The 114,277-nt window shown below is 60.0% G+C and carries 107 protein-coding genes and 1 tRNA gene (2 of these 108 cut by a window edge); 52 read left to right on the top strand and 56 right to left on the bottom strand.

From position 1 onward, the window contains the following. The 3 genes in view from QD336_RS12110 to QD336_RS12100 are tightly spaced (at most 37 nt apart) and all read right to left on the bottom strand, a layout consistent with a single transcriptional unit that may run on beyond the window. Positions 1–143, bottom strand: partial view of a YcaO-like family protein gene (locus QD336_RS12110; protein WP_499170859.1) — the start only. Its footprint begins 1,054 nt before the window's first position; only the first 143 of its 1,197 coding nucleotides appear in the window; the start codon lies at positions 141–143; its stop codon lies off the left edge, out of view. A 37-nt stretch (positions 144–180) separates the two neighbouring features. Further along, positions 181–609 (bottom strand): hypothetical protein, encoded by a 429-nt coding sequence (locus QD336_RS12105; RefSeq protein WP_499170858.1) that lies wholly within the window; start codon positions 607–609, stop codon positions 181–183. A gap of 8 nt (positions 610–617) precedes the next feature. Continuing rightward, on the bottom strand, positions 618–2,570 hold the full coding sequence (locus QD336_RS12100) for a BTAD domain-containing putative transcriptional regulator (RefSeq protein WP_499170857.1): 1,953 nt from the start codon (positions 2,568–2,570) through the stop codon (positions 618–620). Positions 2,571–2,743: 173 nt separating this feature from the next. Here QD336_RS12100 and QD336_RS12095 point away from each other — a divergent pair, with 173 nt between their 5' ends. From QD336_RS12095 to QD336_RS12085, 3 genes are all read left to right on the top strand, one after another. Further along, a complete protein-coding gene (locus tag QD336_RS12095; RefSeq protein ID WP_269342510.1) occupies positions 2,744–3,235 on the top strand; it encodes a hypothetical protein in 492 nt (163 codons plus the stop codon). Positions 3,236–3,276: 41 nt separating this feature from the next. Next, a complete protein-coding gene (locus tag QD336_RS12090; RefSeq protein ID WP_499170856.1) occupies positions 3,277–3,726 on the top strand; it encodes a hypothetical protein in 450 nt (149 codons plus the stop codon). Between the two features lie 408 nt (positions 3,727–4,134). After that, complete coding sequence (locus QD336_RS12085; protein ID WP_499170855.1) at positions 4,135–5,049, top strand: TIM barrel protein; 915 nt, start codon at positions 4,135–4,137, stop codon at positions 5,047–5,049. Positions 5,050–5,123: 74 nt separating this feature from the next. On the opposite strand, the gene eglC is transcribed toward QD336_RS12085, so the two are convergent. Beyond that, complete coding sequence (gene eglC, locus QD336_RS12080; protein ID WP_269342515.1) at positions 5,124–6,521, bottom strand: endo-1,3-1,4-beta-glycanase EglC; 1,398 nt, start codon at positions 6,519–6,521, stop codon at positions 5,124–5,126. 277 nt (positions 6,522–6,798) lie between these two features. On the opposite strand from eglC, the gene greA reads away from it, so the two are divergent. Beyond that, positions 6,799–7,281, top strand: a complete 483-nt coding sequence (gene greA / locus QD336_RS12075) for a transcription elongation factor GreA (protein ID WP_499170853.1) — start codon at positions 6,799–6,801, stop codon at positions 7,279–7,281. A 72-nt stretch (positions 7,282–7,353) separates the two neighbouring features. Here greA and QD336_RS12070 read toward each other — a convergent pair whose 3' ends face one another. After that, positions 7,354–8,691: an SGNH/GDSL hydrolase family protein gene (locus QD336_RS12070; protein WP_499170852.1), complete on the bottom strand. Its 1,338-nt coding sequence runs from the start codon at positions 8,689–8,691 to the stop codon at positions 7,354–7,356. 421 nt (positions 8,692–9,112) lie between these two features. Between QD336_RS12070 and QD336_RS12065 the strand changes: the two genes are divergently transcribed. Both QD336_RS12065 and QD336_RS12060 read left to right on the top strand, forming a co-directional pair. After that, complete coding sequence (locus QD336_RS12065) at positions 9,113–10,261, top strand: glycosyltransferase family 4 protein (protein WP_499170850.1); 1,149 nt, start codon at positions 9,113–9,115, stop codon at positions 10,259–10,261. A gap of 55 nt (positions 10,262–10,316) precedes the next feature. Next, complete coding sequence (locus tag QD336_RS12060; RefSeq protein WP_499170849.1) at positions 10,317–11,432, top strand: glycosyltransferase family 4 protein; 1,116 nt, start codon at positions 10,317–10,319, stop codon at positions 11,430–11,432. Between the two features lie 91 nt (positions 11,433–11,523). On the opposite strand, the gene QD336_RS12055 is transcribed toward QD336_RS12060, so the two are convergent. From QD336_RS12055 to QD336_RS12025, 7 genes are all read right to left on the bottom strand, one after another. Continuing rightward, the gene (locus QD336_RS12055; protein WP_499170847.1) at positions 11,524–12,720 is read right to left on the bottom strand and encodes a glycosyltransferase family 4 protein; all 1,197 of its coding nucleotides are present in this window, start codon (positions 12,718–12,720) and stop codon (positions 11,524–11,526) included. Positions 12,721–12,770: 50 nt separating this feature from the next. Beyond that, positions 12,771–14,348, bottom strand: a complete 1,578-nt coding sequence (locus tag QD336_RS12050) for an O-antigen ligase family protein (protein ID WP_499170845.1) — start codon at positions 14,346–14,348, stop codon at positions 12,771–12,773. Positions 14,349–14,425: 77 nt separating this feature from the next. Beyond that, complete coding sequence (locus QD336_RS12045) at positions 14,426–15,103, bottom strand: hypothetical protein (RefSeq protein ID WP_269342528.1); 678 nt, start codon at positions 15,101–15,103, stop codon at positions 14,426–14,428. Beyond that, positions 15,096–17,381 (bottom strand): polysaccharide biosynthesis tyrosine autokinase, encoded by a 2,286-nt coding sequence (locus QD336_RS12040; RefSeq protein WP_499170843.1) that lies wholly within the window; start codon positions 17,379–17,381, stop codon positions 15,096–15,098. The genes QD336_RS12045 and QD336_RS12040 overlap by 8 nt, the downstream gene beginning before the upstream one ends. A gap of 103 nt (positions 17,382–17,484) precedes the next feature. Continuing rightward, entirely contained in the window at positions 17,485–18,342 is an 858-nt protein-coding gene (locus tag QD336_RS12035) for a hypothetical protein (RefSeq protein WP_499170842.1), read from the bottom strand. 170 nt (positions 18,343–18,512) lie between these two features. Beyond that, positions 18,513–19,838, bottom strand: coding sequence for a glycoside hydrolase 5 family protein (locus QD336_RS12030; RefSeq protein WP_499170840.1), 1,326 nt, complete (start codon positions 19,836–19,838; stop codon positions 18,513–18,515). A 201-nt stretch (positions 19,839–20,039) separates the two neighbouring features. After that, positions 20,040–20,342, bottom strand: a complete 303-nt coding sequence (locus QD336_RS12025; RefSeq protein ID WP_499170839.1) for a hypothetical protein — start codon at positions 20,340–20,342, stop codon at positions 20,040–20,042. Here QD336_RS12025 and QD336_RS12020 point away from each other — a divergent pair. The 3 genes from QD336_RS12020 to QD336_RS12010 all read left to right on the top strand — a co-directional run bounded on the left by QD336_RS12020 (position 20,328) and on the right by QD336_RS12010 (position 24,081). Further along, entirely contained in the window at positions 20,328–21,551 is a 1,224-nt protein-coding gene (locus tag QD336_RS12020) for a glycosyltransferase family 4 protein (protein ID WP_269342532.1), read from the top strand. The two genes, QD336_RS12025 and QD336_RS12020, sit on opposite strands and share 15 nt — an antisense overlap. Before the next feature lie 73 nt (positions 21,552–21,624). After that, positions 21,625–23,097 (top strand): lipopolysaccharide biosynthesis protein, encoded by a 1,473-nt coding sequence (locus QD336_RS12015; RefSeq protein ID WP_499170837.1) that lies wholly within the window; start codon positions 21,625–21,627, stop codon positions 23,095–23,097. Positions 23,098–23,133: 36 nt separating this feature from the next. After that, a complete protein-coding gene (locus QD336_RS12010) occupies positions 23,134–24,081 on the top strand; it encodes a polysaccharide pyruvyl transferase family protein (RefSeq protein ID WP_499170836.1) in 948 nt (315 codons plus the stop codon). A gap of 74 nt (positions 24,082–24,155) precedes the next feature. Here the strand turns inward: QD336_RS12010 and QD336_RS12005 are convergent, their stop codons facing one another. From QD336_RS12005 to QD336_RS11995, 3 genes are all read right to left on the bottom strand, one after another. Next, entirely contained in the window at positions 24,156–24,947 is a 792-nt protein-coding gene (locus QD336_RS12005) for a metallophosphoesterase family protein (protein ID WP_269342537.1), read from the bottom strand. Between the two features lie 264 nt (positions 24,948–25,211). Then, positions 25,212–25,817, bottom strand: coding sequence for a transglutaminase-like cysteine peptidase (locus QD336_RS12000; RefSeq protein WP_499170835.1), 606 nt, complete (start codon positions 25,815–25,817; stop codon positions 25,212–25,214). Between the two features lie 147 nt (positions 25,818–25,964). Continuing rightward, a complete protein-coding gene (locus QD336_RS11995) occupies positions 25,965–26,267 on the bottom strand; it encodes a hypothetical protein (RefSeq protein ID WP_269342540.1) in 303 nt (100 codons plus the stop codon). 346 nt (positions 26,268–26,613) lie between these two features. Between QD336_RS11995 and QD336_RS11990 the strand changes: the two genes are divergently transcribed. Next, on the top strand, positions 26,614–27,171 hold the full coding sequence (locus tag QD336_RS11990) for an HNH endonuclease (RefSeq protein WP_003585610.1): 558 nt from the start codon (positions 26,614–26,616) through the stop codon (positions 27,169–27,171). Positions 27,172–27,201: 30 nt separating this feature from the next. On the opposite strand, the gene QD336_RS11985 is transcribed toward QD336_RS11990, so the two are convergent. Continuing rightward, positions 27,202–27,717, bottom strand: a complete 516-nt coding sequence (locus tag QD336_RS11985) for a disulfide bond formation protein B (protein ID WP_499170834.1) — start codon at positions 27,715–27,717, stop codon at positions 27,202–27,204. A gap of 544 nt (positions 27,718–28,261) precedes the next feature. Between QD336_RS11985 and QD336_RS11980 the strand changes: the two genes are divergently transcribed. Next, positions 28,262–29,695 carry a DUF3696 domain-containing protein gene (locus QD336_RS11980; RefSeq protein ID WP_499170833.1) on the top strand — a complete coding sequence of 478 codons (1,434 nt, stop codon included), beginning with the start codon at positions 28,262–28,264 and terminating at the stop codon, positions 29,693–29,695. Continuing rightward, positions 29,692–30,603 carry a hypothetical protein gene (locus QD336_RS11975; RefSeq protein WP_499170831.1) on the top strand — a complete coding sequence of 304 codons (912 nt, stop codon included), beginning with the start codon at positions 29,692–29,694 and terminating at the stop codon, positions 30,601–30,603. Before QD336_RS11980 ends, QD336_RS11975 begins: the two co-directional genes overlap by 4 nt. 241 nt (positions 30,604–30,844) lie before the next feature. Here QD336_RS11975 and QD336_RS11970 read toward each other — a convergent pair. After that, positions 30,845–30,929 (bottom strand) — tRNA-Leu (locus QD336_RS11970). A 295-nt stretch (positions 30,930–31,224) separates the two neighbouring features. Here QD336_RS11970 and uppQ point away from each other — a divergent pair. Further along, positions 31,225–31,857, top strand: coding sequence for a polysaccharide biosynthesis GNAT family N-acetyltransferase UppQ (gene uppQ / locus QD336_RS11965; protein ID WP_499170830.1), 633 nt, complete (start codon positions 31,225–31,227; stop codon positions 31,855–31,857). A gap of 51 nt (positions 31,858–31,908) precedes the next feature. On the opposite strand, the gene QD336_RS11960 is transcribed toward uppQ, so the two are convergent. The 5 genes from QD336_RS11960 to secA all read right to left on the bottom strand — a co-directional run bounded on the left by QD336_RS11960 (position 31,909) and on the right by secA (position 39,690). Further along, entirely contained in the window at positions 31,909–33,180 is a 1,272-nt protein-coding gene (locus QD336_RS11960; protein ID WP_499170829.1) for a GNAT family N-acetyltransferase, read from the bottom strand. A gap of 7 nt (positions 33,181–33,187) precedes the next feature. Beyond that, complete coding sequence (gene uppV, locus QD336_RS11955; RefSeq protein ID WP_269342554.1) at positions 33,188–34,603, bottom strand: Wzx-type polysaccharide biosynthesis protein UppV; 1,416 nt, start codon at positions 34,601–34,603, stop codon at positions 33,188–33,190. Positions 34,604–34,660: 57 nt separating this feature from the next. Next, positions 34,661–35,863, bottom strand: a complete 1,203-nt coding sequence (mdoC, locus tag QD336_RS11950; protein ID WP_499170827.1) for a glucans biosynthesis protein MdoC — start codon at positions 35,861–35,863, stop codon at positions 34,661–34,663. Between the two features lie 81 nt (positions 35,864–35,944). Next, positions 35,945–36,838 (bottom strand): DMT family transporter, encoded by an 894-nt coding sequence (locus tag QD336_RS11945; protein WP_499170825.1) that lies wholly within the window; start codon positions 36,836–36,838, stop codon positions 35,945–35,947. A gap of 134 nt (positions 36,839–36,972) precedes the next feature. Then, the gene (gene secA / locus QD336_RS11940; protein ID WP_499170824.1) at positions 36,973–39,690 is read right to left on the bottom strand and encodes a preprotein translocase subunit SecA; all 2,718 of its coding nucleotides are present in this window, start codon (positions 39,688–39,690) and stop codon (positions 36,973–36,975) included. 242 nt (positions 39,691–39,932) lie between these two features. On the opposite strand from secA, the gene QD336_RS11935 reads away from it, so the two are divergent. The 6 genes from QD336_RS11935 to QD336_RS11910 all read left to right on the top strand — a co-directional run bounded on the left by QD336_RS11935 (position 39,933) and on the right by QD336_RS11910 (position 44,104). Then, positions 39,933–40,796, top strand: coding sequence for a peptidylprolyl isomerase (locus QD336_RS11935; RefSeq protein WP_269342561.1), 864 nt, complete (start codon positions 39,933–39,935; stop codon positions 40,794–40,796). Positions 40,797–40,884: 88 nt separating this feature from the next. Beyond that, positions 40,885–42,126 carry a bifunctional glutamate N-acetyltransferase/amino-acid acetyltransferase ArgJ gene (gene argJ / locus QD336_RS11930; RefSeq protein WP_499170823.1) on the top strand — a complete coding sequence of 414 codons (1,242 nt, stop codon included), beginning with the start codon at positions 40,885–40,887 and terminating at the stop codon, positions 42,124–42,126. Between the two features lie 18 nt (positions 42,127–42,144). Then, positions 42,145–42,921, top strand: coding sequence for a GNAT family N-acetyltransferase (locus QD336_RS11925; protein ID WP_499170821.1), 777 nt, complete (start codon positions 42,145–42,147; stop codon positions 42,919–42,921). Beyond that, on the top strand, positions 42,918–43,331 hold the full coding sequence (mutT, locus tag QD336_RS11920) for an 8-oxo-dGTP diphosphatase MutT (RefSeq protein ID WP_269342567.1): 414 nt from the start codon (positions 42,918–42,920) through the stop codon (positions 43,329–43,331). Before QD336_RS11925 ends, mutT begins: the two co-directional genes overlap by 4 nt. A 172-nt stretch (positions 43,332–43,503) precedes the next feature. Beyond that, positions 43,504–43,818, top strand: coding sequence for a hypothetical protein (locus tag QD336_RS11915; protein WP_269342568.1), 315 nt, complete (start codon positions 43,504–43,506; stop codon positions 43,816–43,818). Positions 43,819–43,933: 115 nt separating this feature from the next. After that, positions 43,934–44,104: a Flp family type IVb pilin gene (locus QD336_RS11910; protein ID WP_269342570.1), complete on the top strand. Its 171-nt coding sequence runs from the start codon at positions 43,934–43,936 to the stop codon at positions 44,102–44,104. A gap of 18 nt (positions 44,105–44,122) precedes the next feature. On the opposite strand, the gene QD336_RS11905 is transcribed toward QD336_RS11910, so the two are convergent. Beyond that, positions 44,123–45,004, bottom strand: a complete 882-nt coding sequence (locus tag QD336_RS11905) for a methyltransferase domain-containing protein (RefSeq protein ID WP_499170819.1) — start codon at positions 45,002–45,004, stop codon at positions 44,123–44,125. A gap of 143 nt (positions 45,005–45,147) precedes the next feature. On the opposite strand from QD336_RS11905, the gene QD336_RS11900 reads away from it, so the two are divergent. Genes QD336_RS11900 through QD336_RS11885 form a run of 4 tightly spaced genes read left to right on the top strand, consistent with a single transcriptional unit; the run spans position 45,148 to position 47,563 of the window. Further along, complete coding sequence (locus QD336_RS11900; RefSeq protein ID WP_499170818.1) at positions 45,148–45,939, top strand: ComF family protein; 792 nt, start codon at positions 45,148–45,150, stop codon at positions 45,937–45,939. A 59-nt stretch (positions 45,940–45,998) separates the two neighbouring features. Beyond that, entirely contained in the window at positions 45,999–46,253 is a 255-nt protein-coding gene (grxC, locus tag QD336_RS11895) for a glutaredoxin 3 (protein WP_499170816.1), read from the top strand. A 24-nt stretch (positions 46,254–46,277) separates the two neighbouring features. Further along, on the top strand, positions 46,278–47,138 hold the full coding sequence (locus QD336_RS11890; RefSeq protein WP_269342578.1) for a carbon-nitrogen hydrolase family protein: 861 nt from the start codon (positions 46,278–46,280) through the stop codon (positions 47,136–47,138). Then, positions 47,135–47,563, top strand: a complete 429-nt coding sequence (locus QD336_RS11885; protein WP_499170815.1) for a DUF1178 family protein — start codon at positions 47,135–47,137, stop codon at positions 47,561–47,563. Before QD336_RS11890 ends, QD336_RS11885 begins: the two co-directional genes overlap by 4 nt. A gap of 3 nt (positions 47,564–47,566) precedes the next feature. On the opposite strand, the gene QD336_RS11880 is transcribed toward QD336_RS11885, so the two are convergent. The 3 genes from QD336_RS11880 to ubiG all read right to left on the bottom strand — a co-directional run bounded on the left by QD336_RS11880 (position 47,567) and on the right by ubiG (position 49,539). After that, the gene (locus tag QD336_RS11880) at positions 47,567–48,028 is read right to left on the bottom strand and encodes a hypothetical protein (protein ID WP_499170814.1); all 462 of its coding nucleotides are present in this window, start codon (positions 48,026–48,028) and stop codon (positions 47,567–47,569) included. A gap of 16 nt (positions 48,029–48,044) precedes the next feature. Then, entirely contained in the window at positions 48,045–48,680 is a 636-nt protein-coding gene (locus QD336_RS11875) for a TetR/AcrR family transcriptional regulator (RefSeq protein WP_499170813.1), read from the bottom strand. Positions 48,681–48,792: 112 nt separating this feature from the next. Then, positions 48,793–49,539 (bottom strand): bifunctional 2-polyprenyl-6-hydroxyphenol methylase/3-demethylubiquinol 3-O-methyltransferase UbiG, encoded by a 747-nt coding sequence (ubiG, locus tag QD336_RS11870; protein ID WP_499170812.1) that lies wholly within the window; start codon positions 49,537–49,539, stop codon positions 48,793–48,795. Positions 49,540–49,795: 256 nt separating this feature from the next. On the opposite strand from ubiG, the gene QD336_RS11865 reads away from it, so the two are divergent. Beyond that, positions 49,796–50,587, top strand: coding sequence for an SH3 domain-containing protein (locus QD336_RS11865; RefSeq protein WP_499170811.1), 792 nt, complete (start codon positions 49,796–49,798; stop codon positions 50,585–50,587). 69 nt (positions 50,588–50,656) lie between these two features. On the opposite strand, the gene QD336_RS11860 is transcribed toward QD336_RS11865, so the two are convergent. After that, on the bottom strand, positions 50,657–50,914 hold the full coding sequence (locus tag QD336_RS11860; RefSeq protein ID WP_499170810.1) for a DUF2934 domain-containing protein: 258 nt from the start codon (positions 50,912–50,914) through the stop codon (positions 50,657–50,659). A gap of 261 nt (positions 50,915–51,175) precedes the next feature. On the opposite strand from QD336_RS11860, the gene QD336_RS11855 reads away from it, so the two are divergent. The 5 genes from QD336_RS11855 to QD336_RS11835 all read left to right on the top strand — a co-directional run bounded on the left by QD336_RS11855 (position 51,176) and on the right by QD336_RS11835 (position 56,242). Next, a complete protein-coding gene (locus QD336_RS11855; protein WP_499170809.1) occupies positions 51,176–52,267 on the top strand; it encodes an enoyl-CoA hydratase/isomerase family protein in 1,092 nt (363 codons plus the stop codon). A gap of 169 nt (positions 52,268–52,436) precedes the next feature. Continuing rightward, on the top strand, positions 52,437–53,423 hold the full coding sequence (gene cysP / locus QD336_RS11850; RefSeq protein WP_269342592.1) for a thiosulfate ABC transporter substrate-binding protein CysP: 987 nt from the start codon (positions 52,437–52,439) through the stop codon (positions 53,421–53,423). A gap of 57 nt (positions 53,424–53,480) precedes the next feature. Continuing rightward, on the top strand, positions 53,481–54,320 hold the full coding sequence (gene cysT, locus QD336_RS11845) for a sulfate ABC transporter permease subunit CysT (protein WP_269342594.1): 840 nt from the start codon (positions 53,481–53,483) through the stop codon (positions 54,318–54,320). Between the two features lie 3 nt (positions 54,321–54,323). Next, positions 54,324–55,211 carry a sulfate ABC transporter permease subunit CysW gene (gene cysW / locus QD336_RS11840; RefSeq protein ID WP_499170807.1) on the top strand — a complete coding sequence of 296 codons (888 nt, stop codon included), beginning with the start codon at positions 54,324–54,326 and terminating at the stop codon, positions 55,209–55,211. A 5-nt stretch (positions 55,212–55,216) separates the two neighbouring features. Then, entirely contained in the window at positions 55,217–56,242 is a 1,026-nt protein-coding gene (locus QD336_RS11835) for a sulfate/molybdate ABC transporter ATP-binding protein (protein WP_499170806.1), read from the top strand. Between the two features lie 24 nt (positions 56,243–56,266). Here QD336_RS11835 and QD336_RS11830 read toward each other — a convergent pair whose 3' ends face one another. Beyond that, complete coding sequence (locus QD336_RS11830; protein ID WP_499170804.1) at positions 56,267–57,364, bottom strand: DNA alkylation repair protein; 1,098 nt, start codon at positions 57,362–57,364, stop codon at positions 56,267–56,269. A gap of 244 nt (positions 57,365–57,608) precedes the next feature. Further along, positions 57,609–59,045: an NAD-dependent succinate-semialdehyde dehydrogenase gene (locus QD336_RS11825; RefSeq protein ID WP_499170957.1), complete on the bottom strand. Its 1,437-nt coding sequence runs from the start codon at positions 59,043–59,045 to the stop codon at positions 57,609–57,611. 609 nt (positions 59,046–59,654) lie between these two features. Here QD336_RS11825 and QD336_RS11820 point away from each other — a divergent pair. The 4 genes from QD336_RS11820 (at position 59,655) to QD336_RS11805 (ending at position 64,122) form a co-directional block, all read left to right on the top strand. Next, the gene (locus tag QD336_RS11820) at positions 59,655–60,161 is read left to right on the top strand and encodes a putative pterin-binding protein (protein WP_269342599.1); all 507 of its coding nucleotides are present in this window, start codon (positions 59,655–59,657) and stop codon (positions 60,159–60,161) included. Positions 60,162–60,182: 21 nt separating this feature from the next. After that, positions 60,183–62,105 (top strand): putative bifunctional diguanylate cyclase/phosphodiesterase, encoded by a 1,923-nt coding sequence (locus QD336_RS11815; protein ID WP_269342600.1) that lies wholly within the window; start codon positions 60,183–60,185, stop codon positions 62,103–62,105. Positions 62,106–62,266: 161 nt separating this feature from the next. Next, positions 62,267–62,962, top strand: a complete 696-nt coding sequence (locus tag QD336_RS11810) for an FkbM family methyltransferase (RefSeq protein WP_269342602.1) — start codon at positions 62,267–62,269, stop codon at positions 62,960–62,962. Between the two features lie 323 nt (positions 62,963–63,285). Continuing rightward, on the top strand, positions 63,286–64,122 hold the full coding sequence (locus QD336_RS11805; RefSeq protein WP_499170802.1) for an alpha/beta fold hydrolase: 837 nt from the start codon (positions 63,286–63,288) through the stop codon (positions 64,120–64,122). A gap of 53 nt (positions 64,123–64,175) precedes the next feature. On the opposite strand, the gene QD336_RS11800 is transcribed toward QD336_RS11805, so the two are convergent. The 7 genes from QD336_RS11800 to QD336_RS11770 form a co-directional block, all read right to left on the bottom strand. Next, the gene (locus tag QD336_RS11800) at positions 64,176–65,558 is read right to left on the bottom strand and encodes an FGGY-family carbohydrate kinase (protein ID WP_499170800.1); all 1,383 of its coding nucleotides are present in this window, start codon (positions 65,556–65,558) and stop codon (positions 64,176–64,178) included. Further along, positions 65,555–65,878, bottom strand: a complete 324-nt coding sequence (gene rhaM / locus QD336_RS11795; protein WP_499170799.1) for an L-rhamnose mutarotase — start codon at positions 65,876–65,878, stop codon at positions 65,555–65,557. The genes QD336_RS11800 and rhaM overlap by 4 nt, the downstream gene beginning before the upstream one ends. A 3-nt stretch (positions 65,879–65,881) precedes the next feature. Next, positions 65,882–66,892: an ABC transporter permease gene (locus tag QD336_RS11790; RefSeq protein WP_499170797.1), complete on the bottom strand. Its 1,011-nt coding sequence runs from the start codon at positions 66,890–66,892 to the stop codon at positions 65,882–65,884. Further along, complete coding sequence (locus tag QD336_RS11785) at positions 66,889–67,890, bottom strand: ABC transporter permease (protein WP_499170795.1); 1,002 nt, start codon at positions 67,888–67,890, stop codon at positions 66,889–66,891. The genes QD336_RS11790 and QD336_RS11785 overlap by 4 nt, the downstream gene beginning before the upstream one ends. Positions 67,891–67,904: 14 nt before the next feature. Next, positions 67,905–69,440: a sugar ABC transporter ATP-binding protein gene (locus tag QD336_RS11780; RefSeq protein ID WP_499170794.1), complete on the bottom strand. Its 1,536-nt coding sequence runs from the start codon at positions 69,438–69,440 to the stop codon at positions 67,905–67,907. A gap of 209 nt (positions 69,441–69,649) precedes the next feature. Continuing rightward, positions 69,650–70,660 (bottom strand): rhamnose ABC transporter substrate-binding protein, encoded by a 1,011-nt coding sequence (gene rhaS / locus QD336_RS11775; protein ID WP_499170792.1) that lies wholly within the window; start codon positions 70,658–70,660, stop codon positions 69,650–69,652. 48 nt (positions 70,661–70,708) lie between these two features. Further along, on the bottom strand, positions 70,709–71,539 hold the full coding sequence (locus tag QD336_RS11770; RefSeq protein ID WP_269342617.1) for a DeoR/GlpR family DNA-binding transcription regulator: 831 nt from the start codon (positions 71,537–71,539) through the stop codon (positions 70,709–70,711). Positions 71,540–71,739: 200 nt separating this feature from the next. Here QD336_RS11770 and QD336_RS11765 point away from each other — a divergent pair, with 200 nt between their 5' ends. Both QD336_RS11765 and rhaI read left to right on the top strand, forming a co-directional pair. Then, positions 71,740–73,836: a bifunctional rhamnulose-1-phosphate aldolase/short-chain dehydrogenase gene (locus QD336_RS11765; RefSeq protein WP_499170789.1), complete on the top strand. Its 2,097-nt coding sequence runs from the start codon at positions 71,740–71,742 to the stop codon at positions 73,834–73,836. A gap of 50 nt (positions 73,837–73,886) precedes the next feature. Continuing rightward, the gene (gene rhaI, locus QD336_RS11760; protein WP_499170788.1) at positions 73,887–75,179 is read left to right on the top strand and encodes an L-rhamnose catabolism isomerase; all 1,293 of its coding nucleotides are present in this window, start codon (positions 73,887–73,889) and stop codon (positions 75,177–75,179) included. A gap of 193 nt (positions 75,180–75,372) precedes the next feature. On the opposite strand, the gene panB is transcribed toward rhaI, so the two are convergent. The 8 genes from panB to QD336_RS11720 all read right to left on the bottom strand — a co-directional run bounded on the left by panB (position 75,373) and on the right by QD336_RS11720 (position 84,254). Then, positions 75,373–76,212, bottom strand: a complete 840-nt coding sequence (panB, locus tag QD336_RS11755) for a 3-methyl-2-oxobutanoate hydroxymethyltransferase (RefSeq protein WP_499170786.1) — start codon at positions 76,210–76,212, stop codon at positions 75,373–75,375. Then, a complete protein-coding gene (panC, locus tag QD336_RS11750) occupies positions 76,209–77,087 on the bottom strand; it encodes a pantoate--beta-alanine ligase (protein ID WP_499170784.1) in 879 nt (292 codons plus the stop codon). The genes panB and panC overlap by 4 nt, the downstream gene beginning before the upstream one ends. A gap of 132 nt (positions 77,088–77,219) precedes the next feature. Continuing rightward, positions 77,220–77,990 carry an enoyl-CoA hydratase-related protein gene (locus QD336_RS11745; RefSeq protein ID WP_499170782.1) on the bottom strand — a complete coding sequence of 257 codons (771 nt, stop codon included), beginning with the start codon at positions 77,988–77,990 and terminating at the stop codon, positions 77,220–77,222. Further along, the gene (locus QD336_RS11740; protein WP_499170781.1) at positions 77,980–78,906 is read right to left on the bottom strand and encodes a hydroxymethylglutaryl-CoA lyase; all 927 of its coding nucleotides are present in this window, start codon (positions 78,904–78,906) and stop codon (positions 77,980–77,982) included. The genes QD336_RS11745 and QD336_RS11740 overlap by 11 nt, the downstream gene beginning before the upstream one ends. Position 78,907: 1 nt before the next feature. Next, positions 78,908–80,905, bottom strand: a complete 1,998-nt coding sequence (locus QD336_RS11735; protein ID WP_499170780.1) for an acetyl/propionyl/methylcrotonyl-CoA carboxylase subunit alpha — start codon at positions 80,903–80,905, stop codon at positions 78,908–78,910. 7 nt (positions 80,906–80,912) lie between these two features. Then, entirely contained in the window at positions 80,913–82,514 is a 1,602-nt protein-coding gene (locus tag QD336_RS11730) for a carboxyl transferase domain-containing protein (RefSeq protein WP_499170779.1), read from the bottom strand. 9 nt (positions 82,515–82,523) lie between these two features. Continuing rightward, on the bottom strand, positions 82,524–83,696 hold the full coding sequence (locus tag QD336_RS11725) for an isovaleryl-CoA dehydrogenase (RefSeq protein ID WP_499170778.1): 1,173 nt from the start codon (positions 83,694–83,696) through the stop codon (positions 82,524–82,526). A gap of 84 nt (positions 83,697–83,780) precedes the next feature. Continuing rightward, positions 83,781–84,254 (bottom strand): Lrp/AsnC family transcriptional regulator, encoded by a 474-nt coding sequence (locus tag QD336_RS11720; protein WP_035221263.1) that lies wholly within the window; start codon positions 84,252–84,254, stop codon positions 83,781–83,783. A 232-nt stretch (positions 84,255–84,486) separates the two neighbouring features. Here QD336_RS11720 and QD336_RS11715 point away from each other — a divergent pair, with 232 nt between their 5' ends. The 6 genes from QD336_RS11715 to gpmI all read left to right on the top strand — a co-directional run bounded on the left by QD336_RS11715 (position 84,487) and on the right by gpmI (position 92,112). Then, positions 84,487–85,602 carry an acetyl-CoA C-acyltransferase gene (locus QD336_RS11715; RefSeq protein WP_499170956.1) on the top strand — a complete coding sequence of 372 codons (1,116 nt, stop codon included), beginning with the start codon at positions 84,487–84,489 and terminating at the stop codon, positions 85,600–85,602. A gap of 12 nt (positions 85,603–85,614) precedes the next feature. Next, the gene (locus tag QD336_RS11710) at positions 85,615–86,742 is read left to right on the top strand and encodes an acyl-CoA dehydrogenase family protein (RefSeq protein ID WP_499170777.1); all 1,128 of its coding nucleotides are present in this window, start codon (positions 85,615–85,617) and stop codon (positions 86,740–86,742) included. Positions 86,743–86,786: 44 nt separating this feature from the next. Further along, positions 86,787–88,025 carry a 3-methyl-2-oxobutanoate dehydrogenase (2-methylpropanoyl-transferring) subunit alpha gene (locus tag QD336_RS11705; RefSeq protein WP_269342633.1) on the top strand — a complete coding sequence of 413 codons (1,239 nt, stop codon included), beginning with the start codon at positions 86,787–86,789 and terminating at the stop codon, positions 88,023–88,025. Positions 88,026–88,028: 3 nt separating this feature from the next. Further along, positions 88,029–89,042, top strand: a complete 1,014-nt coding sequence (locus QD336_RS11700) for an alpha-ketoacid dehydrogenase subunit beta (protein WP_003506981.1) — start codon at positions 88,029–88,031, stop codon at positions 89,040–89,042. Between the two features lie 2 nt (positions 89,043–89,044). Next, positions 89,045–90,328 carry a dihydrolipoamide acetyltransferase family protein gene (locus QD336_RS11695; protein WP_499170775.1) on the top strand — a complete coding sequence of 428 codons (1,284 nt, stop codon included), beginning with the start codon at positions 89,045–89,047 and terminating at the stop codon, positions 90,326–90,328. A gap of 266 nt (positions 90,329–90,594) precedes the next feature. Then, positions 90,595–92,112: a 2,3-bisphosphoglycerate-independent phosphoglycerate mutase gene (gpmI, locus tag QD336_RS11690; protein WP_499170774.1), complete on the top strand. Its 1,518-nt coding sequence runs from the start codon at positions 90,595–90,597 to the stop codon at positions 92,110–92,112. A gap of 68 nt (positions 92,113–92,180) precedes the next feature. Here gpmI and QD336_RS11685 read toward each other — a convergent pair whose 3' ends face one another. The 7 genes from QD336_RS11685 to QD336_RS11655 all read right to left on the bottom strand — a co-directional run bounded on the left by QD336_RS11685 (position 92,181) and on the right by QD336_RS11655 (position 96,984). After that, positions 92,181–92,618 carry a YeeE/YedE family protein gene (locus QD336_RS11685; RefSeq protein WP_269342640.1) on the bottom strand — a complete coding sequence of 146 codons (438 nt, stop codon included), beginning with the start codon at positions 92,616–92,618 and terminating at the stop codon, positions 92,181–92,183. Further along, positions 92,615–93,022, bottom strand: coding sequence for a YeeE/YedE family protein (locus QD336_RS11680; protein WP_269342641.1), 408 nt, complete (start codon positions 93,020–93,022; stop codon positions 92,615–92,617). Before QD336_RS11680 ends, QD336_RS11685 begins: the two co-directional genes overlap by 4 nt. Continuing rightward, complete coding sequence (gene bigR / locus QD336_RS11675; RefSeq protein ID WP_269342642.1) at positions 93,019–93,372, bottom strand: sulfite-sensing transcriptional repressor BigR; 354 nt, start codon at positions 93,370–93,372, stop codon at positions 93,019–93,021. The genes QD336_RS11680 and bigR overlap by 4 nt, the downstream gene beginning before the upstream one ends. Then, the gene (gene blh, locus QD336_RS11670; protein ID WP_499170772.1) at positions 93,366–94,661 is read right to left on the bottom strand and encodes a bifunctional sulfur transferase/dioxygenase Blh; all 1,296 of its coding nucleotides are present in this window, start codon (positions 94,659–94,661) and stop codon (positions 93,366–93,368) included. The genes bigR and blh overlap by 7 nt, the downstream gene beginning before the upstream one ends. Before the next feature lie 180 nt (positions 94,662–94,841). Next, positions 94,842–95,327 carry a hypothetical protein gene (locus QD336_RS11665; RefSeq protein WP_499170770.1) on the bottom strand — a complete coding sequence of 162 codons (486 nt, stop codon included), beginning with the start codon at positions 95,325–95,327 and terminating at the stop codon, positions 94,842–94,844. Positions 95,328–95,338: 11 nt separating this feature from the next. Continuing rightward, positions 95,339–96,130, bottom strand: a complete 792-nt coding sequence (locus QD336_RS11660) for an SDR family NAD(P)-dependent oxidoreductase (protein ID WP_499170768.1) — start codon at positions 96,128–96,130, stop codon at positions 95,339–95,341. Positions 96,131–96,156: 26 nt separating this feature from the next. Next, positions 96,157–96,984: an alpha/beta fold hydrolase gene (locus QD336_RS11655; RefSeq protein ID WP_269342651.1), complete on the bottom strand. Its 828-nt coding sequence runs from the start codon at positions 96,982–96,984 to the stop codon at positions 96,157–96,159. Positions 96,985–97,112: 128 nt separating this feature from the next. Between QD336_RS11655 and QD336_RS11650 the strand changes: the two genes are divergently transcribed. Both QD336_RS11650 and QD336_RS11645 read left to right on the top strand, forming a co-directional pair. Beyond that, positions 97,113–98,096 (top strand): GlxA family transcriptional regulator, encoded by a 984-nt coding sequence (locus tag QD336_RS11650; RefSeq protein ID WP_499170767.1) that lies wholly within the window; start codon positions 97,113–97,115, stop codon positions 98,094–98,096. Positions 98,097–98,191: 95 nt separating this feature from the next. Continuing rightward, positions 98,192–98,920 carry a FadR/GntR family transcriptional regulator gene (locus tag QD336_RS11645; RefSeq protein ID WP_499170766.1) on the top strand — a complete coding sequence of 243 codons (729 nt, stop codon included), beginning with the start codon at positions 98,192–98,194 and terminating at the stop codon, positions 98,918–98,920. A gap of 27 nt (positions 98,921–98,947) precedes the next feature. Here QD336_RS11645 and QD336_RS11640 read toward each other — a convergent pair whose 3' ends face one another. Further along, complete coding sequence (locus tag QD336_RS11640; RefSeq protein WP_269342657.1) at positions 98,948–99,583, bottom strand: LysE family translocator; 636 nt, start codon at positions 99,581–99,583, stop codon at positions 98,948–98,950. Between the two features lie 308 nt (positions 99,584–99,891). Here QD336_RS11640 and QD336_RS11635 point away from each other — a divergent pair, with 308 nt between their 5' ends. From QD336_RS11635 to QD336_RS11620, 4 genes are read left to right on the top strand one after another with little or no spacing between them, the layout of a single operon-like run. Then, positions 99,892–100,914 carry an ABC transporter permease gene (locus tag QD336_RS11635; RefSeq protein ID WP_499170765.1) on the top strand — a complete coding sequence of 341 codons (1,023 nt, stop codon included), beginning with the start codon at positions 99,892–99,894 and terminating at the stop codon, positions 100,912–100,914. Next, positions 100,914–101,801, top strand: a complete 888-nt coding sequence (locus QD336_RS11630) for an ABC transporter permease (protein WP_499170764.1) — start codon at positions 100,914–100,916, stop codon at positions 101,799–101,801. The genes QD336_RS11635 and QD336_RS11630 overlap by 1 nt, the downstream gene beginning before the upstream one ends. Positions 101,802–101,805: 4 nt before the next feature. Continuing rightward, a complete protein-coding gene (locus tag QD336_RS11625) occupies positions 101,806–102,642 on the top strand; it encodes an ABC transporter ATP-binding protein (protein WP_499170763.1) in 837 nt (278 codons plus the stop codon). Next, complete coding sequence (locus tag QD336_RS11620; RefSeq protein ID WP_499170762.1) at positions 102,642–103,400, top strand: ABC transporter ATP-binding protein; 759 nt, start codon at positions 102,642–102,644, stop codon at positions 103,398–103,400. Before QD336_RS11625 ends, QD336_RS11620 begins: the two co-directional genes overlap by 1 nt. Before the next feature lie 280 nt (positions 103,401–103,680). Here the strand turns inward: QD336_RS11620 and QD336_RS11615 are convergent, their stop codons facing one another. The 4 genes from QD336_RS11615 to QD336_RS11600 form a co-directional block, all read right to left on the bottom strand. Continuing rightward, on the bottom strand, positions 103,681–105,279 hold the full coding sequence (locus QD336_RS11615; protein WP_499170761.1) for an ABC transporter substrate-binding protein: 1,599 nt from the start codon (positions 105,277–105,279) through the stop codon (positions 103,681–103,683). Between the two features lie 81 nt (positions 105,280–105,360). Continuing rightward, positions 105,361–105,990, bottom strand: a complete 630-nt coding sequence (locus tag QD336_RS11610; RefSeq protein ID WP_499170760.1) for an SGNH/GDSL hydrolase family protein — start codon at positions 105,988–105,990, stop codon at positions 105,361–105,363. A 6-nt stretch (positions 105,991–105,996) separates the two neighbouring features. Beyond that, positions 105,997–107,145: a mandelate racemase family protein gene (locus QD336_RS11605; RefSeq protein WP_035221218.1), complete on the bottom strand. Its 1,149-nt coding sequence runs from the start codon at positions 107,143–107,145 to the stop codon at positions 105,997–105,999. Between the two features lie 563 nt (positions 107,146–107,708). After that, positions 107,709–109,016: an NtaA/DmoA family FMN-dependent monooxygenase gene (locus QD336_RS11600; protein WP_269342669.1), complete on the bottom strand. Its 1,308-nt coding sequence runs from the start codon at positions 109,014–109,016 to the stop codon at positions 107,709–107,711. Positions 109,017–109,365: 349 nt separating this feature from the next. On the opposite strand from QD336_RS11600, the gene QD336_RS11595 reads away from it, so the two are divergent. From QD336_RS11595 to QD336_RS11575, 5 genes are all read left to right on the top strand, one after another. Continuing rightward, positions 109,366–110,433, top strand: coding sequence for an ABC transporter substrate-binding protein (locus QD336_RS11595; protein WP_499170759.1), 1,068 nt, complete (start codon positions 109,366–109,368; stop codon positions 110,431–110,433). 7 nt (positions 110,434–110,440) lie between these two features. Further along, complete coding sequence (locus tag QD336_RS11590; RefSeq protein ID WP_499170757.1) at positions 110,441–111,334, top strand: NmrA family NAD(P)-binding protein; 894 nt, start codon at positions 110,441–110,443, stop codon at positions 111,332–111,334. Further along, entirely contained in the window at positions 111,325–112,494 is a 1,170-nt protein-coding gene (locus tag QD336_RS11585; protein ID WP_269342672.1) for an LLM class flavin-dependent oxidoreductase, read from the top strand. Before QD336_RS11590 ends, QD336_RS11585 begins: the two co-directional genes overlap by 10 nt. 90 nt (positions 112,495–112,584) lie before the next feature. Continuing rightward, the gene (locus QD336_RS11580; RefSeq protein WP_499170755.1) at positions 112,585–113,784 is read left to right on the top strand and encodes a M20 aminoacylase family protein; all 1,200 of its coding nucleotides are present in this window, start codon (positions 112,585–112,587) and stop codon (positions 113,782–113,784) included. A gap of 34 nt (positions 113,785–113,818) precedes the next feature. After that, a protein-coding gene (locus QD336_RS11575) for an ABC transporter substrate-binding protein (RefSeq protein WP_499170754.1) crosses the window boundary here: on the top strand, positions 113,819–114,277 show its 5' end (the start). 1,131 nt of this gene lie beyond the right edge of the window; only the first 459 of its 1,590 coding nucleotides appear in the window; it begins with the start codon at positions 113,819–113,821; its stop codon lies beyond the right edge, outside the window.

The raw sequence follows: 114,277 nt of genomic DNA, 5'->3' as shown, positions 1-114,277 counted from the left end.
GAATTGGGCCGGACCGCGAACCAGACGGGGATGCCGATAATATCGAGACCGGTCACATCGCCGACGCGGGTAATCCCGAACCGCCGAAGCAGTCCGGGATCGAAGAATGAAGCGTCTGCACGCCTTGCCGGCGGCGCTGACATGGGAGCATCGGCGCCGGTCAAGGCAGCGGGACCGCGATCAGCGTGCCGTGTTGCTGTCGTCGGCAAGGATGGCGTCGAACAGCTCGCCGGTGACGGAACCCGCCGGACCGACAGCCTTCAGGGCCGCTTCGATCGGCGCCTGCACCATGCGGTTGAAATCCCAGCCGGCGTCGACCACTTCGCCGATGAAGGCGAAATCGGCTTCGGAAACCACGGCGCCACCGGCGACGAGGGCCTCGATGCCCTGGATCTGCACCTGATCCAGTTCCGCCTCGGGCTGGCCGTCCTGGCGAACGAGCATGGATTTTGCGGCTGCGGCCACACGGGCATAGCCATCCACGCCGGGATGGCTGGCTTCATAGGCGGCAATCGTCTCATGCGATACCGACGCGACCCGAAGCGGCGCCGTACGAATGAAAAGAACGCCAAAACCCTTTTTTCCGACGATAAAGAAATGCGAGGACATAGTGTCTCCTATTTGATCCCAGCTAATCGAAGTGCGTGATAAAATTTTTCATTCGCTATCGGGTCGCGGTCCGGAGACAGGCTGCTGATCTCCCTCGCCGTCATGCCCGGATAGTTTTCCTGAAGCCTGCTGCCACTTTCCCGGGCGGCGGCCAAATCTCCATGCAGGGCGTGGCTTGCGGTCAGGACGCGCAGCGCAGGCTCGTCATTTTCCATCCGCCCGCACAGTTCCACCGCCGTGCCGTAATCCTGACGCTTGAACGCGATGCTGGCGCCGGCCCACCAATAGATATCCGGGGCCAGCGGGTTGAGGTCGATGGCCTGCTGAAACTTCTCCCAGGCGATTTCCGCTTCGCCGAAATGGGCAAGCGCATCGGCATGCTGAAGCAGCAGATCGGCGGAGTTGGGCGCCAGCGCCTCCGCCTCGAAGAATTTTTCGGCGGATATGTCGAAATCCCGCTGGTAGAGCGCCACCACCGCGCACATCCAGTGGCCGACGCCAAGCGCCGGATCGATCTCGACGGAGGCATCGGCCTCCGCCTTGGCGCGGTGCAACAGGTGGGGATCATTGCCGCCCAGCATCAGCCATTCCAGCTGCAGGCTCTGCGCCACCCGGGCGCGGGCGACCGCCATGCTGTGGTCGAGGTCGACGGCCTTGCGGAACATCGAACGGGCTCTTCTGAGAAGCGGCAGGTCGCATTTGCCGCGCAGAAGCTGCTGGCCCTCCAGCAATTGCCGGTAGGCCTCGCCGCTATGGTTACGGTCGGGCTCCACCTGAAGCCGCTCGATTTCGCGGGCAAGCGCTGCCGCCACCTGTTTGGACAGCAGCCGGAAGGCGGCGTGAATCTGCCGCTCGGTCAGGACCGCCTCCAGCGACCAGACGATTTCACCGCTCGCCTCCTCGATCAGCGCAACCGACATGCGGGTGTCATCGAACACGGCTGACATGATGCGGTAATCTGCCCGCAGCATGGCGTAGCTGTCGTCGGCCCGGTCATGCGCCAGGGCAAAGGTGCTGTGCGGCGAAAGCACGGTGAAGGTGCGGTATCGAACGAGGCTGTTGGCGACATCCTCGACGAAGGCATGCATCACCGGCGGGACCGGCTGCCCATCGACCCTGGCCGGGCGCACGAATGCGACGCGCGGTTTTGTCAGGGTTTTTCGGCGGCTGCCTTCTTCCGGCTCGGCGGGGGTTGCTATCGTCGCGGCCAGGCTTTGTATGCGTCGCCTTAGGGCCACGGTTTCCGGCTCGGGTGCGCGGGCCTCCTGGCGGAGCTGCTCCATCAGAAGCTGGTACATGCCTTCACAGGCGCTGATATTGCCTATCCGCGCATAGGCGGCCATGGCCGCGCGGTAGGTTTCCTCGCGCTCTGGCTCGATCTTGCAGGCGCATTCGGCCAGTCTGGCGATGTCGTTGGAACTCGCGCGGCCGAACCGCGTCAATTCCTCCAGAAGCTGGGTATAGCTTGAAAAGAACAGGTCTTTCAGACGGCGGCGTTCCGAAAGCAGCCACAGGTAAAGGTGATCCTGCCCGGCCTCCAGTCCCTCCAGCAACTCGCCGCCGAATTCGAGCAGCGCATTGAGCCGCTGCATCGGGTCTTCGGCTCTTGCGCCGGCAAGGAAGATGGCAAGATCGGTGCGCTGTGCCAGCTTTCCGGCCTTCAGATCGTTTCCTTCGGTCAGAAGGATGGCCTCGTCCTCATTGGGAAGTTTCTGCAGGCGCAGGATGAGCTGCCGCAAATTGCCGAGAGCTCGCTTCTGCTCGACATTTTCCCACAGCAGCGATGCGGCGTGCTGGCGGGAAAGCGACTGGTTCGGGGCAAGGATCAGGGCGGCGGTGAGGGCAAAGCCCTTGGACGGGAAAAACGCTTCCCGCACCGCATCACAGCGCGGGGTGCCAAAAAGCCGGATCGGTATCAGTTCAGCGTTCCCAGCCACGTTCATCCCCTCATGAATCATCATCTAACAACGTGCCCGGAAAATTGAAAGTCATCATAGCGTTCCATTTGACGCTGGTGTGACGCGGTCCTGCCTATTGTCGGAAACAGAAGCATGAATGACGGGCGGAAAACAGCGGACATGCGGTGGGCAGGCATCGGGAATTTTCGACAGTGATAGCGTTTAACGGAAGCTACATGGCGTTCGAGCCGCGTATCGAACCTTACCAGCGTGCCGATGATGTCGGATACGCGGTCAGCGAATTCATGTGGTTCAAGGGCCGGCCCTTTTATCCGGTTTCGGCGCTGGTCCACGCGAAGGTCGCCCATGCCAGGCTGTCGGTGGAGAAAGGTGACGAGGAAGACGAGGACAATCTCGATATTCTCTTTCGCATGCCGCTGGTGGCGGGGGGGCATTTTTTCGAGATCGTGCTGCGTTCGAATGAAGGGACGTCCTATGGCGGCTGGGTATGGGGAGAAGAGCTGGAAATCCTCAACGAGTTCGTCAACGGCTATCGCGTTCTGGCAGGGAAGTTCGACGACAGGCTCATCCGCTTCGAATATTCCAGAAGGTTTCAGCGTTACCGGACAATCGAGCCGCTGCCGGTGGAAAAATCCGTCTTCCTGATCCAGCGGGAGGCGAAACCTTACGCGGGCAAGCGTGATTTGCCGGGTGTTCTGACGCCCTGAGAGCGGGGCCCTTTGCGTCAGGACACGCGAAGGCATGGGGAATGAGCGATGAGCGCGGCGGAACCGCGCCTGTTGCGGCATGGCCGGCAAAGCACTGCTTTATCGGGAGAGACTGGGAATTTTTTATTTTTATTGTTTGGAAAATTATGATGCCCAATCAAGGTAACATGCGTAACAGGGGGGTGTCATCGCGGCTTATGGCGGTGAACTGCGCTTCCGGCGAGGATGCGCTTTCCGAGGTGGAGAGCGTTGTCGATGAGCTGCATCCGCCCGTACGCAACGACAGGCTGTATGTTGTCAGCGAGCCGGCTTCCAGTGCATCGCCCGCGTCTCCCGCCCCGGATCAACGCGTCGGGGAAGATAACCCCGGCAGGGCCGATATTCGCAACGGGGTTGTCGATGCCGATATCAGGGTCGCGAAATGGGCCTGGGCGATATTGGCGATCGCACATTGCTGGCTGATCTACTTCATGGTGCATAATCTCGGTTAGCGCCTCTCGCCGGAAGACCCTATTTCAAGCGTTCCGGCAGGGTTCGCAGCCATTTCGGGCAATAGAATTTACGGCCATAATGCGCCCTTGAATGGACCCGAGCGTCCATAATCCAGCCACCGCCGGCCTCCCGCGCATTCGTTCACGATGCCGCTCCTCAGGGACTCGCCCCGCGGAAATGTCATAAAGCTGTAAATGAAGAAACTTAATTGAGTGATCGGTTTCAACGGAAACGCATCACCATGGTCCAGCTTCTTTACGGGCGACGACCGTGGACTTTCCTTATGACGTCGTATCGGCCGGGGTAGAGCACATCTACGTCGACCGCCCGGACCTCTTTGATGCGGCATGGCGCGCTGCGCTGCCGCACGAATTCGCATGATCTTTTTTAGCCCTGGAGATGACGAAGTGAGCAATCTTATAGGTACCGGATTCAACGCCAGTTCGGATGACGGCGAACTGGCCACGCTGGAAAGCGATCTGGTGACGCTTGCCGATATCGGCTGCGACACCGTGGAAATCGCCGTGACGAGCCTCGATCTGATCGCCGGCGGCCGTATCATCGAGGAACGCGCGGAGCGTTTCGTGGCGCTCGCCAAGCAGTTCGACTTCCGTTACACCGTGCACGGTCTGGTGTCGTCCAATTTCATGGATCCGGTGACGTGCCGTTACCAGATCGACGCGGCCAAGGCGCTTGCCGTTCTCTGCGATCGTATCGGCGCCGGCATTCTGGTTCAGCACAGCGGCGCGCTGCGTGCAGACCAGATCGCCGAGCGGGCCGATGCCGATGCCCGCGAGCGGGAAGCCCTCTTCGAACTCGCGGAATTCTGCAAGCCCTATGGCGTGCGTATCGCCCTTGAGAACATCTTCTCCACCGAACCCGGCCAGTATCGCCAGACACCGGCCGAGGTTGCGGCGACCGTGAAGGCCGTCGGTCACGACAATGTCGTGGCGCTGATCGATTTCAGCCATGCCTATCTCGAATCCACCTATCGTGGCCTCGATTTCCGCGCCGAGCTTCGCGCCATGGCGCCGGTTGCCGGCCATCTGCATGTGCACGATTCCTTCGGTCGCCCGCAGGGCTTTTATGAGGCCTATTTCCCGCAGGAAAGCACGGCGCTCGGCATCGGCGACCTGCATATGCCGCTCGGCTGGGGCGATATCGACTGGCAGGACATCTTCTCGGAACTCAGCTTCCTGCCGGATACCGTGCTGATGATGGAAATCGGCCGCCGTTACCGCGCCGAGCAGCCCGCAAGCCTTCAAACCGCAAGGCATCTGATGTCGCTTAACGCCGCACGCACGCAGCTTGCGGCAGAATGACGGGCCTGGACGGGCTACAGCTCAGATAGGCTGATATTTAAAAGCCGGCAGCCCTGAAGGCTGCCGGCGTTTTTTCAGGCGGCCCAGTCGGAGAGCGAATAGGCCCTGATGTAATCGATCATCATCTGCGAACCGTCGCTGAAATCACTGGCCGATGGCGTTCCCGCCGTTCCGCCGACGGCCAGATTGACGACCATATACATGGGGTCGTGCATGTCGTCCGGCGTATCCGTCTGGGCGACGGCGACATCATCGAAATACCAGGTGATATGTTCCGCATCCCACAATACGCCATAGGTGTGGAACCCGTCCGTGCTCGGTACGCTGACATTGTTGATGACCGAGGTCTGCGTGCCGGTCGCGTTGGAATGGGCGGACATGATGAGCGTATTGGGATTCTGGCCGCGCATTTCGATGACGTCGAGTTCCGGCGGCCAGGAGCCGTTTTCCGGCAAAAGCCAGAAGGCGGGCCAGGCGCCCCGATCGGTCGGCATGTCCGCGCGTATTTCGAAATAACCATAGGTCTGGCTGAAAGAGGAATAGGTATTCAGCATGCCCGACGTATAGTCGTAACCCTCGACTTCATCGGCGATCGACGGCGCGGTCTCTTCGGCGGTGATGGTCAGCACGCCGTTGTCGATGCTGAACGGATTGACCTGCGAGGTGCCGGCATAAGCGGGGTTGATATACCATTGCGCCTCGCCATTCGTTGTCAGCGAGCTTCCCTTTTCCGGCGCCCACCAATATTTGGCGTCCCAGGTTCCCTGATCGCCGCTGCGCAGCGACAGCGTGTTGAAGTCGTCGGCGAAGGTCTGGGTGAGGGACGACCGGTCGAGGCTGAGTTCGAACTGACCCGCCTGAAGATCGTCTACGGTCGTTCCGGCGAGAACGATGGCTTCACCATTCGAAAAATTCAGCCACAGATCGCTGCCCTGCTGCGTGGCATTGCCGACAAGCTGGTCGAAGGATGTGATGCCGTAACCATTGAGCCGGATCGTGTCATTGGCGCTGAAATCCGTGATCAGATCGGTGCCGTTGCCGCTGGTGAAGACGAAGGTGTCGGCCCCGCCACCACCGATCAACACATCGTTGCCGGCCCCGCCATCGATTGTCTGGCGGCCCGATCCGCCGGTGATGATATTGTCGAGCGAATTGCCGAAGGCGTAACGCCCGTCACCCGTTACCCGCAGGTTCTCGAAATTGTCCGGCAGGGTATAGCTCATCCAGGTATCGATGGTATCGATGCCCTCACCGGCGTTTTCGGCGGCGCGGTTGATGCTGGAATAAAGATAATAAATATCGTCGCCCGTGCCGCCCGCCATCGTCACGTTCACGGAGCTGTCGCCCCACATGGAATCATTGCCGGCGGTGCCGGTGAGCAGCGGGCCGGAGCCCGTGGCGGAAAAAAATCCGGTGGAACTGCCGCTGTAATAGAGTGTGTCTCCAAGCGCATTCACTACTGTCCGGGCCATGAACCGTCTCCTGTCCGTTGGCGTTGGCTCCCTCACTCCTCCTGCGGTACACCCTAACAGGGCAAAAAGCCTCCCGTTAGGCCGAAATATGAGGGGTATCTTCCCTTGTGGTTGTATCACGCTGTTAAACGGGCGCGTTGTCATCGGCCGCGTCCGCCTGTTACATGTCCGTTTTTGAACCGGCGGAGCGCGCTCTTGCCCAGCGCCTGTGGGCGATGGCAAGATTGGGTCGAATTGCAGACGTCTAACGCGGCGTCTCGGGAGTGGAGTATCAGGATTGAGCGTAGCCTTTACCAAGGAAGACAGTGCGGAAACCGCAGCCGAAACCGTATTGCCGGACCGGGTGATCTCTCCGCATCCCAATCTGGTGACGCAGGCCGGGCTAAAGGCGCTGGAACGACAATTGCAAAAGGCGCGCGAAGCCTGCGAAGCCGCCAATGTTATCGAAGATATCAATGAAAGACGGCGCATCGCCGCCGGCCCGTTGCGGGACATGCGATATTTCGCGGAGCGGGTCCGCACGGCACAGCTGATGCCCGATCCACAGGCGAAGGGTGTCGTTGCCTTCGGCAGTCTGGTGACATTCAGCCGTGATGACGGGCGAACGCAGCGTTTCCGGATCGTCGGTGAGGATGAGGCCGACCCTGCCGCGGGAACGATTTCCTATGTCTCTCCGGTTGCGCGGGTGCTGATGGGAAAAACGGTTGGCGATCTGGCCAGTCTGGGCGGCGGGGAGATTGAAATCATCGAGGTCGCCTGAAGCGTTCCGCTGGGGCGCTGGCGAGGGCAAGTCCTGCGCGATGGCATTGCCGTGCAAGATATTCTCCATTTTTCAACCGACCAGGTTGCCTTTCGGCAGGTCCCCTTCGACTGCAATGATCCGTTGAACGTAAACAGGCTCGTTCGAGGCGGGGGCGCTGCTGCCGAATGCCGGGAGGATTCTGAGATAGAAATTATATCCGGCCGGGCTGATATCGGAATCTATGGTGATCCCGTTGGCCGTGGCCCACATCCAGCCGCTACTACCGGTGGTGTTGGCGTTGCTGAATTGCAGGGAAGAGCAGGTGATCGTCCGGATTGTCCCGCCGCTTTTCACATTCAGTGTAATATAGGGAAAACGTTGCTTTTCGCTGTTTTTATATAACAGGGCGAAAGAAACGGTCCGGCCGATCATTGCCGCGGCTTCGGCATTGCGAAAGTGCCGAAGAAGCCCGGCTGTCTGGTTTCCATTCGCATAGACGGCGAGGCTGTGGGTGAAGGATGGGGAAAAGACGACATCCCCGCTTTTGGCGGCGGAACCCGAGGAGGACGAAGTCCAGCCGCTGGGAAGTGAGCCGGACCAATCGGTGAAATCGCCATTGCCGATGAGATTATCGGCGGGGAGTTTCGGCCAGCAAGGCGTCTGGAAACCACTATCGGACGCGGAAGCCAGATAGGAATCGAACAGGGCCCGGGCGACGAGCCGGAAGCCAGCTTCGTTTGGGTGAATATTGTCCCGGTAAAGGCCGGCATCCTTGCCCTTGGCCAGAAAGGCGGCATGCGTATCCACCAGTGTGAGGTTCGGGTGCGTTCGCGCCAGATCGAGAATTGCCTGGTGGACCTTGTCGTAATCCGTCCCATCACGCCAGGGGTTCTGGGTGGTGATGAGTTGCGGAACGCCCGGCCATTGCCATTCGGTCATGCCCAGCGGACCGAGCAGCGTGGCTCGCCCGGCGCTCAATATGCCACCGGGGGTCTCGAAGCTTTGCATATTGTGGCCCTGATGCAGGATGCACAGATCGGGACGGGGAATCTTCAGCGCCGCCGCGCGCTGTTCGGCGAACATATTGCCGGCCACGGCACCCGGCAGCGTTGCGAGATAGATGGTCAGCGTCGCACCCGTGCCGGCGCGCAGCGTGACCGGATCCGCATAGGCCTTTGGCCCGGTGGGGGCGCTTGTCTGCCATTCCGCCCATCGATACAGCACCACTTTCGCATCGTGCAGATCGCCGAGCAGCGTCGCGAATTGCTGAAATGGCCCGGCTTCGGGATAAGCGGTGCTGTCGCCGTTCACGAAGATCGTGGCATTCCGACCCGCCGTCAGCCGGGCGCGTAAGGGGGAGAACGCGTTTAAGGAGGGTCTCATGCTGCCCAGGGTGCGGGGAAGAAGGCCGAGCGCTACGCCGATCATGCCGCCACCTCTTCCGTTCGCGCCATATATATGCATATGTTGTGTTCGAGCGGTGTCATCGTTCGTTCTCCTGTCTGGCCTCAGGATAACTCCGCCATGGGGCACGGGGAAAACATGCCGGGAACGAAACGGCGATTGACTCAAAAAGCTGAACGTCGCGAATTTTTCTTCGATATTTTCTAAAGTATAAAAACAGAATAATTTTCTTTTGTATTTGCTCTATTGGATTTTTAATTCACGCACAGGTTTGAATGACATCTTTTTTAGTCTTAAGCACCCGGTGCCGCTCTGCGGCGCCCTACCCCGTTGAAGATACCGCTGTCGGTGACGAACAGGCTCCTTTTTTTCATGGGGCGTCCGTTCATGCCCACAATTGCGGACAAGGATGCGTTGGTTGCTTTCATCCGGCAGGGGTGATGCCATGACCTCCGCGCTTTTTGTCAGCCATACCGGCGAGAAGGGCGGTGCCGAACTTTTCCTGACGGACCTCGTCAAGGCCGGGCCGCACTCCTGGCGCGCCTGTTTTCTGAGCGGCGGTGCTGCCGTCGATGATCTGGCGGATGCAGGGCGGCCTGCGGTGATGTTGTCCGCCGGAGAAAAAATGCTGTCGATCCGTCGCGATTCGTCATTCGGCGCATTGCTTCGCGGCGCGGCCGACGTGATGGCGGTTGCCTGGCAATTGAGCCGGGAGGCGAAACATTACGATGTGATCTGCGCCAATTCGCAAAAGGCGCTTTTCGTCTGTGCGCTGGCGGCGAAACTCAGCGGCCGTCCGCTCGTCTGGGTTCTGCACGATATCGTCACCGATCCCGCCTTCAGTGCCGTCAACCGCCGGGCTTCGCTGGCATTTGCGCGCCTTTTCGCCAGGCTGGTGGCTGTCAATTCCGAGGAAACGGGCCGGGCTTTCATCGAGGCCGGCGGTGAGGCCGGCAAGGTGCGCATCGTTTACAACGGTTTCGATCCTGCCAGGGCAAGTGTTCACGAACCCGGCACGGCCGCGCGGCTGCGCGCGGAACTGGGCCTTGGTCCGCAGCCGCTTGTCGGCCTGTTCGGCAGGCTGAGCGAATGGAAGGGGCAGCATGTGTTCCTGGAGGCGATTGCGGCGATGGAGGGCGTGCAGGCGGTCATCGTCGGCGGCGCGCTTTTCGGACAGGAGGCCTATGAGGCGCGTATCCGCGAACAGGCGAGCCGTCTTGGTCTTGATGATCGCGTCCGCTTCCTCGGTTTCCGCTCGGACGTGCCGGAACTGATGGCGGCCATGGATGTGGTTGCCCACACCTCGATTGTCGCCGAACCCTTCGGTCGGGTGGTGGTCGAGGCGATGATGTGCGGACGACCGGTTGTCGCCACGCGTGGCGGTGGGGTTACCGAAATCATTCGCGATGGCGAAACGGGCCTGCTCGTGCCGCCGGGGGATGCATCGGCACTGGCCGCAGCACTCGGCTGCATCCTGTCGCAACCGGCCTTGGCGGCAAGGCTGGCGCAGAAGGGACGTGAGGATGTCAGCCGGCGTTTCTCGCTGGAGGAGACCTGCCGGTCCGTTTCCGCGCTGTTGAAGGAAGCGGCGTGATGTTCCGCCGGGTGATCCAGTGCGGCAGGCAATGCCGGCAGGCGGAAGGGTAAGAATGCGCATTCTTGTAAACATGCCGAGCCAATATGGCGGCAAGGCCTCCGGTGTTGCCCGTGTGGCCTTCAGCCTGCTGGAGCGGCTGCTGGAGCAGACGGATGACGACTACATCCTGCGCTCTCCCTGGACGCGGGCGCAACTGCCCGAAAACCTGCGCGACAGCCGGCTTCAGCTCATCGAAACGCCCCGGCCGCGCATCATGGTTTTCGACGTGTTGCGCCAGGCTGCTGTGCTGCCTGCGCTTTGCCGTCGGCACGGTATCGACGTGCTGTTTAATGCCGACCCCTTCGGGAGCCCTTTTGGCGGCAAACGTCGGGTCACCCTTGTTCACGATCTTTATTTCAAAACCATTCCCGAACAGATCGGCTGGCGGGCGGCCCTGACGACCGATTTCATCTTCCGCCTGATGCTGACCGGATCGGACCGGGTCGCCTGCGTGTCCGAAGCGACGCGGAAGGATCTGGCGCGATTTTTCCCCGCCGCTGCCGGCAAAAGCCTCACCATCCACTCCGACAGCACGCTGAATGTTGATCCTGAGGCCTTTGAAGCCGTGCCGCCCGTTGCCGGGCCCTATATACTGGCGGTCGGAAACGCGACCTCCAATAAAAATTTCGGCCTGCTGGGCAAAGCCTTTGCCACACTCGGTAAAAACTGGCCGGATCTGCATCTCGTGCATGTGGGCCGTGATGAGGCCGAGGAAATCGCCGGTATGCTGGATGATCCGGAGTTGAAGACCCGGCTGATCCGGCTTTCCGGCATAGAAGACCGGCAACTCATCGAGCTTTACCGCCACGCCGCCTGCCTGTGCGTGCCTTCCACCTACGAGGGGTTCTGCCTGCCGGTGCTGGAGGCGCAGCAACTGGGATGCCCGGTTGTCTGCTCCAATCGTTCGGCAACGCCTGAGATCGCGGGCAAGGGTGCGCTCACCTTCGATCCGGCTGATGCTGAAAGCCTTGTTTCCGCGCTTGAGCGGCTTTTGGCGGATCCCGAACTGGCAGGCGATCTTCGCCAGGCGGGATATGAAAACCGCAAGCTCTATTCATGGCAGAAGGCGGCGGAGAGCTATGCCCAGCTTTTCCGGCAAAGGCCCGACACCCGGAAGGGAACGCCGTAAGCGCGGCCGATACCCGTCACTTCCTCATTCCCCGAAAGGGCGGCTAGGGCCGGGGCATATGGAGGCACCCGTTCTGTCCCGAAACTGGGGCTCACGCCTTGCGCACATCCGAATAGAGCTTTTCATAGGCCGCAACCACCCGTTCGGGTGCGACGCCTTGCGAAATTCTCTCTCTGGTGTCCGGCGTCTCCGCAAGCAGCGTGGGATTGCGCATGGCGTCCGCCATGCGTGCCCCGAGTTCGGCGGCGTTGCCCGGTGCAAACAGGCGTTCCGGCTTGTCCGGGCCGATCTGTTCGGCAACGCCGGCAAGATTGGCGCCGATGACGGGTACACCGCGCAGGATGGCTTCGGCGACGGTGCGTCCGAAAGCTTCCGGCCACAAGGGCGGCACGATGAGGCAATCTATGCCGGCAAAGAAACGATCGGCCTCCACATAGCCCGGAAATTCGACCGGGAGACCGGCTGTCTTTTGCTGATAGGCCTCGATGCCTTCCGGCGCCCGGCCCGCCATGACCAATCGCCAGCCCTGCGATGGCAGAAGCCGCAATGCTTCGATCAGCAGATCCGCCCCCTTGGGTGCCTCGATGCGGCCGAGATAACCGAAAACGAGCGGTTCTCCCGGCGCGCGGGCAATGCGCGGTTCTGGCTCACCCGGCGGTGAGATGGCGTTCCAGATCACCGCGCGGCGGCTTTCGGGCACATGGGTAAAAAAGCCTGCCCGCACATGGCGTTCGACGATATCGCAACCGACACCGGCAACGGCATCGACCGCAGCTTGGCAACGCCGGTGCAGATAAGAAAAGGCGCGGCATTTTTTGCCGCTGCCATCGCAGATATGCCCGTCGTGGAACAGGGAACCGTTGGTGCACATGCTGGTGAAATCATGCAGCGAATGGACAAGCGGAATGCCGCGCTTGCGGATCATCGGCCAGATCAGCGGCGTCAGTTCCGAGAGCGAATGGGTGTTGACCACGTCGGGCTGGAAATTATCGATGACGTGCGCGAGCCGCCGAACGAGGCGCGGATCCAGCTGCACGGCGACTTTATAATATTTTCGTTTCCACTCCGGTTGTCGCGCCCAGTCGCCGATAAAAAACGGCGTGGTATGCCCAAGGCGGTGAATGGCGAAACCGTCGCGCTGCTCTGCCGCCTGCCGTTCGCGGGAAATGGCGGCCACGGCAACCTCGTGTCCCTTGTCGGCCAGCCCACGGGCAAGGTCTTCCACGAATATCTCGGCCCCGCCCACGCGGTCGGGAGAAAATAGCGAGGTTACCTGCAATATCCGCATACCCAAATTCCTGCGTCCAAATTGTCCAGTCAACAAAACATTTGCGAAATCTATGCCGAACCCGGCTCTGCGGGCAGATGAGACACGATTTGCGCCGCATCTTTCGCAGGCCCTTCAGTCCCGGCCGGAAATTGCATCCGCCTTCTGCGCCCGTCTCGTTCCACTCCCGGCGGATTGAGGCAGAGCGTGACGACGGGCGCGAGGAAAACGGCGTAGGCCATGGCGAAGCCGGGAATCTGCAGTGAAAAATCAAGCGTCGAATGCAGCAGGACAAGCAGCAGCCCGGCAAGGCCGAGATGAGACGCATAACGATAGTTTTTGCGTTTGCGCGCCCCGCGAATGAAAATCAGCAATTGGGCGACAATAAAAAAAACCGCGTAGAAGGGGAAGGCGGCGCCGACCGTCAACAAGCCCTCGGCATAGACATTGTGGGCATGGGTGACGACTGCGTCCACGCCGCATCGCGCCAGGTGATAGGGGGCATAGATTTCCGCAAAGCTTGCAAGGCCCGACCCGAGCGGCCAATTGTCGGCGATGGCACGGGTGATGCCCGGCATGTAGCAGAAGCGCATATCGTCTTCCATACGCGTTTCCATGCGCAGCGCCACCCGGTTGGCGAAAAGCGAGAAAAGGGCGATGGCGACCGCGATCATCAGCGCGGCCCAACGTCTCGACCCGCGCCGCCTGCGCCGGGGGGAAGCCGCATTTCGCCCGATCCTGGCGGGAGAGTTGAAGATGGTCAGCAGGATCAGGACGACCAGTGCCGCGAAGCTTGACATGATCCCCGCCCGCGATCCGGTCAGCATCAATGCGATGAAGCAGAAGGCGGTGAGCGCGCCGATGAAGGCGGCCTGGCGGACAAGGCGTTTCTGGTCGTCCGGCACGGCCAGGCGATTTGCCACCAGCGCCTTCACCCTTCCCCAGTCCGGGGCCAGAAGCCTTTTGTGTAATAAAACAAGGAGCGTAAGAAGGATGAGGCCGAAAAATGTCGCGGCAGTGTTGCGGTTGACGAAAAGGCCGGTCAGGCTGCCGAGATAGGCGCGCTTTTGAACCACGCCGAGTGCTTCGGGAAAAAGCACAAATTGCAGGATCGAAAACAGCGCGAGCCAGCCGCCGGCGATTGCGAACCATCGCAATGCTTTCGCCGCCAGCTCATCGGTATCGAAAATCACGAGACCGGCCATAAAAGCGCCGAAGGGCAGGGCGGCGCTCATGAGCCCGAGCCGGTCATCCGCGGGTGTCAGTGAGATCGTGGCGGCCGGCGCAATCTGCGTGAACATGGTGGCGACGGACCAGGCCGGGTTGGGGGCTGTAATTGCCGGCATGGACGAGGCCTGCAGCAACATCTGCACGATGAGTGCCGTCAATAAAAAGCAGGCAGCGACAAGCACCTTGCCGGCACCCGCCCTGGGCGGGCCGAACAAAAGGATCGCCGGCACCAGCAGCAGATAGATGGCGGCCGTGACAACGATGCGGCTTTCGATTTCCGTTGCACCTCGATTGAGAAGTGCGAGCAGAAAAATGGCCCAGAACACGATTATTGCGACCTGCCGGAGATAGCTCAGAAATGCCGCCGGCCGAGGCTGCGGGGAAGAGAGCGGTTCTGATCGGGCTTCGGTAAGCGACATTTTTCGGCTTTATCGGTGCTATGTGTGGTGGCTATGTGCGAACGGGGGACACGGCATGGCCCTTTCGCCATGTTGGATCATGACAGCGGCGTCGCGCGTTTCGCGCCTGACAGCGGCGGTTTTGGGCAGATATCGGCAAGCGTCCAGCGCAGGATTTCTCCTTGCCTGCCGCAGACCACGGCTGTATCCGCCTCACGGGCTGTCTCGGCCTGTGGCAAGGTTTCCTTTGGAAATTGCCGCCACATCACGAAACGCCCACGGATCAGATTGGCATCGGCCGGCCCGTAGAGCTGGGAAAAATTCATCAATACCGCGATTTCCATGGGTGAGGCGTTGCGCAGCGAACGAACCATGGCAAGACGCAGCCATACATCGCCATTGGCGGGAAAACAAAACAGTGCATGGCGAATATAGGTTTCGGCAAAACCGAGACGCTCCAGGCCGGAAACGGATGCCAAATCACTGCCATTTGCATCGAGATCGGCCAGAACAAGCCTCAGCCCGGCTTTGACGATATCCGAACGACAGATTTTTTCGGTAACGACGGGGCGAAGATCCTCGACCGTTTTCGCAAGCAGATCCGGCGCAAGGCCGTTGCCATCGTCAGCGATCCTCGCCATGGCGACAACATCGGAAAACCGCCGGCTTTGCGAAAATGCCTGTGCCGCGACGGACAGGACGAAGATGGAAATGACGAGGACCGGCACGACCGCGAGGATTGTCCGCAGGCGCATCACGCCGTCACGCCTAGTCATGGTAATATCGCGTGTAACGCGAATGATAATATTCGCTGGAACCATAGGCCCGGTAAAGCTTCAGCTTTTCGGTATCCACCTTGTTGAGGATGACGCCGAGGCACTTCTTGCGGACATGGACTTCATTCTCCACGGTGTTTCGCACCGCCCTGCGGGCCGTTTTGCCCCATTCCGTGACGAAGATGAAACCGTCTATCCGCCCGGCCATCGCCCGCGCATCGACCACCGGCCCAAGTGGTGGCAGGTCGACGATGATGTAGTCGAAAACGTTGCTCGCTTCGGCCAGCAGCTTGTGCATTTGCATCGAAGTCAGCAGTTCGGAGGAATGGGGAACGCGCTGCTTGATCACTGTGGGCAGGAATGCAAGCCCGGTCTTCTCGTCGCGAAGCAGCACCTCCCGCAGGCTGCGGCCCTCCAGCAGGACTTCGAGCAGGCCTTCGCCGGCATGACGCGCCATGGCACGCGTGGCGCCGGGGTTGCGAATATCGGCATCCAGCAACAGCACCCGCGCGCCCTGCTCCGCAAGGAGCTGCGCGAGGTTGATGGAGATGGTGGATTTGCCTTCGCTGGGCAAGGTCGACACGACGCCCACGATCCGCGCCCCGCTTTTGGCGGGAATGCCGAGATCGATGGCCAGTCTGGTGCTGCGCAGCGTTTCGGAGAAGGAGGAGAGCGGGTGGTCGACCGCATAACGCGCGACGCCGGAAGGGCGCGTGATGCCGGGAGTGCTTTCCTGTCCCGTCGGCGGGGAATCCAGGGTCTGCTTGTTCGGGATGAGCGGGGTATTGCCGAGGAATTCCAGTCCGAGAACGTCGCGGACCTGTTCTCCGGTCCTGAAAAAACGGTCACGGAACTCGCGGAACGCGGCGATGCCGCCGCCGGCTGCGCCACCCATGATCATGAACATCGCCAGAATCAAAGCCTTGTTCGGCTTGCTCGGAACCTTGGGCGGCATCGCCTTGGAAATCACGCGCGCTTCCGTCACGGGGAAGGATTGTTGCTGCATCGCCTCCTGATGGCGCTGCAGGAAAGTCTGGTACATGTTCTTGTAGGTTTCAGCCTCACGCTGCAATTCACGCAGCTGAACCTGTGTCTCGCCGGCCGAGTTGCTGATATCCGTGGCTCTGACGACGCTTTCCGCCAGCGATTTTTCCTTTGCCTCCGAAACCTCCAGATCGCTTTTGTAACTTTGCGCGACGCGATTGATTTCCTGGAACATCAGCCGCCGGTATTCCTGCATTTCATTGCGCAGACGCACCGCCTGAACGTGGTTGCGACCAAGCCGGCTTGCGATTTCCGACTCGATCTTCGAGGCCTCGAGATATTTTTTACGCAGTTCGTTTGCGACCGAACTGTCGAGAATATCGGTAACGACCGCATCGTCGTCTCCGGTGGCAAGAATGTGCTCGATGCGCTGCACCCGCGCCCGCGCCTTGGCTGTTTCCGATTGTGCCAAAATCAGCGCGCTGTTGGATTCGGCCAGTTGCTGATCGGAAAGCAGGCCATTATTGCCGGTCGAAATCAGATTATGTTCGGCGCGAAATTTCTGCACGGCCAGATCGGTGTCGAGCGCCCGCTGGCGCAGTTCCGAAATACGGTCGGACAACCAGTCGCTGGCGCGCCTCGTCGCCTCATATTTGGAATTCAGCTTGTCCACCAGATAGGCTGAAGCCACGGCGTTGACGATCTGGGCAGCGAGAACCGGTGATGTCGAATTGTAGGTGAGTTCCAGCGCATAGGTCCGGCCGATGCGCTTGACGCTGAGGTCGCCGAGCAGCCGATCCGACAGCTCCCTCTTCAGCGTTTCATCATCGACAACGGTCGCTTTTTTCTTTGACGAGAACCATTGCGATACGTTCACGAGCGAGCGGACGGTGCCCAGCACTGAACTCAGAAACGATGCCCTTGTGGCATTGAATTCCTGATTTTCCGTAAGATTGAGACTGTTGACGACGGCAAGCCCGATGGTTTCCGATTGCAGGACCTCGACCTGGCTGAGAATGGAAACCTCGTCCTCGACAACACCGCCGATCGTGGAAAGCTGCTCGACGACCTGGCTGTTGTTGCGGTCGATCAGCAGGGTTGCCGTGGCTGAATAGATCGGAACGGTCGTTGCGGCGAAGGCGAGACCGATGGCCCCGGCAACCGCGATTGCGGCGAATACGACGCGCCACTGCCGGCGGGTTATCGCAAGAACGGCGTCGATGTCGATAAAGTCGCTCGAAAAGCCGCTTTTATCGTAGTCGGCCGTCGTCAGGGGATCGTGCCTTTGCAACAACTGTCAGCCTCGCTGTTTTTCGGCGGGCATGGCGCCTGCCGAATCGCGGTTATGTCACAGAACCGGCGGCAGCCTTTCCCTGGGAAAGGCTGCAAAGCCAAACTCAAACGGGACTTGTACTGGTAGGGGTGCTGGTGCTGCCGGTTGAAAGCGCGGACGATGTGCCTGTGCTGCCGGCCGTTCCGCCAATACCGCCGCCGCCGACCGGGGCGCTTCCGCCGCCAGCCTGTGCGGTACCGGTGCTGCCGGCATCGGTTCCCGAGCCGCCAATGCTGTTGGCGCTGGCGGGGGTGGAGCCGGCGCCACCGATCGGCGATGCGGGCGCTGCTGCGGCAGCAGCTGCCGCAGGCGCAGCCGCCGTTCCCGCTATATTCTCGCTAAAGGCTATGAGAAGATCGGAAGGTACGCTGGTAGCCTTTGTCTGCAACTGGATGGCGGCTGCAAGTATCGTATTGCCGCTCCGCATCGCGGCGGCGTGGGTGAGGGCGAGGCCTTCACCGACGACTTCCGAAAAGTCCTTGTTGCCGACTTTCTGAGCCAGCGCGACGATGGCGGGCAATTCACTCGAATCGTTCAGGATAAGTGCCGAAAGCTGTTCGGAGAACTGTGCCGCGCTGGTGGAAACGGCGATGATCGGAAACCCGCTCGTCACTTTGCCGGTCACGTCGGCAGCTGCCGCATCCGTGCTGGAAGCGATGGAGATCAAATCCCTGATCGTGCCCTGTGTGGGAGACTGTTTGAACAGTTCCGCGGCGGTCATCGAAACCGTGTCCGGGCTTACGCCATTGACACGGGCCAGAAACGCGGCGGTGCTTTCATCAGCGGCCTTAACGGGCGCACCGGTTACTGCACTCGCAGCCGCGGTTGTTGCGTCCTGTGCGTTGGCGACCGTGGAAATAAAACCGATGCTGGCAACCAACATCGCGCCAGCAAGCATTGAGCCGTTACGAAGCCGAGACATCACATCTCTCCAAATTATTAAAATACAAATTTAAGTACGAAAACATCGAGTATGGTTACTCAACATCTAAAAATCTGCTCTTAAATCGCACAGACCAAGCGTAGGATCAAGTGCTAAAATAGGCTTCGGGCAGGGACTTCCTCCTATCCTTAACGCCGGGACACCACCCTTCAAAAAACTTCCAGAACCGTGAGCTGATCGCTGGCGGAAAGCTGGTATTGCCCCCCTTCCTGCGAAAGCCTCTGTCGACTCACCGAACCGTCATCGAGGAAGCGGTGCGCGATGACCTGGCTATGGGAGCCGGCCACGGTAAAGGCCATGGGGCGTTCGGCCGGCGGGTTTTCGATCTGCGCCGGCCATCGCCAGGCTCGGATCGCCAGCCACACGGGCACCAGCAGCGCGCCATCCGGTCTTGTCAGCCGCAGGGAAACGCAGTCGGAAGCGCTTTCGAGGAAATCGAGCCTGCGCTCCGCCGGCGCCGTCTCCTGCCTTGCCGTGCAGAGCGAAAGAAGGCCACGAACGGCATCGTAAGCGGGTGTGCGGCTCAGATCGTGACGCAGCAGGCCAAAGGACGATTCCGGGTTCGTTTCGTCCAGGGCGAAACTCGACACCATTTCATAAATATAGGTCCTGCGGATGCCGGTGATGAAAGACCATAACAGCGTGCGCGGCATATAACGCGCCTTGATGCCTTCCGTGACAGGCAGATGAAAGGTCTTGGTCTTCAGCGCGGTATGATAGCCGATTTCGGTGGCGAGAACGGGTCGGCCCGTCACTATATGCGCCGATGCGGCGACAAATTTTGACAGTTCTTCCGGCCCGGTCGTTTCGGGGTTCTCCATTCCCACATAGGCATGAATATTGCCGTAGTCGCACACCTCTCCGAGGCTCTGCGCCAGCGGTACGTTCCCCTGAATATAGCTCGGTGCGACAATGCCGACGGCGTTCAGGCGCGGGTGGGAGCGGATCGTCTGGTGCAGCGCAAACTGATGCTGCGCAGAGATGCGTGGCGCGTTTTGCGGGTCCTTGATCAGCACCGGCTCATTGCTGCCCTCGAAAAGATCGATACCGCCATCACACCAGTCGTAAAAATCCGCGATCTTATCGAGCGGTGTCGCGAAATAGGGGTTGAGATCGTCATAACAGATGATGGTGAGGCGCATGCCCGCCGCAACAATCCGGCGCAGACGCTGGAAGACGGCGCTGCCGCGGCTGTCCTTGGCGGTGATGATGCCTTCATCACGCAGATGGCGAATGCCGAGTGCTTCCATTTCTGGCAGGATGCGGTCGAAATATTCCGGATAGACGCCTTTCGTGCGGGCGAAGTGACTGCAGACGCCAATACTGTCCAGAAAGGTTTCCGTATCGGCGGAAACAACGGTCTGGGCCTGTGCGGTGACGGGGCGTGCGCTTGAGGCGACCGCCAGTGCGAAGGGCACTGAAAGCAGGCCGCGGCGTGTCAGTCGGCCCATCGCGATCGGCTGGTTTCCATTCATCTGCGCCTCCCGGCAACATGGCAAAAATGATGGATGCCCGCCATCATGCGGACATCACCGTGTAAAACGGCGAAGATGCCTATGGAATGTCGAGATCAGATTGTCCTGAAAACTTCCGGCAATGAGACCGTCATCCAAATTCACAAGTTCGAAACGAAATAATGTTATAAATCATTAATATAATTCCGGGAGACAGCGGAGTTACAAATGTTGGTCCCGGACGATTTGCCTGCGGATATCAGGATAACCGAGACCAGTTCTTTTCGCAACACGGGATGGTTTTTGTCGCGTCGCGAAAAAATCACTTGAAATGCCGGTAAATCCCGTGCTTTTTGAAAGCGGATTTTTTGTATTCATATTTTCTAACGTTAAATCTGTCCCGGTTTTGTATTTTCTGATGCCCTGTCGCTCCCGTAATATTTGGGAATTTCGGGCGGGGCCGGGGCGGATGCCATAAATTTTCGATGAAGGAAAACAGAGCGTATCCGCATGCGTATTCTCCATCTCAGCAGCCTTTATCCGCCGCATATTGTCGGGGGATGCGAACGCTCGGTCGAACATCTTGCCGAGGAACTCGTCTCCATGGGACATACGGTCGGCGCCGCCTGCATAGAGCGGCAGGCCGAACCGAAAACGGTGCGCAACGGCGTTACCGTTTACCGCATGTTCCACAACAACGATTTCTGGCTTGAGGACTGGCCGCAATATACGCCGCAGCAGCGGCGTGTGCAGAAGCTCAAGCAGCAGTGGAATTTCGATGTCGAAAAGCAGTTCGAGGCCGTTCTCGACGATTTCCGGCCGGATGTCCTCAACACCCATTCGCTGCTGGATGTGACGACGCTGGTGTGGCGGGCGGCGCATAAGCGCGGCATTCCGATTGTCCACACGATCTGTGAATATGATCTTCTGTGCGGCAACGCCGCCATGTTCAAGGGCGGCAAGCCCTGCGAACACATCCATCTCGGCTGTCAGGTGGTGAATTTCACCAAGAAATTCACGCAGCGTTATATTGGCGCGGTGGCAAGCGTCGGCACGGAAATCCTCAAGACGCATGTCAATCACGGGCTTTTCCATCATATTCCGGAAAGTCTGCGCCGCGTCATCTTCTATTCCTGCACGGTTCCGGAAGGCGATCCTGTCGCACGCCGCAAGATCGACCGCACGGGCCGGCCGCTGACCTTCGGTTACATCGGCCGTATCAATACCGAAAAGGGCGTCGGCAACATGGTCGATGCCTTCAGGCAAATCGGTCACGGCAACTGGCGCTGTCTGGTGGCCGGCCAGGCGATGGATGATTCCATCGAACGGTTTACGGCACAGGCCGGCGATCTGCCGATCGAATTCATCGGCTGGGCAAAACCGAAGGAGTTTTTCGAGGAGATCGACGTGCTCATCGTTCCCTCCTTCTGGGCCGAGCCTTCGCCGCGCACGATCTACGAGGCTTATGCCATGGGCGTGCCGGTCATTGGCGCGGCCTCGGGCGGTATTCCGGAGCTGATCGGCGAGACAAACCATGACTGGCTGTTCGAACCGGGCAACGCCACCGACCTTGCTGCGCGCATCCGCCGGGTGCTGACGCTTTCGCGCGAGGAACTGCCGACGGAGGCAGATTTCGGAAACATCGTCGAGGAATCCACCTCGCGCCGGGTCGGTGAAAATTATGTGAAACTCTATGAGGACGTGCTGGCGAAAAGCAAGGCTGCGGCTGCATGATGAGCCTGCTGTGGCCAAACCCTGATCCCGCAGCCTCTGGCGAGGCGCGATCCAGTGGGCCGGGGCTTTGCAAATGGTAAGGTTGGACGACAGCTCTCCCCGTCTGGAAAAGCGCTCGATCACAAGCGCCTTGTGGAGTGCGGTTGGCAGCTATGGCAATGTGTTTTTGTCCTTCATTGTCTTTCTTATTCTGGCGCGCCTCTTGGCGCCGGATGAGTTTGGGCTTGTCGCCATAGCGACGGTTTTCGTGGATATTATCCTCGTCATTGCCCGCGGCGGCTTGCCGGAGGCAGTGTTGCAGCGGCCAAAGCTGGATGAAGACTATGCCGACACCGCCTTCTGGTTTTCACTCCTGTGGGGAGCGGTGTTGTGTGCCCTGCTTTCGCTGGCGGCGCCTTTCCTTGCGGGCCTGTTCGGGATTGCCGAACTCAGCCCGGTCCTGATGGCGCTTTCCACCGTTCTCTTCATCATGGGTGCCGGCACCATCCATGAGGCCAGGCTGCAGCGCGAGTTCGCCTTTCGCAAGCTAGCCATGCGCGCGCTCCTGTCCAATTTTCTTGCCGGTGTGATCGCAATCGCCCTTGCCCTGAATGGTTGGGGCGTATGGGCAATGGTCGTTCAAAGGCTGATCGCCAGTCTCGTGACGACGGTTATGAACTGGATTGCCAGCGGATGGGTGCCACGCCTGCGTTTCGTGCGCGCCTATGTGGCCGATCAGTGGAGTTTCGGCTCGCGCATCTTCGCCGCAAATTTTCTGATGGGTCTCAATGTCCGCCTGCAGGAGCTGATCGCCGCGACTTTTCTCTCGACTGCGGCCGTGGGCTACATCCGGTTGTCATGGCGGTGCATCGACCTTGTCAGTCAGCTGGCCGTCATTCCCCTGACATCGGTGGCGTTGACGAGTTATGCCCGTATCAATGCCGAGAACAAATCGCTCGAAAATGCCTATTTCGGTTTCATCCGGCTGTCGGGTGTCATCGCTTTCCCGTGTTTCCTGGGCCTTGCAGCCACGGCGCCGGTTCTTGTTCCCGTCGCCTTCGGCGAAAACTGGGCAGCCGCCGCGCCGGTCACGCAATTATTATGTCTGACGGCTCTGCCGTTTGTCGCCAATTCATTCGTCTGGCCGCTTCTGACCGCCATCAGGCAGGGTGGCAAAACCCTCTTTCTGTCGTTTCTGCAGGTCGTGATCGGTTGCGGTCTTGGTCTTGCCGCCGCACCTTTCGGCTTGCTGCCGGTTACTCTGGCCCATGTGGTAAGGGCCTATCTGACGTGGCCGGTCGCCTTGGTCAGTGTCAGGAACAGTGCAGGCATATCGATAGGCGGTACGTTTCGCACCTGCATGCCACCGCTCATCGCGGCCGTCGCCATGGCTGTTCTGGTGAGCGGCCTCTCCTGGATAATGGGCGAACGTTTCTCCAAGCCGGTAACGCTGTGCCTGCTGGTTTCGGCAGGGGCGGTGATCTATCCGGTTCTGCTTTTTGTCACCATGCCCCGGGACATAAAGGGGGTGCTCAGGGAGGCCAGAGCGCTTCTTTCACGAAAATGAAATTGCAGAACGGCTTAATTTCAGGACGAGGTTCTAATGAAGACGATTACCATTCTCGACACAACCGTAGCCTCGGACAATCTTGGCGATCAGATCATTCTTGATGCCGTCAAGGGCGTGTTGCTTGAGGTCGTTCCACAAGCCTATCCCTATCATGTGGCGACCCATGAATATATGACGAATGTCTCGAAGTCGCTGCTGCGCCAGAGCGAAGCCGCCTTCGTGGCCGGCACGAATATTCTCGCGTCGAACATGGAAGCCCGCGTGTTGTGGAAGCTGCTGCCATGGGATGCATTCGCCTTCCGCGACACCGTTCTTCTTGGCTGCGGCTGGATGAACTACATGAAACAGCCAAATGCCTATTCGCGCTGGATTTTGAAGAAAATCCTGTCGGATAAATTCATACATGCGGTGCGTGACAACTACACCGCCGAAAAACTCCGATCCATGGGGAAACAGGTTCTGAACACCTCATGCCCGACCATGTGGGGTCTTGGCCCGGACCATTGCAAATCCATTCCCACAGGCAAGGCTTCTTCCGTCGTCACCACGCTCACCTTCTACCTCAATCGGCAGGAGGAGGACAAAAAGATGATCGAAATTCTGAAGGATCGTTACGACACCGTCTATTTCTGGCCGCAGCAATGCGAGGATACGGCCTATCTCGCTTCGATGAATATTTCCGGGTTGAAGTTCATCGATCCGACTCTCGCGGCCTATAATCACTTTCTTGATAATGAGGATGTGGATTTTGTGGGCACGCGCCTGCATGGCGGCATTCGCGCGATGCAGAAATTTCGCCGCGCCCTGATCGTCAAAGTCGATAACCGGGCCACGGAAATTTCCAAGGATACCGGTTTGCCGACAATGGATCGCAAGGATTTCGACAGAATGTCGAACTGGATTTCCGGGAGCGACGTGCCACCGATAAAGTTGCCGGTGGACGCAATCGAAACCTGGAAACGGCAATTCAAGAGCGCGTGAGAACCCGCAATTCGTTACGGCCTCTCGCACACGCATGACGGCCGTCTTTCGGGATAATGAGCCGATTGCTCACCTCAGCTCAGCAGCTGCAAGCCCGCATCCGAAAGTTTGAGGACGGTGAGCCTGCCCGTCGTAAAGGCGCCGGTGTCGATGCCGATCCGCTGCGGGCCGGTTTCGGGTTCGGCGACCGGCGTGTGGCCATGGACGACGAGGAGATCCAGGCCTGCGCCTTGCGAGAGGAATGGCTCCCTGATCCACAACATGTCCTCATCGGTCTGCGCTTCCAGCGGCACGCCTGGCCTCAAACCGGCATGCACGAAGATATAAGGCCCTATACGGGCGCTGATGGGCAGGCTGGATAAAAGCTGGCGGTGGGCTTGCGGAATAGCGCCCAGCAGGGCGTCCTTGAATGGCTGCAGTCTCAGGCGTCCCCTGTGCAGGAAATAATCGATATCGACGCCGTAGGACAAAAGCGTCTGGCGGCCGCCAAAATCCAGCCAATGCATGTTGTCCTGCGGGTTTTCAAGAAAATCGTTGAAGAGTTGCTCATGGTTGCCGCAAAGCGCGATACGGCGCAGCGGTGCCGGCGGCGCCTGCAGCAAATGTTCCAGAACCCCGCAGGAATCGCGGCCGCGATCGACGTAGTCACCAAGGAGAACGACCAGTGCGGGGGAGGGGTCGGGAGCCAGGTCCGCAAGGATTTTCCGCTCCGCCTGCAACAACAGGTCGAGAGTGCCATGCACGTCACCAATGGCGTAGATCGGGAATGAGGCCGGTTTGTCGCCAAGGTCCAATCTGCGCCGCCTCCGGTCGTCGCGGGGGGGTGGTTGTTTACGACCGCGAATCCAGTTGAGCACCTTGGGCATAATTGGCGATACTGTCTCTCCCGCACAAGGTCAAGAGCGTTGAAGGCCGCCGCCGCATCACCCGCCGAAGCGCAGCTGAGGCAATGCGCGACCATCCACCGAAGCCCTGCCGAATGAAGCAACCAAAAGCGGTTCAGGAAGGCAGGATGCAAAGGTTTTCGGGGGATAAAATACCCTCTCCGGTGTTCGAAAGACAGGTGGTTTTTAACCCGTGATCCGTGCCCGCCGCCCGAAACCGCGCAGCGGCTTCGGAAGACAAATGCCCTAGAGTTTCAGCCAGACACGCGGGTTTTCGTGCGACTGGATCTTGATCCATTTCAGATCGACCGCTTTCCACGGTTTGACGACATTGGTGCGGTTATCCAGCACCATATCGCCCTGGCTGGTGCTGACGATCAGAACGGCGTGACCTATACCTTCCGTGGTGCGGGCGGTGGCGATGCGCAGGGCGCCGGAAGGCCAGCCGGCGCGCAGGAGGCGCTGTCTCTTGGTCACCGCGAAATCCTCGCAGTCGCCGCTTGCCGGGTTCAGCTTCCAGTCGTCTTCACCGTCCCGTTCACCGGCATAGCTGATCGACGTATTGATCTCGTAATTGATGCGTTGGAGTTCCGCGCGGTTCTCTTTGGTCAGTTCCACCGTGTCGCGATCGCCGATGCGGATGCACTGGTCGGCGGCATCCTCGCAAAATTTCGCAAAGGCGATGGGTGCGATGGTGGAGCGGGTCGTCGTCATGAACTGGCCGGGCCGCGGTGTGGCAGGCTTGTGGGTCAGGCCGCCAAGCTGGACCGCCGATGCCGTTGTCGCGATGCCTGCCGTCACGCTGGCAGCGATGGCAAAAACCCTTGCCAGACGGATTGCCTTATTCGCCATGTCCTTGCCCCTGCACAGTTGCTTTTCCTTGTGCCTGGCACCATAGCGGCCCTTTGTTGCGGGCCGTTTAAGTCGATAGATTGCATTTTAATGAAATCTAATTTTGCTGCCGCGTGACGGGAACAGGCAGGAAACCGGCAGCGGCCCTCACTTGCAGCGGGTGCGGCCCTCGGCGTCGACAATGCAGCTCTGTTGCGGAACGGCCCGTCTGAGCTCGCGCCGCGTATCGGGCGAGGCGCTGCGGCCTGCCGGTGGCCGGTCGTAATTTCGGTAGATTTCGAAATTATGCCCGCCGATCGTTCCCTGCGCGCCGCCCCGGCGATCCGGCGTCACTTCGAAATTCTGGTATTGCTGGGCATGGGCGCTCGTGGCAAGGCCGATCATGAGGGTGAAGGCCCCGGCCGCCAGGCTGTGCCGCAACCTCGTCGCTTGCCGTCTGCGCAAGATCATGGCCGTTTCCTCCATTGATGCAACGATGGATGCCTCCGCCGCATATTTGCCACGGCCGGCGCGCATTCATTTCCAATCGCTGGTCGGGATCATCATATCACCGATATCGCGTCCGGCGTGAGAAGGATTTGTGCCGGCCGGCGGGCGAATCACCTGCCTGCTGCTTCGGCCGAAGATGTCGTGTGGCTACCGGGTGCGGCCGGGCGGCACGATCGCCAGCAATGCAAAAATGACCTTTCTGCGGCTCAAAAATTAAGCTCTTCGTCGCTGCATTTATAGGCTTCACAATCCTGTAACAACGGACCTAATATACAAGTGCAGATGCCGAATCGCTCAGGAGAAGCCCTTGACGATTGCAGTTTCACCACAGGCCCTGCCGGCGCTCGTTCTGAACGCAGACTACAGGCCACTGAGTTATTACCCCTTGTCGTTATGGTCCTGGCAGGACGCGATCAAGGCTGTCTTTCTAGACCGTGTGAACATCATTGCAGAATATGATCACGCGGTGTCGTCCCCCAGCTTTTCCATGCGGCTGCCGAGTGTCGTCAGCCTCAAGACTTACGTGCAGCCAACCCGCAACCCCGCTTTCACGCGCTTCAACGTTTTCCTTCGGGACAAGTTCGAATGCCAGTATTGCGGCACGCGGGACGAATTGACCTTCGACCACGTGATTCCCCGCGCGCATGGCGGTGAAACCACCTGGCACAACGTCGTCGCGGCGTGCTCTCCCTGCAACCTCAAAAAAGGCAGCAAGCTTCCCAAACAGGCGGGCATGTTCCCGGCCCAGAAGCCCTTCCAGCCGACGGTTCAGGATTTGCACAATAACGGGCGTCTGTTCCCGCCCAACTATCTGCACGAAAGCTGGATGGACTATCTTTACTGGGATACCGAGCTGCAGCCCTGATCCTTCAGGACTGCAACATGGTTTTTCCGCTTACCGGCTTTTACGGCTCGCGCCAAAAAAGGCGACTGCCGCAAGTGCAACGCTTGCGATGACATTCCAGCCCGCAAAAGAAAGGCCGAGCACCCGAAGGGCGGCGTCGTTGCAGGAGGGCGCCTTGATGGCGTTCAGATTGCCCAGCAGATCGCCGGCATTGGTGGTGATGGAAGGCGCGCCGGTCGCGCAGGTGATCGGCCCTTCCCAGAAACCCCATTCCACGCCGGCATGATAGACCCCGAGCCCGGCGCCGATCAGCATCGCCACGCCGATAAGGGTAAGCAGCAGCCGGGTGATCTGGACCGGCAGTTTGAAGACGCTGGTCGCAATGGCCAATATGCCCAGCGGAATGGCGTAATAATAAGGATCGCGCTGCAAGAGGCACAGTGCGCAGGGCGTATAACCGCCAATATGCTGGAAACCGAGGGCGGAGCCGACGGTGAAGATCATTCCCGCCGTAACGCCGAGAGCGGCGAGCGTGCGGCTATTGTCGGCGGTGGTCGCATTGGCCATGTTGTTTTCCTCAAACTTCGCGAAGAAGCAGATATCCCGGACGGGCTTTCAAAAAGGCGGGCGTGATGGCGAAATTAAGTCGCCGGTCTTCACGGGGTGTCACGGGATTCGTCTAATCCAGTCCGCCGCATCTGGCAAATGAAAGCCCGGTAATACTCGGGAGCGCGCAAGCAAAGTTTCGTGAGGTTGTTGGTGGAGATAAATCCATTGAAAGGTTCACTGGGATGCGCTGGGCAAAGAGAAGAAAATCAATGCGGTTTTGGAAATGGCATCCGAAGCATGGCTGCCGATCCGAAAAAACACATGTTCGTGAGGTTTCTGCAACGCTGTTTAAAAACCGAATTTGCTAGGGATAGAATTATTCCTGCTATTTGCGATAGCGAAGATTCGGGATCATGTTGGGCAAGGCCCGCTTCTCCGTTTGGTTGTTTCAGTGTGACACCGACGGCAGCTAATCTGTGATGGTAAGCCAGTATAGCTTTATTTTTCTTGACACCAATTGCATGGTTAAGTTGTATCCGAATCGCCATTCGAGGGGATAGTTGTGATAGAGGCCGTCAGGTATTTAAATTTTAAGAGATATAACGACACAACGCTGGACTTATCAAAGCGCTTAACCGTTCTAGTCGGACCAAACAGCTCTGGAAAATCATCATTAATAAAGGGGCTTTTGGCATTTAAGCAGACTTATGGTGACCCCTCCGATCACGCGGGCTTCATCGCGCAAGGTCAGTATGTCGACATTGGAAACTTTGTTGAATACGTGAAAGACCATAACATTAAAAGAAACGTAGGTTTTGTTTTTGGGATCAGGGGCGGAATCGTCGGCGTTTCTTGGACAAGGCAGAAGCAAATTTTTGTAGAGATTTTTCAGGAAAACGATCCTCAGACTAGCCATGGGCGCGTTCAGTCCTATTCGATTTACATTCCATCTCCAAGTCAAGAAGTCGATATAAATAATTATATTAAATCTGATAACGTTATTAGTTTTACGCGCATGAGTAAAACGGATGAGAGCTTCCGCATTAATGTCAATCAGGCATTTTTTGAATTGCTGAGGCATAGCTATCGTAATCTATTGGGAGACGCTGTAACTTTCGAACGAGTAGCGAAAGCTTTTAGGGGAAGTATACAAGCAAAAAGAGACAATAAAAGAGGAATGTCGATCCTTCCAGAGAGAAGCGGGGAGGGTTTATTTCAGTTTATTTATGCGCTGGAGCGATATGTTCTCTCTCCGATTCATAGTGCCTTATTTAATGCCCTAACGGAAAGGACGTTTGCGCTTGCTTCGTTGCGAGAGAAGCCCGTTCGGTCCATGACACTTACGGACGAGCGGCAAGTGGTTGGACCTACAGGCGCGCACACTGCTGCGGTTTATCACTATCTTCGTCAGAGAGCGGTGAAAGCAGGTAAGAAACATTCAAGAATTAAAGATGATTATTCAAGATTAGATTCTTGGTTTCAGCGCCTTAAATTGGGGAATGAAATAGAAATAAATAGTTGGCGCGATCTTATCGATCTTCGCACCAAGTCGGGGCGATCCGCGCAAAGTGATTCCGTTGTTGATGTTGGAGTAGGCTTTTCGCAAGCAGCTCCAATCTTGGTGCAGTTGGCCGCAATGCCAGACAATACCAAGCTCATTGTGGAGCAACCGGAATTGCACCTGTACCCGTGGTCCCAGACGCGACTTGGGGAAATACTCTGCGAAGAGTCTTCAAGAGGCAAAAAGCGAATTGTGATCGAAACCCATAGTGAACATATCATTCACGGAATACAACTACACATCAGCAACGTTCGGGCTGGGAAGATGTCTGGGCTACGTCCCTCTGATGTTCAGATCGCATACGTTTCGGACGAGTCTGAAATCACTCCGATAGAACTCGATGATTATGGGGAGTTTCGTTCCAATTGGCCGGATGGCTTTTTTGATCAAACCCTCAGAGTTTACCGAACCCTTTTGGAAAATCGGTCCGCATGATACCCGTGGTTGCAACTGAAGAAACTTTTGTCCGTGAGGCCCTGATTAAACACGGATCGTCTCCGACGCATTTTATGCAATTCATGCTTTTGCACGATGAGCTGGTGAACCTGCTAACACAGATGACTAACCCGGCTTCTACGGAAGCCCAAGTGCTGGCAGGCCTGTTGAACGCCCGGAAACTTTCCAGTGTCCAACGCTCCGACATGAAAAAGAATCTCAATACTTCCTTGAGTGAATTGAAAAGCGAGTACATCGAGCTCTCTTTGATGTGCGGTAAAAACTTTGTACATTGGCCCCCGCTTTGTTCCCAAGATGCTGCTGAGTTCCTTAGATTCGGCATCTCTACTCATCACGCTAATAGTATTCGATATGATGAGATCGTCAATCGACATAAAACCAATGTAATATCTTCATGGAGCTTGGTTGATGGCGGGGTATCCAAAATGTCCGATCACGTCGCGGAGCACTTGAATTACATCAGTGAGATAAAAATATATGATAGATACTTTGGTATATCTAGCCTCGCGTCGCTCACTGATCTTTTCAGTTCTTATAGTCCGTTGTTTGGCCCATTTCCCGGCCGAATAAATATCTATGTTGGTCGAGGTCTTTTAGACGGTCTGAATACCCAACACATTCAAAATACACTTGCAGCTCACATTGACGTTAACGGTCTGACGATTTCTACATCTAACAAAATCGCGCCTGCGCAAACGCAAGCTCACGATCGACTGCTCCAACTTGACAATGACTCTACGTTTGAATTCACCGCAGGCTTGGGATGTTATGTCGAAAACGGTGGAAAGAATCGTGCTAGCACTGTTCTCCACCGCAGCATCCTGAGGGATTATTCTGAGTTTCAAATAAAGGACGACCAAGGAAAGGTCGTTAGATTTCGTTATTAGCTCCGAGTTTGCGATTTTAAACGAGTTGCCAGTTTCACTGCCGATAAGGAAAACGGCAGCACGGCACGTTCGTGCTTGCTGGTTTCGTGCGAGCAGATCGCCAAGCTAATGTATCAGGCCGTAGGCGCCAGCGACGATTGACCAAAAAGCAGAACAAAAGTGTCCAACTTTTCGAAGTTGTGTGAACTACTTGGACACTTCGGACCAAAGGCCCAAGAAAATCAATGCGATTTTTAGGAAATGGTACCCCAAGCCGGGATCGAACCAGCACTCCTTTCGGAACCGCATTTTGAGTGCGGCGCGTCTACCAATTCCGCCATTGGGGCAACGGTGGTAATGCCACGGCGTCTATCATGGGCAAGACCATGCGTGCAACCCCAAAGCTGACTTATCCTTCTGAATTGCGCGTGTTTGCGCGCGCGGTTTTCCGTCTTTGCCATGCTGCCAATCAAAATGTCGCGGGCGGTGACTGTGCCGGTTCACTACACCCATGGTCGCCGTATTAGGGTAATATTAGGGACCTCTAATAAATTAGAATATACGCAATTACTAATTGAATTATGATGTCAGGGTGGAATTTCCACGCGGGGCGGGAATGGCTAAACTCATAGGGAGGAAATTATGAGGGCGCTTTCTCGCAATTTATTATTGTCTGCCTGCCTGATCTTGCCGGTCCATGCCCATGCGCTGGATATCGGCCTTGGTGGCGAAAATGGGGTCAATGCCAGTGTGGGTGACAATGGCAGCGGCGGGCTCGGGGTTGATGCCTCCGTTGGTGGCAGCGGTGGTGTCAATGCCAGCGCCGATGTCGGCGGCAGGAGCGGTGGCCTGGGGGCGGATGTCAACGCTTCGGTTGGCGGCAGCAACGGGGTCAATGCGGATGTCAATGCATCCGTCGGCGGTTCCAGTGGCGTCAATGCGGGTGTGAACGCTTCCGTTGGCGGCTCTGATGGCATCAATGCCAATGTCGGGGCGAATGTCGGTGGATCGGACGGACTTGGCCTTGGTGTCGGGGTTGGCATCGGCGGCTCGGGCTCAACCGGCACACCCGGAAATCCGGGTGGCAGTCCTTCCAATCCCGGCGGCTCGGGCACGGTGTCGCCCGGCGCCGTGCGCAACGCCTTGCAGGCCTATAACGACATGTCGCGGACCGAGCAGATAAAGCTCGCCCGCCGCTGCATCGACATTCTGGGAGGCGGATACGATGCGGCCTTGACGCAATTGTGCAAGATGATCCGGACGGCGTCGCGCTGAAACTGGCTTCACTTGCCGGGTCAATCCGAAGGGCGCCCGGCGTCCTTCGGATCAATTGCCCTTGCGTCCGAAGGACAGGATTTTCTGCCGCAGGCTGCGGGCGAGGTTGCGGGTGTTGCGGTACATGTCCACCTGCGTGGAAACCTGCCGCACGTCGCGGTCGCTGTTTTGCGTCAGGCCGACGACCAGCGTGCCCATTTCCTGCCGTTCCTGCCAGAAGCGGCTCATGATCGGATGATCTGGCACGGCGCAGCTGTCGCTGCGCAGAATATTGGCGTCATCCAGGTGCCAGTCGGTCAGTTTCTGCACCAGCAGCTTGCCGGGAGAAAATTGCGAATAGTTTTCGTCGAAGGCGGTCTTCCACGTATAGGCCTCGCCGGCCGTGATGAAGACGACCATGGATGCGATGGCACTGCCATTGAGATCGATGGTGTGGATACGCACCGCATCCGCTTCGGCCAGATTGGTGATCGCCTCGCGGGCGAAGGCGGCGCGATATCGGTCATTGACCAGCGCGGTGCGTTTGCGGCCTTTCCAGCCACTCGCCTCCAGCGCCAGAAACTCCTCCATGCGGTAGCGCACGTCCTGTGGCTGCCGGGTCACGGCGTAGGAGAGGGGGCCAAGTTTTTCGAGCTGGCGCCATTGCCTGCTCATTTCGCGCAAATGGTGCGGGGCAAGGGCGTTTCGCAGATAGGCCCTGCCATCGAGGAGACTTTCCAGCATCGGCCGGTGATAATGGCCCGTCGTCGTCACCGGCAGATTGCGGCTGAGCGCAATGGCCCTGAACATGCGGGCGAAGGGTCCCTCCAGTCGCACATCCGGCAGCACCAGAACATTCGGCAGGCGCATGTCCCTGTCGGAAAGCGCGTCGAAAAGATTGTCGAGGGTTTCGGCCGCCCCCTCGGTGTCGACCAGCGGCGTGCCGAGCGGTCCGAATGGATTGGCCCAGACACGAACGATGGAAGGGCCGATGGAAAAGCCCGGCTTTTCCACGGTAAAGGGCATCAGAAAGCGCATGCGGCTTCTGGCGCCGTTCTCGTCGCGGATGAGCGCGAAACGCACGGACTTGTCATCGATGCGCGGCATGGCGGGGGCGAGAAGCCGCCCGGTGAAGAAGACGTTCGCCTCCATGACGCGGTTGGACAGGAAGTCGAGCTCTTCCTGCATGTCGTAACCGAGCTGCCCCGGATAGATACAGAATTCCCGGCCGTCGCGCCCCACACGCCGGCTGCTGTCGGCCACCGGCCGGTCACGCTCCGCGGACGCCATCAGCGCAGCGATGCGCGGGTCCTGAAAATCCGGATTCTTTGGGTCGCTGGACATGCTTATGTTACACCGCCTTCCCAGTGTCTTGACCCGCCCGGGGATCGTTGAAGGCAAAAAGGACGATCCCGAGTGTACGGCGAATGGCAATATGCAATAGCACAGCTTCTATGCACATGGCTATCGCCACCGCTGCCGCGGCCCCTGCCAGACCATAGACCGGAATGAGCGCCATGTTGAGTGCAATGTTGCAACCGAAGATGATAATATAGAGCGCAACGCACAATTTTTGTTTGCCGGCCATATTCAGCAGCGTCTCTCCCGGGCCGATCACCGCTTTTGCGAGGAAGCCCGCAAAAAGGAAGAACATCAGCTCATACCCCTGGACGAAGCCGGGGCCGAACAGCGACAGCAGGAACGGACCGGCCAGAAGCACCACGCTGCCGACGGCGAGCGACGGCCAGAAGGCCCAGCGCGCGGCCTGGCTGGCGAAACCGGCAAGCCCCTGCCGGTCATTGGCCGACATCAGTGCGGCAAGGCGCGGCGCGGCCGCCGCCTGCACGGAGAAAAACACGAATTGCATCAATACGATGGTCTTTGCCGCGGCAAAATAGATGCCGACCTGATCGGGCGGCAGGTAAAGGCCAACGATCACCACATCGGAATTGGTCATCAGGAAGCCGATGCCGTCGATCAGGAACATCGGGAAGGCGAACCTTATCCAGTGGCGAAAATGGACCCTGCGGGCCGAGTTGCGGAAATTCCGGTTAAGCCGGCGGTTCATGAAGGCGAAATGGAAAAGCGTGGTGACGTAGGTGGCAAGAAGGGCCGTGAGCATGGCCGTCGTTGCGGTTTTTTCCGCACCGAGAGCGATTGCCGCCAGCATGAACAGCAGGATCAGCACCGGGCGGACGATATAGGTGGGACTGAGCGCGGTGACCGCCCAGCCATTGGCGCGCGCGGTGCCGTTCAGCACGTCGCCAAGCGCCACCATGGGCAGGGTGAAGAGCGCCAGCGAAACGGGAATGAGGTAATAGGAGGCGATATGCTCGCCGAAGAAATATAAGAAAACGAAGCCGAAAACCGCAAGCGCGCTGGCCGACAGCATGGCGAAGATGCGTGCGGTCGAGGTGAGCCCCATGATCTTGTCATGGGCGTCCTCCAGACGGTAGCCGGGTAAAAAGCGGATGACGGTGGTATGGAAACCGAGGCAGGAGAGGTTGCCGAACAGGATCACCAGAACCCAGACAAAGGCGAAAAGGCCATATTCGAATTCGCCCATCAGCCGGGCGAGAATGATCTGGGAAATGAAGGCGATGCCGGCGCTGATGATGCGCACCGCGAAGGTGACGAGCGCCATGCGCTGCGCGCGGGAAACTTCATCCCTTCCGGACAGAAGGACGGCGATTTTCGTTCCCAGCGGCGAAAGCTTCGCGCGCAGGCCTGCGGGTAAGGCTTTTTCCGCCGTGTTGAGGATAGCCATGATCCACACGCCATCATTTCCAGTTGAATAGGCAGCCGGATTGTAAGCGCCTTATCCTTAACGAAGGGTTTGGGAGGTGGGGAGCTGTGTCCCGACATCGCTTGCCGCCGGCGGCTTGCGGATGCCGTTGAACAGGAAAAGGGCGCGCGGGCTCAGGCGTATCATCTGGTGCAGCATATAGGCCGTTGCCGTGGTGGCCGCGACGATGACGGCGAATTCCAGGATCGGCGGTAGCGCGATCAGGATGAAGAGCGTGCCGAGGAGATAAATCAACGGGTGATGAAACAGATAGATGGTGAAGGAGGCATCCGTCATCCGCCTGGCAAACCGGCTCGGCCTGTCGAAATAGCGGCAGGCGAGGTCGATCAGCAGGCGGCTCGCCGCCACTGCGGCAATCGCCGAAACCAGCACCAGCAGGGCGGAGTTCGAAAAGGGATGTTGCAGCCGCAGCGCCACTGCCGTTGCGATGGCCGCCGCCGCCACGATGGCCGTGGGTAGACCCGTCTGGCGAAAACGGTGAAAGAGAGCGCGATCCCGGTGCAGCAAGGCACCGATGAGGAAATACGGCAGGTAGCGCGCATAGGGGTCGGAGGCACGTTCATAGAGAAGAAAGAGGCGGCTTCCGCTTTTGGCGGCAAGCAGGCCGGAACCATACGTCATCAGCTCCCACAAAACCGGCAGGGCGCAGAGCGCGATGAAAAACAGCGTCGCATGCCGCTGCCGCAGGCTGTCGAACCAATTGCTCACATAGGCCAATGGCCGGCGTTCCGCGAGAAACAACAGACCGGCAAGCAGGACCGAATAGGCGATGAGAGCCGGCAGGAACCATAGATGCATGATCCACTGTTCGCTCGGACGCAGCAAATCGGGCAGGCTCTCAAACAGCCGGTTGGCGGGAATATCGCCTTTGGCGACGCTGGCCAGTTGCAGCAGGAAAAGCTGCAATGGCCCGAGCAGGAGCAGGGCCACGATGAAGGGCACGCCGAGGCGCAGGAAACGCTGCCTCAGCCAGCGCCTCTTGCCTTTCCTGCCGATGACCATGGTGGAGAAATATCCGGCCACCAGAAAAAACGCCGGCATGCGGAAGGTGGCGAGTGCGGCGCCGAGCATGCTCAGAAACGTGCTGGTTTCGAAATCCTTGATATCCCAGGGCAGCACGTGGCTGTAGAGCAGGGAGGCGTGATAGGGGATGCCAAGCAGCATGAGGAGAGCTCTCAGCGGATCCCAGTAATGCTCGTAGGCTGACTTACCCGGTTGCATTTTTCCCCCGCGCCGAAAACGCGATCCCGCGTGCTTCATGACGACCGACACGACTATTGGTGGAAAACGCTAATAAAACCTTCACGCCCCGGAAGGGGTGGGCGGGGCCTTTTTCTTGGGCAGAAGGTCGAGAACCAGTGCGCAGCCGAAAATGATGATGCCGGCGCCGAAGAGCTGGGGAAGCGAAAGCGGCTCATCCAGCACCAGCGCGCCGACGAGCACCGCCACCACGGTCACGGCGAATTCGACGCTGATCGTCCTCGTTGCACCGATGACGGAAACGAGGCGGAAATAGGTGATGTAGGTCAGCCCGCTCATCACCACCGCCTGGATCAGAAGATAACCATAATCGATGAGGCGGGGCGTTGCGGGAACGGGCACAACCAGAAGCAGCGGCAACGTCATCAGGCCGCCCGTCAGGAAGGAGCCGATGGTGATTTCCCAGGATCCTACGCCCTTGAGATGGCGGCTGGCATAATTGCTGCCATAGGCGGCGCAGATGCAGGCGGCCACGGCGGCGGCGCAACCGATGATGAAACCGGTCGTGACGGGAACGGCCGGAAAGCCGACAAGCAGGACGATGCCGCCGAAGCCGATGGCGAGGCCGGCAAAGCCCTGTCTCGTAAGGTGTTCAAGCCCCCAGACCTGCGAGATGAGCATGGAAAAAAGCGGGATGGTGGCCACCAGAATGGCGGCCATGGCGGTGCCGATCAGCGGTGTCGCATAGGAAAGGCCGATCAGCTGCCCTGCGACTGTCGTCGCGCCGACGACTGTAAAGGCCTTCCAGCTTGCGGAAAATGCAAGCTTCCGCCGCACCGCCCGCGCGATGAGGAAGAGAGTGACGGCAGTGACGAGCGAGCGAAGCGTGACCGCGCCGATCCAGCCAAAGGCCTCGACGACATGCAAAAGCAGCAGGAAGGACATTCCCCACGCAAGCGCGAGAAAGAGATAAGCGGCAAGATCGCGAGGGGCCATGAAAGCATTTTCCGGAAGACGATCAGGCTCCCTTATTGGAAATTGCCGATATCCGTCAACAGCGATCAAGGGGTGCAAAGAAAATCGCCCGCAACCAAAGGTGCGGGCGATCCATTTTATCTGTCCGGAACGGCTCAGGCCTGTTCGTAGACGCCGTGGCAATGCTTGTATTTCTTGCCGGAGCCGCAGGGGCACATTTCATTGCGGCCGATACGGCCCCAGGTGGCGGGGTCGTTCGGGTCGCGTTCCTCGGCAGGCACGAAAGCGACAGGCGCGGCCTGCATGCCCTGTGCCATCTCGTCCTCACCCGTGTTGGGGTCGAGGTGATGCGCGGTCATTTCCGGCAGTTCCGGCTGCTGCGGTTCCTGCTGCACCAGTTCCACACGCATCAGCTGGGCGGTGACGGCCTCGCGCAGATTGGCGAGCAGCGCCTGGAAGAGTTCGAAGGCTTCGGCCTTGTATTCCTGCAGCGGATCGCGCTGGGCATAACCGCGGAAACCGACGACGGAACGAAGGTGATCGAGGTTGACGATATGTTCGCGCCACAGATGGTCGATCGTCTGGAGAATGACCGAGCGTTCGACATAGGTCATGATCTCGGGGCCGAAACGTTCCGCGCGTTCGGCGGCATATTTGTCGGCCGCCTCGGTGACGCGCTGAAGAATGTCGTCCTCGGCGATGCCTTCTTCCTTGGCCCATTCCTCCACCGGCAGGTCGAGGTTCAGGAACTGGGCGATGCCGGCCTTCAGGCCCGCAATGTCCCACTGTTCGGCATAGGCATTTTCGGGAATATGCTTGGTGACGAGGGTTTCGATCACTTCGTTGCGCATGTCGGCTGCGGTCTCGCCGATATTGTCGGCTTCCATCAGCTCGAGGCGCTGCTCGAAGATCACCTTGCGCTGGTCGTTCAGCACGTCGTCATATTTCAGAAGGTTCTTGCGGGTCTCGAAGTTGCGGGCTTCGACCTTCTTCTGGGCGCGTTCCAGAGCCTTGTTGATCCACGGATGGACGATGGCTTCGCCTTCCTTCAGGCCGAGCTTCTGCAGCATCGAGTCCATGCGCTCGGAGCCGAAGATGCGCATCAGGTCATCCTGAAGCGAGAGGTAGAATTTCGAACGGCCGGGGTCGCCCTGACGGCCGGAACGGCCGCGCAGCTGGTTGTCGATACGGCGGCTTTCGTGGCGTTCGGTGGCGATGACGTAAAGACCGCCGGCGGCAAGCGCCTTTTCCTTCAGCACCTTGATTTCGGCGCGGATGGCCTGCTCCCTTGCGTCAAGCTCAGGACCCGGCTCCATGCCTTCCAGCTCACGCTCCAGACGCATGTCGACGTTGCCGCCGAGCTGGATGTCGGTACCGCGGCCGGCCATGTTGGTGGCGATGGTGACGGCGCCGGGAACGCCGGCCTGCGAAACGATATAGGCTTCCTGCTCGTGGTAACGGGCGTTCAGAACCTGGAAATCGGTGAAGCCGGTCTGGCGCAGCAGATTGGCCAGCAACTCCGATTTTTCGATCGAGGTCGTGCCGACGAGAACCGGCTGGCCGCGCTCATGCGCCGCCTTGATCTCGGTGATGATCGCCTGGAACTTCTCTTCGCCGGTACGATAAACCTCGTCGTCCTCGTCGATACGCTGGATCGGCAGGTTGGTCGGCACTTCGATGACGTCGAGGCCGTAGATGTTGCCGAATTCTTCCGCTTCCGTCGCCGCCGTACCGGTCATGCCGGCAAGCTTTTCGTACATGCGGAAATAGTTCTGGAAGGTGACGGAGGACAGCGTCTGGTTTTCTGGCTGGATCTGCACCTTTTCCTTGGCTTCGAGAGCCTGGTGCTGACCTTCGGAATAACGGCGGCCCGGCATCATGCGGCCGGTGAATTCGTCGATGATGACGATTTCGTCGTTGCGGACGATGTAGTCCTTGTCGCGGGTGAAGAGCTTGTGGGCCTTCAGCGCATTGTTGATGTGGTGGACGATGGCGACGTTTTCGACGTCATAAAGCGATTCGCCCTTCAGAAGGCCCGCCTGCCGCAGCAGGTTTTCGAGCTTTTCGGTGCCGTCTTCGGAGAAGTTGGCCGAGCGCTGCTTTTCATCGATTTCGTAATCTTCCGGCGTCAGCAGCGGAATGAAGGCGTCGATGGTGTTGTAAAGGTCGGAACGGTCGTCCAGCGGGCCGGAAATGATGAGCGGCGTGCGCGCCTCATCGACCAGGATCGAGTCGACTTCGTCGACGATCGCGTAGTTATGGCCGCGCTGCACCATCTGGGCGCGGTCGTATTTCATGTTGTCGCGCAGATAATCGAAGCCGAGTTCGTTGTTCGTTGCGTAGGTGATGTCGCAGGCGTAGGCCTCGCGGCGCTGGTCGTCGTCGAGACCGTGGACGATAACGCCGGTCGAGAGACCGAGGAAGCCGTAGAGCCTGCTCATCGTCGCGGCGTCGCGCTTGGCGAGATAGTCGTTGACGGTGACGACATGCACGCCCTTGCCGGCGAGCGCATTGAGGTAGACCGCAAGGGTCGCCACCAGCGTCTTGCCTTCACCGGTCTTCATTTCGGCGATGGCGCCGCCATGTAGAATCATCGCGCCGGTCAGCTGTACGTCGAAGGGGCGCATGTGCAGCACGCGGCGCGAGGCTTCGCGGGCGACGGCGAAAGCCGGGATCAGAATGTCGTCCAGCGACTTGCCGTCTGCCAGCTGCTGGCGGAACTCGGCGGTCTTGGCCGCCAGCGCCTCGTCGGAGAGCGCCTTGGTGGCCTCTTCCAGCGCATTGATGGCTGCGATCTTGCTTTTATAGGAGCGGACGCGGCGATCATTTGCCGAACCGAACAACTTGCGGGCTATTCCGCCGAGACTGACCATCTTACTGGCCCTTTCTGAAATTCCGTTATGCCGGGCGCTTTTCTCCGTCACGCTGTTTTCAGCACAAATGACGGACTTCGCCCTTCAACGTATCTGGACGCGAGGTTGCGTGACAGATAAGAGGGGGGGCAAATGATGTCAACGGTTCTGCCCGTTACAGAATGGCCACAATCCGGTGTTTGGAAGTTTTTTCAGAGCCGGAAACCATGTCTGGAGCCGGCATTGTCCCCGAAAGGTTCAAAATGTTGCGCTATAATAAAATTGCGGCTGCGGTGATTGTGGCCACGCTCGGCCTCCAGCTTCCGGCTTTCGCGCAGGAAGACAAGGTTGTCGCCAAGGTCGGCGATCTGGAAATCCACCAGTCCGAACTCGACCTCGCCATGAGCAATCTCGACCCGCAGCTCGCGCAGCTTCCCGACGAGCAGAAGAAGGTCGCTGCCCTTTCCGGCGCGATCGACGTCAAGCTTCTGGTGAAGAACGCCGGCGCCGAAGGCCTGGAAAAGACCGAAGATTTCAAGAAGCGCATGGAATTCATCAAGGACCGTGAGCTGCACAACGCCTATTTCCGCAAGCATGTGGTCGATGCCGTCACCAATGACGAGGTGAAGGCCCGCTACGACAAGGAAGTCGCAGCCCTGCCGCAGGAAGAGGAAATCAAGGCCGCGCATATCCTCGTCGCCAGCGAGGACGAAGCCAAGGACATCATCAAGCAGCTTGATTCGGGCAAGGATTTCGCCGCACTCGCCAAGGAAAAGTCGACCGATTCCAACAAGGATGATGGCGGCGATCTCGGCTGGTTCGGCAAGGGCCGCATGGTGCCGGAATTCGAAGAAGCCGCTTTCGGCCTCGAAAAGGGCGCCTACACCAAGACCCCGGTGAAGACCCAGTTCGGCTTCCACGTCATCAAGCTGGAAGACAAGCGTATCGCTCCGCCGCCGGCTTTCGAGCAGGTCGAACCGCAGGTTCGTCAGCTTGTCATGCGTGACAAATACGTTGCCCTCATCGAGAAGGCAAAGGCTGACCAGAAGATCGAAATCATGGATGAGACGCTGAAGAAGGGCTACGACGAAGCCACGAAGGAACAGCAGGCTCAGCCGCAGCAGTAAAAATTCAGGTTACGGGGCGGCTATGGGCCGCCCCGTTTCATCTCAGGCATTCCCAGACCCTCCCTTTCCAGAATTTCAGGCGCTTCCCATGTCCGTTGCCGTTTCCCCGCTCGCTCCGAAATCCTATCCCGACATGCCCGCGCTGCGCGGTGTGCGCATGGCGACGGCCGCCGCCGGCATCAAGTACAAGAACCGCACGGATGTTCTCCTGATGGTGTTCGACAAGCCGGCGAGTGTCGCTGGCGTCTTCACCAAGTCGAAATGCCCGTCTGCCCCGGTCGATTTCTGCCGCGCCAATCTCGGCGGCGGCGCGGCGCGTGCGGTGGTGGTCAATTCCGGCAACGCGAACGCCTTTACCGGCCTCAAGGGCAAGGCCGCGACCGAGCTGACGGCGAAATCCGCCGCCGCTGCCGTCGGCTGCTTCGAAGGCGAGGTCTTCCTGGCATCGACCGGCGTGATCGGTGAGCCGCTGGATGCCAGCAAGTTTGCCGGTGTTCTCGGCGATATGAACGTTCGGGCGGAAGCCGATTTCTGGCAGGAAGCCGCCAAGGCGATCATGACGACCGACACCTATCCGAAGGTCGCGACCCGCACCGCCGAGATCGGCGGCGTGGTCGTCACGATCAACGGTATTTCCAAGGGTGCGGGCATGATCGCGCCCGACATGGCGACGATGCTCTCCTTCGTGGTGACGGACGCCGATATTGCGCCTGCCGCCCTGCAGTCCCTGCTTTCCGCCGGTGTCGGCCCGACCTTCAACTCCGTAACGGTCGATAGTGACACTTCCACGTCCGATACGCTGATGCTGTTTGCGACCGGTGCTGCCGCTGAAGACGGCCAGGTGAAGGTGACGAGCGCCGACGACGAGCGCCTTTCCTCCTTCCGCGCTGCGCTGAACGATCTTTTGAAAGACCTTGCCTTGCAGGTGGTCCGTGACGGTGAAGGCGCGCGCAAGATGGTGGAAGTCACTGTCACCGGTGCGGAAAATGATGCCGCCGCCAAGAAGATCGCCCTTTCCATCGCCAATTCGCCGCTGGTGAAGACTGCCGTTGCCGGCGAAGACGCCAATTGGGGTCGCGTCGTCATGGCCGTCGGCAAATCCGGTGAAATGGCCGACCGCGACCGTCTCGCCATCTGGTTCGGCGGCGTGCGCGTGGCCGTGAATGGCGAGCGCGACCCGGACTATTCCGAAGCGGAGACCAGCGCGGTGATGCGTCTGGAAGACATTCCGGTGAAGGTGGATATCGGTCTCGGCAATGGCACGGCCACGGTCTGGACCTGCGATCTGACCAAGGAATATGTTGCGATCAACGGCGACTACCGGAGCTGACCGTTGGAGCCGAAGAGAATGCAGGAAAAAAGTGCCGTCAATCTGCCGCTGGTTCGCCGTCTGGAAGCCGTCAGCTTCCGGGCATGGCCTGCCTCGTCAGTGATCTATGACGGCAGCTGGCAGATCCGCCTCACGGGTTCGCATCCCTCCAAGCGCATCAACTGCGTGGTGCCGCTCGATCCCTCCGATTACGGCAACAGCGCGGTGCGGCTGGAAAAGGCGCGCAAGCGTTTCGAGGATTTCGGCCGGCCGCTGGTGGTGCGTGAAACGACGCTGATGCCGCCACAGCTTATGGATTTCCTGGTCGAGGATGGCTGGTCCGTGTTCGAAGAGGTCAAGGTCATGACGGCCGATCTCTCCAACATGGAACTGCCGGAAACGCTGGTCAGCCTGCCAAGCCATGATATCGGTCGTTTTGTCGAAGCGAGCATCAAGGTCAGCGATGGCGATCCGGCGCTGCGCCCGGCAATCGCGGAAATCGTCAGTTCCATCAAGCCGACGCTTGGCCTCTTCATCAATGAGGAAGTGGAGGGCAGCCCGCTCGCCACCGTGATCTGCGTGCAGGATAATGATCTTGCCGGCATCATTTCGCTCGATGTCGAAAAGTCGCAGCGCAAGAAGGGTCTTGCTACGCAGATTCTCTCGTCGGCGTTGCGCTGGGCGAGAATAAGCGGTGCAAAAACCGCCTGGTTGCAGGTCGTTTCCACCAATGTGCCGGCGATCGCGCTTTATGAGAAATTCGGTTTCACCGAAGCTTATCGTTACCGCTACTGGTGCAAGGGTGCTGAAAAATGAGCGAGGCGGGCAAAAAAATTCTGCTGGTCGCCGCCTGCGCGCTTCTCGATCAGGATGGCCGTATTCTTCTGGCACAGCGGCCGGAAGGCAAGTCGCTTGCGGGGCTGTGGGAGTTTCCCGGCGGCAAGGTGGAGCATGGCGAGACGCCCGAGGAAACCCTTGTCCGTGAACTGGACGAGGAACTGGGCGTCAAAACCAAGGTCGCCTGCCTCGCGCCGCTGACATTTGCCAGCCACACCTATGAGACCTTCCATCTCCTGATGCCGCTTTATGTATGCCGCCGTTATGAGGGCATCGCCCATGGCCGGGAAGGGCAGGCGCTGAAATGGGTCAAACCCCAGGCGCTGCGCGATTATCCCATGCCGCCGGCCGATGAGCCGCTCATCCCCTTCCTTCAGGATTTGCTGTAAAATTGGGAGGGCCCTTCGGGCCATCCCGCCTGTCCCCGTCACAGCTTCGTGAAAACGCCCTTCTTCCACTGCTTTGCCGTGCCAAAACGGGGCTTCGTTAAGAGATCGTTCAGCACCCTCTGGCAGATTGTTAAGCTAAAGAAGCGGTAAACTGCGCGATACGAGGTTGGTCATGAACGAGGATTTCTGGAAGACGGTGGAAGGTCGTCATTTGTATTCCAACAAATCCCGTCGCACCGGCGCGCTCAATGTGGCGCTGCTGTTCGGCACGGCGGTCATCGCGCTCTCCCTGATCATCACCCCCATGCTTGCCGGGAAATCCTCCACACGCGTGGCGCAGTTTCCCGACAATTACGACATGATCAGCACTGGCTCCATCAAGAAGACCGATGTCGGCAAGACCTATTCCATCCGCCGCAGCATCACCCAGCCGATGCCGGAGATGCCCTGCGTGGTCACGGGTTACAGCAACGAGAGCGGTTGCTGATCGTTTACCATCGCGGGTAACGGATTTCTCACATTGGCCACTTAGGATGGAACCGGTTTTAACAAGCCGATGCCGGCTGCCGGAACGCAACGGATGGCGGATTGGACATATTATCGTGCTGCATTCCTTTATCAGATTTTGCAACAATGAAGACGGTGCGACCGCCATTGAATATGGCCTGATCATCGGCCTGATTTCCGCCGCCATTATCGGCGGCGCAAGCGCGATCAGCGGCAATATCAACACCGCTTTTCAGTTCATCGCCGATACTCTCGCCGACTTCTGAAGCCACGGGCTCTGAAGATCAGGACAGTTTCACCTCGGTGGTCTTCAAGGCGTCGGCAAGGCGCACCTTGGCCGAGCCGGGCTTCAGCGGTTTCTGCTGGCTCTCATGCGGCGCCCAGCCCGATACATAAATGATGGAAAATGTCGCCCTTATTCGTCCGTCCGGATCGGAATAACGCTCGGCGTAAAGCTCCGCCGCCCGCAGGAAAAAGGCGCGGTTGAGCGGTTTGCGGCTGCGGCTTGCCAGCGGATTGGCCATGCCCATGGCGCGCAGGTCGCGCATCAGCGGAAAAATCGAGTCGTAACGCACCGTGTAGGTTTCCGCATCGGTAACGGGAAGTGCAAAACCGGCGCGCTGCAAAAGCGCGCCGACATCGCGCACATCGGCAAAGGGAATGACGCGCGGGCTTGCGCCGCCGGTCAGTTCCGCCTCTGCGGTCAGCAGCACGTCACGCAGCTCCTGCAGGGTGCCGCTGCCGGGGATGGCGCCGAGAAACAGGCCATCCGGCTTCAATGCCCGCCGTATCTGGATCAGCGCACCGGGCGTGTCATTGGTCAGGTGCAGGGCAAGCGGTGAAACGATGAGATTGGCGGAGGCTTCCTCAAGCGGCAGATGCTCCATGGAGGCCGCTTCGGGAATGTTCTCATCCGTTGCAAAACCGCGGTCGGTTTCGATACGGTGGATGGCATCCACCTTGCCGGTCTCCGCCAGCCGCCGGGCGGTTACGCCCGTTCCGCCGTGCAGTTCGATGGCCGTCTCGAATTTGCGCTCGACGATGGCGAGCCGGTCGGCCAGTTCTTCGGCTGCCATGTCGAGAAGAAACAGGGCCTTGTCATCGCGCCGGTTCCATGCCCGGCGCCGGTTTTGTTCGATCAGGGCCTCGTCAAAGAGAATATCCATCGTCTTGCCTGCTCGGTCTCTGTGCCTTCGGAATGGGCGGGCCGTATCGTTGCTGTCATGCCGCTTCGGGCATTGTTTTTCCGGCATCGGGCCGGAAGGTATCGCCCTCGCAAAGGCACCCGTTCGGCGCTAAAGTCAACCTCATGGGTGCTGGTGACGATCTGTTTTCGGGGTTGCTGTCGAAGTCTGCCGTCGTACCGGCGGCGGCGCGTGACATGCTGCGCCCGATCTTCCGGCTGGTTTACCCGCCGACCTGCGCGGGCTGCAATCGCCTGACCGGCGGCGAGGGGGCTTTGTGTCCCGATTGCTGGCGGGATGTGGCCTTTATCGATCGCCCTTTTTGCGAGGTTCTGGGCATTCCCTTCGCCCGGGACCACGGGGAAGGTGTCGTGAGCGCGCAGGCCATTGCCGAACCACCGCCGTTTGACCGTCTGCGCGCCGTCGCCGGCCACGAGGGCACCGCCCGCAAGCTGGTGCACCGGCTGAAATATCAGGACCGGACCGATCTTGCCCGGCTGATGGCGCTGTGGATGCTGCGGGCAAGTGACGGAACGGTTGCGGCATGCGATTGCATCGTGCCGGTTCCCCTGCATCGCAACCGTTTCCTGCGCCGCCGCTTCAACCAGTCCGCCGAGCTGGCGCGGCATCTTTCCAGGGCCGCCGGCAAGCCGCTGCTCGCCGGCACGCTGCTGCGCGTGAAGCCGACCGAACGGCAGGTGGGGCTTTCGGCGCTCGCCCGGCGGGACAATGTGCGGGGCGCGTTCTCCCTGGCACCCGGCCGCGAGGCCGATGTTTACGGCAAGCGCGTGGTGCTGGTGGATGATGTCTACACCACCGGTGCAACGGTCGGTGCGGCAAGCCGCGCCCTGCGCAAGGCAGGTGCCGTGGATGTGACAGTTTTGACCTTTGCAATGGCCATTTCCGGCCCTATATGAAACCTGAATGACATGACTTTATCGTGCGTTTTACCGCACGTTTGCGAGGTTTTGAAAACATGGCACCGGTGACGATCTATACGCGGGATTTTTGTGGTTATTGCGCACGCGCCAAGGCGCTGCTGGACAGCAAGGGCGTGGATTATGCCGAATATAACGCCACCACCACGCCGGAATACCGGCAGGAAATGATGGAAAAATCCGGCGGGACGACCTTCCCGCAGATCTTCATCAATGGCCAGCATGTGGGCGGTTGTGATGATCTGCACGCGCTCGAACGCGCCGGCAAACTGGATGCGATGCTGGCTGCCTGATCGGCCCGATTTATGGAGGACGTGATGAGTTTCAAGGCTGCGGCCATTCAGATGCGCTCCGGTGTCGATCCGGCGAAGAACGCCGCCGATATGGAACGGCTGGTGCGTGCCGCCGCGGCCAAAGGGGCTGTCTACGTTCAGACCCCGGAAATGACAGGCGCGATCCAGAAGGACAGGCAGGCGCTTCGTGCCCAGTTGCGTGACGATGATGGCGATATCATCGTTGCGACCGCCGCGCGGCTGGCGCGCGAACTCGGCATTCATGTGCATGTGGGCTCGACCGCGATAGCCCGGCCGGATGGCAAGATCGCCAATCGCGGATTTTTCTTCGCGCCGGACGGTTCGCGCATCTGCAGCTATGACAAGATTCACATGTTCGACGTCGATCTCGACAATGGCGAGAGCTGGCGTGAAAGCGCCGCTTATGAACCGGGTGCCGCGGCCCGCGTTGCGGAAATTCCGCTGGCGAAGTTCGGCTTCGCGATTTGTTACGATGTGCGTTTCCCGCAGCTTTTCCGGGCGGAAGCACTCGCCGGTGCCGAAATCCTGACGGTTCCCGCCGCCTTCACCCGCCAGACCGGGGAAGCCCATTGGGAAATTCTGCTGCGCGCCCGCGCCATTGAAAACGGTGCTTTCGTCATCGCCGCCGCTCAGGCCGGCGTGCATGAGGACGGGCGCGAGACCTACGGCCATTCCATCATCATCGACCCATGGGGCAGGGTTCTGGCGATCGCCGGCGGTGCCGGGGAAGAGATCATCTTCGCCGACATCGATACCGCACTGGTGGCGACTGCGCGCGGCAAAATCCCCAATCTCCGCAATGCCCGCGAGTTTGGGCTGGACACCGTTATTCCCCTGAAACCTGCCGGAGGTGAGGCGGCGTGATCCGTTATGCGCTGGCCTGTGAAAAGGGCCATGAGTTTGAAGGCTGGTTTTCCGGGAGCGACGATTTCGACAATCAGTTGCAGCGCGGTTTCCTGTCCTGCCCGGTCTGCAATTCCCTGCAGGTCTCCAAGCTCCTGATGGCGCCTTCGGTCTCCACTGCCCGCAAGAAAGACGAACGCCAGACGCTGGCCATGGATGCCGCCAGAAAAGAAGCGCTTGCGAAAATCCGCGACGCCGTCGCCAATATTCGCGCCAACGCGGAAGATGTCGGCGACAGGTTTCCCGAGGAAGCCCGCAAGATCCATTATGGCGAGGCGGATGAACGCGGCATCATCGGCAATGCCTCGGCGCAGGAAGCCAAGGCCCTGCTGGACGAGGGTATCGAGATCGCGCCGCTGCCGACGCTGCCTGATGACGTCAATTGAGTTTTAGAATCTCGTTGGTTGTGGATGATCACGGTAGATCATGCTGACGAGGATGGCACATAGTGAGAATTCGACAAGACTGAACGGTGCGCTGAACAGGACAAGGGAGATTGGAAACAATCCCAGCAACCCATAGCCTGCCATCGGTGCGAGATAACCGATCATCCACAATGCCACGCCGATGCGAAGGGCGGTTGGCAGGCCCTCTCCAAAGCGCGGCACTGCTGCGGCGTAAAGCCATGCTGCAAAAAAACCGTAGACGGTACTGATCGCCAGAAACAGGATAAGCGAAACAGGGTTTTGCATCTGGCTTGGTAGATCAATTCCCAGATGTTCCAATGCAGCAGCCCAACGGTTACCAAAAGCTGGAACGATCGCATTTTTGAGCATGTTCATGCCATTCAGCGCCAGTCCGGCGACGGAACCTGCCATCAAAAATCGGTTACGGTTTATCGCCAGAGTCATGAAATCCCTCTGCCGCTCAATCCGTTGTTGTTTGACTGCAGGTCAGTCCGGCCAGGACTGCGCCGGTTAACGCTTCCAGCGCCGCGTTTTTGTCGTTGTCTGGAATATATCCATTAAAGGCGAGCTGCAGGGCACCCGCAAGCGTGGCCTGTGCTGGAAAAAGCAATAGCGGCAGGGGTTTATCAAGGAACATACCGGCCTCGACGCCCTCGGCCGCAATAGCGGCAATGGTCTGGTTTACGACATGGTCCGTCTCCTGCAGCAAAGCGCGGGTCTCGGGACGGAGGCGTTCCAGAAAGTCCTTGCGCCAGACATATTGGACGAGACGCTGCATTTGCGGCGGCGCCTCGACACGTTCCCAAAATATCCGGAGGATGTCCTTCACTTGAGCAACGGGGTCCGCGTTTCGGTGACGCAAATGTTGCAGCTTGGCGTTTTCCATCTGGAAAAAAGTGAGCGCCAGACGGGCATATATCTCGTCTTTACTGTCGAAGTGGTTGTAGATCGTGCCCTTTGCGATGCCCAAGGTGTTCGCGATCGTTTCAATGCTGACCGCCTGCCAATTCTCCTGATCAAACAATCGCAGCGCAGTGTCGAGAATATCCTGTTCCCGCCTGACGAATTCGCGCTGTTTTCTCGAAGTGCCGCTCATTTTGCCGACCCGTTATGGTGGAATTGACTTATAGTCAATTTTTGACTTACGGTCAATAATTACTCGACAAGGATCATCCGCAAGAACAGGTCAGAAGAATATACGAGGATTGTTACGGCGCGCGCTTCGCCAGCATCATGTAATTGACATCCATGTCTGGCGAGAGATTCCAGCGATCCTGCAGCACGTTGTAGAAGACGCCGGTGCGGTGGATGATATCCATGCCGCTGGCCACCAGCGGCCGCTCGAGCTCTTCCGGGCGGACCAGCTTTTCATATTGATGGGTGCCGCGCGGCAGCCAGCGCAGCACGTTTTCGGCGGCGAAGATTGCCAGTGCCCGTGCCTTCAGGGTGCGGTTGATGGTGGCGGCGAACATCAGCCCGCCGGGACGCACCATTTTCGCGCAGGTGGTGACGAAGAAATCGACATTGGCCACATGCTCCACCACCTCCATGTTGAGGATGACGTCGAAGGTCTCGCCGGCTTCCTGCAACTGTTCGGCGGTCACGGCGCGGTAGTCGACGCTGACCCCGCTTTCCCGCGCATGGGTGGAAGCGATGCCGATGTTCTTCTCCGAGGGATCGGCGCCCACCACGGTGGCGCCCATCCGGGCGACGGGTTCGGACAGAAGGCCGCCGCCGCAGCCGATATCCAGCACGCGCAATCCCTCCAGCGGGCGGTGTGCTTTCGGGTCACGGCCGAAATTCTCGCAGATGCGGTTGCGGATATATTCAAGGCGCACCGGGTTGAACTTGTGCAGCGGGCGGAACTTGCCGGTTGGGCTCCACCATTCCGCAGCCATCGCGGAGAAGCGATCCACCTCGCTCTGGTCGACGGTCGTCTGTGCGGTTTCGCTCATGGTTCTGCTCCATATTGCTGTTGCATTGAAGTCGGATGATTGCCCCCCGAAGTCAAGACCGGCGGTCCATTCCGGCGGCAAATTGTCGGGGGCTCATTGCCGCAGGTGGAACTGATGTGGATGCCGGTTTGTTTCATGCTGTGTTCATCGAGGAACGCGTATTTTCCGCTCGTGGCAGTATGCGGAAGCATGCTCGTTCGTCGAAAGTGATGAATGCCGACAAGGGCAAAGCGGGCCTTTGCTTGAGGAGAAAGAAGTGAAGAGAAGACTGTTTGGCGCAATTGCGCTGGTGGCCATGCTCGCCGCACCGGCTCTTGCCGAAGCTGCGGCACGCGGCTTCGCCACCGCGAATGTGAATATGCGCTCCGGCCCGAGCACGGCCTATCCGGCTGTCGTGGTAATTCCCAATGGCGCGCCGCTCACCGTCCATGGCTGCCTGTCAGATACGCCGTGGTGCGATGTTTCATTCGTCGGCGGTCGCGGCTGGGTCGCCGGGCGTTACATCGCCACGACCTACCGGCAGAACCGGGTCTATGTCGAGCCGCGTTATTACCGCGATCTGGGCGTGCCGGTGATCACCTTCGAAGTCGGCCGCTATTGGGACCGCTATTACCGCGACCGCGATTTCTATCGTGAGCGTGACCGTTGGCGTCGTCCGCCGCCGTCCGGCGGTTACTGGAACGCACCACCTCCGAGTGCCGGCTGGGATCGCCCGCGTCCGCGCGACGAATGGCGTGACGGCCGCCGGGACGACTGGCGTGACGGACGCCGCGACGAGTTGCGCGATCCCCGCCAGGGCGGTCCAAATGACGGTCGCTGGGAGCGTCGTTATGGCGACTGGAACCAGGGTGACCGAAATCAGGACAGGCCGCGTCGCGATGACGACCGCCGTCGCTGGGAAGACGAAAACCGCGATCGCCAGCAAAATCAGGATGAAGGCCAGCGCCGTCCCGATCGTCGTCAGTGGGACGATCCGCGCCGCGCACCGGTCCCGGAAAACTTTCAGGACGGCTGCCGGATCGGTGATCCGGGTTGCGACCCCCGCTAAACAGGCAAAGCCCGGCGAGATTTCGTCGGGCTTTTTCATTCGCGGCTTCAGCTCAGGTTTGCGAGCCTTTTACTTCGCGGCGGCCTTGCGGTTGCGGGTCTTGGGTTTCGCCGGGGCTTCCGCGTCGGGTGCGGCGGCGTCAGCGTCAGCGGCCTTGGGAGCAGCCTTCTTGCGCGTGGCGGGTTTAGTCGCTTCCGATGTCTTCAGCAGCGAAAATTCATGCCTGGCCTGTTCCCAATGCTGCGCGTCGCGCCCATGGGGGTGGCCTTCCTTTTCCCAGAGTGTATATGCCCGTTTGCTGATCCATTCGTGTTCCGAAACCTGCATGCTCGTCTCCCGTTGCTGTTTACAGCGCCTTTGAGAAGGCGACATTCCGCTTGGCCCGGCACACGCTCGACAGGAATCAATGCCGGCATTTCCAGAGCCCATTACATGCCATGATCTTCCGGGCGTCAAGCAAACATGCTGCATTGCGAAAGAGGATTTTCGGCATTTTCTCCCCTTCAAAGCCGTTTCAGCGAAAGACGTTCCCGCAACACAAGATCAACGTTGCGTGATTGCACCAAGGCCGCCAAGATGGGCGGATGCATGGCAGCGGAGGAGGCGGTCTTGGAACTGGCAAGGGAAGTGGAAACTGAGGTTATCGTCGAGACAGGAGGAGCGGCCGGCATCATCAGCCTCAACCGACCGAAGGCCATCAACAGCCTCACGCTGCCGATGGTACGCGCCCTGTTTCAGGCACTTCAGCGTTTCGAGGATGATCCGGCCATTTCCTGCGTGGTGTTGAGGGGAGAAGGCGAAAGAGGGCTTTGCGCCGGCGGCGATGTCCGTATCATCCATGATCTCGGCAAGGCCGGTGACCCGCAGGTGCTGGATTTCTGGCGGGAGGAATTTCCGCTCAACTATCGCATCGCCCGTTTCGGCAAGCCCTATGTGGCCTTGATGGACGGCATCGTCATGGGCGGCGGCGTTGGCATTTCCGCCCATGGCAGCCACCGCATCGTTACCGAGCGGACAAGGCTCGCCATGCCGGAAACGGGTATCGGTTATTTTCCCGATGTCGGCGGTTCATGGCTTCTGCCGAGAGCGCCCGGCGAATGCGGCACCTGGCTGGGGCTGACCGGCAACACGGTCACCGCCGCCGATGCCGTCTATGCCGGCTTTGCCGATTATTGCATACCCTCCGAACGTCTCGATGCGCTGGTGCGGGCTCTGTCGCAGGCTGCTGATATCGAAGGTGTCGAGGCGGCGATAACCTCCTCTGCCATTGATGCGGGCGAAGGTGTGCTGGCCGCAAACCGGGATGTCATTGATGCGACATTCCGCTTCGATACAGTCGAGGAAATCTTCGCCGCCCTTTCGGCGCGCTATGATGCTTTTTCACGCGAGACCCTCGAAGTCCTGCGCAAACGCTCTCCCACCAGTCTGAAACTGACCCTGAAGTTGCTGCGCCTCGGCCGGGAAAGCGCGAGCCTGATCGAGTGCCTGGAGCGAGAATTCGCCGCCGGCACGGAGATATTGCGGCAGCACGATTTTTACGAAGGCGTGCGTGCGGCTCTGGTCGACAAGGACCGCAATCCCCGCTGGCGACCGGCGCAGCTGGAGGAGGTGCGTGAGGAGGACCTTGCACCTTATCTTGCCGCGCATTCCGGCAATCTGTTTCCCGAGCATCGTCTTTAGCCCGGCGCAAAAGAAATCCGGCTTCCTGCGCCATATGAAATCATCGCCTTTCGAACTCAAATTCTTTGGGCGAAATTTCCAATCCGTGCCTCCGCAAAGCACGGCTGTTTCTCGTCGCTATAGCCGCCGCCCGCTATGTTGAGCACCATTCGAATTGCCGGGGGTATTCATGAAACGTCTTCTCATTATCGGTACTGCCATTGCCGCTCTTTTTGCAGGTGCGGCGCAGGCGCAGTCTCCGACCACCATTCTCAACGCGTCCTATGATGTTGCCCGCGAAGTTTTTGCGGCCGAGAACGAGGCGTTCATCAAGCAGCATCCGGGTGTCACGGTCGATCAGTCGCATGCCGGCACTTCCAAGCAGGCGCGCGCCATTGTCGAGGGACTGGAAGCTGATGTGGTCACCTTCAATCAGGTCACCGACGTTGATTTTCTGGTGAAGCAGGGTTTCGTTTCCGCCGACTGGAAAAAGGATTTCCCGAACGACGCTTCGCCGTTCTATTCCTTCCCGTCCTTCCTGGTGCGCGCTGGCAACCCCAAGGGTATCAAGGACTGGGACGATCTTGCCCGCGATGACGTGAAGGTGGTTTTCCCCAATCCGAAGACCTCGGGTAACGCCCGTTACACCTATCTCGCCGCCACCGCTTACGCCAAGGAGAAGTTCAACGGCGACGAGAAGAAGGTTCAGGAATTCGTCAAGAAAATCTTCGACAACACACCGGTCTTCGACACCGGAGGTCGCGCCGCCACCACCACCTTCGTAGAGCGCGAAATCGGCGACGTGTTGATCACCTTCGAAGCCGAGACCCGCGGCATTGCCAAGCAATATGGCGCCGAAAAGGTGGAAGGCGTCGTGCCCTCCGTCAGCCTGCTCGCCGAATTCCCGGTGGCCGTGGTGGACAAGGTGGTCGACAAGCGCGGTTCGCGCGATCTGGCGAAGAGCTATCTCGATTTCCTCTATACCGAAGAAGGCCAGCGCATCGCCGCCGAATTCGGTCACCGCGTTCATGATGAAAAGGTCGTCGGCGAGTTCAAGGACAAGTTCCCGGCCATTCGTCTCGTCAACGTCGATGATGTTTTCGGCGGCTGGGACAAAATCCAGAAAGAGCATTTTGCATCCGGCGCGACGCTTGATACGCTTTACGGCAGCCGTTAATCACGACGATATACGACAGGTAAAAGGCCCGGCAGGAAACTGCCGGGTCGCTTTTTGATGAAATGGGGGCGGGGTTTGAAGCGGAATGTTCTGCCGGGGCTGAAATTGTCCCTTGGCGTTACCCTCACTTACGTCGCCATCATCGTGCTGCTGCCGCTTTCGGCCCTGGTGTTCAAGGCGGCGAGCCTTGGTCCTTCCGAATATTGGTCGATCATCTCTTCGCCGCGCGCGGTTGCCAGCTACCGCGTCACCGTGCTTTGCGCGCTGGCTGCCACGCTGTTCAACGTCATTTTCGGGCTGGCGCTTGCCTGGGTTTTGACGCGTTACCGCTTTCCCGGTTGGCGTATCGTTGATGCCATTGTCGATCTGCCTTTTGCACTGCCCACTGCCGTTGCCGGCATTGCGCTGACGACGCTGTTTGCGGGCAATGGCTGGTTCGGCTCGGTGCTTTCGCAATTCGGCATCAAGGTGGCCTATACGCCGCTCGGCATCATGGTGGCGATGGCATTTACCAGCCTGCCCTTCATCGTGCGCACCGTGCAGCCGGTTCTGGAAGATCTCGATCCGGCGCTGGAGGAAGCGGCGCAGTCGCTCGGCGGCTCCGATCTCGAAATTTTCCGCAAGGTCATCCTGCCGCTGTTGACCCCGGCACTGCTCGCCGGTCTTTCGCTTTCCTTCGCCCGCAGCCTTGGCGAATTCGGGGCAATCATCTTCATTGCCGGCAACCAGCCGTTCTCGACGGAGATCACCGCCCTGCTGATCTTCATCCGGCTGGAGGAATATGATTATCAGGCCGCCGCCGCCATCGCCTCCGTGCTGCTGATCACCGCCTTCGTGATGCTGGCGGTCACCAATTATCTTCAGGCGCGGGCGCTGCGTTATACGGTGAGGAGCTGAGGCATGAGCACCGTTTCCCGACACCGCAAGCCGCCGCGCGTCGGCGACGCGCCTCTCGTTCGCCGTAGCCTGATCGCCTTCGTGCTCATCATCGGTGCGCTGCTGGTCGTGGCGCCGCTCATCATCATCGGTGTCGAAGCCTTTTCGCAGGGTTGGAAGGCCTATTCGGCCACCATTACCCATCCCGACACCCGCCACGCCATCATGCTGACGATGCTGACGGCGCTGATCGCCGTGCCGGTCAATACGGCCTTCGGGGTTGCTGCGGCCTGGGCCATCACCAAGTTCGATTTTCCCGGCCGGCGTTTCCTGCTGGTGCTGATCGAGATACCCTTCTCGATTTCGCCGATCGTCGCCGGTGTCGCCTATCTCTTCGTGTACGGTCTGCAGGGGTTGTTCGGGCCGTTCCTCGATGCGCATGACATCAAGATTCTTTTTGCTCTGCCCGGCATCGTCATCGCCTCGATGTTCGTGACCGCACCTTTCGTGGCGCGTGAACTCATCCCGCTGATGCAGGCGCAGGGCCGCGATCTCGAGGAGGCCGCGACTTCGCTTGGCGCATCCGGTTGGCGCACCTTCTTTTCGGTGACGCTGCCGAATATCAAATGGGCGCTGCTTTACGGCGTCGTGCTGTGCAACGCCCGCGTGATGGGCGAATTCGGCGCGGTATCGGTCGTATCGGGCAATATTCGTGGCCAGACCAATACGCTGCCGCTGCATATCGAGCTGCTTTATCATGACTACCAGACGGCTGGCGCCTTCGCGTCGGCCTCCATCCTCGCTTTGCTTGCCGTGGTTACCATCATCGCCAAGGTGGCGCTGGAACGGCGCGGCGCCGGGCGCGGTGCCAAAAAGACCAACGGCGATGCCGCCATCGCCACGGAGACCTGATCCCCATGAAAATCCGCCTCGAAAATGTGGTGAAGACCTTCGATACCTTCCGCGCCGTGCGCGATGTTTCGCTGGATATCGAAAGCGGTGAGCTTCTGGCGCTGCTCGGCCCTTCCGGCTCCGGCAAGACGACGATTCTGCGCATGGTCGCCGGTCTCGAATATAGCGATGGCGGCCGCATCTTTTTCGGGGAAGAGGACGCCACCAATATTCCGGTGCGAGACCGCGGCGTCGGTTTCGTGTTCCAGCATTATGCGCTGTTCCCGCATATGACGCTGCATGAAAACATTGCCTTCGGCATGAAGGTGTCCAGGGTGAAGCGCGACAGGGCGGCGATTGACGCCCGCGTCGAGGAACTGCTGCGGCTGGTGAAGCTCGATGGCCTCGGCGACCGTTTTCCGGCGCAGATTTCCGGCGGGCAGCGGCAGCGCGTGGCGCTCGCTCGCGCCCTTTCGGTCGACCCCAAGGTGCTGCTGCTGGACGAACCGTTTGGGGCGCTGGATGCCAATGTGCGTCGCGACCTGCGGCGCTGGCTGCGGGAAATTCACGATTCGCTTGGCATCACCACGATTTTCGTGACCCATGACCAGGAAGAGGCGCTTGATCTGGCCGACCGCGTGGTCATTCTCAATCAGGGCGAAATCGTGCAGCAGGGCACGCCGAAAGAGGTGTGCCGACAGCCCAACAGTTCTTTCGTCATGCGTTTTCTCGGCGATGCCAATCGGGTGTCCGGCGTGGCGCGCGGCGGCAAGGTCTATGTCGGCGACAATGAGCTGCCCTTCTCCTATGCCCAGGGCGATGGCGCCGTCGATATCTATGCCCGCCCAGGCGATCTCGAATGGGAGGATCTGCATGAGGGCATTCCGGCCTCGGTGGAGCGTGTTCTCGACCGGGCCGGCGAGCGCCGGGTGATCGCCAGCACCGATGGCGGCGACCGCCTGGAATTCGACGTGCCGCCGGAAAACGACGTAGCCGCCGGAGATCGCGGCTCGGTCATCATCCGCCGGGCGAAGATTTTTCCGACGGCGTGAGATAGGGCGGGACGCTGACCGGCTTCAGATCAGAAGCTCGAAGGCGCTTTCCGCCACCAGCCTGCCGTTGATCATCAGGTCGACCCTGTGAATACCGGCATAGTGCTTGCGGGTGGTGAAATCGCGCATGGCGCGGCTGATCGACAGCGCGCAGGTTTCGCCGGGCTGAAGCTCGACTTCTTTCCATTTGAAGACCTTGGCGGAGGCATCGCCGCTCTTCTTCACGTAATGCACGGCGTAGTCGATCACCAGCTTCTGCGGGCTCTTCGCCGTTGAGGTGAAAGAGGCGGAAATCCGCACCGGATTACCGAGAGCGACCGTCTCAGGCGATACCTGAAACGCTGCAAGCGCAATCTGCGCTTCCTCATTGGCGCCGAGATGGGCAAGTGCTGCGGCATCACCCTTCTTGATAAGGGTGCGCAAGGCCTGCCGCGTGATCCAGCGCGTATGCGGGTTGTCCTTCGGCCATGTCTCGATCAGCGCCAGCACAAAGGCGGGATTGTCCTTGGTGATGTCGTTCAGGTGATTGGCGACGGATTTGCGCACATAAAGTGCATCATCGGCTTTCATGGTGTCGAGGATCGCGGTGACCGGCGAGGGATCGTCAATCAGCGGTTTCAGCTGGAACGACCAGGGCAGGCGGGGCCGGCAGCCTTCGCTCGCCAGTCGCCGCACATGCTCGTTTTCATGCCGTGACCATGTCTCCATCACGGCGAGCGTGGCGCTCAAGTCCTTTTGCAGGAAATGGCGAATGGCGAATTCCGAGGAACCGAAACGGGTGAAATAGGACAAGGCCTGCATGGAAAGATCGAAATCATCGAGACCGTAAAGGGCCACATATTCCGGCAGTGAAATGGAGGCAAAACCGTTGCCGATGCCGGGCGCTGCGGCGGTCAGGATTTCGATGTTGCGGGCATAGTCGCCGGGCAGTGTGGCGTGAAGGCTCGTCGCCACCTGCCGCATGCGTTGCATGATGCCCAGGGCCTCGAGATTTGTCGTGGCGTGCGCCATGAAGGCGGAAACGTCAAAGGGCGGATGAACGGCCTTGGTCTGATCGGCGATATGCTGCAGTTTTTCGCGGTTGAAGATTTCCTTCAGTGCCGGTGCCGCCGTGTCGCTCATGTAATCCCCCAAAGTTCACTCTTTGTTCTTTTAGGCGATGATGGGGTTGGAGGCAAGATAAGGCTGAGCAATTTTCAGAGGTAAGGATGGATCGAGCGGGTGCGACTTTCATCTTCTCCCCGAGGGGGAGAAGGTCGCGGCAGCGGGATGAGGGGGCGACGTTAGAGATATACGGAGAGCTTGCCCCCCTCATCTGCCCTTCGGGCATCTTCTCCCCGGCGGGGAGAAGAAATTTCGATAGCATTTAGCTCATCTGGCTGACGAATTTGGTCTCCAGATAGGCCTGAACCGCTTCCGAACCGCCTTCCGTGCCATAACCGGAATCCTTGATGCCGCCGAAGGGGACTTCGGGAAGCGCAAGGCCGTTATGGTTGATGGTCAGCATGCCGGCTTCGACCTGCTGGCTGAGCGCATGCGCGGTCTTGACCGAGCCGGTGAAGGCATAGGATGCAAGGCCGAAGGGCAGGCGGTTGGCTTCGGTGATGGCGTCATTGAAGCTCGAGAAGCGGTTGATGATCGCGACCGGGCCGAAGGGCTCGTCATTCATGATCTTGGCGGTCACCGGCACATTGGCGAGAACCGTCGGCTCGAAGAAATTGCCCTTGTTGCCGATGCGGCGGCCGCCGGTCTTCAGTTCCGCGCCATGGGAAACCGCGTCGTTGATGAGGCCTTCCAGCGCGGGAATGCGGCGTTCATTGGCAAGCGGACCCATGATGACGCCCTCTTCGAGACCGTTACCAACCTTGATGGCTTTGGTTGCTTCCACGAAACCTTCAAGGAAGCGATCGGCCACGCCGTCCTGCACGAGGAAGCGGGTGGGCGCGACGCAGACCTGGCCGGCATTGCGGAACTTGGCAAGCGAGGTCACCTCAATCGCCTTTTCGATATCGGCATCGTCGAAGATCATGACAGGCGCATGGCCGCCCAGTTCCATCGTGGCGCGCTTCATGTGCTTGCCGGCCAAGGCCGCCAGATGTTTGCCAATGGGCGTGGAGCCGGTGAAGGAAATCTTGCGGATGACCGGATGCGGGATCAGATATTCCGAAATCTCTGACGGAACGCCGTAAACGAGGCCGATGACGCCTGCCGGTACGCCCGCATCCACGAAGGCGCGGATGAGTTCAGCCGGTGACGCCGGGGTTTCCTCAGGTGCCTTGACGATGATGGAGCAGCCGGTGGCAAGCGCTGCGGAAAGCTTGCGGACGATCTGGTTGAGCGGAAAGTTCCAGGGCGTGAACGCCGCAACGGGGCCGACCGGCACCTTGATGGCAAGCTGCGACACGCCGGTCGCACGCGCGGGAATGACCTGGCCATAGGTGCGGCGGGCTTCTTCCGCGAACCAGTCGATGGTATCGGCGGCGCCCATTATTTCGGTGCCGGATTGCACCAGCGGCTTACCCTGCTCGCGGGTCATGATGTAGGCGATCTTGTCCTTGCGCTCGCGCAGGATGTCAGCAGCCTTGCGCATGATCTTCGAACGCTCGAAGGGCGAGGTGTCGCGCCACAGCTTGAAACCACGTTCGGCGGCGGCAAGCGCCAGATCGAGGTCTTCCTTTTCGGCATGGGCGATCGCGCCGATGATCTCGTCGGTTGCCGGATCGGATACGGCGATCGTCTTGCCGGAAACGGCGTCTCGCCATTCGCCATCAATGAGAAGTTTGATGTCGGGATAGGTGTGCATAGGGGCTACCTTCATGATGCGGCCGATACGGCGGGTGCCGTCCGGCCCGGAGACGTGAACAGAATTGTCCTGACCGGACGTATCCGGCGTCGCGGCTTGCGCTGCGCGGAACGGGTGTCTGGATATTTCCGGCATCCGAGATGGCCGGAAACGGAAATGACAGCCTTTATATTAAGTTCCGGGCGGTATGTTTCAACCATGCGTCCCGGCAATCGCCATGATTTTTCTGTGGCGGGGAACCTGTCTTTGTCATTCCGGTTCTGCATCTGAAAAGGTAACGATCGGCCAGCCGCCTTGCGCGCGAATCAGGCAGTTCTGTCCGAGGGCGGAACAGGTCTCGCCACAATTCGGCCTTTGTCGCACCGGACGGATTGTCGACAGAAGTTTTTAGCGCCTGTCGTTTGCCTCATAACAGGGCGCCAAGCCTAAAAAACTACAATGGGACGGAAAAATTATCAAAAGGGTTTACTCAAAACCTAGAGAAAATACGGATAAAATCTCAGTGAGGATATAATATTGGTTCCTGATATATATTGCGAGTGTCGGTTCCCTTGACCTTCAGAGGTTGGCGAAAACCCTCGACCTGAACGTTATCGATGGAGAAAAAGTATGAGTTTCGCCCGGGTACTTCTCAGTGCGTTCCTGTCGCTCGTGTGGCTTTCCTGTGCCGGGGCCGCAGAGATCGCCAAACCGCAAGGCAAGCCGATATTAACCATATCCGGAAACATCACCAACACGAATGCTGAGGGTGCGGCGCAGTTTGACCGCGACATGCTGGAAGCGCTCGGCATGGAGACGGTGGAGACGACGACGCCATGGCACGATGGCCGCGTTCGTTTCGAGGGCGTGTCGCTGGCGAAACTGATGGATGTCGTCGGGGCAAAGGGCACAAGCGTCACGGCCGTCGCCCTCAACGATTATGTCAGCACGATACCGATTGAAGATTTTAAGAAATTTAACGTTATCCTCGCGATCAAGCTGGATGGCAATTACATGACAGTTCGCGAAAAAGGCCCGTTGTTCGTCATCTATCCCTATGACAGCGACCCGGAGCTGCAGAAGCAGACCTATTATTCGCGGTCCGCATGGCAAGTTGCCAAACTGAACGTGGAATAAAGGTGCCGTTTGCGAAAACTTGTGGCGGTGATCATCTGTTGCTTCGTCCTGGCAACGGGCTATATCGCTTTCGTGATTGCCGAGCGGCAGACCGCTCTGCAGAAATTCGCCCGCTACAATGATTCCTGGGCCGTCAGCCAGACGGTGGCGGAATATCTGCGCCTGCAGAACAAGCTGGCCGTCTTCGCGCTCAATCCCGGCAAGATAGACCGGGACGAGTTGCAGCTGCGTCTGGACATCATGCTGAGCCGGCTTGAGCTTCTGAAGCAGGGCAACCTCGGGGCCTTCATCAATGAGAAACAGCAGTGGCGGGATCTTGTAACCCGCCTCGATGCCATTCTGGAGCGGCTGGAGCAGGAGGTGAACACCCTTGATCCCGCCGAAGTTCCGGATCTGCTCTCGGCGATGAGCGCGCTCGATGCGCCGATGACAACGCTTGCCTCTTCCTCCGTCGCTTATGACGTCAATCTGATCGACACGGCCCATGAGGATGTGCGCAAGCTGCATATCGTTTATACCGCGCTGGCCGGCGGCCTGATCCTGTGCGGTATCGCCCTTGTCATATTGCTGCTTCGCCAGAACGATCTCCTGAACCGGGCGCAGAAAAGCATGCGCGGCCTGACGGACGATCTGCGTGCCGCGACGCTCGAATTGCAGGCGAAGAACGTCCGGCTTGAGCACGATGCCTATCATGATGCGCTGACGGGGCTGCCGAACCGTGCGCTGTTCCGGCAGGAATTGATCGAGAGGTTGCGCCGCTCCTTCGGCGGCACCGGAACGACGGCCATCCTCCTGCTCGATCTCGACGGTTTCAAGGACGTGAACGACACGCTCGGCCACGATGCGGGTGATGCGCTGCTTCAGGCCGTGGCGCAGCGCCTTTCGGCCATCGGCGGCGATTATGACATGGTCTGCCGTCTGGGCGGCGACGAATTTGCCGTCGTCTCCGACGATCTGAACGAGGATGCCGCCCGCCGCCTTTCCACCAAGCTCATCGATCAGATCAGCCGCACCTATCAGCTGGGTGAACAGGAGGTCAAAATCGGCACCTGCATCGGCATCGCCATCTCGCATGGCGCCGTCGATGCCGATGAATTGTTCAAGCGTGCGGATCTGGCTCTTTACGAGGCGAAAGCCATCGGCCCGGGCCGGGCAAGCGTCTTCAAGGTCCGCATGCAGAAGCAGCTGACCGAGAAGAAATCCTTCGAGGCCGATCTGCAGACGGCACTGCAGAATGACGAGATGGAAGTCTATTACCAGCCGCAGGTGGCGACGCAGACCCGCAAACTCTGCGGTTTCGAAGCACTGCTGCGCTGGAAACATCCGGTCAGGGGCGATGTGCCGCCCAGCGTGTTCATTCCCGTGGCGGAAAGAACGGGCCTCATCCATTCGCTCGGAAAATGGGTGATGGAGACGGCCTGCCGCGAGGCGATGGGCTGGGATGAGGACATGAAGGTGGCGGTCAATCTCTCGCCTGTTCAGTTCCACAGCACCAGTCTCATCCAGAACGTGATGGGCGCGCTTGAGAAAAGCGGGCTGGAGCCGAGCCGGCTCGAGCTTGAAATCACTGAATCGATCCTGCTCAACAAGAGCGACCAGACGATCAACACGCTGTCGCGGCTGAAGGCCGTCGGCATCCAGATCGCCATGGATGATTTCGGCACCGGTTATTCCTCGCTTGCCAATCTGCGCGGCGTGCCCTTCGACAAGATCAAGATCGACCGGTCCTTCCTGCGCGATATCACCAGCGACCGCGATGCGCTGGCCATCGTGGAATTCGTCGTCGGCGTCGGTCGCAGCCTGCGAATGACGACGATTGCGGAAGGTATCGAGACGGAAGAGCAATATGAATGTGTCCGGCGTCTCGGATGCGATCAGGTGCAGGGATATCTGATCAGCAGGCCTTTGCCGGCCAAGGAGCTGGTGGCCTGGAGCTCCGTCTGAAACAGGCCTGTTTCGCGGCATTGGGAGCGTGGCGAATTCTTAACCGATATATCATTGCCTGCTAAAACCGATACCGGTCGCCGCGCCGATGTTGTAGAGCATTCCCGGTCGATATGGATCATTCGGACGAAGCGACCGGGTTTTGCGAAAAGGCTTGAGACATGGAAATACTGGACGTGCATGGAGTTGCCCTGCCTCTTTCTTCCGATGAGGTATCGCCCGTCATCTGGCAGGCGCTGACCGACGGCAGCTATGAGGCCAAAGAGGCCCGCAGCGTCCTGAAAGCCATCAAGCCGGGTGACCGTGTTCTGGAGCTGGGCTCCGGTATCGGCATCATCACCTCCATCATCGCCGGCATAGAGGATGTTTCCGTCTGGGCTTTCGAGGCCAACCCTGCGACGGCGGCGCTGGCGGAGCGGGTCATCAAGGCCAATTGCCGCGGCAATGTCGTGTTTTCACAGGGGCTTCTCACCGCCGACCAACCGCGTTCCTATCCTTTCTATGTCCGCAAGGATCTCTGGATGTCGTCCATGGACGAAAATCAGGGCCCCTATGAGCAGCGTATAGAAATCTCCTCCGCCAATATCGATGAATTCGTTGCCAGCAAGGGCATCACGGCGCTCGTGATGGATATTGAAGGCGCCGAGCGCGATCTGCTCGGCAGGGCCGATCTTTCCGGCGTGGAACGTATATTCGTCGAGCTGCACGATCACCTTTATGGCCTTGCAGGCGTTCGCGATATCATGCAGGCGCTGACGGCCAAGGGCTACGCTTATGATCCGCGCGGTTCACGCGGTCCTTGCGTGCTGTTCTCGAAGGATGACAGCCCGAGGGAATACGATCCCGAGGTGGATTGAAAGCTCTGGCCACGCCGCCCCGAGAGACGGTGTTGGAGAGTTTGCTTTAAACTGAGGGCAGGGCGCGGAGCGCTCTGCCTGCAATTTTTTTATGACCCGTTTGCGCCATCTGTCGCAACCTTTGCGGCTTGGTGCCGTTTAGCGCCGATACCGGAATCCGGCAGGCAGCGGGCGGCTCCATCATTATTGCTAAAAACGCAATTCATTCCGAATTATTATTGTAATTGTTGGGGCTGTTTTCCTGCGTCATTATCCCTCCATCAAACCGGCGCACAACAGAGGCTGCGCTGGAAGATGCCACCGCAACCAAAGGAGAAACGATCATGGGCTTTGTTAAGACGACAGACGGAACCGAAATCTTCTACAAGGACTGGGGCCCGAAGGATGCCCAGCCGATCATGTTCCACCATGGCTGGCCGCTCTCCTCCGATGACTGGGATGCGCAGATGCTGTTCTTCGTTTCCAAGGGTTTTCGCGTCGTCGCCCATGACCGCCGTGGTCACGGCCGTTCCGCCCAGGTTGCCGATGGTCACGATATGGACCACTACGCCGCCGATGCCTTTGCCGTCGTCGAGGCGCTCGATCTGAAGAATGCCGTCCATATCGGCCATTCCACCGGTGGTGGCGAAGTCGCCCGTTACGTCGCCAAGCATGGCGAACCCGCCGGCCGCGTTGCCAAGGCCGTTCTCGTTTCCGCCGTGCCGCCGCTGATGCTCAAGACCGAAGCCAATCCGGAAGGCCTGCCGATCGAGGTTTTTGACGGCTTCCGCTCGGCGCTCGCCGCAAACCGCGCGCAGTTCTTCCGCGATGTGCCGGCCGGCCCGTTCTATGGCTTCAACCGCGATGGTGCGACCGTGCATGAAGGCGTTATCCAGAACTGGTGGCGGCAGGGCATGATGGGCGGCGCAAAGGCCCATTATGACGGCATCAAGGCCTTCTCCGAAACCGACCAGACTGAAGACCTGAAGAATATCAGCGTTCCGACGCTGGTTCTGCACGGTGAAGACGACCAGATCGTTCCAATCGCCGACTCGGCTCATAAGTCGGTCAAGCTGCTGAAAAACGGCACGCTGAAGACCTATCCCGGCTTCTCGCACGGCATGCTCACCGTCAATGCCGATGTGCTGAACGCCGATCTGCTGGCCTTCATCAAGGGCTGAACCTTCTGCAGAACCGAAATGCGGCCGATTGTTCGGCCGCATTTTTATGCGGATCAGGTCAGATGACCCCGCCAGGTGGTGCGATAGGAAGTCAGCGCCGCCATATCCCCAGCCGTGAAATGACGCTCGCGACCGGCAACCGGCTTGATGCCGGTGAGGAGTGCCGCGCCCGCGCTGGTTCCTGTCGAACCTTCCATGGCAATGACGTCGGTTGCGGCGAAAGCGGCGAGTGCCTTTAAATACAGTGTGTTTCCAGCGAAGGGACCCTCGACGACAACCGGCCCTCTCCGCTCAACGAGCGAAAGGCAGAATTCCGTCATCAGGGCGAGATAAAGCGAGGCAGCCGCATGTCGCTCCGCCCCTGTTGCGTCGTTATCGGCGATCCAGCGCGCCTCGTTTGCCGGAAAGGGGCCGGAGCCGCTGACCACGCTCGGCAGCAGCATCATGCCTTTTTCGATAACCCCGCCGAGCGCGACTTCGATTTCGTCGCTTGTTGCTGGTCCGAATTGCTGCGCCAGCATCTCATATTCCCTGCCGCCCATGAAGCGGGAGGAGGGAACGGGTCGTCCAAGCGCATCGACATTCAAAAGCGTATCGCGGGCGGGATCCAGCGCATCCGCCCTGCCGCCAATGGCGAAATTCACCACCCAGGTCCCGGTGGAGACGACGGAAAAATCTCCGTCGCGGCGAAGGAGGTGCGGCAGGAGCGACGCATTGGAATCATGGATGCCGCAATAGACCGGCATGTCCGGTGACAGCCCGGTTTCCTGCGCCAGCGATGGGCGGATCGTTCCCAGCACATCGAAAGCGGAGCGCACCGGCGCCATCAGCTGCTCGATGCCGAGACGCCCGACCAGCGAGGAGAAGCTTTTCCGGCGCGGGTTCCACAGGTCGGTATGACACCCGAGCGAGGTCGTTTCGGTTGCCTGCACCCCGGTCAGCCGTCCCGCCCAATATTGCGGATAGGTGACGATGCTGTGCACCCTGGCGAAATCGTTCGGAAAGGCGGTTTTCTGAAAGTGGATCTGCGCCCCGAGGTTTAGTCCCGCGGGAAGCTGTGGTGAGCCGGTTTCTTCAAAATCGGGTCTTATACCGCGATAGGCCTCTTGAACCGGTTCGGGGTAGATATGCTCGTAATCGAGCACCGGCATGGCGAGGTTGCCGTTTGCATCGAGAAGTGCTGCTGAAGCGCCATGAGTGGTGATGGAAATCGCGTCGAAACCCGGCTTCTGGCCAAATTTCTCAAGCGCCGACAGAATGAAAGCCCAGAGCATCTCCACATCGTAATGCGGGTAGGGGCCATCGCGAAGAACGGGGTTCGTCCGCTTCTCGCCGGCGATTTCCTCGCCGCTGCCGGTGTCGATGACGACCACCTTGGCATTGGTCTTGCCGATATCGATGACCGCGACGCGGCCCGGTTTGATGCTGTCGCTCATGGCAGATGGAACACCGTCACCAGGTCTTTTGCGACGGGTGAATTGTCGGGATTGCTCTCCATGATGTCGGCCATATGCGCCCACCATTTTTTCATCACGGGATGTTCGGGTAAAGCCGCCATGCCGTGGACCTTCGGTCGGGTCAGCACGCCGAAAAGAATGTTGGTTTCCGGGTCAAGATGGATGGAGTAGTCGCTCACACCCGCCTCGTGCAGCAGTGCTATCAGCTCCGGCCATATCTCGTCGTGGCGTTTTTTATATTCGGCCTCTTTGCCGGAGAAGAGCTTCATCTTGAAGGCGTGTTTTTCAAGTTCCGGCATGGTTTAGCCTCTCATGGCACGAAGGCGACGAACGACGATGGGGATGGCGATGGTAATGATCAGCAGCAGGCCGACGAAGATCGACATGACGATGCCGGGCACGTTCAGAAGCCCCAGCCCGAAAGTGACGAGGCCCATGACGAAGGCGGCGATGACGACGCCCGCAATCGTGCCGGAGCCACCGAGAATGGAGACGCCGCCCAGCACCACCATGGTCACAACTTCAAGCTCCCAGCCCTGAGCGATTGAGGGTCGTGTGGAGCCGAGGCGCGAGGTGAGGCAGACGGCGGCGATGCCGCTCATCAGGCCGGTGAGCAGGAAGAGGATGAACTTCACGCGCTCGACGGGAATGCCGGAAAAGCGTGCGGCGAAGGGGTTGGTGCCGATGACATAGACCTGCCGGCCGAAATTAGTGGCATGCAGCAGAATGGCGAAGAGGACGGCCATGGCGATGAACAGCACGAATTCGAAGGAGATCACCCAGAACACATAGCCTTGACCGAAATAGGCGAAATCCGACGGATATTTTCCATAGGCCTGATCCCCCAGCACCATGTAGGAAATACCGCGAAACAAGCTCATCGTGCCGATGGTGACGACGATGGAGGGCAGTTTCAGCACTGCGACCAGAAAGCCGTTGAAGGCGCCGCAGAAAAGCCCGGTGCCGATGCCAATGGCGACGAGGCCGGGAGTGTCGATCCCGATTTGCGCCGCCGCACCCATGGCGGTGGAGGCCAGTGCAATGATAGCGGCGACCGACAGGTCGATTTCGCCGGCGATGATCAGCAGCGCCATGGCAAAGGCGATGATCGCCTTTTCGGTGAAGTTGAAGGTCGCGTCGGAGAGGTTCCAGGCGTTAAGGAAATAGGGCGAGGCGAGCGAATTGGCGATGAAGATGAGGATCGCGACGCCAAGCAGCAACACTTCCCAGCTGGCCATGATACGGCTGAGCGGCGTGCCGAGTTTGTCGGGAATGACGCGCGGTGCCTGTGAGGGTTGGGAATTCGTGCTCATGCAGATGCTTCCTTGCCATGGTCTGCCGCGGCCCGGTCGCGCAGGATGATGCGGCCTTTTCTGGCCTCGGCGCGGGCATTGAAGACGACGGCGAGCACGATGACCACGCCGGAAATTGCCATCTGCGCGAAGGGCGAGATGCCGATGACGGGCAGCGCGTTCTTTATGACGCCGAGGAACAGCGCGCCAAGCACCGCACCGGCCACCGAGCCGATGCCGCCGGCAATCGAGATGCCGCCGATCACATTGGCCGCGACGCTATCCAGCTCGAAACCGGCGGCGATATCCACATAAGCGACGGCGTAACGCGACACCCAGAGATAGCTGGCGAGACCGGCCAAAGCGCCCGACAGCACGAAGGCGAAGAAGCGGGTGCGGCCGACATCGATGCCGGCATAGACGGCAGCACTGGGATTGCCGCCGGAAGCGTAAGCGGAGCGGCCGAAGGAGCTGCGGGTAAGCACCAGCCAGGCCCCGGCGATGATGAGAATGGCGACCCAGGACAGGATCGGCATGCCGAGGATCATCGTGCGTGGCACATTAAGGAAGGTCGGCGAAAACTGATGTGCATTCACCCAGCCGCCGCCCGACAGCACGAAAGCCATGCCACGATAGATGGTGAGCGTGCCGAGCGTCACGACAATGGGCGGGATGCCGAGCCACCAGACCAGCACGCCGTTGAGCGAGCCCAGAAACGCGCCGATGCCGACCGCCATGACGATGAGCAGCGGCAGGGGTACGCCCGGAAAGGCGGCATTGGTCATCGCCACCGCCATGCCGGTAAAGGCGAGATTGGCAGCGACTGAAAGGTCAATGGATTTGGTGAGAATGACCGCCATCTGGCCAAGCGCCAGTATGATGAGGATGGACGTGTCATTGAAGATATTGACGAGATTGCCGGGTCGGCCGAAGCCGGGCGCGCGCAGCGCAAAGCCGGCGATCATGATGAGGATGATGCCCGCCAGCAGCCATTCGCGATTTTTGAGTAGACGTTGCATGTTCGTGGCCCCTCTCAGGCATTGCCGGTGGCGGCGCGCACCAGCTTTTCCGGAGAAAAATCGGCACGTTCGAACTGGCCCGCCATCAGGCCTTCGCGCATCACGATGGCGCGGTCGGACATGCCGAGGATTTCGGGAAGTTCGGATGAAATCATGATGATCGACAGGCCTTCGGCCGCAAGCTCGCTGATGAAGCCATGCACGGCGGCCTTGGAGCCGATATCGATACCCTTGGTGGGCTCGTCGAGAATGATGACCTTCGGTTTCGTGGCAAGCCACTTGCCGATCACCACTTTCTGCTGGTTGCCGCCCGAAAGCGTGCCGACCGGCACCGAAAGCGCAGCCGCGCGCAGATCGAGCCGCGCGGCATATTTGCGCGCCAGTGCGAATTCATTGGCTGCGGTCAGAAACCCCTTGCGCGACGTGCGGGTGAGGGAGGGCAACGACATGTTCTGATAGATCGGCATATCCAGCGCCAGCCCGTGGCGGCCGCGCTCCTCCGGCACGTAGACGATGCCGGCGCGGATCGCATCTTCCGGCGAACGGATGGTGAGCGGCTGGCCGTCCAGCGTCACCTGCCCGGAGGCCGGCCGGGTGATGCCGAACAGCGACTGGCAGAGTTCGGAGCGTCCGGCGCCGATCAGCCCGTAAAGGCCGAGAATTTCGCCCTTGCGCAGCTCAAGGGAGATGTCGCGGAATTCCGTCTGGTGCGAATAGTTGCGGACTGAAAGTACCGTCGGACCAAGGGTGACGGCCTGCTTCGGGAAGGCATTCGTCACGTCGCGGCCAACCATAAGCCGCACGATTTCATCCTGCGGGGTGGTGGCAAGCGTGCCGGCGCCGACCATTTTCCCGTCACGGAAGACGGCATAATTCTCGGCTATTTCATAGACTTCATCAAACTTGTGGCTGATGAAGAGGATCGCCTTGCCCTGCCGCTTCAGGTTTTCGACGATGCGGAAGAGATCGTCGATCTCCTTGCGGGAGAGAGCAGCGGTCGGCTCGTCCATGATGACGATGCGCGCCTCGACCGATAGTGCCCGGGCGATGGCGACCAGATGGCGCTGGGCGATCGACAGGTCTTTCAGCCGGATGGTAGGATCGATGGTGCTTTCCAGTTGTTCCAGCAGAATTCTGGCGCGCGTATTGATGGTCTTCCAGTCGATCAGGCCGAAACGGCCTTTGGGGGCATGGCCGAGGAAGATGTTTTCGCCGACCGAGAGCTCGTCGAACAGCACGGTTTCCTGATGAATGGCGGTGACACCGGCATCGATGGCGTCCTGTGCGCTGTGGAAGTGGACGGCCTTGCCATCCAGCATGATTTCGCCCTCGTTCGGGCGGTAGATGCCGGTGAGGATCTTGACCAGCGTGGATTTGCCCGCGCCGTTCTCGCCGATCAGCGCGGTGACCTTGCCGGGATAAAGCGCGATATCGACGCCATCCAGCGCCTTGACGCCGGGGAATATCTGGCTGATGCCGCGCATTTCCAGAATGGGCGTGGGGCTGGAAGCCTCTGTCATGTTTATGGTCTGGGTTTCAGCACGCATCATTCCGTCTTACCGGTCTATTTGATTGAAACGGCGAGGGGCACCCCCCTCTGTCCTGCCGGGCATCTCCCCCTCGAGGGGGGAGATCGGCAAGCGGATAGCACCTCGCCCTATGGAACGAGCGAGTGCCGCATATCGATCTCCCCCCTTGAGGGGGAGATGCCCGGCAGGGCAGAGGGGGTGCCCTCCACGCACTGCCGTCACTTCTCAGATCAGAAAATCTTCGAGAACTGATCGATATTCTTCGCGTCGTAGATGAACGGATCGGCCATGGCCGCTTCGCTGTTTTCGCCAACCTTGATCTTGCCCATGCGGCCGGCTTCGATTTCCGAGCCCGGCTTGCCATCGGTTTCGCCCTTCACGAGGCGATAGGCGATCTGGGTGGCGGAATAGCCGAGGTCGATCGGGTTCCAGATGGCGAATTCCTTGGTGGCGCCCGACTTGATGGCACCGGCCATTTCGGACGGCAGGCCAAGGCCGGTCACGAAGACCTGACCGATCTTGCCCGCATCCTTCACGGCCTGCGAGGCAGCGAGAACGCCCACTGTGGTCGGTGCGACGATGACCTTGACGTTCGGCTGCGAGGAGAGCAGGCCCTGCGCTTCGCGGTAGCTCTTGTCGGCCAGGTCGTCACCATAAACGGTGGTCACGAGGTTGAGGCCGGGGAAATCCTTCAACTGCTTCTTCATCTCGCCGATCCAGACATTCTGGTTCGTGGAGGTGGTGGTGGCGGAAAGGATGGCGAAGTCGCCCTTGCCGCCTTCCAGATGTGCTGCGGCGAGTTGCAGGCACATCTTGCCGATCAGCGCGTTGGAGGACGGATTGAGCTGGAGAATACGGCCTTCAGGCGCCACGCCGGAATCCCAGGAAATGACCTTGATGCCGCGCTGGGTGGCCTTTTTGAGCGCCGGAACGACCGCGTCGGGGTCGTTGGCGGAAATGGCGATGGCATCGACGCCCTGTGCGATTAGCGAATTGATGACTTCGATCTGGCCTTCCGCCGTGGTGCTGGTCGGGCCGGTATAGATGATCTTCACGCCGCCAAGGTCCTTCGCGGCCTCTTCAGCGCCCTTGTTGGCGGCTTCGAAAAAGCCGTTACCGAGTGATTTGACCACCAGAGCGATCTTGACATCGGCGGCGTGTGCGACGCCACCAATGCTAGCGACGGAGAGCGCCGCGCCGAGCGCAAGAGCGCTCGTCAATGTTCTGCGTGTAAGTTTCATGACCCTTTTTCCTCCCGTTTTGAAACCTGTTCTTCCCTTCGGCGCTCCTCAGGCAACCGAAGAGGAATCCTCCTCATCCGGCGGGCCGGCGATCTTGCCATCCCCCACCGCACCGGCGATCAGCAGTTCGACACCGGCATTTTCGACCATTTTCGCCGCCTCATCCGAAATCCCGTCATCGGTGATGATGGTCGAGACGTTTTCGAGCGGGCAGAGAATGAGGCTGGATCGTTTCCTGAATTTCGAGGAATCGACCATGACGATCAGCTCCTCGGCCTGCCGCATCAGTTTCTGCTCGCTCTGGATCACCAGCGCGTCGGATTCCATGATGCCGAGCGCGCCCACGCCCTGCGCGCCGAGAAAGATCCGTCGCGCATAAAAATTGCGGATCGCATCGTTCTCGAAGGGCGAGAGGATGAGGCTCTGGTCGCGATAGATCGCGCCACCCGGCACATTGACGTTGCATTTGGAATGTTTGACGAGATGCTCGGCAATGGCGAAGGAATTGGTCATCACCTGCAGGCGGCGCGCCGCCATGTAATGCACCATCTGAAATGTCGTCGTGCCGCCATTCAGGATGATCGCGTCACCATCATTGCAGAGATCGACCGCCTTGCGCGCAATTGCGCGTTTCTTGTCGATGTTGACTGATTCGGACACGCGGAAGGGGCGTGCGGCGAGATTGCCGAGCTGCGGCGGATGCACCGCCTCCGCCCCGCCACGCACACGCCGCAACTTTCCCTGAACGTGCAAGGACGCGATATCCCTGCGGATCGTCGCTTCCGACGCATCCGTCAGTTCGGCAATATCCTGCACCGTCACGACAGCTTTTTCCTGTGTGGCGCTCAAGATGATGCGATGGCGTTCGCGTTCGTGCATGGGGTCCTCCTGACCGTGATTTATTCGCAATCTCTTTACGTTGTCAATCAAGAACGATCAAATTAATCAATATCGCGCTGCAACATGAAAATTTATGATCGTTTTTGATTGACATTGTGCTTTTGGATGCGCGATACCTGCCATCAAAGGAGGCGGGCCGGTGTCGGCTCCGCGAATACACATAGATGTGGGAGGAAGACATGACGGGTAAATCCCGCCTTCTCGAGAGCCGTTGGGACGATGCTTACGCCAAAACGCTCGATGAGCCCGGCAAGCTGCTTTACCGTTCCAATCTGCTGGGCGCCGACAAGCGCATCACCAATTACGGCGGCGGCAATACGTCCGCAAAGGTGCTGGAGGCCGATCCGCTGACTGGCGAGAAGGTCCGCGTCATGTGGGTGAAGGGGTCCGGCGGCGATGTCGGCACCATCAAGCTGGACGGTTTCGCGACGCTTTATCTCGACAAGCTGGAAGCGTTGAAGGGCATCTACAAGGGTGTCGAGGATGAAGACCGCATGGTTGGTTTCCTGCCGCACTGCACCTTCAATCTCAACCCGCGCGCCGCCTCCATCGATACGCCGCTGCATGGTTTCGTGCCTTATGATCACGTCGATCACATGCATCCGGACGCGATCATCGCGATTGCCGCTTCGAAGAACTCAAAGGAGCTGACGCAGCAGATTTTCGGCGATGAGATCGGCTGGCTGCCCTGGCGTCGCCCCGGTTTCCAGCTGGGGCTCGATCTGGAGGCTTTCGTCAAGGCCAACCCCAAGGCCAAGGGCGTCGTGCTGGAAAGCCACGGTCTCTTCACCTGGGATAATGACGCCAAGGCCTGCTATGAACTGACGCTTGCCATCATCAACAGGGCGATCGAATGGTTTGCGGCGAAGACCGAGGGCAAGGTAATTTTCGGTGGTGCGGTGGCCAAAAGCCTGCCGGTGGCCGAACGCCGCGCCATTGCCGCCCGGCTGATGCCGGAAATCCGTGGCCGCATCGGCCGCGAGGAGCGCAAGCTCGGTCATTTCGATGATCAGGATGCAGTTCTGGAATTCGTCAATTCGAAGGACCTGAAGCCGCTTGGGAACCTCGGCACATCCTGCCCCGACCATTTCCTGCGCACAAAAATCCGTCCGCTGATCCTCGATCTCGATACCGCGAAACCCGATGTGGACGCGCTGACGGCTGGTCTGGACAAAGCGCTTGAGGCTTACCGCGCCGACTACAGCCGCTATTACGAGGCCTGCCGCCACGATAACTCGCCAAAAATGCGCGATCCGAACCCGGTGATCTTCCTGATCCCCGGTGTCGGCATGTTGTCCTTTGCCAAGGACAAGGCCACCGCCCGCATCGCCGGCGAATTCTACGTGAACGCGATCAACGTCATGCGCGGTGCATCCACCGTGTCGGACTATCAGGGTCTGCCGGAGCAGGAAGCCTTCGATATCGAATATTGGCTGCTGGAAGAAGCAAAGCTGCAGCGCATGCCGAAGCCGAAAAGCCTTGCCGGCCGGGTGGCCTTCGTCACCGGCGGCGCGGGTGGCATCGGCCGGGCAACGGCGGAACGGTTGGCGGGCGAGGGCGCCTGCGTGGTTCTGGCCGATATTGACGAAGCTGCGCTGGAGGCTGCCAGGGGCGATTTTGCCAAGCGCTACAGCACTGACGCGGTGCGCACCGTCAAGCTTGACGTGACGCAGGAAGATGCGGTCATTTCCGCTTTTGCGGAAGCGAGCGTGGAATTCGGCGGCGTGGATATCCTCGTTTCCAATGCCGGCATCGCCTCTTCCGCTCCGGTGGAAGATACGACGCTTGCCATGTGGAACAAGAATATCGACATTCTCGCCACCGGTTATTTCCTCGTTTCGCGAGAAGCGTTCCGGCTGCTGCGGCGGCAGAATCTCGGCGGCAACGTCGTTTTCGTCGCTTCCAAGAACGGCCTTGCTTCTTCGCCCAATGCATCGGCCTATTGCACGGCCAAGGCTGCGGAAATTCATCTCGCCCGTTGCCTTGCGCTCGAAGGGGCGGAAGCTGGCATTCGCGTCAACACCGTCAATCCCGACGCCGTGCTGCGCGGCTCGAAAATCTGGAGCGGCGAGTGGCGTGAACAGCGCGCGGCCTCCTCCAAGATCGAGGTGACCGATCTGGAGGAACATTACCGCAAGCGCTCGATGCTGAAGCTCAATGTGTTTCCGGAAGATATCGCCGAAGCGATCTACTTCCTGGCGTCGGACGCTTCCGCCAAATCGACCGGCAACATCATCAATGTCGATGCCGGTAATGCGCAGAGTTTTACGCGATAATAGGGGACGGTGACAGGCGGGGCACCGCCGGGATGACCGGGGAGGAAGAGATGACCGAGACGAAAATCGCCGCCGATGTGATCGCGGCCGAAAACGAAAAGCGCGCCGGCGCACAGAAGGACGATTATCAGGTGCTGGGCAACCAGCTCGCCCGTCGCAAGATCGATATTGACGCGATCACCGCCAAGGTGGCGGAGTTTTTCGTCGCCGTGCCTTCGTGGGGCGTCGGCACCGGCGGCACGCGTTTTGCCCGCTTTCCGGGCACGGGGGAGCCACGGGGCATTTTCGACAAGCTGGACGATTGCGCCGTCATCAACCAGCTGACGCGAGCAACGCCCAACGTTTCGCTCCATATTCCGTGGGACAAGGAAGACCCGAAGCGATTGAAAGCCCATGCCGATGCGCTGGGTCTCGGCTTCGACGCCATGAACTCCAACACCTTTTCGGATGCGCCGGGCCAGAGCAATTCCTACAAATATGGTTCGCTCAGCCACACGGACGCCGCCACGCGCAGGCAGGCGGTTGAGCACAACATCGAATGTATCGAAATCGGTAACGCCATCGGCTCCAAGGCGCTGACGGTGTGGGTGGGCGATGGTTCGAACTTCCCCGGCCAGAGCAACTTCACCAGAAGTTTCGAGCGTTATCTCGCCGGCATGGCCGATATCTACAAGGCGCTGCCGGATGACTGGCGCATCTTTTCCGAACACAAGATGTATGAGCCGGCCTTTTATTCCACCGTCGTGCAGGATTGGGGCACCAATTACCTGATCGCCAATACGCTGGGTGAGAAGGCCTTCTGCCTCGTCGATCTCGGCCACCATGCGCCGAACACCAATATCGAGATGATCGTCGCCCGGCTCATCCAGTTCGGCAAGCTTGGCGGCTTCCATTTCAACGACAGCAAATATGGCGATGACGATCTGGATGCCGGCTCGATCGAGCCTTACCGCCTGTTCCTGGTTTTCAACGAGCTGGTGGATGCCGAACATCGCGGCCTGAAGGGTTTCCATCCGGCCCATATGATCGACCAGTCGCACAATGTGACCGATCCGATCGAAAGCCTGATCTCCAGCGCCAATGAAATCCGCCGCGCCTATGCGCAGGCCTTGCTGGTGGATCGCGCGGCTCTCGATGGCTACCAGCAGGAAAATGACGCGCTGATGGCTTCCGATACGCTGAAACGGGCCTACCGTACCGATGTCGAGCCGATCCTTGCGCAGGCCCGGCAACTGGCCGGCGGCGCGATCGATCCGGTCGCGACTTACCGGGCGAGCGGTTATCGCAAGCGGGTGGCGGCGGAACGTCCGGCTTCGGTTGGCGGTAGCGGGGGTATCGTTTAGGGGTAGGATGACATTCCCGCATCCGTCATCCTGGCCTTATGCCGCGATCCGGCGCGATCAAGTCTTTGATCGCGAAAGACTTGCTTCTCACGGCGCAGACGCGCCGTGGCTGGATGCCGGATCAGGTCCGGCATGACGACAGAAATGTCTCAGATATTCCTTGTCACTTCAGCAACTCTTCAGCCCTGCTTCTTCACTCCCCCGAAGGCGACCGCCGGCGCACCTGAAACGTATGCTCCGGCCCCGGAAACGCGCCGGAGCGCACCTCATCGGCATAAGCCACTGCGGCTTCTGAAGCCGCCGTGCCGAGATCGGCGTAACGCTTCACGAATTTCGGTTTGAAATCGGAAAACAGCCCGAGCATATCGTCGGAAACCAGCACCTGCCCGTCACAGGCCGGCGATGCGCCGATGCCGATGGTGGGGGCTGCGAGTTTTTCGGTCAGTTCGCGCGCAAGCGGCTCGACTGTGCCTTCCACGACGATGGCGAAGGCGCCGGCCTGATCGACCGCAATCGCGTCGCGCCAGATTTTCTGCGTTTCCGCATCCGAATGGCCGAGCGAGCGGAAGCCGCCGGCGGTGTGGACGAGCTGGGGCATCAGCCCGACATGGCCGAAGACCGGAATGCCGCGCGCGACGAGAAAGGCGATGGTCTCGGCCATTTCTTCGCCACCCTCCAGCTTCACGCCATCGCAGCCAGTCTCCTGCATCAGCCGCACCGCGTTGCGGAAGGCCTGTTCCTTGGATTCCTGGTAGGTTCCGAAGGGAAGATCAACAATGACGCAGGCATGTTCGACGCCGCGCATGACGGCCCGGCCATGGGCGATCATCATGTCCAGTGTGACGCTGACCGTCGTCTCCATGCCGTAAAGCACCATGCCCACGGAATCGCCCACCAGCAGCAGGTCGCAATGCGGATCGAGCAACCGGGCGATCGGCGTCGTATAGGCGGTGAGGCAGACGATGCGCGCCTCGCCTTTCATCTGGCGGATGGAGGCCGTCGTCAGCCGCTTGTGTTTTCCATGGGCGCTCATTGGGCAGCCTCCCGTTGACCTATCCTGTCGCGTCCGATGACGCGGTTGTCGAGAAGCCTCGTGCTGCCGACGCGCACGAACAGCGCCACAAGCACGGCGCCTGCCTGCAATGAGGCGATGGGGGCGAGCGTATCGGGATCGCGCACCGCGACCACTTCCGGCGATGCCAGCGGCTCGGCGGCGATGAATTTTTCTATTGCCGCTTCGAAGGCTGCCGGGTTGTCGAGGCCCTCGTTATAAAGCCGTTCCGCCTCTTCGAGCGCGCGCGGCACGATGACGGCGGCGGCGCGTTCCTCGGGGCTCAGATAGACATTGCGCGAAGAACAGGCGAGCCCATCCTCCTCCCGCACCGTGGCGACGGGCACGACCCGCACCGGCTGGGCAAGGTCTTCGACCATGCGGCGGATCAGCGTCACCTGCTGATAGTCCTTTTCGCCAAAATAGGCGGCATCCGGCTGGACGAGATTAAAAAGCTTGGTCACGACCGTTGTGACACCGGCAAAATGCCCCGGTCGCACCGCACCTTCCAGCTGGCTGCCCAGTTCGGGCACATCCACAACCGTCGACATCGGGCGTGGATACATTTCCGAGACTTCGGGCGCGAAGAGAATGTCGACGCCCGCTTCCTCTAAAAGCGTGCTGTCGCGGGCGAGGTCGCGCGGATAACGGGCGAGATCTTCATTCGCCCCGAATTGCAGCGGGTTGACGAAGATCGAGACCACTGTGACGTCGTTTTCCGCCCTGGCTTTGGCAACCAGTGTGAGGTGGCCGATATGGAGAAAACCCATGGTCGGTACGAAGCCGATCGTCTTGCCCTCGCGGCGAAAGGCGGCAATCGCATCCCGCAATTCGGCGACGGTTTTAACAAGGCGCATAGGGTCTCCTCCGGCTCCCCGATCGCCGTCCGGCGAAAGGTGCTGGATAGAACGCGATTTGCTGAACGGGGTCAACGGACGCATCGGATTTATATCGATTGAGCCGATGGCGGCGTTCGAAAAGCGCGGTAGTCATTTGACCCAGAGCGGTTTCCTTTTTTCGGCAAAGGCGAGCCGCCCCTCCTGCGCCTCGTCGCTGCCGCTGATCGTTGCAATGACGCCTTCGGCAAAAGCGAGCCGCTCGCGGGATGGCATGCGGCGCATCGTCTGCAGGGCCGTCTTTCCGGCTGCGATGGCGCCCGGCGCATTCTGCCGCAGGAGGGCGAGAACCGCCTCGACCACGCCGTCGAGTTCAGCCGATGGCACGACGCGATTGATGAGACCAAGGCGGTGGGCTTCGATAGCGGTGATCGGCAGGCCGAGATAGGCCATTTCCTGAAGCCGGTTCATGGGTATTTTCGCCAGAAGCTGCGCCGCCACCATGGCCGGGAAAAGCCCGACCCGCACTTCCGGCAGGCCGAATTCCGCATGATCGGCGGCATAGGCAAGGTCGCAGGCGGCGACAAGGCCGAGCCCGCCGGCCAGAACCCGGCCATTGATGCGGGCAATGACCGGTTTGTCACAGCCCTCGATGGCGCGCATCACGTTGGCGATGGGGTTCGTTCCGTCCCGTGAAAGGAACATGCCGCCCGCGCTCTCCTTCAGGTCGGCCCCGGAGCAGAAGCTGCGGTCGCCTGCCGCCGTTATCACCACGGCGCGCAGGCCGTCGTCGCCGGATGCCTTCCGGATTGCGGCCGTCAATGCATCCGTCATTGCAGCATTCAGGGCGTTGTGCACCTCTGGCCGGTTGAGCGTCAGCCACAGAACATCCTGGTGTGTCTCGCTCAACAACTCATTCGCCATGCGCATTTCCCTCCCTCTTTGCGGCAAGCAGGGCCTTGCCGGCGCGCGCCGCATTCGGCCTGCCCAGATGCCGGCTGATCCAGTCCCCGGTCTTCGCCACTGCCATCAGGTCGACACCGGTTTCGATGCCAAGCCCCTGCAAGAGATAAACGACATCTTCGGTCGCGACATTGCCGCTTGCGCCCGGCGCGAAGGGGCAGCCGCCGAGCCCGGCCACGGAACTGTCGAAGACGATTATGCCTTCCTCAAGCGAGGCCAGCACATTGGCGACGCCCTGCCCATAGGTGTCATGGAAATGCATGGCGATTTTTTCGCGCGGGATGCGGGCGGATACCCGTTCGATGACCTTGCGGATCAGGCCGGCCGTGCCGACGCCGATCGTATCGCCGAGGGAGATTTCGTAACAACCCATGGCGACAAGCGCCTCGGCCATCGCGGCCACCTCGTCGGGTGCCACCGCGCCGTCATAGGGGCAGCCTGCGATGCAGGAGACGTAACCGCGCACAAGGATGTTTCTGCCAGCTGCTGCCTCCGCGACATCACGCAGGCGTTCAAGGCTTTCGGCGCGCGAGCAGCCGATATTATGCTGGCTGAAGCCTTCGGATGCGGAGACGAAAACGGCGATTTCCGTCACGCCTGCCTCAAGGGCGGCTTCGAAACCTTTCATATTGGGAACGAGCGCCGGATAGGCAGTGCCGGGTCGCTGTTGGAGACCCCGAAACACCGCCGCCGAATCCGCCATTTGCGGAACCTTTTTCGGCGACACGAAGGCGCCCGCCTCGACCGCCGCCAATCCCGCCGTGGCCAGCCGCTCAATCAGCTCGATCCTGATGGCGGTGGAAATCTCGGCGCTTTCGTTCTGCAGGCCGTCACGCGCGCCCACCTCGACGATCTTCACGCTGCGGGGCCAGTTCATCTCACGCGCCCTCCGGCTCGAAATCCACCAGCACCGCGCCGGCCGCGACCATATCGCCTTCGGCGCAATTGATGGCGGTGACGATGCCTTTCGCCGGCGCGCGGATCGTGTGCTCCATTTTCATCGCCTCCATCACCACCAGCGCCGCGCCGGCTTCAACCGCCGCTCCGTTCTCGCTCAGCAATGCGCGGATGACGCCGGGCATGGGCGCTTCCAGACCACCGGTATGCGTGGAGGAATCCGCAATATCGACGGGGTCCGGCTGGCTGATGCGATAGTGCTCGCCACCCAGAAAAAGCGCGTGGCTGTTACCTTCGGCAAAGAAATGGCCCTGCCTTTTCCCGTCGCCCACGGTCGCCTGTAATTCACCGTCGTCCGAGAGCTTGCCACAGGCGCTGATGGTCCGCTCGCCGATCTCCAGTAAAAAACCGTCCGCCTCATGCGAGACCCCGACCTCGTGCGGCTGGTGATCGAATATAAAATGCAGGTTCTCCCGCGCCGGTGCGTTGAGGCGAAAGGCGTGGGTGGTGTTCCATGGGCTATGGGGATCGGCCGGTGGTCGGGAATGGATATTGCCGGTTTTCCGCCGTGACAGCAGCAGGCCGAGCGCGGCCATGGCGATCCGGTTCTCATCCGTGGCGGCGGAGGCAAAAAGCGCCGCCTCGTTACGGGTTATGAAGCCTGTATCGAGATCGGTGGCGGCAAAGGCATCGAGCCCGGCAAGCCGCGTCAGGAAGGCGGCATTGCTGGTCACGCCGCAGATCGCCAGTTTTTCCAGCGCGAGCCGCAGCCGTCGCACGGCGGAGGGGCGGTCCGTGTCCCAGACGATCAGCTTGGCGATCATCGGATCGTAATGCACGGTGATGGCGTCGCCGGCACGAATGCCGCTGTCTATCCTGAGGTGAGGGCCTTCATCCGGAAAGACGAGATGGCTGACCGTGCCGATCGACGGCAGGAAATCATGCGCCGGGTCTTCGGCATAGATGCGGGCCTCGATGGCATGGCCATTGATGCGGAGATCGGCCCAGTCTTCCGGCAGCGCTTCGCCATTGGCGACACGGATCTGCCATTCGACCAGATCGAGGCCGGTAATATATTCCGTCACCGGATGTTCGACCTGAAGCCTGGTATTCATTTCCATGAAATAGAAATCGCCGGACGGGTCGAGCAGGAATTCCACCGTTCCCGCACCGCGATAATCGATGGCGCGGGCGGCGGCGACCGCTGCCTCATACATGCGTTGCCGAAGCCCGTCCGGCAGGCCGGGGGCGGGGGCCTCCTCTATCACCTTCTGGTGCCGCCGCTGGATCGAGCAGTCGCGCTCGAAAAGCGAAACGCAGGTGCCATGGCCATCGGCAAAGACCTGCACTTCCACATGGCGTGGCCGCTCCAGATATTTTTCGATCAGCATGCGGTCATTGCCGAAGGCGGCCAGCGCTTCGCGTTTGGCGCCGGCAAGCTCCGCCGCAAAGTCGCGCTTCTGCCGGACGACACGCATGCCCTTGCCGCCGCCGCCGGCAGACGCCTTGAGCAGCACCGGATAACCGATCTTGTCGGCCTCGCTTGCCAGCCGTTTCTCCGCCTGTTCATCGCCGTGATAACCCGGCACGACGGGAACGCCAGCCTTCGCCATCAGCGCCTTCGCCTCGCTCTTTCCGCCCATGGCGCGGATTGCTTGTGGCGGCGGGCCGATGAAAACGAACCCTGCGGCGGCACAGGCCTCGGCAAATCCGGCATTTTCGGAGAGAAAGCCGTAACCCGGATGGATCGCTTCCGCGCCGCTTGCCCTGGCAGCGGCGATGATTTTTTCGCCATCGAGATAGGAGGCGCGCGCCGGTGCCGGGCCGATGGCAATGGCCTCATCGGCCAACGCCACATGCATGGAATTGCGGTCGGCCTCCGAATAGATCGCGACGGTGCGGATGCCCATTCTGGCGGCGGTGCGGATGATGCGGCAGGCGATTTCGCCGCGATTGGCGATCAGTATTTTCGAGAACATGGTCGCCTCACATCCTGAACAGGCCAAAATGGGTGGGTTCTATCGGCGCGTTGAGCGCGGCGGAAAGCCCGAGGCCGAGTACCAGACGGGTATCCTTCGGGTCGATGATGCCGTCGTCCCAGAGTCTCGCGCTGGCATAATAGGGGTGGCCTTCCCGTTCGTATTTTTCCCGGATCGGCTGCTTGAATGCCTCTTCGCCTTCCTTCGACCAGTGGCGGCCGTCGGCCTCGATGCCGTCGCGGCGGATCTGCGCAAGAACCGAGGCGGCCTGTTCGCCGCCCATCACGGAAATGCGGGCATTCGGCCACATCCACAGGAAGCGCGGTGAGTAGGCGCGGCCGCACATGCCGTAATTGCCCGCCCCGAAAGAGCCGCCGATGATGACGGTGAATTTCGGCACTTTTGCCGATGCGACAGCGGTAACGAGCTTGGCACCATCCTTGGCGATGCCACCCGCCTCATAGGCCTTGCCGACCATGAAGCCCGTAATGTTCTGCAGGAAGACCAGGGGAATGCCGCGCTGGCAGCAGAGTTCGATAAAATGCGCGCCTTTGAGCGCCGATTCCGAAAACAGGATGCCGTTATTGGCGATGATGCCGACGGGATAACCGTGGATATGGGCAAAACCGCAGACCAGCGTCGTGCCGTAAAGCGCCTTGAACTCATCGAATTCGGAACCATCCACCAGACGGGCGATGATCTCACGCACCTCGAAGGGTTTGCGCGTGTCGGCGGGAACGATGCCGTAAAGCTCGTCGGGCGGGTAAAGCGGTTCTGCCGGTTCGCGGATATCCAGCTGCACCTGTTTGCGGCGGTTCAGCGTGGAGACGATCCGCCGGGTCAGCGCCAGTGCGTGGCGGTCGTCGCGGGCATAATGATCGGTAACGCCGGATTGGCGGGAATGCACATCCGCGCCGCCGAGATCCTCCGCGCTCACCACCTCGCCGGTCGCTGCCTTCACCAGCGGTGGGCCACCGAGAAAGATCGTGCCCTGATTTTTGACGATGACGGACTGGTCGCTCATGGCCGGCACATAGGCCCCGCCCGCCGTGCAGCTGCCCATCACCACGGCGATCTGGGCAATGCCCGCTGCCGACATATTGGCCTGATTGTAAAAGATGCGGCCGAAATGATCCCGGTCCGGAAACACCTCATCCTGATTGGGCAGGTTCGCGCCGCCGGAATCCACGAGGTAAATGCAGGGCAGGCGGTTCTCCGTGGCGATCTCCTGCGCACGCAGATGCTTCTTCACCGTCAGCGGATAATAGGTTCCGCCCTTCACCGTCGCATCATTGGCGACGATCACGCACTCGCGGCCCGAGACCCGGCCGATGCCGGTGACGATGCCAGCGGCGGGAACGGGTTCGTCATAGACCTCGTAAGCCGCAAATTGCGAAAATTCGAGAAACGGACTGCCGGGATCGAGAAGGCCTTCGATGCGATCGCGCGCCAGCAATTTGCCGCGGGAAAGATGCCGTTCGCGGGCCTTTTCGCCGCCGCCTCTGGAGATTTTTTCGACGTGCTGCCGCAGGTCATCCACCAGATCCGACATGAATTCCACATTGGCGGCAAAGGTTGGATCGCGGTTCAGACTGGATGTAAGCTTCATCGCGTGTCCTCACCCGTTGCCCTTGACCAGTTCGCGGCCGATCAGCATCCGGCGGATTTCGCTGGTGCCTGCGCCGATTTCATAAAGCTTGGCGTCGCGCAGCAGCCGTCCGGCCGGGCTTTCATTGACGTAGCCGGAGCCGCCAAGAAGCTGGATCGCATCCAGCGCCACCTGTGTCGCCCGTTCGGCGGCAAACAAAATCGCGCCGGCCGCGTCCTGCCTCGTGATACGGCCATTGTCGCAGGCCCGCGCCACGGCATAGACATAGGCGCGCGACGCATTCATGGCCGAATAGATATCGGCAAGCTTGCCCTGCACCAGCTGGAATTCGCCGATTGGCTTGCCGAACTGCTTGCGCTCGCGGGCATAGGGCAAAACCAGATCGATTGCCGCCTGCATGATGCCGACAGGGCCTGCGGCCAGCACGGCACGCTCGTAATCCAGCCCGCTCATCAGCACCGTCACGCCATCGTTGAGACGTCCGAGAATGTTTTCCTCCGGCACCTCGCAATCCTCGAACACCAGTTCCGAGGTGGGCGAGCCGCGCATGCCGAGCTTGTCGAGTTTCTGGGCCGGGCGAAACCCCTTGAAGCCCTTTTCGATCAGAAAGGCGGTGATACCGCGTGGGCCGGCGGAGGGATCGGTCTTGGCATAGACCACCAGCGTATCGGCCTCGTGGCCATTGGTGATCCACATCTTCGCGCCGTTCAGCACATAGCGGTCGCCCCTGCGTTCCGCTTTCAGCCGCATCGACACGACATCCGAACCGGCTTCCGTCTCGCTCATGGCGAGCGAGCCGACATGTTCGCCCGAGATGAGCTTTGGCAGATATCTGCTTTTCTGTTCTTGCGTTCCCCAGCGATAAATCTGGTTGATGCAGAGATTGGAATGCGCGCCATAGGAAAGGCCGATGGATGCCGAAGCCCGGCTCATCTCCTCCATCGCCACGCAATGGGCGAGATAACCCATGTCGGCACCGCCGAATTCCTCCGATACGGTGATGCCGTGCAGGCCGAGCTGGCCCATTTCCGGCCAGAGCTTGCGTGGGAACCGGTCGTCGCGGTCGATTTCGGCGGCCAGCGGGGCAATTTTATCGTCGGCGAATGCTCTTGCGCTGTCGCGCAATGCTGCGATTTCCGGGCCGAGATCGGCATCGAAAATGGCGGCGAGGTTCAAACTCATCGCGTCTCCTCCTCCGGACGGCATTCAGCTACCGTCCCTTTCGTCAGCAGCCGGCGCCTCCTCCGCGCCGGCAACCTGTGATTATTATGGCGCGTCACCTCCGGTGAAGGCGGCGGAACGGCGCACGAATGTCTTGATGGCGAAATTGGACTGGATGCGCGACACGCCGGGAACCGTGGTCAGAAAATCCAGAAGCTCCTGATAATGCGGCAAATCCCGAACCATGGCGTGGATCAGGTAATCGGAACTGCCGCTGGTCTGGTAACCGCCCACCACTTCGGGAATGGAGGCGACATGGTGCTCGAAGGTCGTCAGCGCTTCCTTGATCTGCCGTTCCAGCGTGACGGAGATGAAGACGCCCATATTGCCGAGCAGCCGGTTCTCATCGAACACGGCGGTATAACCGCGAATGATGCCTTCCTCTTCCAGCTTGCGCACACGCCGCAGCGTCGGCGTGAAGGAGAGGCCGATGCGGGCCGCGAGATCGCGCCAGCTCACCCGCCCGTCATCACCGAGCACATGCAGAATCTTCCGGTCGAAACTGTCGAGCTCAATCATGGATCATTTGCTCTATGATATGACTATTTGTTGGATCAAAGATATCGCCAATCAAAAAACTGTCAATCAAAATAGCTTTGAAATGAATTCGAGATAGTGATAGCGTTCACATCAGTCGCGGTCTGGAGGAGATCGCGGCGATGGTCGTTTTCTCAAGCGGGAGGGCGACCAAAGGGAGGTGAATTTGGCTGTGCATGACCCTGTCGTGATCGTCGGGGCTGCCCGTACTGCTATGGGTGGGTTCCAGGGCGAATTCAAATCGGTGGCCGCGCCCGATCTCGGGGCGGCGGCGATCCGTGCAGCCGTCGAAAGGGCCGAGGTTCCGTTTTCCGACATCAACGATGTGCTGATGGGCTGTGTGCTCACAGCCGGACAGGGGCAAGCTCCGGCCAGGCAGGCGGCCATTGCCGCCGGCATTTCCAATTCGATCGGTGCGACAACCGTCAACAAGATGTGCGGCTCGGGCATGAAGGCGATCATGCTGGCGCACGACCAGATTGCAGCGGGAAGCTCTTCCATCGTGCTTGCGGGCGGCATGGAAAGCATGAGCAATGCGCCCTATCTGCTGGACCGCGCCCGCAACGGCTATCGTCTCGGCCACGGCAAGCTCACGGATCACATGTTTCTCGACGGCCTCGAAGACGCCTATGACAAGGGGCGGCTGATGGGCACTTTCGCGGAGGATTGCGCTGAAGCCTACCAATTTACCCGTGCCATGCAGGATGATTTTGCACTCGCCTCACTGGAACGGGCGCGACGCGCCATAACAGAAGGTGCCTTCGAGGCGGAAATCACGCCCGTCGGCGATATTTCCGTAGACGAGCAGCCGGGCGAGGCGAAGCCGGAAAAAATACCACAGCTGAAGCCCGCCTTTCGCGATGGCGGAACGGTGACGGCGGCCAATTCCAGTTCCATTTCCGATGGTGCGGCCGCTCTCGTTCTCATGCGCCGCTCCGAAGCGGAAAAGCGCGGCCTTTCACCACTGGCAACCATTATCGGTCAGGCCTCCCATGCGGATGCACCCGCCGGATATCCAACGGCTCCCATCGGCGCGATAAAGAAGCTGTTCGATAAGACCGGCTGGGCGGCGAAGGATGTCGATCTGTTCGAAATCAACGAGGCCTTTGCGGTCGTGGCCATGGCGGCGATGCGCGATCTCGATCTGCCGCATGAGAAGGTGAATGTGCATGGCGGCGCCTGCGCGCTTGGCCATCCGATCGGCGCTTCCGGCGCAAGGATCGTCGTCACATTGCTGGCCGCCCTGCAACGTCATGGGCTGAAACGCGGCGTGGCCGCCGTCTGCATCGGCGGCGGCGAAGCAACCGCGCTCGGCATCGAGCGGCATTAAGGGGAGGCGGCGATGATCCTGAACGAAGCCCAGCAGCAGATCAGGGACATGGCCCGTGATTTCGCCCGGGAAAGGCTCGCCCCCGGCGCTGCTGCGCGTGACCGGGAAAGCCGGTTCCCGAAAGACGAATTGAAGGAAATGGGCGAACTCGGTTTCCTCGGCATGCTGGTTTCCGAGGACTATGGCGGGTCGGAAACCGGTGCCGTTGCTTATGCCCTGGCGCTGGAGGAAATCGCCGCCGGTGACGGCGCCTGTTCCACCATCATGAGCGTGCATAATTCGGTCGGCTGCGTGCCGATCCTGAAATTCGGCACCGAAGACCAGAAGCAACGCTTCCTGCCGAAACTGGCCTCCGGCGAATGGATCGGCGGTTTTGCGCTGACAGAACCGCAGGCCGGTTCCGATGCCTCCAATCTCAAGACCCGGGCGCGGCGGGATGGCGACCGCTATATTCTCGACGGCGCGAAGCAGTTCATCACTTCAGGCAAGAACGGTGATGTCGTCATCGTTTTCGCCGTTACCGATGCGGCGGCGGGCAAGAAGGGCATTAGCGCTTTCATCGTGCCGACGGATACGCCCGGTTACGAGGTCATAAGGGTCGAGGAAAAACTTGGTCTGCATTCGTCCGATACCTGCCAGATCGCCTTTACCGACATGGCCGTTCCAGCCGAACTGCGGCTTGGCGAAGAGGGGCAGGGTTATCGTATCGCGCTTGCCAATCTGGAAGGTGGCCGCATCGGCATCGCCGCGCAGGCCGTCGGCATGGCACAGGCCGCTTTCGAGGTGGCACGGGATTATGCCCGCGAGCGCAAGGCTTTCGGTCAGGCAATCATCGAACATCAGGCGGTAGCGTTCCGGCTGGCGGATATGGCGACGCGCATTGAGGCGGCGCGGCAACTGGTGCTGCATGCGGCGGCGTTGAAGGAGGCGGGCGAGCCCTGTCTTTCGCAGGCCTCGATGGCCAAGCTCTTTGCGTCCGAAATGGCCGAGCGCGTCTGCTCGGACGCCATCCAGATTCACGGCGGTTACGGCTACATGGCGGATTATCCGGTGGAGCGGATCTATCGCGATGTGCGCATCTGCCAGATTTACGAGGGAACCAGCGATGTCCAGCGGATGGTGATCGCGCGGAACCTTTGAGAGTTGTTTCACGGTCTGGAGGAGATCGTGACGGGAGGAGTAGAATGGATATAACCGAAACGCCACATCTCAGCCTGCATGTTCCGGAACCTGCGGTGCGGCCCGGCGGGGAGCCGGATTTCTCCAATGTGAAGATACCCAAGGCCGGCTCCGTGCCACGCCCCGATGTGGATGCAGCGCCGGAAAGCATGCGCGATCTCGCCTATTCGATCATCCGCGTGCTCAACCATCAGGGCGAAGCCGTCGGGCCATGGGCGGGGCTGCTTTCGGATGAGGATTTGCTGGTTGGCCTCAAGAACATGATGCGGCTTCGGGCTTTCGATGCCCGCATGTTGATGGCGCAGCGGCAGGGCAAGACCTCGTTTTACATGCAGCATCTGGGGGAGGAGGCTGTCAGTTGCGCCTTCCGCAAGGCGCTTTCCAAAGGCGATATGAATTTCCCGACCTACCGGCAGGCAGGTCTTTTGATCGCCGATGATTATCCGCTCGTCACCATGATGAACCAGATCTATTCCAACGAGCTCGACCCGCTGCATGGGCGGCAATTGCCGGTGCTTTATTCCTCGAAGGAACATGGCTTCTTCACCGTCTCCGGCAACCTTGCCACGCAATATGTGCAGGCGGTCGGCTGGGCGATGGCCTCGGCCATCAAGGGCGATACGAAGATCGCGGCCGCCTGGATCGGCGACGGTTCGACGGCGGAGTCGGATTTTCACTCGGCGATGGTCTTTGCCTCCACCTACAAGGCGCCGGTCGTTCTTAATATCGTCAACAACCAATGGGCCATTTCCACCTTTCAGGGCATTGCGCGTGGTGGTTCCGGCACCTTTGCGGCACGCGGCCTTGGTTTCGGCATTCCGGCGCTTCGGGTCGATGGCAATGATTATCTCGCCGTTTATGCCGTGGCCCGCTGGGCGGTGGAGCGGGCGCGCCGCAATCTCGGGCCGACACTGATCGAATATGTCACCTACCGTGTCGGCGCCCATTCCACCTCGGATGATCCGAGCGCTTACCGGCCCAAGACCGAGTCCGAGGCATGGCCTTTGGGTGATCCGGTCCTGAGGCTCAAGAAACACCTCATCCTGCGCGGCGTCTGGTCGGAGGAACGGCACCGGCAGGCGGAGGCGGAAATTGCTGACGAGGTGCTGGAAGCGCAACGCGAGGCGGAAAGCCACGGCACGCTGCATGAGGGTGGCAAACCGCCGAAAAAGGATATTTTCGAGGGCGTTTACGCCGAGATGCCGCCGCATCTCGCCCGCCAGCGCCAGAAGGCAGGGTGGTAAGACATGACAAGAATGACGATGATCGAAGCCGTCCGCAGCGCCATGGATGTCTCCATGGAACGCAGCGACGATGTCGTGGTGTTCGGCGAGGACGTGGGTTATTTCGGCGGCGTCTTCCGTGCCACCCAGGGGCTGCAGGGGAAATATGGCAAGACCCGCTGTTTCGACGCGCCGATCAGTGAATCCGGCATTGTCGGCACGGCCATCGGCATGGCCGCTTATGGGCTGCGCCCCTGTGTCGAAATCCAGTTCGCCGATTATATGTATCCCGCTTATGACCAGATCACCCAGGAAGCAGCGCGCATCCGTTATCGCTCCAACGGCGATTTCACCTGCCCTATCGTGCTCAGAATGCCGACCGGCGGTGGCATTTTCGGGGGGCAGACGCATAGCCAGAGCCCGGAGGCGCTTTTTACCCATGTCTGTGGGCTGAAAGTGGTGGTCCCCTCCAACCCCTATGATGCCAAGGGGCTGCTGATCGCCTCCATCGAAGACCCGGATCCCGTGATGTTCCTGGAGCCGAAGCGGCTTTATAACGGCCCCTTCGACGGCCATCACGACCGGCCGGTCACGCCCTGGTCCAAACACGAGATGGGCGAGGTGCCGGAAGGGCACTACACCATCCCCATCGGCAAGGCTGAAATCCGCCGCCCCGGAAACGATGTCACCGTCATCGCTTATGGCACCATGGTGCATGTGGCGCTGGCTGCGGCGGAAGAGACCGGCGTGGACGCCGAGATCATCGACCTGCGCAGCCTGCTGCCGCTCGATCTCGATACCATCGTGAAGTCCGTCTCCAAGACCGGCCGTTGTGTCATGGTGCACGAGGCGACACTGACCTCCGGCTTCGGGGCGGAAGTCGTGTCGCTGGTGCAGGAACATTGTTTTTATCACCTCGAGGCTCCCGTCGTCCGCGTCGCGGGTTGGGATACGCCTTATCCCCATGCGCAGGAATGGGACTATTTTCCGGGACCCGCCCGCGTCGGGCGTGCCCTTGTCGAAGTCATGGAGGCCTGATCATGGCGGAATATGTTCTTACCATGCCTGATGTCGGTGAAGGTGTGGCGGAAGCCGAACTGGTGGAATGGAATGTCAAACCGGGCGATATCGTCCACGAGGACATGGTGCTCGCCGCGGTGATGACGGACAAGGCGACGGTGGAAATCCCCTCGCCGGTGGCGGGCGTCGTCACCTGGCTGGCCGTGACGGTAGGAAACACGGTGCCGGTCAAAGCACCGCTGGTTCGTATCGAAACCGATGCCGCTGCCGCCGCCGTCGTTCTCAATGGCAGCGTGCCGGCGGCGGAAGCCCCTACCCAGATGCCGGAAGCGGAAGCGCCCGCCGACATGACGGACACGCCGCCACCTGTTGAAACCCAGCCGCCGGCGCGCCCGGCCGGGAAGGCCCCGCCGACGCCCGCAGCGGAGCTGCACCACAAACCGCTGGCATCCCCCGCCGTCCGCCAGCGCGCCGATGATCTTGATATTGATCTCACCAAGGTCAAGGGGACCGGGCCGGACGGCCATGTCACCCATGCGGATCTCGACGGGTTTTTAACCGTGCGGGGCCGGCCCGAACGTCCCGAGACTATCGTGTCCCACGATAGCGCGGTCGAGGAAGTGAAGGTAACGGGGCTGCGGCGCAAGATCGCCGAGAAGATGGTGCTTTCCGCTTCCCGGATTCCCCACATCACCTATGTCGAGGAAATCGACGTGACGGATCTGGAGGATCTGCGCGCGACGATGAACGGCAACCGCCGTTCCGGACAGCCGAAGCTGACGATCCTGCCGTTTTTGATGCGGGCGCTGGTGAAAGCCGTGGCCGATCATCCCGGCATGAATGCCACCTTCGATGACGACAAGGGCATCGTCAGCCACTATGAAGCGGTTCATATCGGCATCGCCACGCAAACGCCGGCGGGCCTGACGGTTCCGGTCGTGCGCCACACGGAAACGCTCGGTCTCTGGGACTGTGCGGAGGAGGTTGCGCGCGTCGCGGAAGCCGCCCGCACCGGCACAGCCCATAGGGAAGAATTGATGGGCTCCACCATCACCATCAGTTCGCTGGGCGCTTTGGGCGGTGTCGTTTCGACGCCGATCATCAACCATCCGGAGGTGGCGATCATCGGTGTCAACAAGATCGTGACGCGGCCGGTCTGGGACGGCACGCGTTTCGTGCCGCGCAAGATGATGAACCTGTCGTCGAGCTTCGACCACCGGGTCGTCGATGGCTGGGATGCGGCGGTCTTCATTCAGGCCGTCAAGGCGTTGCTGGAGAAGCCGGCGCTGATTTTCATCGAGTGAGAGGCCGTTCTTGATCGATGCGCTTAATGCCCTCATTCCCGTGACAAACACAGGAATGGGGGAGGTGGAGCATCGAGCGGATGATGGTCGTTTTCGACCTTCATGGAACTGTTTCGCTGTCGGTATAGGCTTGCGTTCGTCATCTTCGGGTATAGAAGAGAAGAACGAGAAGCATGTTTTCTCATCATGATCATAGTGGCGGACGAGGGCGCTCCGGTGCCCGGCGGTCCGCTGTCCGCCGGCAACCGAATGAAGAAGGTCCTCCCATGCGCACTCCCAAACCCGTTGTCCTGACTATTCTCGATGGCTGGGGGCTGAGTGAGGATACATCCAGCAATGCGCCGGTGCTGGCGAACACGCCCACCATGGACCGGCTTTTCGCCACCTGCCCGAATGCGAGGCTGACCACATTCGGCCCGAAAGTCGGTCTGCCCACCGGGCAGATGGGCAATTCCGAAGTCGGCCACACCAATATCGGCGCCGGCCGCATCGTCGCGATGGATCTCGGCCAGATCGATCTGGCAATCGAGGATGGCAGCTTTTTCCGCAATGCCGCGATGCTCGATTTCGCTGCCAAGGTAAAGGCTGCGGGCGGCGTGGCGCATCTGATGTGTGTCGTGTCCGATGGCGGCGTCCATGGCCATATTCTTCACGGCCAGGCGGCGGTGAGGCTGATGATCAGCCATGGGCTGAAAATTATCGTGCATGCCATCACCGATGGCCGTGATGTCGCGCCGCAATCGGCTGAAGATTTTGTGGCGGCACTGGTGGCAAGCCTGCCGCAGGGGGCAAGCATCGGCACGGTGATCGGCCGTTATTATGCGATGGACCGCGACAATCGCTGGGAGCGTGTCGAGAAAGCCTATGATGCCATGGTTCTGGCGAAAGGCGAACACGCGCGGGATGCGGTGAGTGCCGTTGCGCAGAGCTATAAAAACAACGTCACCGATGAATTCATCCTGCCGACGGTGATCGATGGTTATGAAGGGTTCAAGGCCGGTGATGGGCTGTTCTGCCTGAATTTCCGCGCCGACCGTGCGCGTGAAATCCTGCTCGCCATCGGCGCGAATGATTTTGACGGTTTTGCGCGTGAAAAGCCCGTCCTTTCGGCGCTGCTGGGCATGGTGGAATATTCCACTCGCCACAATGATTTCATGACAACGGCTTACCCCAAGCGCGATATCGTCAATACGCTCGGCGCCTGGGTGGCGAAGCAGGGGCTCACGCAGTTCCGCCTCGCCGAAACGGAAAAATATCCGCATGTCACCTTCTTCCTGAATGGTGGCAAGGAAGAGCCGGAAGTGGGTGAAGACCGCTTCATGCCGAAATCGCCAAAGGTCGCGACCTATGACCTGCAGCCGGAAATGAGCGCTGCCGAGGTCACGGAAAAATTCGTCGAGGTGATCGGCAAGGGTTATGACCTGATCGTCACCAATTACGCCAATCCTGACATGGTCGGCCATACTGGCGATCTGCAGGCGGCGATCAAGGCCTGCGAAGCCGTGGATCGCGGGCTTGCTGCGGTCGTTGCCGCTCTGGAGAAAGTGGGCGGCGCGATGCTGGTGATTGCCGACCACGGCAATTGCGAAACCATGGTCGACCCCGTCACCGGCGGCCCGCACACGGCCCACACGACCAACCCGGTACCGGTCATCCTGTTTGGTGGCCCGGAAGGCGCAAAGGTGCATGACGGCATTCTCGCCGATGTGGCGCCCACCCTGCTGCAATTGATGAATGTGCCGTTGCCCCCGGAAATGACGGGCAAGAGCCTGATCGACCTGTAATCAAACGCGGTCGCGCGGATGTTTTGCCCGCGCGACCGTTCGTTTTGTCCATCGAGCAAGCGTCGGCGTTATGGCTCTTTTGCGTAGAGCCGGTCGTGAACGAGCATGCCGGCGATCATGGCGCAGACGAAGAGGATGACGGGCATAAGCCCTAGGGCGAAAGCCGAGAGTGCCGGGCCGGGGCAGAAACCGGCAAGCCCCCAGCCCAGGCCGAAAATCGCCGAACCGACGATGAGCGGCCGGTCGATGCGGGTTTTCGCGGGCAGGCTGAAATCTTCGGCGAGGATCGGTCTGGTTAGCAAACGGCTGAGCAGGACGCCCGGCACGGCCACCATGATCGCGCCGCCGAGAACGAAGATCAGGCTCGGATCCCAATGGCCGCTCGCCACATCGAGAAAACCTGAAACGCGGGCCGGATCGACCATGCCGGAGAGCGAGAGGCCGAAGCCGAACAGCGCCCCGGCGGCGAGCGCCAGGATAAGGCGCGCCATGACCGGATGTTTCATGACAGGGCTCCCATTATCGTTGCGGCACAAATGCCGGTGATCAGGAAGGTCGCCGTGGCGGCGATCGAGCGGTGGGAAAATCGCGCCAGCCCCATGATGCCGTGACCGGATGTGCAACCGGAGCCCATGCGTGTGCCGAAACCCACCAATAGCCCGGCAATGACGACCAGCGGCCATGACGTTGCCATGGTGACGGCGGGAAGCCGGCCGAAGGCGACGGCATAAAGGTAAGGTCCGGCCAGCAAGCCGACCACGAAAGCGAGATCGGCCAGGCGCCGCTCCCTGCCGAGCGCCTTGCCCAGAATGCCGCTGATGCCGGCGATGCGGCCGTTGAACAGGAACAGCAGAATGCTGGCGAGACCGAGCAGCATGCCGCCGAAAAGAGAAGGCCAGTAGAGCGTCATGGGTTTTCCTCCGGCGCGCAGAAAATGGCATAAAGAGCCTCTATCAGCCGCGCCGCCTTGTCTTCCGCCAGCCGGTAGAAGATTTGTTTGGCCTCGCGCCGCGTTTCGACGACGCCGGCTTCCCGCAACACACCGAGTTGCTGGGAGAGCGTCGGCTGGCGGATATCCAGCTTGGCTTCCAATTCGCCGACGGAAAATTCCCCCTGCGCCAGCGTGCAGGCGAGCATCAGCCGGGCGGGATGGGCCAGCGTCTTTAAAAGTATAGCAACTTCGACGGCGCGCTCTTCCATGGCGGGAAGGGGAATTTCGCTGACATGCGGTGCTTTTTCCAGCGTGTTCTCCCTCACCATATGCTGCCCTCCAGCACATCGAGCGGGAATTTCAGATAGCGCTTGCCGTTCGCCTCCGGCTCCGGCAGGCGGCCGCCGCGAATATTGACCTGCAGGGCGTGGAGAATGAGCTTCGGCATGGGCAGTGTGCGATCCCGCGCTTCCCTGAGACGGATGAAGCCCTCCTCCGTCATGCCGGCCAGATGCGGATTGCTGCGCTTTTGTTCGCCCACCGTGCTTTCCCATTTCGGGGCGCGGCCGCCGGGCTGATAATCATGGCCGGTGAAAAGCCGTGTATCGTCGGGAAGGGCGAGAATGTCCTGAAGCGATGCCCAAAGCTCTCTGGCGCTGCCACCCGGGAAATCGGCGCGAGCGGTGCCGGAGTCCGGCATGAAAAGCGTATCGTGCACAAAGGCGGCATCACCCACCACATAGGTCACGGAAGCCAGCGTATGGCCGGGTGAAAACAGCACGCGGGCCTCCAGCGAACCGATGCTGAACCGATCGCCGGCCTCGAACAACCGGTCCCATTGCGAACCGTCGGTCTCAAGATCAGGCCAATTGTATTTTTCCTGCCAGAGCTTCTGCACGCCCGTGACCCTGGCGCCGATGGCCGTCTTTGCGCCGGTCTTCTGCTTCAGATAATGGGCAGCGGAAAAATGGTCGGCATGGGGATGGGTATCGAGTATCCATTCCACCGAAAGCCCCCGGCTCTTCACATAATCCAGAATGGCATCGGCATTCATCGTTCCGGTCGCGCCGGATTTTTCATCGAAATCATAAACCGGATCGATGATGGCGCAGCCGCCGGTCGCGGGGTCGGAAACGACATATTGCACGCTCCAGGTGCGTGGATCGAAGAATGCCTTGACGTGTGGCACGGCTGCGGCCCGCCGTGCCAGCCAGCGCGTGGCGCCGGAAAGGTCAAAACCATGTGTCTTGCCGAAAGCCTCGATATCCTCCGACTGCACGCGCCCGTCGAGCGCTTCGCCGAGAACATAAAGCGTCAATGCCCGGGTGCCGCCCTTGCAATGAGCGAAAACGGGACCTTTGGCCTCGGCCATCTTCTGCTGAAAGGCGCGGATATCGGCCTCGGTGATGGTGGGGCCACTGACCGGGATGAAGCCGTAATCCATATCGGCAGCGCCGGCGGCGCTTTTTTCCTGCGCATTGCCCGGTTGGTCGGGCTCTTCGCCATCGGGTCGGGCATTGATGATGCTTTTAAAGCCCTGAGCGGAGAGCGATGGGAAATCGGCAATCGCCGGCTGGCCCGCGACTGTCAGATGCTCGTTGATCTTCACGGCATTCATCAGCATCTCCTGTTGTTATAAATTAATATATAATATTATATAATGTATATTTTTCCCGCAAGGGGTGGAGAGCGTCTTTGTGCCAAATGGCCCTCTACCTGGCACGCAAAGACGCCTTGTGCCCGAAACTATTCTGGCACAAGGCGTTTTCCCGGAAGCCGGCGCGAATTCCGGCGTGCTTCAGACGGCCAGCCTGCGGCGGGTGGCCTTCCAGCCAAGACAGATTGCCGCAATAAGCAGGACCGTCTGGGCGACGACGAAGGGCGGTTCGTTACCGTTCGGGGCAAGGTTGTTGAGGGTTTCGACCTTGAGGAAGGCCTGAACGATCAGCACGAACATGTTGAGATAAAGGCTTATCGTGGCGGTGATCGTATAAATGATGCGCGCCCTGCCGTTGAGGCCATATCCGTAAAGCGCGACCAGCGCGATCGCCAGAACGAGGGTCGAGATGATGCCGACGCCAAGTGCCGGGGTGAAATTCCCGATGGGAAACAGGAAGCCGGTGAGTGTGGTGGCGAGCGTGGTGACGAGAAAAACCGCCATCATGCGCGGCATCCACCGCCCCACCGCATAAGCGGGCAGGGCGATCAGTCCGGTGGCAATGCCGATGAAGCTTAAGGCCACATGCAGTGCCGTGAATTGGGGAATGGTCAGTCCAAGGATCATGATACGTCCCTCTATTCGGTTTTGCCTGCACGATACCGGCTGGCGGCAAGTGCATGCGACAGATTGGGCCTCAACGCCGCGCGCGCTGCAAGGAAATTTTCGAGATCGGCCGTATCCGGCAGGGAAGGAATGGTCAGCGTCTCGCCAAGATCGAGACCGGCAAGGGCCGCGTCCACCATCTCGTGAACATCCATGACCATAGCCGCCGGAATGGCCTCGAGCCTTTCCTCTTCCCAGATTGCCGTGCGGGTGATGCCGGGCAGGACGGCCTGAACCCGCACGCCGGAAGGCGAAAGTTGCGCCTGCAGCGCCTCGGTGAAGGCGAGCACGAAGGCCTTTGTGGCCGGATAGACGGCGGTAAACGCCGCCGGCATCAGTGCCGTGACCGAGGTGATGTTGATGATCGTACCTTTGCCTTCGGCGGCAAGGCGGGGCGCTATGGCCGCCGCAAGCCGGGTGACGGCAAGAATGTTGAGGTTGATCATCGTCGTCACATAGGCCGGGTCCAGCGCCGTGATCCCACCTTCCCCGGCAATGCCGGCGTTGTTGACAAGGCCGGTGATGTGCCGGTCGTCGCGCAGCCGGGCCTCGACCTTTTCGAGGTCCTCCGCCCTGGAAAGATCGGCACTGAGAACCTCGACAGCGATGCCGTGGTCCTTTTCCAACTGCGCTGCCAATGCCTTCAGCTTCTCGGCGCGCCGCGCCACGAGGATGAGATCGTGGCCGCGTCTTGCGAGGCGTTCGGCATAAACGGCACCGATACCATCGGATGCGCCGGTGATGAGAAACGTATTCTGTGCCATGTTCATGTCTCCGCTATTTCTTGGTTTCAGGCGTTGATGAAGGTGAGGAGGTCAGCGTTGAACCGGTCCTGATGGGTCTGCGTCAGGCCATGGTCGGCGCCCTCGTAGATTTTGAGGACGGCGTGTTTGACGATCTTGACCGTGGAGAGCGCTGAAGCGCCGACCGGCACGATCTGGTCGTCATCGCCATGCAGCACCAGCGTCGGCTTGTCGAAGGCCTTCAGGTCCTGGTGAAAATCGCTTTCCGAGAAGGCGCGAATGCTGTCGAGCTGGCCCTTGAGGCCGCCCATCATGCCCTCCCGCCAGAATTCCTCACGAATGCCTTCCGAAATCACCGCACCTTCGCGGTTGTAGCCGTAGAAGGGAATGGTCAGATCCTTGAAGAACTGGCTGCGATTGTCGTAGGTGCCCTTGCGGATGCCATCGAAGACATCGATCGGCAGGCCGATTGTATTGCTTTCCGTCTTCAGCATCAGCGGTGGCACCGCGCCGATGAGGGCGATCTTGGCAACGCGGGCCGTGCCGTGGCGGCCAACATAACGGGTGACTTCGCCACCGCCGGTGGAATGGCCGACCAGAATAATGTCGTGAAGATCGAGCTGTTCGATCAGCTCTGCCAGGTCGTCGGCATATTGATCCATGGTATTGTTGTGCCAGACCTGATCGGAGCGGCCATGGCTGCGGCGATCATGGGCGATGGTGCGGAAACCGTGATTGGCGAAGAACACCATCTGCGCATCCCAGGTATCGGCGCTGAGCGGCCAGCCATGGGAAAAGATGATGGGCTGGCCGTCCTTCGGGCCCCAGTCCTTGTAGAAGATATGTGTTCCGTCTCTGGTGGTGATCGTTGTCATGGCTCTCTCTCCTGTTGCAGGGAGCTTGCTTGCGTCCCGTGGGAATAGAGATACTCTGGAGGCAGCCGGGGCTGGATTGGCGCTTCTGACAGAAAACGAGCCAAAACTGACAAAACAGGGGAATGGGCATGGCGGGTGTAACGGGAAGTGCGCTGGAAGTCGGTCTGGTTCTCTACCGGGACTGTCAGGTGGCCATGGTGCATGGCATTACCGATCTTTTCGCCATCGCATCGGTATTTTCGCAGGATCGGGGCGGGCCGAAATTGCGGGTCAGTCACTGGAGCATGGGCGAGGGCGGTGAATTCTCCCGCTGTCATGATACCGATCCAGGTCCGGGGCAGCCCGATATCTTCGTTGTGCCCGGCCGTTTGACCGGACCCGCCGAAATCGAGGAGGCCGAGCCTTATGCCCGCTGGCTGCTGGACCGGCATGCGCAGGGCGCGACGCTGGCCGCCAGTTGCGGCGGCTCCTTCATGATCGCCGCGACCGGGCTTCTGGCCACCCGCCCAGCCACGACCCACTGGCTATTTGCCGAACGGTTTCGCGAGCGTTTTCCCGATGTGCGGCTGGAAATAGACAAGATCGTCATCGAAGACGGCGACATCATCACCGCCGGCGGGCTGATGGCATGGACGGATCTTGGCCTGCGCATCGTCGACCGGCTGCTCGGCCCTTCGGTGATGATCGAGACTGGCAAATTCCTGCTGATCGACCCTTCCGGGCGGGAGCAGCGTCACTATAGCAGTTTCGCACCGAGGCTGACGCATGGCGACGAGCCGATCCTGAAAGTGCAGCACTGGTTGCAGGCACGTGCCGGGCGCGCGACGAGTGTGACCGACATGGCCGGCCATGCCGGGCTGGAGGAGCGAACCTTCCTGCGCCGCTTCAAGGCGGCGACCGGCATGAAGCCCATCGAATATGTCCAGCATCTGCGGGTCGGCAAGGCGAGGGAACTTCTGGAATTCACCCGCCGTTCGGTCGACCAGATCGCCTGGTCGGTGGGTTATGAGGATGCGGCCGCCTTCCGCCGCGTGTTTCACCGCATTCTCGGGCTTTCGCCGGGTGAATATAGAAGCCGCTTTTCCAGCAGCTCGGCCATGGCGGCCGCCTGAGCCTCACCCGCAGCTCCGGCAGCGCCGACGCTGGCCCTTGCAATGTGGCGGGTGTTTGCTAACATGCCAGACAGGTTTAAAACAGGTGGGCCGGAATGGACGTTGAGAGCAGCACCAAGCAAGTATCGCTTGCGGCGAAAATCAGTTCGGCCTTGCGGCGGGATCTGGCGGAAGGCGTGTTCCGCCCCGGTGACCGGCTTCCGAGCGAAAGCGAATTGACGCGGGAATACTCCGTCAGCCGCACGGTTGTGCGTGAGGCCATCGCCATTCTTCGCGCCGATGGCCTGGTGGAAGCCCGCAAGGGGGCAGGGGTTTTTGCCGTGGAGGCGAAACCGGCCAAGGAAGTGCCTTTCAACGATCTGGCGGTGGGGCGGATTTCCTCTGTCATCGAGCTCCTGGAATTGCGCACGGTGTTTGAGGTCGAATCCTCCGGCCTTGCGGCCTCGCGCCGTTCCGCCGTGCAGGTGGAAGCGATTGTCGATGCGCATCGGCGCGTGGGGGACTGTCTTTCCGCAGGTTTGCCGACGCGGGACGCGGATTTCGAATTCCACCTGGCCATTGCGCAGGCGACCCAGAACCGGCGGTTTCCCGAATTTCTCCAGCTTATCCGCTCCGGCATCATTCCCCGTGGCGAATTGCAGGGTGCTGCACCCGGATCGCGTCCCAAGGACTACAATCTGCATCTCCAGGAGGAGCATGCGAGGATCGTCGATGCCATCATCGAGGGGGACGCGGATGCTGCGCGTCAACATATGGCGGCGCATCTGCGCGGCAGTCTTGAACGCTACAAGGTGCTCCTGCGTTCCCGCACCACGGCCGAGTGAGGCGGAAATAGCAGAAACGGCAATGGCTTATGCGCTGGCCCGTCGGTAAAGGGCAAGGGAAGCGGCGAGCGTCAGCAACGCGCCGCCGCAGATGCGGTCGAGCCACAGGGCGCCGGACTTGCGCAAAATCCTGACTGCCTGCGCACCCAGCAGCGCGTATCCGAACATCACCATGAAATCGATGCCGGCAAAGACCAGCGCAAGCACGGCATATTGCTGGATTTGCGGCGCGGCGGGATCGATGAATTGCGGCAGGAAGGCTGAAAAGAACAGATATCCCTTGGGGTTGGTCACGGCGACGAGGAAGCTTTTCAGAAAGATCGAGCGCGCCGATGCGGCCCCGTTCACTTCTGCCGAGCCAAGAGCGCCGTCAAGCGTTCCTCTTGAGCGCAAAAGCATGATGCCGAGGAAAACCAGGTAACAAACACCCACCCATTTGACGACGCCGAACCAGAATTCCGAGGCGGCGAGGAGAGCCCCCAATCCCAGCGCAACCGCGCCGATCAGGACGAAATCTGAGAGGACGGCGCCAGCCATACCGATCATGGCGCGACGCACGCCGAATTTCGAGCCATTGGCAAGCGCGAGCAAAACGGTGGGGCCGGGTGTCGCAATGCCGATAAAGGCGACCACGGCAAAGGCCAGAAGTGTCACGTCGATCATATTTTCCTCCCCCCGAGGTGGCTGACATTATCGGCGATATCGCCGCAAGCTTCCATGTCCGCCTCTTGTGAAGCGGGAGAATACAGGCTTTTCGATTTGCGGCAATGCGGGTGATTTTTCTGTGGAACAAGGGTGCCGCAACCGCGATCCGAAACAACGCGGGTGCATGTATTTCGCTGCCCCTGGCACTATCGATTTTGGCGGCACATGCTTGACAGCCTCCGACACTTGTGACAACTTGCGAATAGTTGTCAGACAGGATTGTGCCTTCGTCACTTGCACAGTCGATCTCTGGCAAGGGAGGAATCATGTCAAGAAGACGCCTTTCGCTGTATGGCCTCTCCGGCCAGATCGGAAGCATTGCGGTTACGCTGCTTGGATTGTTGCTGCTGACCTTTTTTATCGGCCGCCTGATGCCCGCCGATCCGGTGCGGGCCATCGTCGGCGAGGACGCAACCCGCGAAACCTATGAACAGGTCTATCATGCGCTCGGTTTCGATCGGCCGCTGTGGCAGCAGTTCATCTATTATCTCGGTGATGTCTTCACCGGCGATTTCGGAACCTCGATCCGCACCGGCCGTCCCGTTATCGAGGATATCATCCGGGTTATGCCGGCCACGATGGAACTTGCGACCTTCGCCATCCTGATCGGCGCCGGCCTCGGCATTCCCATGGGCGTTTATGCCGCCGTGAACAAAGACCGCTGGCAGGACCATCTGGTGCGCGTGCTCAGCCTGTTCGGCCATTCCATGCCGATCTTCTGGACCGGCATGATCGCGCTGATCGTTTTTTACGCCCATCTCGGCCTTGTCGGCGGGGGTGGCCGCATGGACCAGTTCTATATCGGTCTGGTGGAGGAGCGGACTGGTTTTCTGCTGATCGACAGCCTGCTTGCCGGCGATATGGAAGTGTTCTGGTCGGCCATCAACCACCTCATCCTTCCCGCCGCTCTGCTCGGTTATTCCTCCTCGGCCTATGTAACCCGCATGACGCGCAGCTTCATGCTGGATCAGTTGGGCCAGGAATATGTAACGACAGCTCGCGTCAAAGGCCTGTCGCAACGGCAGACGGTGTGGCTGCATGCTTTCGGCAATATCCGCGTGCAGCTCGTCACCATCATCGCCCTTGCCTATGGTTCGCTGCTGGAAGGGGCGGTGCTCATTGAGACCGTCTTCGCCTGGCCGGGTTTCGGGCAATATCTCACCAGCAATCTTATCATTGGGGATATGAATGCCGTGATGACCTGCGTGCTCATCGTTGGTGTCATCTTCATCGGGCTCAATCTCCTGTCCGACATTCTCTACCGCTTTTTCGATCCGAGGACACGCTGATGACGGCTCGTGCAGAAACCTCCTTCCGCCTTCCGGTGCCCCTGAACGCGCTGAAGAATATCATCGTCTTCCTGCTGAAAAGCCCGACATCGGCTTTCGGCATGGCTGTCCTGCTGCTCCTCGTCATCGCCGCGATTTTCGCGCCCTGGCTTGCGACGCACGACCCCTATGCGCAGGACCTCGCCAATACGCTGAAGGCGCCGGGCAATGGCCACGTCTTCGGCACTGACGAGCTGGGACGCGATATCTACAGCCGCCTTCTCTGGGGCGCACGCATCACGCTCACCATCATCTCGCTGGTATCGATCATCGTCGGCCCCGTCGGTCTTCTGGTCGGCACGGCTTCCGGTTATCTCGGCGGCAAGTTCGATACGGTGATGATGCGCATCACGGATATCTTCCTGTCTTTCCCCAGCCTCATCCTGTCGCTCGCCTTCGTCGCAGCACTCGGGCCGAGCCTCAACAATGCGATCATCGCCATTGCGCTCACCTCCTGGCCGCCGATCGCGCGTCTTGCCCGCGCCGAAGCCATGACCTTCCGCAAGGCGGATTACATTGCCGCCGCACGGCTTCAGGGGGCGTCGCCGCTGCGCATCATCGTCAAATCGATCATGCCCATGTGCTTGCCATCGGTTCTCATTCGCCTGACGCTGAACATGGCGACCGTCATCCTCACCGCCGCCGGCCTCGGTTTCCTCGGTCTCGGCGCGCAGCCGCCGCTTCCGGAATGGGGAGCGATGATCGCCACCGGACGGCGTTACATGCTGGACAGCTGGTGGCTCGTCACCTTTCCCGGCGTCGCGATCCTCTCCGTCAGCCTTGCCTTCAACCTTTTAGGCGATGGGTTGCGGGATGCGCTCGATCCGAAGCAGATGAACCGGAGATAGGACCATGGAAAAACCAATCCTTGACGTCGAAAATCTTCGCATCCGTTACGGCGGCTCGTCCACCGAGGCCGTGCGCGGCATCTCCTTCACCCTTGGGCGGGAACGGCTCGGCATCGTCGGCGAAAGCGGCTCGGGAAAATCCACCGTCGGTCGCGCGCTGCTGCGCCTCCTGCCATCGGCGACGATCACTGCGGACAGGCTGGATTTCGATGGCCTCGATCTTCTCTCCCTCGATGAGAAGGAGATGCTGAAGGTTCGCGGCCGGCGCATGTCGATGATCCTTCAGGATCCGAAATTCTCCCTCAATCCCATCCGCCGTGTCGGCGATCAGGTGGCGGAAACCTATCTGCGCCACTTCAAGGTTTCGAAGACCGAAGCCCGGCAAAAGGCGCTGGCCATGCTCGATGCGGTGAGAATCCGCGATGCTGAGCGTGTCTATGAGCAATATCCGCATGAAATCTCCGGCGGCATGGGCCAGCGTGTCATGATCGCGATGATGCTGCTTGCCGATCCCGATCTTGTCATTGCCGATGAACCGACCTCGGCGCTGGATGTGACGGTGCGGTTGCAGGTCTTGAATATTCTCGACGGTCTGGTGCGTGATCGCGGCATCGGTCTCATCATGATCAGCCACGACCTTAATCTGGTGCGGAATTTCTGCGATCGGGTGCTCATCATGTATTCCGGCCGGGTGGTGGAAACACTGGCGGCGCGTGATCTCGATCAGGCCCAGCATCCCTATACGCGCGGCCTTCTGGCGGCGCAGCCGCGTATCGGCGGCACACGCGCGCCGCTTGCGGTGCTGGATCGCCGTCCCGAATGGCTTGAGGAGAACGTATAATGGCCGTTTCCGTCGAAACCCGCGATCTCTCCATCACCTTCGGCAGCGGCCACACGGCACTGAAAGTGCTGCCTTCGGTATCCTTCCGCGTCGAGCCTGGCGAATGTTTCGGCCTTGTCGGTGAAAGTGGTTCGGGCAAATCCACCGTGCTTCGTTGCGTGTCCATGCTGAATGATTTCTGGACCGGCGACATCCTCATCGACGGCAGGTCGGTGCGCGACATGCCGCTGATCGAGCGGTGCCGCACGCTGCAGATGGTGTTTCAGGACCCCTATGGCTCGTTGCATCCGCGCCAGTCGGTGCGGACCGTGCTCTCGGAATCGCTTGCGATCCACAGGCTCGGCGACCGTGAAGAGCGTATGCGCAAGGTCATCACCGATGTCGGCCTGCCCGTGTCGTTTCTGGACCGCTTTCCGCATCAGCTTTCCGGCGGCCAGCGGCAGCGCGTGGCGATTGCGAGGGCGCTGATCCTCGAACCGTCGCTGCTTCTGCTCGATGAGCCGACCTCGGCGCTCGACGTTTCGGTGCAGGCGGAAATTCTCAACCTGTTGCAGCGGCTGCGTGAAGAGCGCGGCTTCACCTATATCATGGTGACCCATGATCTCGCCGTAGTCGATCACATGTGCGACCGCTTCGCGGTGATGCTGCGCGGTGAAATCACCGAAATCCTGCCGCGCGAGGCCATCGCCGGCAATGGCGCGACGCATGCCTATGCGCGCGAACTGATCGGCGCCTCGCTGGAATATGAAGGCGCATGACGGCTCCCAAAACGTGATCGTCCTCCTCCGGGGCGTTGCGGATAATAACATCCTCCTTGCTTGCCCGGCCTCCCTGCCGGGCATTTTTTTTGGAATGATGCCGAGCGTTGGTAGAAAAAGAAAAGGCGCGGGGTTAGCCGCGCCTCAGGGATTACAGACGAAATTCCACTACCATATTCGCTTCCCCCGCCGTCATCCTCGCCCTTGAGGCGAGGATCCATAAGCGGTTGAAGCCATGGATCCTCGGGTCAAGCCCGAGGATGACGGGATACGGGATGCATCACCGCTCCTTGCTCACCTCTTCAAACCGCGAAAGCCAGGGGCTGACGATCATGCCCTTGATATCGCTGCGGAAGGCGGCCGTATCGATGACTTCGGAGAAGGGTTGGATCGACATGACGATCTCGTCCATATAGTCCTGCAGGTCCTCATACAGCTTCGTCTGTTTCGCCACGTCGCGCTCCACCAGCGCTGCCTCGATCATCTTGTTCAGCTTTTCATCGAAGAAACTGGTGCGCCAGCTCTGGTAATTGGTGAGCTTGGCGTCATCAGCATTGTTGGGATTATAGGCGATGGAACGCAGGTTGTTGTCCGGATGCGGCTGCTGGCCGCCGCCGCCGCGGCCGAGCAGCAGTTCGAAGTTCCGCTCGCGCATCGCGCCGTAAATCTGGTCGCCGGAGCCGCTGACCAGTTCGGCCTGAATACCGGCCTGCGCCAGCGTGTTCTGGATCGCCGTTGCCGCCTTCATGAAGGGGTCTTCCGAAAGTACGCGCAGGGTCGTCTTGAAACCGTTGGGATATCCTGCCTCGGCCAGAAGCGCCTTGGCTTTTGCCACATCGAGCTTGTAGCCCTGATCCGGCAACGATCCCATCACGCCCGTGCTGAGGGAGCGCTGATGCAGCTTGCCGTAATAGGGCATGACCGCCTTGTCGAGACCTTCGTAGTCGATCAGGTAACGCAACGCCTCGCGCACCTTCTTGTTCGCGAATTTCTCGTCCTTCATCGAAACGCTGAGGTAATAAAAACCGGAGCCGGGGGTGGATTCGATGGTGACGGCCTTGTCGGCCTCAAGCGATTTCAGGTCCGGCGCCTGCAGGGAATAGGCAACATCGATATCGCCCTTTTCCAGCATCAGGCGCTGCGATTGCGATTCCGGCAGATGGCGCATCAGGATGCGTTTCATCTTGGCCTTCTCACCCCAATAGTCGTCATTGCGGGTGAGGATGATATATTCGTTGGACTTCCATTGTGTCAGCTTGAAGGGGCCGGAGCCGGCGGAATTCAGCGTCAGCCATGCGCCGCCCAGATCGCCGTCTTTTTCATTCTCAAGCGCGGTCTTGCTGTCGATGATCGAGCCAGGGCCGTTCTGCGCAAGGATCATCAGCAGCAGGTTGGGGTCATCGGGCTTTGGAATATTCAGCACGAAGGTCTGATCATTTTCGGCGACGAAGAGCTTGTCGGCCTCTTCCAGCTTGAAACCACGGGTTTTCAGGAAAGACGATTGCGCCAGATTGCGGGCAAGCAGGCGCTTCAGGGTCCACGCCACATCCTTTGCCGTCACGGGATTGCCGGAAGCAAATTTGGCATCACCGCGCAGATGGAAGCGGATCGATTTCCGGTCCTCTGCGATCTCCCAGCGTTCGGCAAGGCGCGGCTGGACGCTGCGATCTTTCGGTGAAAGCACAACCAGCGTGTCATAGACGTTGTTCAGAACCTGCACGGTCTCGCGGCCGGTGATGGCGGCGGGATCGAGGGTCAGGATGTTGCTCATGGTCGTGGCGACGATGAGCTGGTCCTTCGGCGTTTCCGCGAAGCTGCTGAGCGGCATGGCGCCGATCAGCAGCGCGCCAAGCGCTGCGGTTGCAAGAAAATGTTTCATCTTTCCTCCCAATAGGGCCGCTTCATACGGCCTTTCCACGTTTTGATCCACGCGCCTGGTTCCTCCTCAGGCTGCGCGTGATCAGCCAAGAATGTCTCTGACCGGTGCTGTAAGCGCCCGGCCGATTGCCGCCGTTGCCGGCGCATCCAGATGCACGCCATCCACCGGTGAGGCGCTGGCGATCGATCCGGCATCGAAAAAGGCATGTCCGAGTTCTGCCGCGAGTTTGCGGTAAAGCGGCGCAAGCCTGAGCGATTGCGCGATATCCCGCCCGCCCGCCGGTTCTCCGCCAGGACCAACAACGCAGGGCGGCGGCGCGACGATCAGCAGCTTCGGCACTGCCTCTCGCGGTTTGTAGATGAAGGTTTCGACAATCTGCGCCAGCCGCCGCATGCCGGAAACGGCGGCTTCCGCTCGCCCGCCATGCACCGGCTTGATGTCGTTGGTGCCGAGCATGACGATGACGAGATCGAGCGGCATGTGGCAGGACAGCGCGATTTCCAGCGCCCGTGCGCCGTTGCGGCAGGCGGGACCGGCATGGTCGTCGTAACAGGTGGTGCGCCCGCCGAGCCCTTCGGGGTGGACCTTCGCCTTTCCGGCAAGCTCGGCCTCCAGCACTTCCGGCCAGCGATGCTCGACCGGGTGCCTCAGACCCGTGGCCGGGTCGGCACCCCAGGTGAGGCTGTCTCCGAAGGCGAGCACCGTTTTCATCGCCCGTTACCTCACCCGGTTGTTGTCGATGAAGGTAAAATCGATGTCCTCGCCAAGACCCGGCCGATCAGGAACATGGACGAAACCGTCGCGATCCATCGGGTCGGACAGCGACTTCAGATAATCGTGGCCGTCATCATATTCGAGGAAGGGGTGCAAGAGCCCGCGCTCATACCAGCGGCAATTCTTGGTGGCGGCAACCACATGCAGGTTCATGGCGGTATTGCCATGCACTTCGCACTCCATGCCGAAGGCTTCGGCCAGATGCATGGTCTTCAACGCCGGGGTGATGCCGCCGACATCATTGACGCCGGTACGCAGAATATCGCAGGCGCCGGCCTTGATCCATTCGGCACGGTGCCAATGTTTGCCGGCCGCACTTTCCGGGCCGACGACGGGAATATCGAGATTGTCAGAAAGCCATTTGTAGGAGGACAGTGATTGTTCATCCATCGGCTCTTCGATCCAGTCGAAACCGAGTTTTTCGAGGCCACGCCCCAGCGCCAATGCATCGGTGCGGGAATACCAGTGGAAGGCGTCGATCATCAGACGAATATCGGGGCCGACCGCTTCACGTACAGCCGCGCAGGCCTTGAGGTCCATCTTCACGTCCGGCGCCCAGCTGACCGGCGGCATCCAGGTGTGCAGCTTGATGCCCTTGTAACCACGCTTCACGAGCGTTTCGGCAAAGCGGCCGTAATCTTCGGGCGTCGCCAGCCCGCCTTCCAGTTCGTCGCCGCACATGATGGAGCCATAGGCCAGCACCTTGTCGCGGTAACCGCCGATCAACTTGTATACAGGTTGGTTCAGCGAACGGCCGGCAAGGTCCCACAGCGCGCAGTCCACCACCGCCAGCGTGCGGTCCGTCAATTGCGCGGCTGAGCCGCGCTGCCAGTGGGCAAGGTCCTGCCACAGGCGTTCCCGGTCCCGATGGTCCTCGCCGATCAGGACCTTCTTAACGAATTTCTCGATCACATGCGGGCGAACGATCTCCGGTGCGGTGAAGGAGTGACCTTCCTGCCCATCTTCGGTGCGAATGGTCAGCATGGCCTGTTCCACCTGATGCGCCGGCCCCGGATGCGCGTGCCCGGCACTGTCCGAGTGCCGACGGGTCGTCGTGCGGAAAACACGGACCTCAACGTCGGTGATGATCATAATTTCTCCCTCATGCGGATGTCGCAGCATTCATGGTTGCTGCAATGTCATACATGTTTGCACTATTTGTCAACATGTATGATAATCTGTATTACATGTTTAGCGGAGAAATCAAGGGTATTTGCTCGGAACGCGATATGACGTCCTTGTTGGGAGCGTGCGTCCTTGGCCGGGCGAGGGGCGGCTTCACATCAAGGGAGAGGAGGCGCATGAACAATGTCAACCGTCGCGGAATGAGCTGCGCAACGATCTTTCAACAATCGCCGGCACTATAAGAGGCCATGCCGGGCCACACAGGAGGACAGCCGCTCACCTTTCTGGTTCCCGGCAATTATCACGATGACGACCCTGAACGGGGAATGGAGGAGACCCGGCAGCTTTTCGAAACCGGGGAGGCGGGGGGTTATCATAGCGCCTGGGTTCGCCAGCATCATCTGGAACGGGGCGTACCCTTGGAAAGCGGCGACGGGTCAATAATATGCCTGACGCCCCGTTACTCCCGTGCGTAGTGGGAAATTGCGCGGGAAGGGTCCGATGCCCTTCAATTGCGCCATATCTGCGGTTCAATCGGGATAAGGCAGACCATAACGGTCGCGGATCGTCGCGCCTTCGTATTCACGCGGATAAACGCCGCGATCCTGCAGTACCGGCACGACCTTTTCGACAAATTCGGCAATATCGTCGGGCGCGCGCGGTGGCTGCAGGGTGTAGCCATCCACCGTGCCATCCTGCCAGAGATCGATGATACCATCCGCCACTTCTTCCGGTGTGCCAAGCAGCAGCCGGTGGTGCCCCTCCGAGCGGCGCACCGCCTCGCGGGCCGTGAGCTTTTCATGGGTCAGCAGCTCGGAAAGGCCGAGCCCCATGCCAACCGCCCATTGCCGGTTCTGGTCGGGAATGAAGCGCTCGCCTTCGAGTTTCGCATCGGGGTCGAAATCGCGCGGATCGATGCCATTCTCTTTGGCGAAACGCGCCAGAAGGCCGTCTTCCGAGCTGGTTCCGCTGTAGAGTTCATGTTTGCGCAGCGCTTCTTCGCGGGTCTCTCCGAGAATGACGACAAGGCCGGGAACGATGCGGATGCCGGAGGGATCGCGACCGAAAGAGACGGCGCGGTCACGCACCTTTTTGCCGAAGGCCTGACCTGCCGGGCGGGAGAGGATGTTGCAATAGATGATCTCGCCATGGCGCGCGGCGAGATCAATGCCGCCTTCGGATGCGCCTGCCTGCGCGATGACGGGATGTCCCTGCGGCCCGCGCGGAACGTTGAGCGGGCCTTTGACGTGAAAATACTCTCCTTCATGGTCGATGGTTTCGGCCGTCGCCGCATCCCAGAAACGGTTTTCCGGCACCTCGCCCTCCCGGCGCAGATCCCAGCTCGACCAGAGCTTTTTCGCGACATCGAGAAATTCGGTGGCCTTGGCGTATCTTTCGCTGCGCGGCGGCAGCGGGTCGTTGCCGAAATTGGCCGCGACATTGGGATTGAAGGAGGAGACGATGTTGACGATCAGTCGGCCGCCCGTGACCACGTCGATGGATTGCGTCCGTCGCGCAAAATTATAGGGCGAATTATAGGTGGAAGACACCGTCGCCACAAAACCGATATCCGGCACCTGCGCCGCAAGCGACGTGGAGAGGATGAGCGGATCAATGGTGTGAAACGGACGACTGGCCGGATCGGTCAGCAGTGCGGGGTGATCGGACAGGAAAACGGCATCGAACCGGCCCTTGTGGGCCAGTTCCGTCAGCCGCCGGTAATAGCCGATATCATTGATATCGTGCCGGTCTCCGCTCCTGTATTTCCAGGCATTGGGAAGATATCCCGTCGTATTGATGCCGACATTGAGATTGAGCCGGCGTCTGGTCTTGCTCATGCTTCTACTTTTCTTTTCGGTCCGCGTGGGATTTCCGGCCTGCGGCCGGTGCAATTGTCCGAAAACCTAACAGCCGGGGTTGTGGTCGCGAGTTAAAAATCCTTGCTGTCCGGAGAAGAAAAACTTTCAGTGCGATGCGCAGCCGAATGGAGGAGGCGATAAGAATTGAGGGTGACGATCCGACCCAAAATCCCGCAGTTCTCGAAAGGAAATTCCGTCATCACGCTCAGACGATAGCTGGATGGAAACGAATTTCCTCAATCGCGTTTCAAATAGTACACTTTATCTATAGAAAATATCATATGGCGTGTAGCGTGCCGTCCAGATCGCAATTTCGAGGACGAACACTATGGCCGATGCCGCCCTTCGCCAGGTAACCCAGCCGGTAACCCTGTGGTACACACGCTGCCCGGCGCCGACGCCGCTTTCCATCGCGGTGCAGCTTGGCTGGATAGAGGAGCGTTTCGCCGGCCATGATATTTCCGTTTCCTCCATTCGTGATTCCGCCGATCCGGCCATCAGGCAAAGCCATTTCGATCACCGGCTGGACTGGTCCTTCCGCCAGGGCGGCAATATTCCCCCCATCTGGGCGAAATCCGGTGGCCGGCAGACGCGGCTGGTGGGGCTGACGAGGACCGATGAGTTTCAGGCGGTCATCGCGCTGCCCGCAAGCGGCATAAGCAAGGGCGGCGATCTGAAGGGGCGGCGCATCGGCCTGCCGAAACGGCCGAATGAAACCATCGATTTCCAGCGGGCGACATCGCTCAAGGGCATCGTGTCGGCGCTCACCGTCTCGGGCCTCTCCGTTACAGATGTCGAGCTTGTCGATCTGACGGCAAGAGAGCCGGTGCTGCTTGGCCCGGAGGATGAGCGGTTCCACGGTCTGCGCCGGCGACTTCCCTATGGCGAGGAAATTGCAGCACTGCACCGGGGGCAGATCGATGCGTTTTTCGTCAAGGGTGCGGAAGGTGTGACGGTCGCCAACCTGATCGGTGCGCAGGTCGTTGTGTCGACGGGGTTTCACCCCGATCCAAAAATCCGCATTAATAATGGCACGCCGCGTCCCTTGACGGTGGACGCCACCTTTGCCGATGAGCGGCCCGATCTGGTTGCTGAACTGGTGGCCACGGTCCAGCGGGTTGCCCGATGGGCGAATGACAATCCGGCGGAAGCCGTGCGTTTCATCGCGCGTGAAATTGGCGTCAGCGAGGAGGCGGTTCTTGCCGCCAATGGCGCGGATGTGCACCGCAATCTGAGGCTCGACCTCGATCCGGCCGAGCTGGATGCGCTCAGCCATTTCAAGGATTTCCTGCTGGAATGGAAATTCATCCCCGAAGATTTCGATGTGCGGGACTGGGCAGATCCACGCGCCCTTTCTTCATTGCAAGATGCCGCACAACACGATGCGGGAAAGTGAGGGTGCCATGACAACCACCATTCTCGTAACGGGCGCAACCGGCAAACTTGGTCAGCGTGTCGTCAACCGTCTTTTGCAGAAACAGGCGAAGGTTCGGGTACTGACCCGCAGGCGCGAGGATGCGCTGAAGCTCTGGGGCGACAGGGTCGACATTGCGGAGGGAAATTTTTCCGATCCGGCAAGCCTGAAAGAGGCCTCACGCGGTATAGACAGGGTCTTCCTGCTTTCCCCCATCGGCGAAACGCTGGCGGCGGACCAGAATGCGGTTATTGACGCGGCTCTCTCCGCCGGTGTTTCGCGGCTCGTGAAAATATCCGGCTCAGACTGGACCATTAAAAATGCGGTACGCTCGATCTCGGGTGCCGCCCATGCCGAGGTGGAAAAGCATCTGGCGGAAAGCGGCATAGCCCATACCGTGCTACGACCGAATGCCTGGATGCAGGTGGCGCTGGAGCCCGTTGTTGCCGCCTTGCGCAACGGCGAGGATGTGCCCGCCCGTTTCGGAAATGCCGCCGTCTCCTTCCTCGATGCCGATGATATCGCCGATGTCGCGGTTCAGGCGCTGACTGCCGGCGCGCCGCCTGCCGGTCCCTTGGTGCTGACCGGCGGCGAAGCTCTGGCGGTGCTGGAAATCGCCCGCATCGCGGCCCGTATCCTGCATCGCCCGGTCGGAGTTTCGCACAAGGTTGCTTCGACCTTTCCGGCGCATATCGGCGCGTTCGAACAGAAGGCCATCGCCGAATTCGGGCAGCTGATCGGCGAAGGTCTCGCGGCGTCCACCACAGGTGCTGTCGAACAGATTATCGGCCGCCCGCCCCGCAGCGTGGAGAATTATCTGCGCGCCCGGTTGGCCGCCGCCCCGCAGGGCGATCATTCCGAAGGAGAAAAGACATGGCGCTGACCGTTGCTTTGCCCGATGGGCTCGAGCTGCGAGGCCCTGCCGATTTCGCGGAAAGCCCGCTCAGCCGGGCGGCAAGACAGCCGTTGATGCTGGGCCTGTTCCTCAATCTGCAGGATATCAATTTTTCCAGCCTGCCGACCAGCAATAGCTGGACCTTTGATTACAATGTTGAACTCGTGAAGCGTGCGGAGGAGCTTGGTTTCGAAATCGCCTTCAGCCGCACGCAATGGCTGCCCAAGGGCGGTTATGACGGGGAATCCTCGCTCGACAGTTTCATCGCGCTTGGCGCGATGGCGGCGGTCACGAAGAGCATTCTGCTGATCTCCACCATCCATGTGCTTTATGGGCCCCTGCACCCGCTGCATCTCGCCAAATATGGCGCGACGCTGGATCATATCGCCAAGGGGCGCTGGGGCATCAACATCGTCACCGGCCACCGCGCCATCGAGCATGAAATGTTCGGCTGGCAGCGGATCGATCATGACAAGCGTTACGATATGGCTGGGGAATTGTTCGATGTGCTTCACCGCCTTTGGGGTGAAACGGAGAATTTTTCCTATGAGGGCAAGCTCAACCCGTGGGCCATCAACAATGGCTGGATCACGCCGAAGCCCGCTTTTGGCCGCCCGCCGCTGGTGACGGCGACCGGCTCGCCCGCCGGTATCGATTTCGCCGCCCGCCATTCCGATCTGGTTTTTGTCACCTCACCCGGCGGCGCGCATATAGACAGCGCGCTGGAAACACTTCCCGATCATATCGCCACCATCAAGAACCGCGCCAAGGCCTATGGCCGGCAGGTGAAAACGCTCATCAACCCGATCATCGTCAGCCGCGACACGGAGAAGGAAGCGATCGCTTATGCCGATGCCATCGAGGCTGGAAAACCGCAGCCCGGCACCCGCGCTTTCGCCACCAATAATTACGACAGCGACGCCCATGCCTGGCGCGGCCGCGGTGATGCGCGCCACAAGCAGGGACGCAATCTTGGCGGCAATATCGAAATCATCGGCTCGCCGGAACAGGTGGTTGAGCAGCTTGTCGGTTTGAAGAAGGCCGGCATCGATGGCGTGCAGCTGAATTTCTACGATTTCCGCGAAGACCTCGATTATTTCGCCGAGCGTATTCTGCCCTTGATGAAGGAGGCGGGCCTGAGGCTCTGACGCCTTTCCTGCCGCATTTTCCAGCCCTGAAACCCGCCCTTCGCAATCGCCCGATTGCGAAAACGATGTTCTTTGCCCTGAGGAGATACCGTGAATATCGCCGTCGATCCCGTCAAAACACCAGCACCTCAAATCATCGACCGGATCGGGACCTATGTTCCCGAACTCGTCTCCATCCGCCACGATCTGCACCAGCATCCGGAAATCGGTTTCGAGGAAGTGCGCACGTCAGGCATCGTCGCACAAAAACTCGCCTCCTGGGGCATCGAGGTGCATCGCGGTTACGGCAAGACCGGTGTGGTCGGCGTGCTGCACGGCCGTCATGCGGGCAATCGCTCCATCGGGCTGCGGGCCGATATGGATGCCCTGCCGATGCCCGAGGAAACCGGGTTGCCCTATGCGTCCGTCTATCCCGGCAAGTTTCACGGCTGCGGACATGATGTGCACACCACCATCCTGCTCGGCACCGCCCGTTATCTGGCCGAAACCCGTGATTTTGCCGGTACGGTGGTGTTCATTTTCCAGCCGGCCGAGGAAGGTCTCGGCGGCGCGCGCGCCATGATTGCCGACGGGCTGTTCAGGGATTTTCCGGTTGACGAGATTTATGGGCTGCACAATTCCACCCACGCCGCGCCCAATCATCTGAAGGTTTCGCCCGGCACCATTCTGGCGGGGGCGGATTTCTTCGATGTCCGGCTGAAGGGCCGGGGCGCACACGCCGCCCATCCGGATGTCTCGCGCGACCCGGTGCCGGCGACGGGGGAACTCATCCAGGCCTTGCAGACCATCGTCAGCCGCAACGTGTCACCAACCGATCCCGCCGTGCTGTCGATCACCCGCATCGAGGCGGGATCTGCCTATAATGTCATCCCGGAAACGGCTGCGATTGCCGGAACGGTGCGGGCCTTTTCCGACAGCGTGCGTGAAACCATCCGGGAGCGCATCCGCACGATTTCCGATCACATTGCCGCCGCCCATGGCCTGACCGCCGAGGTGGATATTCGCGACATATTCTCGGTTCTGACCAACGATGATGCATCGGTGGATATCGTCGCCGGGGTAGCGCGCGAGGTTCTCGGAGACGAGCGCGTTTCCACCGAACCCGGCCGCTTCATGGGCAGCGAGGATTTCGCCGATCTCCTGAAACATGCGCCCGGCGCATTTTTCACGCTCGGCCATTCCGGCACCGTTCCGGCCCATAATCCCGGTTTTATCGTTGACGACGCCATCCTTCCGGTTGGCGCAACCCTGTTTGCCCGTCTGGTGGAAACCCGGCTGAAGGCTGCCTGAGTATTTGAAAACAAATTCGCAAAGGGAAACATCCATGGATATTACAAGACGTAAGACATTGCTTTTGAGTGCTGCCCTGGCCGGGGCCATGCTGTTGCCGTCAATGGCCGCTCTGGCATCGGAAACGCCCAAGAAGGGCGGCATCGTCACCCTTGCGGGTCTTGGCGAACCGACGACGCTGGTGCCGCTTTCAGACTCCAACACGCGCACCCGTGCCATTTCCACGAAAATCCTCGAAGGGCTGGTGCGGTTCGACAGCGAGTTCAAACCGCATCCGGTTCTCGCTGAAAGCTGGGAGACCTCTGCCGACGGGCTGCGCCACACATTCAGACTGCGCAAGGGTGTTAAATGGCACGACGGCAAGGATTTCACCTCGCAGGACGTGAAATTTTCGCTGCTCGCCTTCAAGAAGGCCGGCCCGCGCGGGCGTATCACTTTCGCCAATATCGCCGATATCGAAACGCCCGATCCATTGACGGCGGTGGTGGTGCTT

Source organism: Rhizobium sp. BR 250, from assembly GCF_047445855.1.
GTDB lineage: Bacteria > Pseudomonadota > Alphaproteobacteria > Rhizobiales > Rhizobiaceae > Agrobacterium > Agrobacterium tumefaciens_I.
The sequence above is the reverse complement of the archived record's forward strand: the minus strand, read 5'-3'. Positions and strand labels throughout refer to the sequence as shown.

Bases quoted from the DNA above. Each gene is read 5' to 3' on its own strand.
- QD336_RS11665 (WP_499170770.1), bottom strand. From the start codon at position 95,327: ATGATCCTTGGACTGACCATTCCCCAATTCACGGCACTGCATGTGGCC.
- QD336_RS12100 (WP_499170857.1), bottom strand. From the start codon at position 2,570: ATGATGATTCATGAGGGGATGAACGTGGCTGGGAACGCTGAACTGATA.
- QD336_RS11590 (WP_499170757.1), top strand. From the start codon at position 110,441: ATGACAACCACCATTCTCGTAACGGGCGCAACCGGCAAACTTGGTCAG.
- QD336_RS11605 (WP_035221218.1), bottom strand. From the start codon at position 107,145: ATGATCATCACCGACGTTGAGGTCCGTGTTTTCCGCACGACGACCCGT.
- QD336_RS11985 (WP_499170834.1), bottom strand. From the start codon at position 27,717: ATGGCCAATGCGACCACCGCCGACAATAGCCGCACGCTCGCCGCTCTC.
- panC (WP_499170784.1), bottom strand. From the start codon at position 77,087: ATGCGCCTTGTTAAAACCGTCGCCGAATTGCGGGATGCGATTGCCGCC.
- QD336_RS12070 (WP_499170852.1), bottom strand. From the start codon at position 8,691: ATGATCGGCGTAGCGCTCGGCCTTCTTCCCCGCACCCTGGGCAGCATG.
- QD336_RS12090 (WP_499170856.1), top strand. From the start codon at position 3,277: ATGAGCGATGAGCGCGGCGGAACCGCGCCTGTTGCGGCATGGCCGGCA.
- QD336_RS11765 (WP_499170789.1), top strand. From the start codon at position 71,740: ATGACGGGTAAATCCCGCCTTCTCGAGAGCCGTTGGGACGATGCTTAC.
- QD336_RS11710 (WP_499170777.1), top strand. From the start codon at position 85,615: ATGATCCTGAACGAAGCCCAGCAGCAGATCAGGGACATGGCCCGTGAT.
- QD336_RS11740 (WP_499170781.1), bottom strand. From the start codon at position 78,906: ATGAACTGGCCCCGCAGCGTGAAGATCGTCGAGGTGGGCGCGCGTGAC.
- QD336_RS12035 (WP_499170842.1), bottom strand. From the start codon at position 18,342: ATGTCTCGGCTTCGTAACGGCTCAATGCTTGCTGGCGCGATGTTGGTT.
- QD336_RS11860 (WP_499170810.1), bottom strand. From the start codon at position 50,914: ATGCAGGTTTCGGAACACGAATGGATCAGCAAACGGGCATATACACTC.
- QD336_RS11800 (WP_499170800.1), bottom strand. From the start codon at position 65,558: ATGAGCGACAGCATCAAACCGGGCCGCGTCGCGGTCATCGATATCGGC.
- QD336_RS11685 (WP_269342640.1), bottom strand. From the start codon at position 92,618: ATGAAACATCCGGTCATGGCGCGCCTTATCCTGGCGCTCGCCGCCGGG.
- QD336_RS11745 (WP_499170782.1), bottom strand. From the start codon at position 77,990: ATGGCGAATGAGTTGTTGAGCGAGACACACCAGGATGTTCTGTGGCTG.
- eglC (WP_269342515.1), bottom strand. From the start codon at position 6,521: ATGGCCCGGACAGTAGTGAATGCGCTTGGAGACACACTCTATTACAGC.
- QD336_RS11820 (WP_269342599.1), top strand. From the start codon at position 59,655: ATGAGTTTCGCCCGGGTACTTCTCAGTGCGTTCCTGTCGCTCGTGTGG.
- QD336_RS11805 (WP_499170802.1), top strand. From the start codon at position 63,286: ATGGGCTTTGTTAAGACGACAGACGGAACCGAAATCTTCTACAAGGAC.
- QD336_RS11875 (WP_499170813.1), bottom strand. From the start codon at position 48,680: ATGAGCGGCACTTCGAGAAAACAGCGCGAATTCGTCAGGCGGGAACAG.
- secA (WP_499170824.1), bottom strand. From the start codon at position 39,690: ATGGTCAGTCTCGGCGGAATAGCCCGCAAGTTGTTCGGTTCGGCAAAT.
- QD336_RS12020 (WP_269342532.1), top strand. From the start codon at position 20,328: ATGCGTATTCTCCATCTCAGCAGCCTTTATCCGCCGCATATTGTCGGG.
- QD336_RS11620 (WP_499170762.1), top strand. From the start codon at position 102,642: ATGGCCGTTTCCGTCGAAACCCGCGATCTCTCCATCACCTTCGGCAGC.
- QD336_RS12105 (WP_499170858.1), bottom strand. From the start codon at position 609: ATGTCCTCGCATTTCTTTATCGTCGGAAAAAAGGGTTTTGGCGTTCTT.
- QD336_RS11615 (WP_499170761.1), bottom strand. From the start codon at position 105,279: ATGAAACATTTTCTTGCAACCGCAGCGCTTGGCGCGCTGCTGATCGGC.
- gpmI (WP_499170774.1), top strand. From the start codon at position 90,595: ATGCGCACTCCCAAACCCGTTGTCCTGACTATTCTCGATGGCTGGGGG.
- QD336_RS11900 (WP_499170818.1), top strand. From the start codon at position 45,148: ATGGGTGCTGGTGACGATCTGTTTTCGGGGTTGCTGTCGAAGTCTGCC.
- QD336_RS11835 (WP_499170806.1), top strand. From the start codon at position 55,217: ATGAAAATCCGCCTCGAAAATGTGGTGAAGACCTTCGATACCTTCCGC.
- rhaM (WP_499170799.1), bottom strand. From the start codon at position 65,878: ATGCCGGAACTTGAAAAACACGCCTTCAAGATGAAGCTCTTCTCCGGC.
- QD336_RS12005 (WP_269342537.1), bottom strand. From the start codon at position 24,947: ATGCCCAAGGTGCTCAACTGGATTCGCGGTCGTAAACAACCACCCCCC.
- QD336_RS11610 (WP_499170760.1), bottom strand. From the start codon at position 105,990: ATGAAAACGGTGCTCGCCTTCGGAGACAGCCTCACCTGGGGTGCCGAC.
- QD336_RS11935 (WP_269342561.1), top strand. From the start codon at position 39,933: ATGTTGCGCTATAATAAAATTGCGGCTGCGGTGATTGTGGCCACGCTC.
- rhaI (WP_499170788.1), top strand. From the start codon at position 73,887: ATGACCGAGACGAAAATCGCCGCCGATGTGATCGCGGCCGAAAACGAA.
- mdoC (WP_499170827.1), bottom strand. From the start codon at position 35,863: ATGCAACCGGGTAAGTCAGCCTACGAGCATTACTGGGATCCGCTGAGA.
- cysW (WP_499170807.1), top strand. From the start codon at position 54,324: ATGAGCACCGTTTCCCGACACCGCAAGCCGCCGCGCGTCGGCGACGCG.
- cysT (WP_269342594.1), top strand. From the start codon at position 53,481: ATGAAATGGGGGCGGGGTTTGAAGCGGAATGTTCTGCCGGGGCTGAAA.
- QD336_RS12095 (WP_269342510.1), top strand. From the start codon at position 2,744: ATGGCGTTCGAGCCGCGTATCGAACCTTACCAGCGTGCCGATGATGTC.
- QD336_RS11600 (WP_269342669.1), bottom strand. From the start codon at position 109,016: ATGAGCAAGACCAGACGCCGGCTCAATCTCAATGTCGGCATCAATACG.
- QD336_RS11705 (WP_269342633.1), top strand. From the start codon at position 86,787: ATGGATATAACCGAAACGCCACATCTCAGCCTGCATGTTCCGGAACCT.
- QD336_RS11785 (WP_499170795.1), bottom strand. From the start codon at position 67,890: ATGCAACGTCTACTCAAAAATCGCGAATGGCTGCTGGCGGGCATCATC.
- QD336_RS11725 (WP_499170778.1), bottom strand. From the start codon at position 83,696: ATGAGTTTGAACCTCGCCGCCATTTTCGATGCCGATCTCGGCCCGGAA.
- QD336_RS11650 (WP_499170767.1), top strand. From the start codon at position 97,113: ATGGCGGGTGTAACGGGAAGTGCGCTGGAAGTCGGTCTGGTTCTCTAC.
- QD336_RS11635 (WP_499170765.1), top strand. From the start codon at position 99,892: ATGTCAAGAAGACGCCTTTCGCTGTATGGCCTCTCCGGCCAGATCGGA.
- QD336_RS12010 (WP_499170836.1), top strand. From the start codon at position 23,134: ATGAAGACGATTACCATTCTCGACACAACCGTAGCCTCGGACAATCTT.
- QD336_RS11625 (WP_499170763.1), top strand. From the start codon at position 101,806: ATGGAAAAACCAATCCTTGACGTCGAAAATCTTCGCATCCGTTACGGC.
- QD336_RS11880 (WP_499170814.1), bottom strand. From the start codon at position 48,028: ATGACTCTGGCGATAAACCGTAACCGATTTTTGATGGCAGGTTCCGTC.
- QD336_RS11925 (WP_499170821.1), top strand. From the start codon at position 42,145: ATGCAGGAAAAAAGTGCCGTCAATCTGCCGCTGGTTCGCCGTCTGGAA.
- QD336_RS11825 (WP_499170957.1), bottom strand. From the start codon at position 59,045: ATGCACACCTATCCCGACATCAAACTTCTCATTGATGGCGAATGGCGA.
- cysP (WP_269342592.1), top strand. From the start codon at position 52,437: ATGAAACGTCTTCTCATTATCGGTACTGCCATTGCCGCTCTTTTTGCA.
- QD336_RS11655 (WP_269342651.1), bottom strand. From the start codon at position 96,984: ATGACAACGATCACCACCAGAGACGGAACACATATCTTCTACAAGGAC.
- QD336_RS11695 (WP_499170775.1), top strand. From the start codon at position 89,045: ATGGCGGAATATGTTCTTACCATGCCTGATGTCGGTGAAGGTGTGGCG.
- QD336_RS11975 (WP_499170831.1), top strand. From the start codon at position 29,692: ATGATACCCGTGGTTGCAACTGAAGAAACTTTTGTCCGTGAGGCCCTG.
- QD336_RS11680 (WP_269342641.1), bottom strand. From the start codon at position 93,022: ATGACGCTCTACTGGCCTTCTCTTTTCGGCGGCATGCTGCTCGGTCTC.
- QD336_RS11890 (WP_269342578.1), top strand. From the start codon at position 46,278: ATGAGTTTCAAGGCTGCGGCCATTCAGATGCGCTCCGGTGTCGATCCG.
- QD336_RS12055 (WP_499170847.1), bottom strand. From the start codon at position 12,720: ATGCGGATATTGCAGGTAACCTCGCTATTTTCTCCCGACCGCGTGGGC.
- QD336_RS11960 (WP_499170829.1), bottom strand. From the start codon at position 33,180: ATGTCCAGCGACCCAAAGAATCCGGATTTTCAGGACCCGCGCATCGCT.
- uppV (WP_269342554.1), bottom strand. From the start codon at position 34,603: ATGGCTATCCTCAACACGGCGGAAAAAGCCTTACCCGCAGGCCTGCGC.
- grxC (WP_499170816.1), top strand. From the start codon at position 45,999: ATGGCACCGGTGACGATCTATACGCGGGATTTTTGTGGTTATTGCGCA.
- blh (WP_499170772.1), bottom strand. From the start codon at position 94,661: ATGAATGCCGTGAAGATCAACGAGCATCTGACAGTCGCGGGCCAGCCG.
- QD336_RS11595 (WP_499170759.1), top strand. From the start codon at position 109,366: ATGGCCGATGCCGCCCTTCGCCAGGTAACCCAGCCGGTAACCCTGTGG.
- QD336_RS11735 (WP_499170780.1), bottom strand. From the start codon at position 80,905: ATGTTCTCGAAAATACTGATCGCCAATCGCGGCGAAATCGCCTGCCGC.
- QD336_RS11780 (WP_499170794.1), bottom strand. From the start codon at position 69,440: ATGATGCGTGCTGAAACCCAGACCATAAACATGACAGAGGCTTCCAGC.
- rhaS (WP_499170792.1), bottom strand. From the start codon at position 70,660: ATGAAACTTACACGCAGAACATTGACGAGCGCTCTTGCGCTCGGCGCG.
- QD336_RS11810 (WP_269342602.1), top strand. From the start codon at position 62,267: ATGGAAATACTGGACGTGCATGGAGTTGCCCTGCCTCTTTCTTCCGAT.
- argJ (WP_499170823.1), top strand. From the start codon at position 40,885: ATGTCCGTTGCCGTTTCCCCGCTCGCTCCGAAATCCTATCCCGACATG.
- QD336_RS11945 (WP_499170825.1), bottom strand. From the start codon at position 36,838: ATGGCCCCTCGCGATCTTGCCGCTTATCTCTTTCTCGCGCTTGCGTGG.
- QD336_RS11715 (WP_499170956.1), top strand. From the start codon at position 84,487: ATGGGTGGGTTCCAGGGCGAATTCAAATCGGTGGCCGCGCCCGATCTC.
- QD336_RS11660 (WP_499170768.1), bottom strand. From the start codon at position 96,130: ATGGCACAGAATACGTTTCTCATCACCGGCGCATCCGATGGTATCGGT.
- QD336_RS11855 (WP_499170809.1), top strand. From the start codon at position 51,176: ATGGCAGCGGAGGAGGCGGTCTTGGAACTGGCAAGGGAAGTGGAAACT.
- QD336_RS12060 (WP_499170849.1), top strand. From the start codon at position 10,317: ATGCGCATTCTTGTAAACATGCCGAGCCAATATGGCGGCAAGGCCTCC.
- QD336_RS12065 (WP_499170850.1), top strand. From the start codon at position 9,113: ATGACCTCCGCGCTTTTTGTCAGCCATACCGGCGAGAAGGGCGGTGCC.
- QD336_RS11995 (WP_269342540.1), bottom strand. From the start codon at position 26,267: ATGATCTTGCGCAGACGGCAAGCGACGAGGTTGCGGCACAGCCTGGCG.
- panB (WP_499170786.1), bottom strand. From the start codon at position 76,212: ATGAGCGCCCATGGAAAACACAAGCGGCTGACGACGGCCTCCATCCGC.
- QD336_RS11645 (WP_499170766.1), top strand. From the start codon at position 98,192: ATGGACGTTGAGAGCAGCACCAAGCAAGTATCGCTTGCGGCGAAAATC.
- QD336_RS12045 (WP_269342528.1), bottom strand. From the start codon at position 15,103: ATGACTAGGCGTGACGGCGTGATGCGCCTGCGGACAATCCTCGCGGTC.
- QD336_RS12015 (WP_499170837.1), top strand. From the start codon at position 21,625: ATGGTAAGGTTGGACGACAGCTCTCCCCGTCTGGAAAAGCGCTCGATC.
- QD336_RS11585 (WP_269342672.1), top strand. From the start codon at position 111,325: ATGGCGCTGACCGTTGCTTTGCCCGATGGGCTCGAGCTGCGAGGCCCT.
- QD336_RS12025 (WP_499170839.1), bottom strand. From the start codon at position 20,342: ATGGAGAATACGCATGCGGATACGCTCTGTTTTCCTTCATCGAAAATT.
- mutT (WP_269342567.1), top strand. From the start codon at position 42,918: ATGAGCGAGGCGGGCAAAAAAATTCTGCTGGTCGCCGCCTGCGCGCTT.
- QD336_RS11915 (WP_269342568.1), top strand. From the start codon at position 43,504: ATGAACGAGGATTTCTGGAAGACGGTGGAAGGTCGTCATTTGTATTCC.
- QD336_RS12000 (WP_499170835.1), bottom strand. From the start codon at position 25,817: ATGGCGAATAAGGCAATCCGTCTGGCAAGGGTTTTTGCCATCGCTGCC.
- QD336_RS11790 (WP_499170797.1), bottom strand. From the start codon at position 66,892: ATGAGCACGAATTCCCAACCCTCACAGGCACCGCGCGTCATTCCCGAC.
- QD336_RS11830 (WP_499170804.1), bottom strand. From the start codon at position 57,364: ATGAGCGACACGGCGGCACCGGCACTGAAGGAAATCTTCAACCGCGAA.
- QD336_RS11720 (WP_035221263.1), bottom strand. From the start codon at position 84,254: ATGATTGAGCTCGACAGTTTCGACCGGAAGATTCTGCATGTGCTCGGT.
- QD336_RS11770 (WP_269342617.1), bottom strand. From the start codon at position 71,539: ATGCACGAACGCGAACGCCATCGCATCATCTTGAGCGCCACACAGGAA.
- ubiG (WP_499170812.1), bottom strand. From the start codon at position 49,539: ATGAGCGAAACCGCACAGACGACCGTCGACCAGAGCGAGGTGGATCGC.
- QD336_RS11905 (WP_499170819.1), bottom strand. From the start codon at position 45,004: ATGGATATTCTCTTTGACGAGGCCCTGATCGAACAAAACCGGCGCCGG.
- QD336_RS12050 (WP_499170845.1), bottom strand. From the start codon at position 14,348: ATGTCGCTTACCGAAGCCCGATCAGAACCGCTCTCTTCCCCGCAGCCT.
- QD336_RS11640 (WP_269342657.1), bottom strand. From the start codon at position 99,583: ATGATCGACGTGACACTTCTGGCCTTTGCCGTGGTCGCCTTTATCGGC.
- uppQ (WP_499170830.1), top strand. From the start codon at position 31,225: ATGAGGGCGCTTTCTCGCAATTTATTATTGTCTGCCTGCCTGATCTTG.
- QD336_RS11630 (WP_499170764.1), top strand. From the start codon at position 100,914: ATGACGGCTCGTGCAGAAACCTCCTTCCGCCTTCCGGTGCCCCTGAAC.
- bigR (WP_269342642.1), bottom strand. From the start codon at position 93,372: ATGGTGAGGGAGAACACGCTGGAAAAAGCACCGCATGTCAGCGAAATT.
- QD336_RS11700 (WP_003506981.1), top strand. From the start codon at position 88,029: ATGACAAGAATGACGATGATCGAAGCCGTCCGCAGCGCCATGGATGTC.
- QD336_RS12030 (WP_499170840.1), bottom strand. From the start codon at position 19,838: ATGAATGGAAACCAGCCGATCGCGATGGGCCGACTGACACGCCGCGGC.
- QD336_RS11730 (WP_499170779.1), bottom strand. From the start codon at position 82,514: ATGAAGCTTACATCCAGTCTGAACCGCGATCCAACCTTTGCCGCCAAT.